Origin of the sequence: Plantactinospora sp. BB1, assembly GCF_003030385.1 — a bacterium.
GTDB lineage: Bacteria > Actinomycetota > Actinomycetes > Mycobacteriales > Micromonosporaceae > Plantactinospora.
The window spans coordinates 7339667-7453531 of the sequence record NZ_CP028159.1 but is presented as its reverse complement, the minus strand read 5'-3'; the positions used below and the strand labels follow the sequence as shown (position 1 = coordinate 7453531).

General features: G+C 72.8%; 104 protein-coding genes and 1 pseudogene (2 of these 105 only partly in view). 70 read left to right on the top strand and 35 right to left on the bottom strand.

The genetic code is table 11. From position 1 onward, the window contains the following. From C6W10_RS32665 to C6W10_RS32650, 4 genes and pseudogenes are all read left to right on the top strand, one after another. A pseudogene (locus tag C6W10_RS32665) lies at positions 1-265 on the top strand (PfkB family carbohydrate kinase) (its annotated part extends 1397 nt beyond the left edge of the window); the annotation flags it as partial. A gap of 122 nt (positions 266-387) precedes the next feature. Next, complete coding sequence (locus tag C6W10_RS32660) at positions 388-1056, top strand: SDR family oxidoreductase (protein WP_107264459.1); 669 nt, start codon at positions 388-390, stop codon at positions 1054-1056. Next, positions 1053-2015 carry a glycosyltransferase family 9 protein gene (locus C6W10_RS32655; RefSeq protein WP_107262909.1) on the top strand — a complete coding sequence of 321 codons (963 nt, stop codon included), beginning with the start codon at positions 1053-1055 and terminating at the stop codon, positions 2013-2015. The genes C6W10_RS32660 and C6W10_RS32655 overlap by 4 nt, the downstream gene beginning before the upstream one ends. Further along, positions 1999-2979 (top strand): DNA topoisomerase IB, encoded by a 981-nt coding sequence (locus C6W10_RS32650; RefSeq protein ID WP_107262908.1) that lies wholly within the window; start codon positions 1999-2001, stop codon positions 2977-2979. Before C6W10_RS32655 ends, C6W10_RS32650 begins: the two co-directional genes overlap by 17 nt. A 244-nt stretch (positions 2980-3223) precedes the next feature. Here the strand turns inward: C6W10_RS32650 and C6W10_RS32645 are convergent, their stop codons facing one another. The 3 genes from C6W10_RS32645 to C6W10_RS37655 all read right to left on the bottom strand — a co-directional run bounded on the left by C6W10_RS32645 (position 3224) and on the right by C6W10_RS37655 (position 5895). Then, positions 3224-3730 (bottom strand): hypothetical protein, encoded by a 507-nt coding sequence (locus C6W10_RS32645; RefSeq protein WP_107262907.1) that lies wholly within the window; start codon positions 3728-3730, stop codon positions 3224-3226. Positions 3731-3863: 133 nt separating this feature from the next. Further along, entirely contained in the window at positions 3864-5558 is a 1695-nt protein-coding gene (locus C6W10_RS32640) for an ATP-dependent DNA helicase RecQ (protein WP_107262906.1), read from the bottom strand. Positions 5559-5724: 166 nt separating this feature from the next. After that, a complete protein-coding gene (locus C6W10_RS37655) occupies positions 5725-5895 on the bottom strand; it encodes a hypothetical protein (RefSeq protein WP_159104852.1) in 171 nt (56 codons plus the stop codon). A gap of 161 nt (positions 5896-6056) precedes the next feature. Between C6W10_RS37655 and C6W10_RS32635 the strand changes: the two genes are divergently transcribed. After that, positions 6057-7577 carry a glycoside hydrolase family 3 protein gene (locus tag C6W10_RS32635; protein WP_107262905.1) on the top strand — a complete coding sequence of 507 codons (1521 nt, stop codon included), beginning with the start codon at positions 6057-6059 and terminating at the stop codon, positions 7575-7577. Between the two features lie 160 nt (positions 7578-7737). Next, on the top strand, positions 7738-8514 hold the full coding sequence (locus C6W10_RS32630) for a DUF6042 family protein (protein ID WP_107262904.1): 777 nt from the start codon (positions 7738-7740) through the stop codon (positions 8512-8514). Positions 8515-8535: 21 nt separating this feature from the next. Here the strand turns inward: C6W10_RS32630 and C6W10_RS32625 are convergent, their stop codons facing one another. The 3 genes from C6W10_RS32625 to C6W10_RS32615 form a co-directional block, all read right to left on the bottom strand. After that, complete coding sequence (locus C6W10_RS32625; protein ID WP_369938726.1) at positions 8536-9576, bottom strand: sorbosone dehydrogenase family protein; 1041 nt, start codon at positions 9574-9576, stop codon at positions 8536-8538. Positions 9577-9680: 104 nt separating this feature from the next. Further along, positions 9681-9965: a GNAT family N-acetyltransferase gene (locus tag C6W10_RS32620; RefSeq protein WP_107262902.1), complete on the bottom strand. Its 285-nt coding sequence runs from the start codon at positions 9963-9965 to the stop codon at positions 9681-9683. Further along, complete coding sequence (locus C6W10_RS32615; protein ID WP_107262901.1) at positions 9962-11215, bottom strand: cysteine desulfurase-like protein; 1254 nt, start codon at positions 11213-11215, stop codon at positions 9962-9964. The genes C6W10_RS32620 and C6W10_RS32615 overlap by 4 nt, the downstream gene beginning before the upstream one ends. 100 nt (positions 11216-11315) lie before the next feature. On the opposite strand from C6W10_RS32615, the gene C6W10_RS32610 reads away from it, so the two are divergent. The 9 genes from C6W10_RS32610 to C6W10_RS32570 all read left to right on the top strand — a co-directional run bounded on the left by C6W10_RS32610 (position 11316) and on the right by C6W10_RS32570 (position 18121). Then, positions 11316-11651 (top strand): hypothetical protein, encoded by a 336-nt coding sequence (locus C6W10_RS32610; protein WP_107262900.1) that lies wholly within the window; start codon positions 11316-11318, stop codon positions 11649-11651. Between the two features lie 115 nt (positions 11652-11766). Further along, the gene (locus tag C6W10_RS32605; RefSeq protein WP_107262899.1) at positions 11767-12588 is read left to right on the top strand and encodes a DUF1206 domain-containing protein; all 822 of its coding nucleotides are present in this window, start codon (positions 11767-11769) and stop codon (positions 12586-12588) included. Between the two features lie 129 nt (positions 12589-12717). Continuing rightward, positions 12718-13935 carry a mechanosensitive ion channel family protein gene (locus C6W10_RS32600; protein ID WP_107262898.1) on the top strand — a complete coding sequence of 406 codons (1218 nt, stop codon included), beginning with the start codon at positions 12718-12720 and terminating at the stop codon, positions 13933-13935. A gap of 381 nt (positions 13936-14316) precedes the next feature. After that, on the top strand, positions 14317-14748 hold the full coding sequence (locus tag C6W10_RS32595) for a phage holin family protein (RefSeq protein WP_107262897.1): 432 nt from the start codon (positions 14317-14319) through the stop codon (positions 14746-14748). Beyond that, positions 14745-15056 carry a DUF3618 domain-containing protein gene (locus tag C6W10_RS32590; RefSeq protein ID WP_107262896.1) on the top strand — a complete coding sequence of 104 codons (312 nt, stop codon included), beginning with the start codon at positions 14745-14747 and terminating at the stop codon, positions 15054-15056. The genes C6W10_RS32595 and C6W10_RS32590 overlap by 4 nt, the downstream gene beginning before the upstream one ends. Positions 15057-15073: 17 nt before the next feature. Then, positions 15074-15325, top strand: a complete 252-nt coding sequence (locus C6W10_RS32585; RefSeq protein WP_369931448.1) for a DUF4235 domain-containing protein — start codon at positions 15074-15076, stop codon at positions 15323-15325. Positions 15326-15397: 72 nt separating this feature from the next. Continuing rightward, a complete protein-coding gene (locus tag C6W10_RS32580) occupies positions 15398-16090 on the top strand; it encodes an LppX_LprAFG lipoprotein (protein ID WP_159104851.1) in 693 nt (230 codons plus the stop codon). Positions 16091-16094: 4 nt separating this feature from the next. Continuing rightward, positions 16095-17663, top strand: coding sequence for an MFS transporter (locus C6W10_RS32575; RefSeq protein WP_199853782.1), 1569 nt, complete (start codon positions 16095-16097; stop codon positions 17661-17663). 254 nt (positions 17664-17917) lie between these two features. Then, positions 17918-18121, top strand: a complete 204-nt coding sequence (locus C6W10_RS32570) for a cold-shock protein (RefSeq protein ID WP_007075740.1) — start codon at positions 17918-17920, stop codon at positions 18119-18121. A gap of 183 nt (positions 18122-18304) precedes the next feature. Here C6W10_RS32570 and C6W10_RS32565 read toward each other — a convergent pair whose 3' ends face one another. Further along, a complete protein-coding gene (locus tag C6W10_RS32565) occupies positions 18305-18514 on the bottom strand; it encodes a hypothetical protein (RefSeq protein ID WP_107262892.1) in 210 nt (69 codons plus the stop codon). A 201-nt stretch (positions 18515-18715) separates the two neighbouring features. Beyond that, positions 18716-19699, bottom strand: coding sequence for an aldo/keto reductase (locus tag C6W10_RS32560; RefSeq protein ID WP_107262891.1), 984 nt, complete (start codon positions 19697-19699; stop codon positions 18716-18718). Between the two features lie 94 nt (positions 19700-19793). On the opposite strand from C6W10_RS32560, the gene C6W10_RS32555 reads away from it, so the two are divergent. Next, positions 19794-20621, top strand: a complete 828-nt coding sequence (locus C6W10_RS32555) for a trans-aconitate 2-methyltransferase (protein ID WP_107262890.1) — start codon at positions 19794-19796, stop codon at positions 20619-20621. Positions 20622-20630: 9 nt separating this feature from the next. Then, positions 20631-21674 carry an adenosine deaminase gene (locus C6W10_RS32550; RefSeq protein WP_107262889.1) on the top strand — a complete coding sequence of 348 codons (1044 nt, stop codon included), beginning with the start codon at positions 20631-20633 and terminating at the stop codon, positions 21672-21674. Between the two features lie 410 nt (positions 21675-22084). On the opposite strand, the gene C6W10_RS32545 is transcribed toward C6W10_RS32550, so the two are convergent. The 4 genes from C6W10_RS32545 to C6W10_RS32530 form a co-directional block, all read right to left on the bottom strand. Continuing rightward, on the bottom strand, positions 22085-23479 hold the full coding sequence (locus C6W10_RS32545) for a HAMP domain-containing sensor histidine kinase (protein WP_107262888.1): 1395 nt from the start codon (positions 23477-23479) through the stop codon (positions 22085-22087). Between the two features lie 29 nt (positions 23480-23508). Continuing rightward, positions 23509-24198, bottom strand: coding sequence for a response regulator transcription factor (locus C6W10_RS32540; RefSeq protein ID WP_107262887.1), 690 nt, complete (start codon positions 24196-24198; stop codon positions 23509-23511). Between the two features lie 103 nt (positions 24199-24301). Further along, on the bottom strand, positions 24302-26539 hold the full coding sequence (locus tag C6W10_RS32535) for a glycoside hydrolase family 3 N-terminal domain-containing protein (RefSeq protein ID WP_234361504.1): 2238 nt from the start codon (positions 26537-26539) through the stop codon (positions 24302-24304). 185 nt (positions 26540-26724) lie between these two features. Continuing rightward, on the bottom strand, positions 26725-27876 hold the full coding sequence (locus C6W10_RS32530; protein ID WP_107262886.1) for a class I SAM-dependent methyltransferase: 1152 nt from the start codon (positions 27874-27876) through the stop codon (positions 26725-26727). Between the two features lie 119 nt (positions 27877-27995). Here C6W10_RS32530 and thrS point away from each other — a divergent pair, with 119 nt between their 5' ends. Together thrS and C6W10_RS32520 are read left to right on the top strand one after the other, a co-directional pair. Then, a complete protein-coding gene (gene thrS / locus C6W10_RS32525; RefSeq protein ID WP_107262885.1) occupies positions 27996-30044 on the top strand; it encodes a threonine--tRNA ligase in 2049 nt (682 codons plus the stop codon). A gap of 43 nt (positions 30045-30087) precedes the next feature. Beyond that, complete coding sequence (locus tag C6W10_RS32520; protein WP_107262884.1) at positions 30088-30609, top strand: HIT domain-containing protein; 522 nt, start codon at positions 30088-30090, stop codon at positions 30607-30609. Between the two features lie 307 nt (positions 30610-30916). Here the strand turns inward: C6W10_RS32520 and C6W10_RS32515 are convergent, their stop codons facing one another. Further along, on the bottom strand, positions 30917-31792 hold the full coding sequence (locus tag C6W10_RS32515) for a bifunctional DNA primase/polymerase (RefSeq protein ID WP_107264457.1): 876 nt from the start codon (positions 31790-31792) through the stop codon (positions 30917-30919). Positions 31793-31942: 150 nt separating this feature from the next. Here C6W10_RS32515 and C6W10_RS32510 point away from each other — a divergent pair, with 150 nt between their 5' ends. Beyond that, positions 31943-32932, top strand: coding sequence for an aldo/keto reductase (locus C6W10_RS32510; RefSeq protein WP_107262883.1), 990 nt, complete (start codon positions 31943-31945; stop codon positions 32930-32932). A 38-nt stretch (positions 32933-32970) separates the two neighbouring features. Here the strand turns inward: C6W10_RS32510 and C6W10_RS32505 are convergent, their stop codons facing one another. Further along, positions 32971-35136: an elongation factor G-like protein EF-G2 gene (locus C6W10_RS32505; RefSeq protein WP_107262882.1), complete on the bottom strand. Its 2166-nt coding sequence runs from the start codon at positions 35134-35136 to the stop codon at positions 32971-32973. A 252-nt stretch (positions 35137-35388) separates the two neighbouring features. On the opposite strand from C6W10_RS32505, the gene pgsA reads away from it, so the two are divergent. From pgsA to pdxT, 6 genes are all read left to right on the top strand, one after another. After that, entirely contained in the window at positions 35389-36018 is a 630-nt protein-coding gene (pgsA, locus tag C6W10_RS32500) for a phosphatidylinositol phosphate synthase (RefSeq protein ID WP_107262881.1), read from the top strand. Between the two features lie 19 nt (positions 36019-36037). Further along, positions 36038-37003 carry a phosphatidylinositol mannoside acyltransferase gene (locus C6W10_RS32495; protein WP_107262880.1) on the top strand — a complete coding sequence of 322 codons (966 nt, stop codon included), beginning with the start codon at positions 36038-36040 and terminating at the stop codon, positions 37001-37003. Positions 37004-37016: 13 nt separating this feature from the next. Further along, entirely contained in the window at positions 37017-38177 is a 1161-nt protein-coding gene (locus tag C6W10_RS32490; RefSeq protein ID WP_107262879.1) for a glycosyltransferase family 4 protein, read from the top strand. A gap of 109 nt (positions 38178-38286) precedes the next feature. Then, positions 38287-38790, top strand: coding sequence for a hypothetical protein (locus C6W10_RS32485; protein WP_107262878.1), 504 nt, complete (start codon positions 38287-38289; stop codon positions 38788-38790). A 217-nt stretch (positions 38791-39007) separates the two neighbouring features. Next, positions 39008-39886 carry a pyridoxal 5'-phosphate synthase lyase subunit PdxS gene (gene pdxS, locus C6W10_RS32480; RefSeq protein WP_107264456.1) on the top strand — a complete coding sequence of 293 codons (879 nt, stop codon included), beginning with the start codon at positions 39008-39010 and terminating at the stop codon, positions 39884-39886. Between the two features lie 6 nt (positions 39887-39892). Then, positions 39893-40522: a pyridoxal 5'-phosphate synthase glutaminase subunit PdxT gene (pdxT, locus tag C6W10_RS32475; RefSeq protein WP_107262877.1), complete on the top strand. Its 630-nt coding sequence runs from the start codon at positions 39893-39895 to the stop codon at positions 40520-40522. A gap of 23 nt (positions 40523-40545) precedes the next feature. Here pdxT and C6W10_RS32470 read toward each other — a convergent pair whose 3' ends face one another. Further along, entirely contained in the window at positions 40546-41394 is an 849-nt protein-coding gene (locus C6W10_RS32470; protein ID WP_234361983.1) for a helix-turn-helix transcriptional regulator, read from the bottom strand. A gap of 103 nt (positions 41395-41497) precedes the next feature. On the opposite strand from C6W10_RS32470, the gene C6W10_RS32465 reads away from it, so the two are divergent. The 4 genes from C6W10_RS32465 to C6W10_RS32450 all read left to right on the top strand — a co-directional run bounded on the left by C6W10_RS32465 (position 41498) and on the right by C6W10_RS32450 (position 44025). Next, positions 41498-42148 (top strand): NADPH-dependent FMN reductase, encoded by a 651-nt coding sequence (locus tag C6W10_RS32465; protein ID WP_107262875.1) that lies wholly within the window; start codon positions 41498-41500, stop codon positions 42146-42148. Between the two features lie 231 nt (positions 42149-42379). Beyond that, positions 42380-43129 carry a YebC/PmpR family DNA-binding transcriptional regulator gene (locus tag C6W10_RS32460; RefSeq protein ID WP_107262874.1) on the top strand — a complete coding sequence of 250 codons (750 nt, stop codon included), beginning with the start codon at positions 42380-42382 and terminating at the stop codon, positions 43127-43129. Positions 43130-43142: 13 nt separating this feature from the next. Beyond that, complete coding sequence (locus C6W10_RS32455; protein ID WP_107262873.1) at positions 43143-43460, top strand: cold-shock protein; 318 nt, start codon at positions 43143-43145, stop codon at positions 43458-43460. A 97-nt stretch (positions 43461-43557) separates the two neighbouring features. Further along, positions 43558-44025: a YkgB family protein gene (locus C6W10_RS32450; RefSeq protein WP_107262872.1), complete on the top strand. Its 468-nt coding sequence runs from the start codon at positions 43558-43560 to the stop codon at positions 44023-44025. A 44-nt stretch (positions 44026-44069) separates the two neighbouring features. Here the strand turns inward: C6W10_RS32450 and C6W10_RS32445 are convergent, their stop codons facing one another. After that, positions 44070-44972 (bottom strand): ferritin-like domain-containing protein, encoded by a 903-nt coding sequence (locus C6W10_RS32445; protein ID WP_107262871.1) that lies wholly within the window; start codon positions 44970-44972, stop codon positions 44070-44072. Between the two features lie 959 nt (positions 44973-45931). Continuing rightward, complete coding sequence (locus tag C6W10_RS32440) at positions 45932-46696, bottom strand: SDR family NAD(P)-dependent oxidoreductase (protein WP_107262870.1); 765 nt, start codon at positions 46694-46696, stop codon at positions 45932-45934. A 341-nt stretch (positions 46697-47037) separates the two neighbouring features. Between C6W10_RS32440 and C6W10_RS32435 the strand changes: the two genes are divergently transcribed. Next, the gene (locus C6W10_RS32435; RefSeq protein WP_107262869.1) at positions 47038-48609 is read left to right on the top strand and encodes an MFS transporter; all 1572 of its coding nucleotides are present in this window, start codon (positions 47038-47040) and stop codon (positions 48607-48609) included. Positions 48610-48622: 13 nt separating this feature from the next. Continuing rightward, positions 48623-49231: a TetR/AcrR family transcriptional regulator gene (locus C6W10_RS32430; protein WP_107262868.1), complete on the top strand. Its 609-nt coding sequence runs from the start codon at positions 48623-48625 to the stop codon at positions 49229-49231. 145 nt (positions 49232-49376) lie between these two features. On the opposite strand, the gene C6W10_RS32425 is transcribed toward C6W10_RS32430, so the two are convergent. Then, on the bottom strand, positions 49377-51332 hold the full coding sequence (locus C6W10_RS32425; RefSeq protein WP_107262867.1) for a helix-turn-helix domain-containing protein: 1956 nt from the start codon (positions 51330-51332) through the stop codon (positions 49377-49379). A gap of 18 nt (positions 51333-51350) precedes the next feature. Continuing rightward, positions 51351-52214 (bottom strand): 3-hydroxybutyrate dehydrogenase, encoded by an 864-nt coding sequence (locus C6W10_RS32420; protein ID WP_107262866.1) that lies wholly within the window; start codon positions 52212-52214, stop codon positions 51351-51353. Between the two features lie 202 nt (positions 52215-52416). On the opposite strand from C6W10_RS32420, the gene ruvC reads away from it, so the two are divergent. From ruvC to C6W10_RS32380, 8 genes are all read left to right on the top strand, one after another. Continuing rightward, on the top strand, positions 52417-53028 hold the full coding sequence (gene ruvC, locus C6W10_RS32415) for a crossover junction endodeoxyribonuclease RuvC (protein WP_107262865.1): 612 nt from the start codon (positions 52417-52419) through the stop codon (positions 53026-53028). Beyond that, on the top strand, positions 53025-53627 hold the full coding sequence (gene ruvA, locus C6W10_RS32410; protein ID WP_107262864.1) for a Holliday junction branch migration protein RuvA: 603 nt from the start codon (positions 53025-53027) through the stop codon (positions 53625-53627). The genes ruvC and ruvA overlap by 4 nt, the downstream gene beginning before the upstream one ends. Continuing rightward, on the top strand, positions 53624-54691 hold the full coding sequence (gene ruvB / locus C6W10_RS32405; protein ID WP_107262863.1) for a Holliday junction branch migration DNA helicase RuvB: 1068 nt from the start codon (positions 53624-53626) through the stop codon (positions 54689-54691). Before ruvA ends, ruvB begins: the two co-directional genes overlap by 4 nt. 178 nt (positions 54692-54869) lie before the next feature. Then, the gene (yajC, locus tag C6W10_RS32400; RefSeq protein ID WP_304598502.1) at positions 54870-55163 is read left to right on the top strand and encodes a preprotein translocase subunit YajC; all 294 of its coding nucleotides are present in this window, start codon (positions 54870-54872) and stop codon (positions 55161-55163) included. 250 nt (positions 55164-55413) lie between these two features. Next, complete coding sequence (secD, locus tag C6W10_RS32395) at positions 55414-57327, top strand: protein translocase subunit SecD (protein ID WP_199853781.1); 1914 nt, start codon at positions 55414-55416, stop codon at positions 57325-57327. A 1-nt stretch (position 57328) separates the two neighbouring features. Next, entirely contained in the window at positions 57329-58555 is a 1227-nt protein-coding gene (gene secF / locus C6W10_RS32390) for a protein translocase subunit SecF (protein WP_107262861.1), read from the top strand. Between the two features lie 79 nt (positions 58556-58634). Then, complete coding sequence (locus C6W10_RS32385; RefSeq protein WP_107262860.1) at positions 58635-59198, top strand: adenine phosphoribosyltransferase; 564 nt, start codon at positions 58635-58637, stop codon at positions 59196-59198. A gap of 170 nt (positions 59199-59368) precedes the next feature. Next, positions 59369-62023, top strand: coding sequence for a bifunctional (p)ppGpp synthetase/guanosine-3',5'-bis(diphosphate) 3'-pyrophosphohydrolase (locus tag C6W10_RS32380; protein ID WP_107262859.1), 2655 nt, complete (start codon positions 59369-59371; stop codon positions 62021-62023). Positions 62024-62139: 116 nt separating this feature from the next. Here C6W10_RS32380 and C6W10_RS32375 read toward each other — a convergent pair whose 3' ends face one another. Next, entirely contained in the window at positions 62140-62967 is an 828-nt protein-coding gene (locus C6W10_RS32375; protein WP_234361502.1) for a peptidylprolyl isomerase, read from the bottom strand. Positions 62968-63031: 64 nt separating this feature from the next. Continuing rightward, positions 63032-63988 carry a peptidylprolyl isomerase gene (locus tag C6W10_RS32370; protein ID WP_107262858.1) on the bottom strand — a complete coding sequence of 319 codons (957 nt, stop codon included), beginning with the start codon at positions 63986-63988 and terminating at the stop codon, positions 63032-63034. Between the two features lie 328 nt (positions 63989-64316). Between C6W10_RS32370 and C6W10_RS32365 the strand changes: the two genes are divergently transcribed. The 3 genes from C6W10_RS32365 (at position 64317) to C6W10_RS32355 (ending at position 67472) form a co-directional block, all read left to right on the top strand. Then, positions 64317-65069: an MBL fold metallo-hydrolase gene (locus C6W10_RS32365; protein WP_107262857.1), complete on the top strand. Its 753-nt coding sequence runs from the start codon at positions 64317-64319 to the stop codon at positions 65067-65069. Between the two features lie 40 nt (positions 65070-65109). Then, positions 65110-66456, top strand: coding sequence for a histidine--tRNA ligase (gene hisS, locus C6W10_RS32360; protein WP_107262856.1), 1347 nt, complete (start codon positions 65110-65112; stop codon positions 66454-66456). A 68-nt stretch (positions 66457-66524) separates the two neighbouring features. Then, a complete protein-coding gene (locus C6W10_RS32355) occupies positions 66525-67472 on the top strand; it encodes an acyl-ACP desaturase (protein ID WP_107262855.1) in 948 nt (315 codons plus the stop codon). A gap of 59 nt (positions 67473-67531) precedes the next feature. Here the strand turns inward: C6W10_RS32355 and C6W10_RS32350 are convergent, their stop codons facing one another. The 4 genes from C6W10_RS32350 to C6W10_RS32335 all read right to left on the bottom strand — a co-directional run bounded on the left by C6W10_RS32350 (position 67532) and on the right by C6W10_RS32335 (position 73053). Then, entirely contained in the window at positions 67532-69220 is a 1689-nt protein-coding gene (locus C6W10_RS32350) for a D-glucuronyl C5-epimerase family protein (protein WP_159104850.1), read from the bottom strand. 211 nt (positions 69221-69431) lie between these two features. Next, positions 69432-71774, bottom strand: a complete 2343-nt coding sequence (locus C6W10_RS32345; protein ID WP_107262853.1) for an ABC transporter permease — start codon at positions 71772-71774, stop codon at positions 69432-69434. Next, complete coding sequence (locus C6W10_RS32340; protein ID WP_107262852.1) at positions 71771-72463, bottom strand: ABC transporter ATP-binding protein; 693 nt, start codon at positions 72461-72463, stop codon at positions 71771-71773. The genes C6W10_RS32345 and C6W10_RS32340 overlap by 4 nt, the downstream gene beginning before the upstream one ends. Then, positions 72460-73053, bottom strand: a complete 594-nt coding sequence (locus C6W10_RS32335) for a PadR family transcriptional regulator (RefSeq protein ID WP_107262851.1) — start codon at positions 73051-73053, stop codon at positions 72460-72462. The genes C6W10_RS32340 and C6W10_RS32335 overlap by 4 nt, the downstream gene beginning before the upstream one ends. Before the next feature lie 195 nt (positions 73054-73248). Between C6W10_RS32335 and urtA the strand changes: the two genes are divergently transcribed. The 6 genes from urtA to C6W10_RS39560 all read left to right on the top strand — a co-directional run bounded on the left by urtA (position 73249) and on the right by C6W10_RS39560 (position 80684). Beyond that, the gene (urtA, locus tag C6W10_RS32330) at positions 73249-74472 is read left to right on the top strand and encodes an urea ABC transporter substrate-binding protein (RefSeq protein WP_199853061.1); all 1224 of its coding nucleotides are present in this window, start codon (positions 73249-73251) and stop codon (positions 74470-74472) included. A 56-nt stretch (positions 74473-74528) separates the two neighbouring features. Then, positions 74529-75410 (top strand): urea ABC transporter permease subunit UrtB, encoded by an 882-nt coding sequence (urtB, locus tag C6W10_RS32325; protein WP_107262850.1) that lies wholly within the window; start codon positions 74529-74531, stop codon positions 75408-75410. Next, positions 75407-76645: an urea ABC transporter permease subunit UrtC gene (gene urtC, locus C6W10_RS32320; protein ID WP_199853780.1), complete on the top strand. Its 1239-nt coding sequence runs from the start codon at positions 75407-75409 to the stop codon at positions 76643-76645. The genes urtB and urtC overlap by 4 nt, the downstream gene beginning before the upstream one ends. Further along, positions 76642-77409: an urea ABC transporter ATP-binding protein UrtD gene (urtD, locus tag C6W10_RS32315; RefSeq protein ID WP_107262849.1), complete on the top strand. Its 768-nt coding sequence runs from the start codon at positions 76642-76644 to the stop codon at positions 77407-77409. The genes urtC and urtD overlap by 4 nt, the downstream gene beginning before the upstream one ends. Then, entirely contained in the window at positions 77409-78104 is a 696-nt protein-coding gene (gene urtE / locus C6W10_RS32310) for an urea ABC transporter ATP-binding subunit UrtE (protein ID WP_107264451.1), read from the top strand. Before urtD ends, urtE begins: the two co-directional genes overlap by 1 nt. A gap of 324 nt (positions 78105-78428) precedes the next feature. Then, complete coding sequence (locus C6W10_RS39560) at positions 78429-80684, top strand: WD40 repeat domain-containing protein (RefSeq protein WP_159104849.1); 2256 nt, start codon at positions 78429-78431, stop codon at positions 80682-80684. Between the two features lie 16 nt (positions 80685-80700). Here the strand turns inward: C6W10_RS39560 and C6W10_RS32300 are convergent, their stop codons facing one another. Beyond that, a complete protein-coding gene (locus C6W10_RS32300; RefSeq protein WP_107262848.1) occupies positions 80701-81549 on the bottom strand; it encodes a GDSL-type esterase/lipase family protein in 849 nt (282 codons plus the stop codon). Positions 81550-81763: 214 nt separating this feature from the next. Between C6W10_RS32300 and C6W10_RS32295 the strand changes: the two genes are divergently transcribed. Then, positions 81764-82804: a S1 family peptidase gene (locus tag C6W10_RS32295; protein WP_107262847.1), complete on the top strand. Its 1041-nt coding sequence runs from the start codon at positions 81764-81766 to the stop codon at positions 82802-82804. An 88-nt stretch (positions 82805-82892) separates the two neighbouring features. Here C6W10_RS32295 and C6W10_RS32290 read toward each other — a convergent pair whose 3' ends face one another. The 7 genes from C6W10_RS32290 to C6W10_RS32260 form a co-directional block, all read right to left on the bottom strand. Further along, positions 82893-83624, bottom strand: a complete 732-nt coding sequence (locus C6W10_RS32290; protein WP_107262846.1) for a DUF998 domain-containing protein — start codon at positions 83622-83624, stop codon at positions 82893-82895. Between the two features lie 9 nt (positions 83625-83633). Next, positions 83634-84560 (bottom strand): urease accessory protein UreD, encoded by a 927-nt coding sequence (locus tag C6W10_RS32285; RefSeq protein ID WP_107262845.1) that lies wholly within the window; start codon positions 84558-84560, stop codon positions 83634-83636. Then, a complete protein-coding gene (gene ureG, locus C6W10_RS32280) occupies positions 84560-85288 on the bottom strand; it encodes an urease accessory protein UreG (RefSeq protein WP_107264450.1) in 729 nt (242 codons plus the stop codon). Before ureG ends, C6W10_RS32285 begins: the two co-directional genes overlap by 1 nt. 154 nt (positions 85289-85442) lie before the next feature. Then, the gene (locus C6W10_RS32275; RefSeq protein WP_107262844.1) at positions 85443-86108 is read right to left on the bottom strand and encodes an urease accessory protein UreF; all 666 of its coding nucleotides are present in this window, start codon (positions 86106-86108) and stop codon (positions 85443-85445) included. 13 nt (positions 86109-86121) lie between these two features. Beyond that, entirely contained in the window at positions 86122-87831 is a 1710-nt protein-coding gene (locus tag C6W10_RS32270) for an urease subunit alpha (RefSeq protein WP_107262843.1), read from the bottom strand. Continuing rightward, entirely contained in the window at positions 87828-88214 is a 387-nt protein-coding gene (locus C6W10_RS32265; RefSeq protein WP_107262842.1) for an urease subunit beta, read from the bottom strand. Before C6W10_RS32265 ends, C6W10_RS32270 begins: the two co-directional genes overlap by 4 nt. 11 nt (positions 88215-88225) lie before the next feature. After that, entirely contained in the window at positions 88226-88528 is a 303-nt protein-coding gene (locus C6W10_RS32260) for an urease subunit gamma (RefSeq protein ID WP_101371287.1), read from the bottom strand. Positions 88529-88790: 262 nt separating this feature from the next. On the opposite strand from C6W10_RS32260, the gene C6W10_RS32255 reads away from it, so the two are divergent. The 6 genes from C6W10_RS32255 to C6W10_RS38135 all read left to right on the top strand — a co-directional run bounded on the left by C6W10_RS32255 (position 88791) and on the right by C6W10_RS38135 (position 93916). Next, positions 88791-89702: an ABC transporter ATP-binding protein gene (locus C6W10_RS32255; RefSeq protein WP_107262841.1), complete on the top strand. Its 912-nt coding sequence runs from the start codon at positions 88791-88793 to the stop codon at positions 89700-89702. Beyond that, positions 89702-91330, top strand: a complete 1629-nt coding sequence (locus tag C6W10_RS32250) for an ABC transporter permease (protein WP_107262840.1) — start codon at positions 89702-89704, stop codon at positions 91328-91330. Before C6W10_RS32255 ends, C6W10_RS32250 begins: the two co-directional genes overlap by 1 nt. A gap of 154 nt (positions 91331-91484) precedes the next feature. Then, positions 91485-91985 (top strand): GbsR/MarR family transcriptional regulator, encoded by a 501-nt coding sequence (locus C6W10_RS32245; protein WP_107262839.1) that lies wholly within the window; start codon positions 91485-91487, stop codon positions 91983-91985. Positions 91986-92261: 276 nt separating this feature from the next. Then, positions 92262-93014, top strand: a complete 753-nt coding sequence (locus C6W10_RS32240; RefSeq protein WP_107262838.1) for a hypothetical protein — start codon at positions 92262-92264, stop codon at positions 93012-93014. Continuing rightward, positions 93007-93531 carry a hypothetical protein gene (locus C6W10_RS32235; protein WP_159104848.1) on the top strand — a complete coding sequence of 175 codons (525 nt, stop codon included), beginning with the start codon at positions 93007-93009 and terminating at the stop codon, positions 93529-93531. The genes C6W10_RS32240 and C6W10_RS32235 overlap by 8 nt, the downstream gene beginning before the upstream one ends. Then, positions 93509-93916, top strand: a complete 408-nt coding sequence (locus C6W10_RS38135; RefSeq protein WP_199853059.1) for a hypothetical protein — start codon at positions 93509-93511, stop codon at positions 93914-93916. Before C6W10_RS32235 ends, C6W10_RS38135 begins: the two co-directional genes overlap by 23 nt. A 76-nt stretch (positions 93917-93992) precedes the next feature. On the opposite strand, the gene C6W10_RS32225 is transcribed toward C6W10_RS38135, so the two are convergent. Further along, positions 93993-94649 carry an alpha-ketoglutarate-dependent dioxygenase AlkB gene (locus tag C6W10_RS32225; protein WP_107262836.1) on the bottom strand — a complete coding sequence of 219 codons (657 nt, stop codon included), beginning with the start codon at positions 94647-94649 and terminating at the stop codon, positions 93993-93995. Between the two features lie 167 nt (positions 94650-94816). On the opposite strand from C6W10_RS32225, the gene aspS reads away from it, so the two are divergent. The 13 genes from aspS to C6W10_RS32160 all read left to right on the top strand — a co-directional run bounded on the left by aspS (position 94817) and on the right by C6W10_RS32160 (position 112334). After that, a complete protein-coding gene (gene aspS, locus C6W10_RS32220) occupies positions 94817-96625 on the top strand; it encodes an aspartate--tRNA ligase (protein WP_107262835.1) in 1809 nt (602 codons plus the stop codon). Positions 96626-96743: 118 nt separating this feature from the next. Beyond that, on the top strand, positions 96744-98270 hold the full coding sequence (locus C6W10_RS32215) for a hypothetical protein (RefSeq protein WP_107262834.1): 1527 nt from the start codon (positions 96744-96746) through the stop codon (positions 98268-98270). A 228-nt stretch (positions 98271-98498) separates the two neighbouring features. After that, positions 98499-99161 carry a helix-turn-helix transcriptional regulator gene (locus C6W10_RS32210; protein ID WP_107262833.1) on the top strand — a complete coding sequence of 221 codons (663 nt, stop codon included), beginning with the start codon at positions 98499-98501 and terminating at the stop codon, positions 99159-99161. After that, positions 99158-100558 (top strand): MFS transporter, encoded by a 1401-nt coding sequence (locus C6W10_RS32205; protein WP_234361501.1) that lies wholly within the window; start codon positions 99158-99160, stop codon positions 100556-100558. Before C6W10_RS32210 ends, C6W10_RS32205 begins: the two co-directional genes overlap by 4 nt. A 198-nt stretch (positions 100559-100756) precedes the next feature. Next, on the top strand, positions 100757-100978 hold the full coding sequence (locus C6W10_RS32200; protein WP_107262832.1) for a hypothetical protein: 222 nt from the start codon (positions 100757-100759) through the stop codon (positions 100976-100978). 76 nt (positions 100979-101054) lie between these two features. Then, positions 101055-102806, top strand: coding sequence for a replication-associated recombination protein A (locus C6W10_RS32195; RefSeq protein ID WP_234361500.1), 1752 nt, complete (start codon positions 101055-101057; stop codon positions 102804-102806). A 2513-nt stretch (positions 102807-105319) separates the two neighbouring features. Next, positions 105320-105961: a hypothetical protein gene (locus tag C6W10_RS32190; RefSeq protein ID WP_107264449.1), complete on the top strand. Its 642-nt coding sequence runs from the start codon at positions 105320-105322 to the stop codon at positions 105959-105961. Between the two features lie 140 nt (positions 105962-106101). After that, the gene (locus C6W10_RS32185; RefSeq protein ID WP_107262831.1) at positions 106102-106572 is read left to right on the top strand and encodes a DUF948 domain-containing protein; all 471 of its coding nucleotides are present in this window, start codon (positions 106102-106104) and stop codon (positions 106570-106572) included. Between the two features lie 42 nt (positions 106573-106614). Then, positions 106615-106920, top strand: a complete 306-nt coding sequence (locus tag C6W10_RS32180; protein ID WP_107262830.1) for a hypothetical protein — start codon at positions 106615-106617, stop codon at positions 106918-106920. Between the two features lie 48 nt (positions 106921-106968). Further along, positions 106969-109650: an alanine--tRNA ligase gene (gene alaS, locus C6W10_RS32175; RefSeq protein WP_107262829.1), complete on the top strand. Its 2682-nt coding sequence runs from the start codon at positions 106969-106971 to the stop codon at positions 109648-109650. Positions 109651-109812: 162 nt separating this feature from the next. Continuing rightward, positions 109813-110274: a Holliday junction resolvase RuvX gene (gene ruvX, locus C6W10_RS32170; RefSeq protein ID WP_107262828.1), complete on the top strand. Its 462-nt coding sequence runs from the start codon at positions 109813-109815 to the stop codon at positions 110272-110274. Then, the gene (gene mltG / locus C6W10_RS32165) at positions 110271-111491 is read left to right on the top strand and encodes an endolytic transglycosylase MltG (RefSeq protein ID WP_107262827.1); all 1221 of its coding nucleotides are present in this window, start codon (positions 110271-110273) and stop codon (positions 111489-111491) included. Before ruvX ends, mltG begins: the two co-directional genes overlap by 4 nt. An 18-nt stretch (positions 111492-111509) precedes the next feature. Continuing rightward, entirely contained in the window at positions 111510-112334 is an 825-nt protein-coding gene (locus C6W10_RS32160; protein WP_199854104.1) for a shikimate dehydrogenase, read from the top strand. A 156-nt stretch (positions 112335-112490) separates the two neighbouring features. Here the strand turns inward: C6W10_RS32160 and C6W10_RS32155 are convergent, their stop codons facing one another. Beyond that, positions 112491-112781: a hypothetical protein gene (locus C6W10_RS32155; protein WP_107262825.1), complete on the bottom strand. Its 291-nt coding sequence runs from the start codon at positions 112779-112781 to the stop codon at positions 112491-112493. 549 nt (positions 112782-113330) lie between these two features. Between C6W10_RS32155 and C6W10_RS32150 the strand changes: the two genes are divergently transcribed. After that, positions 113331-113865 carry the 5' portion of a helix-turn-helix transcriptional regulator gene (locus C6W10_RS32150; RefSeq protein ID WP_107262824.1) on the top strand. 242 nt of this gene lie beyond the right edge of the window, so the window shows 535 of its 777 coding nt (coding positions 1-535); its start codon is at positions 113331-113333; its stop codon lies beyond the right edge, outside the window.

The following is a 113865-nucleotide window of genomic DNA, read 5'->3' as shown; positions in this document are numbered from 1 at the left end:
GCACGCCGACCGGGCCCGGCTGCTGGCCGCGCTCGGCTGCGTGGACGCGGTGGTCGTCTTCGACGAGTCGACCCCGCACGCGGCGCTGGCCTGGCTGCGGCCGGACATCTGGGTCAAGGGCGGCGACTACGGCACCGGTGCCGACGGCCCGGACCTGCCGGAGGCCGAGATCATGCACCGCTGGGGCGGCCACACCGTGGTGGTGCCCTATCTGGACGGCCGCTCCACCACCGAAATGATCGCCGCGGCCCGGGCCGGCAGCCGACCGGTGGGACGGACCCGGTGAGCGGCGGTCTCGACGGGGCCGGTGGCGCCCTCTCCGCCCGGCCCGGTGACGTCTCGTCGGCCACCGGTGCCGCCGCCGCTGCCGGTGCCCTCGGTGGGGCGGTGCTGGTCAGCGGCGGGTCGAGCGGGCTCGGCGCGGCGGTGGTGGCCGCCATCGCCAACTCCGGCGGGCGGCCGCTGGTGCTCGACCGGCAGCCGCCGGTCGCCCCCACCCCGTGGCTGCACTGCGACCTCGCCGACACCCGGGCCGCCGAGGCGGCCACCCGGGAACTCGCCGAGCAGGCCGGCGGGCTGGCCGGGGTGGTCACCGCCGCCGGAGTCGACGTACCGGGCCGGCTCGGCGAGGTGCCGGCGGAGACCTGGGAACGGGTGGTGACGGTCGACCTGCTGGCCACCGCGGCGGTGATCCGGGCTGCCCTGCCCTACCTGGAACGCTCGCGCGGCACCGTGGTCACCGTCGCCTCGACCCTCGGGGTCAAGGCGGTCGGGGACGCGACCGCGTACTGCGCGGCCAAGTTCGGAGTGGTCGGCTTCACCCGCGCGCTCGCGGCCGAACTGGCCGGGACGGTCGGGGTCACGCTGCTGGTGCCGGGCGGGATGCGTACGGCCTTCTTCGACGAGCGCGACCCGCAGTACCGGCCGGGCGCCGACGCGGTACTCAACGACCCGGCGCACGTCGCCGACGCCGTACTCTTCGCCCTGCGCCAGCCGCCCGGATGCGCGATCCGGGAGATGGTGGTCTGCGCCGACCGGGAAACGTCCTATCCGTGATCCTGGTGCTGCGGGCGCTCGGGGTGGGAGATCTGGCGACGGCGGTGCCGGCGCTGCGCGGGCTGCGCGCCGCGTTTCCGGAGCACACCCTCACGGTGGCCGCCCCGGACTGGCTCACCCCGCTGGTGGAGCTGGTCGGCGACGTGGACAACGTCCTGCCGACCGACGGGCTGGACCCGGTCGACTGGGCCGGGCCGGCACCGTACTGGGCGGTCAACCTGCACGGCCGGGGGCCGCAGTCGCACCGGCTGCTCGCCTCCGCCGGCCCGGAGCGGCTCTGCGGCTACCACTGCGCCGAGGCCGGCCACCTCGACGGTCCCGCCTGGCGGGCGGAGGAGCACGAGGTACGCCGCTGGTGCCGGCTGCTCGACTGGTACGGCGTCGAGTGCGACCCGGACGACCTGGACCTGCGCCGTCCGGCGCCCCGGCGGGTGCCGGTCGGGGTGACCGTCGTGCACCCCGGCGGCAAGGGGAGCGCGCGCCGCTGGTCGGCGGAACGGTTCGGCACGCTGGCCCGGGAGCTGACCCGGGCCGGGCACCGGGTGGTGGTGACCGGTTCACCGGACGAGCGGGAGCTGGCCCGGCGGGTGGCGGCCGGGGCCGGACTGCCGAACCCGGCGGTACTCGCCGGCCGGCTCACCCTGGTCGAGCTGGCCGCCGTGGTCGCGCACGCCCGGCTGGTGCTGAGTACGGACACCGGGGTCGCGCACCTGGCCACCGCGTACCGGACACCGTCGGTGGTGCTGTTCGGGCCGGTCCGGCCGCAGCTCTGGGGCCCGCCGCCGGACCGGCCCTGGCACCGGGCCCTGCACCGGGCGGCGGGTCCCGGCCGGGCCTGGCAGCCGGACGAGGGCACCCGGATCCATCCGGCGCTCGCCGCGATCGGGGTGGACGAGGTGCTGGGCGCGGCCGGCGAGGTCGACCGGGTGGGGCGGGGCAGCCGTGCGGTTGCGGCGTAGCGACCTCTCCGCCCCCGGGTACGGGCGGCGCCGGCACGGTCGCGGCGTGGTCTTCCTGGACACGCAGGGGCGGCCGATCCGGGACCGGGACGAGCTGACCCGGCTCCGCGAACTCGTGATCCCGCCCGCCTGGAAGGACGTCTGGATCTGCCCCCATCCGGCCGGGCACATCCAGGCGGTCGGCACGGACGCGGCCGGACGCCGCCAGTACCTCTACCACCCGACCTGGCGGGTACGGCGGGACCAGGCGAAGTTCGACCACGTACTGGAGGTCGCCGGCCGGCTGCCGGTGTTGCGGGAACAGGTCTGCGCCGACCTGGCCGGGCGGGGCCTGCGCCGGCCCAGGGTGTTGGCGACCGTGGCCCGGCTGCTCGACATGGGCACCTTCCGGATCGGCAGCGACCAGTACGCGGCCGGCGACGACCCGACGTTCGGGGTCGCCACGCTCCGGCCGGAGCACACCCGTACCCGGCACGGCGCGGTGGTCTTCGAGTTTCCGGCCAAGGGCGGCATCGACCAGGTGTGCCGGGTCGACGACACCGAGGCGTGCCGGGTGCTGCGGGAACTGCGTCGACGGCGGCGTGCCGCCCAGCGGCTCTTCGGCTACTGGGACGGCCGGAGCTGGCGGGACGTGCGCAGCGACGAGGTGAACGACTACCTGCGGACGGCCAGCGGGGGCGAGATGACGGCGAAGGACTTCCGCACCTGGCACGCGACGCTCTGGGCGTCCCGGGCGCTCGCCGAGGCGGGGCCGCAGCGGTCGGTGACGGCCCGACGTCGGGTGATCGCCGAGGCGATGCGCCGGGTCTCCGGCCGGCTCGGCAACACCCCGGCGGTGGCCCGGGCATCCTATGTGGACCCCCGGCTGATCGACCTCTACCAGAACGGGACGGTCGCCGAGGTGGGCCCGGAGAGCACCGACGCCGACGCCGAACGCGCCGTCCTGGCCCTGCTGGCCCGCTGATCGCGCCCAGCGCCCGGCGTTTCGGCGCGGGCGGAGTCGCTCACCTGTACCTGGTGGGCGCTACCGCTGCTTCATAACGCCTCTGACGTACAGGTGAGCGCGGGGCACGCCCGCTCGGTCTGCCGGGCACGGCGCCCACGGCGCTCGTTACGGCTACGGCCCTGGACAGGTGGGGGCAGCGCGCCCCCGCACCGGGTCGGTTGCGGGGGCGCTGTGTCGTGTCCGGCGCTGTCGTGTCCGGCGCTCAGTCGTTGAGTACGTGCGACAGTTCGTCCCGGAACCGCCGCTCCTTCTCGGTCACCTCGTCGCCGCCGAGGCCGAGTACCCCGCCGGTCGACGCGGCGGTCACCACCTGCTCGGCGATGGTCAGCAGCCAGTGCCGGTACGCACCGGCATCGCCCTCGGAGACCCTGCCGGCGAGCAGCTTCGAGGCGCTCTGCGCCCGGCTCAACACGTCGGCGATCATCGCCTTCGGGTCGTCCGGCTCGATCACCGGCAGTTCCTCGCCCACCTCCGGGTCGCCGATCCGGGTGATCAGCTCTCCGGCGACAGCGGCGACCAGTGGGCTGGCCGACTCCCGTCCGGCGGCGATGCTCTCCAGCCCGGCGGCGTTCTCCGACCGGGTCCGGCGGCCGCCGTCCGACTCCGCGGCGCTGGCCGCGGTCAGCACCGACTGCGGCAGGCCGACGAGCAGTCCCCACTCGTCGTCGGAGAATCCGAACTCACTCGCGTATAGCGGTTGCTCGGTCACGGCAACCTCCCTCCACTCCAGAACAAACCATCACATCCCACGGCACGCCGTGGCCGAGGGCAAACCGAATCGCCGTACGGAGCAGCCGGTGTTCCGGCGGCGCTCCTGTAGCCGTACCCCGGGGCGCCGTGGATCAGTCGTCGGCCGGCTCCAGCAGACCCTGCTCGCTGACCACCGGTACCGAGAGCGTCTTGTAGCCCACCTCGTCGAAGAGCACGGTCATCCGGTCCTCCTCGTAGCTGAGCACCATCCCCGAGCCCCACTCGGTGTGCCGGACCGCACTGTGTACCGGAAAGGGCTCTTCGGTCTTGGTGCCCCGCCCGCCCTGCCGGCCGCGACCGCCCGCAGTCGCGGCGCTGCCGGCCGGTGTGGTCTCGGGCAACCCGGCGTGGCAGTTGTCGCAGTGCCCGCAGGGTTTCGGTAGCCGCTCACCGAAGTACGCCAGCAGGAACTGCCCCCGGCAGCTCCGGGTCTCGGCGAAGGCCCGCATCATGTCGGTACGCGACCGCTGCACCGTCTGCTGCCGTTCCGCCTCGGCGAGTGCGGCGCTGGCCGCGTCGACGGGCTTCGGGGCGTAACGGGGGCTGCCGAGCCGGTTGTCCGGCCGGGTGTCGGCGGCACCGACCTGCTCCAGCAGGGCGAGGAGTTGGCCGAGCTTGCGGGCGCCGAGACCGGTCCGTTCGCGCAGCGCGGTCCGGGTGGTGGGTCCGTCCCGGAGCAGCGCGGCGAGGTCACGCAGCTCGTCGGAGTCCGGGGCGCCGCCGGTGAAGTAGCGGCGCAGACCGACGTCCTCGGCCCGCCAGAGAAGCAGCGCGCGGGCCGGTTCGTTGTCCCGACCGGCCCGGCCGATCTCCTGGAGGTAGCTGTCCGGCGCGTCCGGCAGGGCCATGTGCGCCACCCAGCGGATGTTGGGCTTGTCGATGCCCATCCCGAACGCCGACGTGGCGACCATGATCGGTACCCGGTCGGCGAGGAAGTCCTCGTGCAGTTCCTCGCGGGCGCCGGCCGGCATCCCGCCGTGGTAGTACTTCGCCGGGAAGTCGGCCTCGGTCAGCCGCTCGGCCAGCTCCTCGGCGGCCCGCCGGGTCGGCACGTAGACGATCCCGGGACGGGACTCGGCGCGGAGCAGCGCGAGCAGCCGCCGCCACCGGTAGTCCTCGGTGGCGCAGTTCGCCACCTCCAGGAAGAGGTTGGCCCGGTCCAGCCCGGAGACCACCACCCGGGGCTTGTGCAGGCCGAGCCGGTCGATGATGTCGTCCCGGACCGGCGGGGAGGCGGTGGCGGTCAGCGCGACCACCGGCGGGCGGCCCAGCTCCCGGATCAGGTGTCCCAGCGCCAGGTAGTCGGGGCGGAAGTCGTGTCCCCAGGCGGAGATGCAGTGTGCCTCGTCGACCGCGACCAGGGCCGGGCGCAGCGCGCGTACCTCGGCGAGCCGATCCGGGTTGCTGAGCTGTTCGGGGGTGGTGAAGAGGAATCGGGCCTTGCCGGTCCGGACCTCCTCCAGCGCGGCGGCCTGCTGTGCGGCGGTCTCCGCCGAACTGATCCGCACCGCCCGCAGCTCCGGCTGGCCACGGTCGTTGAGCGCGGCGATCTGGTCCTGCTGGAGGGCCAGCAGGGGCGAGATCACCACCGTCGGCCCGGTGAGCAGCGTCGCCGGTACCTGGTAGACGGCCGATTTTCCGGCCCCGGTCGGGAGTACGACGAGAGCGTCCCGGCGGCGCATCACCGCACGCATCGCCGTGAGCTGGTCGGGGCGCAACGATCGCCAGCCGAACCGGTGCCGGGCGGCACGGCGGAGCCGGGTGGCGTTCAGGGGTGGCAGCTTCATCGGTCGCCGGAGGTACCCCGGGGGCACCTGCCTGAAACGGTGGCCGCTCCCCGGCCTGCCCGGCGGCCGGCTGCGCTACCGGCCGCGAAAGATCCGGCTCACCGGCCGCGAAAGATCCGGCTCACCGGTGGCGTGAGGTCCGGCTCACCGGTGGCCCGAGATCGGCTCACCGGCGGCCGAACATCGAGCGCAGTGCGGCGAGCAGCAGCACGGTGCCGAGGACGGCGCCCACGATCTTGACGCCGGGGATGTCGAACCAGCTCGTCTCCTCGGCGGCGAGCAGGTGCTGCGGCAGCTCGGCGAGGCGCGACGCGGTCTCCGCGATGCTGGACTGCATTCCAGCACTCTCGCACGTCATCGGCGCCGTGTCGCATGTCCGGGGCCGTTCCGGCTAATAGGAAGGTTTATTGACTATTTGCTGAGGTGGTGTGACCATGGCAGCACCCGCCGCTACCAGGGCGGCGGCTGTCCACTGTAGATGCGGGGGGAACCGGCGGGATGAGCGGAACGACGGACAACCTGTCCAGCCTGGCGGCGGCGGTGCTCCAACCAGGGTTCGTCGGCACCACCCGACCGCCGGACTGGCTGCGCCGGTGGCTCGGTGAAGGGCTCGGCGGAGTGGTGCTGTTCGCCCGCAACGTGGTCGACGCCGAGCAGGTCACCGCGCTGACCGACGCGATGCGGGCGGAACGGCCGGACGTGCTGGTGGCGATCGACGAGGAGGCCGGTGACGTCACCCGGCTGGAATCCCGGCTGGGCAGCTCCCGCCCCGGCAACCTGGCGCTCGGCGCGGTCGACGACCCCGAGCTGACCGAGGCCGTCGCCCGGGACCTCGGCGCCGAACTGGCCGCCGCCGGCATCGCCCTGAACTACGCCCCGGACGCGGACGTCAACGCCAACCCCGACAACCCGGTGATCGGCGTACGCTCCTTCGGGGCCGAGCCGGGGCTCGTCGCCCGACACACCGCCGCCTGGGTACGCGGCCTCCAGTCGGCCGGGGTCGCCGCCTGCGCCAAGCACTTCCCCGGGCACGGGGACACCAGCGTCGACTCGCACCTCGACGTACCCCGGATCGCGGTCTCCCGGGCCCGCCTCGACGCCTGCGAGCTGCCGCCGTTCCGGGCGGCGATCGACGCCGGGGTGCAGGCGGTGATGACCGGTCACCTGCTGGTACCGGCGATCGACGAGGAGTGGCCGGCGACGCTGAGCCGACGGGTCCTGACCGACCTGCTCCGCGAGGAGTTGGGCTTCCAGGGTGTGGTGGTGACCGACGCCATCGAGATGCGCGCCGTCGCCGACCGGTACGGCTTCGCCGGGGCGACCGTCCGGGCCCTGGTCGCCGGGGCGGACGCGATCTGTGTCGGCGGTGAGCACGCCGACGAGGTGGACGCGCTGCGGCTGCGGGACGCGATCGTCGACGCGGTACTCGCCGGGGTGCTGCCGGAGGAGCGCCTGGTCGAGGCCGCCAAGCGGGTCGGCCTGCTGGCCGCCTGGAGCGGCGCCGCCCGGGCCCAGCGCGCCGAGTGGAGCCCGGCCGGACCGGACGGCTCCGCGCTGGGGCTGGCCGCCGCGCGCCGGGCGATCCGGGTCACCGACGGTACCGCCGGCCCGGCCGTGCTGCCGCTGACCGGCCCGGCCCACGTGCTGGAGTTCGAGCCGCCCCGGAACATCGCGATCGGCGCCGAGACGCCGTGGGGAGTGGGTGCCCCGCTGGCCGCCCTGTTGCCCGGCACCACGACCGTACGGCTGGCCGCCGGTGACCTGGCCGCCGAGCACGCCCCGCCGGCCGGTGCCCTGGCCGGGGCGGCCGGGCGACCGCTGGTGCTGGTCGTCCGTGACCTGCACCGGCACCCCTGGATGGCGGCGGCGGTACGCCGGATCCTGGCCGACCGCCCGGACGCGGTGGTGGTGGAACTCGGGGTGCCCTCGATCGTCACCGGCCGGGTGCACCTGGCCACCTACGGCGCCACCCGGGCCGCCGGCCGGGCCGTCGCCGAGGTGCTGACCGGAGGGTCCTGAGCGGCCCTCGCCGAGGTGCTGACCGGAGAGTCCTGATCGGACCCTCGGCCGGCCCGGTCCGGTGACCATCGCGGCGAGGTCGGGTCGACACCCGATCAGTACCACGACTGTCACGAAGGGTGCCCCCACGTTTACGGCGAGTCGCTGTATCGTTCGTCCGGTGACCCCTCGCTGGCAGCGGGCCGCCCTCACCCCGTCCTGGATCCGGTGGCTACCCTGCGCCTTCGTCTACCTCACCGTCGTACCCGGGGAACCCCGGTTCCGCCGGTCGGCCTGGTCGGCGATCGTCCCCTGGGAGGGTTCGGCGTGGTGCGATCCCGGCAGCGTCGACGAGTGGGTGGACCGGGCCCGGCGGCGCCGCGCCGGCCGGGACGCCGACGACGCCGAGCTGCACGCCCGGCAGCACTACGCCTGGATGGTCCGGATCCGCGCCACCCGGATCGAGCTGTTCGCCGAGATGTGCCGGCGACGTGACCTGCCGGTGCCGCACACCGTCGGCGAGCTGCTGCTCTGCCTGGCGGAGTTCGGCCTCTTCGAGGTGACCGAGGGCGACGGCGACGACCCGTGGGTCACGCCCCGGCTGGACCGCGACCCGCTGGAGGTGCTGCCGCTCTCCGAGTCGGAGCGGGAGCTGGAGGCCCGGGCACAGCGCGACGACCAGGCCGTACTGGTGGCGATCGCGATCCGCCGGCTGGCGCAGCGGACCCGTCGGCGGTGGCGGCGCCGGGTGGTCAGCACCAGCCTGACCAGCCTGGCCGGCGCGGCCGGGGTCACCGAGGAGCAGGCCCGCCGCTCGCTCGCCGACCTCGGTCAGATCGCCGAGCTGGGCATCGACGCCGGCCGTGGCGGCGACTGGCTGCGGCTCAGCGTGCCGTGGCCGGACTTCCGGCTCCGCTTCCCGTTCACCGAACTACCCGCACCGGAACACGCCATCTAGACCACTGGTCAGCGGGGTGCGTCAGGGGACCAGTCGCAGGATCCGGTCGTCGTCGCCGGAGGGCGAGCCGCGCCCGTCCCGGTTGGAGGTGAGCACCCACAGCGACCCGTCCGGCGCCGGGGCGACGTGCCGGAGCCGGCCGTACTCGCCGGTCAGCAGCGCCTCCGCGCCCTGACCGTCGGTGCCGATCCGATAGAGCCGCTGCCCGCGCAGGCAGGCGAGCCAGACCCGGTCGCCGACCACCGCCAGCCCACTCGGGGACGCCTCGGCGGTACCCCAGGTGGCGATTGGTGCGACGAACCGGGAGTCGTCGGAGTCGCCCTCGACCTCCGGCCAGCCGTAGTTCCCGCCCGGTGTGATCCGGTTGAGTTCGTCGTAGTGGTTCTGGCCGAACTCGGCCGCGTACATCGTCCCGTCGGCGTGCCAGCCGAAACCCTGCACGTTGCGGTGGCCGTAGCTGTAGACCAGGGTGTCGCCGAACGGGTTGCCCGGGGCGGGCCGGCCGTCCGGGGTCATCCGCAGGATCTTGCCGGCCAGGCTGTTCCGGTCCTGTGCGGCGTCCCGGTCACCGGCGTCCCCGGTGCCGACGTAGAGCATCCCGTCGGGGCCGAAGGCGATCCGCCCGCCGTTGTGGGTCCGCGAGCCGCGCGGGATCCCGCTCAGCACGATCTCCGGGCTGCCCCCGTCGAGGCGCAGCCGGGCGACCCGGTTGTCGTCGGCGGCGGTGTAGTAGACGTACACCCAGCGGTCGGTGACGTGGTCGGCGGAGACGGCGACGCCGAGCAGGCCGCCCTCGCCGGCCGGGGCCGCCTCCTCGATCCGGGCCACCTCCCGGGCCTCGCCGCCGGTGACCTGGAGCAGCCGCCGGCTGTCCCGCTCGGTCACCAGCGCCGACCCGTCGGGGAGGAAGGCCAGCCCCCAGGGTGCTTCGAGGTCGGCCACCAGGGTCTGCACGGTGCCGGCCCGGGCCCGGGGCGCGTCCGAGACCGACGGGTCGGCGAACCAGCCCCGCCACAGCCCGACGCCGATCCCGGCGGCGACCAGCGCCACCACCACGACCAGCACGATGATCCACCGACCCGTCCGGCCCGTCGTGCGCACTCCCGGCTCCGCCACGGGTACGACGGTAGCCCGTTCAGCGGAGCCGGCCGCCGCGCCCCGGCGGCTCAGCCGTCGACCAGCACCGACGAGTATTCGGGATGCCGCTCCAGGAAGGAGAGCAGGAACGGGCAGGTGACCCGGACCCGCTCGCCCCGGTCACGGAGCTGGTCGAGGGTGCCCCGGGCCAGCGCGCTGCCGACACCCTTCCCCTCGAACTGCTTGTCTACCTCGGTGTGCGCCAGCACCATGGTCCCGGACTCGACCTGGTAGCCGATGAAGCCGGCCAGGGCGTCGTCGACCAGGATCTCGAAGCGGCGGCGGGCGGGATTTTCTTCGACGAGGAAGCTCACCGGAGCAATTCTCCCCCAACCAGCCCGGTGGCGTCGGTGACCCCGCTCACCGCGAGTCGGTCGAGTTCGGCGAGCAGCCGGTCGACGTCCTCCAGGGTGTTGTAGTGGTAGACGCTGGCCCGTACCGCCCCGCCGCTGTCCCGCAGCCCGAGCGCCGAGAAGTACTCGTACGCGTAGTAGTCGCCGGCCGAGACGCAGACCCCGCGCTCGCCGAGCGCGGCGGCGGTCTGCCCCGGGAGTTGGCCGGCGAGCCGGAACGACACGGTCGGGCAGCGGTGCCGGGGCGAGCCGTAGACGGTCACCCCGGGCAGGCCGCGAAGGCCCTGGAGGAGGCGGTCGAAGAGCCGCTCCTCGTGGGCCAGTGCGGCGGCGAGCCCGGCCCGGAGCCGGGCGCGGCGGTCGCCGCTGGCGTCCGGGTCCAGCCCGGCCAGGTGGTCGACGGCGGCCCGGATCCCGGCCAGCAGCGGAAAGCTCGGCGTGCCGAGTTCGAACCGGTCCGGTGCCCGGTCGGGGGAGGGGAGCAGCTTCGCCGGGCGCAGCTCGGCCCAGCGGGCCGGGTCGGCGACGACGGCGGCCACGTGCGGGCCGGACCACTTGTAGGCGCTGGTCACGTAGAAGTCGGCGCCGAGCGCGGGGACGTCGGTGGGGCCGTGCGGGGTGGCGTGCACCCCGTCGACGTAGACCAGCGCGCCGGCCGCGTGCGCGACGGCGGCGATCCCGGCCACGTCCGGCACGGTGCCGATGGCGTTGCTGCCGGCGGTGAGCGCCACCAGCCGGGTGCGCGGCCCGACCAGGTCGGCGTACTGCCCGGCCGGCAGTTCACCGGTCTCCGGGTCGAACTCGGCCCACCGGACGACCGCGCCGGTCGCCTCGGCGGCCTGCACCCAGGGCCGGACGTTGGAGTCGTGGTCGAGCCGGGAGACCACCACCTCGTCGCCGGGGCGCCACGCCTGGGCGAGGGTCCGGGCCACGTGATAGGTCAGCGCGGTCGCGCTCGGCCCGAACACCACCCCGTCCGGGGTCGCCCCGAGCAGGTCGGCGACCGCCGCCCGGGCCGCCGCCACCAGGTCACCGGAGCGCTGGCCGGGGATGTGTGCGCTGCTCAGGTTCGCCACCGCCGTCCGCATGGTGCCGGCCACCGCCTCGGCGACCGGGGCGGCGACCTGGGTGCCGGCGGCCCCGTCGAAGTGCGCGTATCCCTCGACGAGGGCGGGGTAGGCGGCCCGGACCCGGGCGATCTCGAACGGCATGGCAGGCACGATATCGGCCGAGACCGACGAACGCGGCCGGGCCGTTGCCTGGATCACTCCGGGTACCGTTGGTGGGGTGACGAATCCCCCGTACCGCCAAATGACCACCGTCCGTCGTGCCGCCGGTCTCCTCGCCGGCCTGGCCCTCGGTGTGGCCGTAATGGCCGGCTGTAGCTCCGAGGGCGCCAGTACCGACTGCGGGCTGGACGCCTGCACCGTCACCTTCGACCGGGGCGTCGACGCCCAGACCAGCATTCTCGGGGTCGAGGCCAAGCTGATCGGCGTCGACGGCGACAAGGTGACGATCGAGGTCGCCGGTGAGCAGTTGTCGCTGACCGTCGGCCAGCAGGCCACCGAGGTCGGCGGCCTGTACGCCACCGTGCAGAGCGCCGACCAGGAGCAGGTGGTGGTCCGGATCGGCCGCAACGCCGGCTGAACCGCGACACGGGGCGGCGGTGGCGGTCGACCCGCCACCGCCGGCCACCGGGCCGGGGGTGCCGCTCCGCCGCCCGGACGTTTGGAAATCTTCCCGATCGGTCATTGACAGGCCCATGTCAGCGACTTCGACCGCAGGAGCGAGTGCGGCCCGCGCCGCCAACAGCAAGCCCCTGGAAATCCTCGCCCGGGCCGGCTTCGTCGGCTACGGGCTCGTCCACCTGCTCTTCGCCTGGCTGGCCCTGCAGATCGCCTTCGGCCGGCCGGCCGACGACGGCGACCAGTCCGGCGCGCTGCGTACCCTGGCCGCCCAGCCGCTCGGCGGGTTCCTGGTCGGCGCGATCGGGGTCGGCCTGCTCGCGATGGCGATCTGGCAGGCCTTCGAGGCGGCGACCGGGCACCGGGAGTACCGGGGCCGGGAGCGGGTCGTCGAGCGGCTCACCTCGGCGGGCCGGACCCTCGTCTACCTCTACTTCGCCTGGACGGCCTATCAGGTGGTGCAGCACGCGAACTCGTCCAGTGCGGACAAGCAGCAGGCGCTCACCGAGGAACTCATGGCCTCGACCGGGGGCCGGCTGCTGGTCGGGCTGGCCGGTCTCGCCCTGGCCGCCCTCGGTGCCGGGCTGATCTGGTACGGCGCGGTCAAGAAGTTCGAGCGGCACCTGAAGACCGGTGAGATGAGCCCGCAGACCCGCAAGCTCGCCCGCCGGCTCGGCGTCGCCGGCTACGTCGCCAAGGGCGTCGCGTACGGCATCGCCGGGCTGCTCGTGCTGACGGCCGCGGTGAACTACGACCCGGACCGGGCGCGGGGGCTGGACGCCGCCCTGCACACCCTGCGGGAGCAGTCGTACGGCTCGATCCTGCTCACGCTGGTGGCGCTCGGCATCGCCGCCTTCGCCCTCTTCTGCGTGGTGCAGGCGAGGTACCGCAAGGTCTGACCCGACCTCGTCGGACGCACCGGGCGTCCCGCGTTTTCCAACCTCACAACGCTTCGCAGCCCTCGCCGGGTGCGGCTCGGGAGACATCCCGCAGCGGCACCCGGCTTTGGCGTGGAAGGAAGAACATTGGTGGACAGCTATCTGTGGACGGTCATCGCCACGGCGGGCGCGGCACTGCTCGCCCTCGCCGTGGTGGAGGTGGTGCACCGGACCGTACGCCGGCTCGGCCGCCGGTCGGTGCTGCTCGACGAACTCTCCGAGCACTCGCACCGACCCTTCCAGGTGGCGGCGACCGTGCTGGCGATCCAGTTCGGGGTGCGGTTCAGCACCGGCTACGGCGTCGGTACCCCGTGGCGGCAGACCCTGCTGCACCTGCTCGTCCTGGCGGTCATCGCCACCACCGCCTGGCTGGTCGCCTCGCTGCTGCTGGTCAGCGAGGACACCGCGCTGGCCCGGTTCCGGGTCGACGTGCCGGACAACCGGCAGGCGCGGCGGATCAAGACGCAGATCGTCATGCTCCGCCGGGTCACCATCGCGGTCATCGTGGTGCTGGCCGCCGGGGTGATGCTGATGACCTTCCCCAGCGTGCGTGGTGTCGGCGCCAGTGTGCTCGCCTCTGCCGGGGTGATCGGCGTGGTCGCCGCGCTGGCCGCGCAGAGCGTGCTCGGCAACGTCTTCGCCGGGCTGCAACTGGCGTTCAGCGACGCGGTCCGGCTCGACGACGTGGTGGTGGTCGAGGGGGAGTGGGGCCGGATCGAGGAGCTGACCCTCAGCTACGTGGTGGTGCAGATCTGGGACGACCGGCGGCTGATCCTGCCGACGTCGTACTTCACCACCAAGCCGTTCCAGAACTGGACCCGTACCCAGGCCGCCGTGCTCGGCACCGCCGAGTTCGAGGTCGACTGGTCGGTACCGGTGCAGGCGATGCGGGAGGAGCTGCGCCGGCTGGTGGAGGGTACCGAGCTGTGGGACGGGCGTACCTGCGTACTCCAGGTCACCGACGCGGTCGGCGGGATGGTCCGGTTGCGTGCCCTGGTCAGCGCGGCCGACGCACCGAGGCTCTGGGACCTGCGCTGCCTGGTCCGCGAACATCTGGTCGGCTGGCTGCGGGACCAGCGGCCGAGCGCGCTGCCCAGGCTGCGCGCCGAACTCGGCGACACCTCCGTCCGGCCGCCCTGGCAGTCGGCCGGGCCGCGCGGGCCGGTGCACGGCGGCACCGCCGACAACCGGCCGGCCGAACACGAGCCGCCGGACGACGCCCGGCTCTTCGGCGGTACCGACGACGGCGAGGCCCGCAGCAGCGCCTTCGTCGGCCCCGACGAGCCGGCCGAGGCGCCGTCGCGCTGAGCCCCGCCGGAGCCGGCCGAGGCGCCGTCGCGCTGGGCCCCGCCGGAACCGGTCGAGGCGGCCGCGGGCGCCGAGCCCTGCCCGCCCGTGCGGCGCCTGGCCGCGCGACCGGCCCGCCGGCTGAACACGGCCGCGACCGGAGCCGCTGACCTGCCGGATCGGCCGCCATCGGAGCGTCCGGTGGCGGACACTAACCACAGCGGGGCGGGACCTCTCTCCTCCTCCGCCGCACCGACGGGCCGTCCGCGCGGCTCCGGGGACGGGCGCGACGAACGAGGATTCCGCGCCGACGAAACGGACATCCGGCGCCAGCAGCGGTCGGCAGGATTGAACCACCGGCGACCGGGGCATACAGCCCAGGAGCCGGGATAGGAGGGCAGCATGGCCGACGTCGTACGCGACTCCGCTCGACCGGTCGGGGAGCAGTCCACCGCCGAGCTGGTCCAGCGCGCCACCGAGCAGCTGTCGCGGCTAGTGCGTGACGAATTGGCGCTCGCCCGGATCGAGCTGGCCGAGAAGGGTCGGCACGCCGGGATCGGGGCGGGTCTCTTCGGCGGCGGCGCTCTGCTGGCGCTCTGCGGACTCGGCGTCCTGGTGGCCGCCGCGGTGCTGGGACTGGCCCTGGTGATTCCGGCCTGGGCCGCCGCGCTGGTGGTGGCCGGGGCGCTCTTCGTCGTCGCCGGGATCTTCGCGCTGCTCGGCCGACGCCAGGTACGCCGGGCGGTGCCGCCGGTGCCGAAGGCGACGGCGGAGAGCCTGCGTGCGGACGTGCGTACGGTGGCCTCGGCGGTCCGGGACAGGGGACAGGGATGAGTCGCAGCAACGGCTACGGCAACCCGGAGGCGCTCCGGGCGGAGATCCGGCGGACCCGGGCCGAGTTGGGCGAGACGGTGCAGGCGCTGGCGGCCAAGGCGGACGTCAAGGCCCGGATCAAGGGCTCGGCGGTGCAGACCAGGGACCGGATGGTGCAGCGAGCCGGACAGACCACGGCGAACGTCCGGTCCTCCGTGCACGACGCCGGTTCGATAGCGTTGCGCCATCCGGTGTCCTGGGCCGTGTTCGCGGCCGGGGCGCTGGCGCTGGCGGTCGTGGTGCTGATGGCACGAGGGAGACGTGGGTGAGCAGGACAGTCAGCAAGATGGCCTACCGGCCGGTGGGCATTCTTCTGGGCATGGCCGCCGGTGTTGCCGCGGGCGCGGTGTTCCGGCAGGTCTGGAAGTTGACGGCGGGCGACGGCGAGGCGCCCGACGCGATCGACGAGGACCGGCACTGGGGTGAGATCCTGGCCGCCGCCGCGTTGCAGGGGGCCATCTTCTCGGTGGTCCGGGCCGCCGTGGACCGGGGCGGTGCGATCGGCGTACGCCGGCTCACCGGCCGCTGGCCCGACTAGAACCGACCGTTTCGGGTGCCCGGGGGCGGGATCACCGCCGCCGGGCACCCGGTCGTGAGTACGCTTCGGTTCATGCGTCGATCCCTCGCGCTCGCCGGTGCGCTGAGCCTGCTGCTGGCCGTCTCCGCAGGCTGCACCGACTGGGGCGCCGATGACCCGGCCGGGGCGGATTCCACCGCCCTGCCCGAGGCGGCCGAACTCCTCACGGGCGCGGCGACCGAGTTGGGCACGGTCAAGACCGCCCGGTTCGCGATCGCCACCGAGGGGGCGGCCGAGAGCCTCGGCATCAGCGCCGCCGAGGGCGTGATCACCGCGACCGGCGAGGCACAGGGGACCGCCCGGATCGAGCAGGGCGGGCTGCCGCTGGAGCTGTCCTTCGTGGTCAAGGACGAGACCCTGCACGTCAACGGGCTGACCGGCGGCTGGCAGAGGTTGCCGCTGGCGACCGCCGCGGCGATCTACGACCCGACCGCGATCCTCTCCCCGGACCGTGGCGTCGCCAACCTCGTCGGTAGGGCCACCGGCACCACCACGGGCCGGGAGGAGGTCGACGGGGTCGACACGTACCGGATCGAGGGGACGCTGCCCGGCACGGCGCTCGGCAACCTGGTGCCCGGCGTCAGCGCGGACGTCACCGGCACGCTCTGGATCGGTGCCGACCGGCGGCTGCTGCACCGGGCCCGGTTCCCGGTGCCCGGACAGACCGGGACGGTGACGGTGACCTTCTCGGAGTACGACGCTCCGGTCACCATCCGTGTCCCCTGATCCCGTGCCGCGGGCCGGTCGCCGGCTCGCGATCGGGGTGGGCGGCGCGGCCGTGCTGCTCGCCGCGCTCGACGCGTACGTCGTGGTGACCCTGCTGGTCGAGATCCTCGGCGACCTGCGGGTGCCGGTCAACCGGCTGGAACGGGCCACCCCGGTGGTCACCGGCTACCTGCTCGGCTACGTCGCCGGGATGCCGCTGCTCGCCCGGCTCTCCGACCGGTACGGCCGGCGCGTCGTCATCGAGGTCTGCCTGGCCGGCTTCGCCGCCGGTTCGGTGCTGGCCGCGCTCGCCGACAGCCTGCCGCTGCTGGTCGCCGGTCGGGGCCTTCAGGGACTGGCCGGCGGTGCGCTGCTGCCGGTGACGATGGCGCTCGTCTCCGACCTCGGCTCGGCCCGGCGCCGGGCGCTGACCCTGGGGCTGGTCGGCGCGGCGCAGGAGCTGGGCAGCGTGCTCGGCCCGCTCTACGGTGCCGGGCTCGCCGCGCTGGTCGGCTGGCGCGGTGTCTTCTGGGTGAACCTGCCGCTGGCGGTGTTGGCGATCGTGGTGGTCCGGTTGACGCTGCCGGCCCGTCAGGACCGGCCGGATGCCGTCCGGCAGCGGGTCGACGTCGTCGGCGGGCTGCTGCTGGCGGTCGCGCTCGGGCTGCTGGTGGTCGGCCTCTACAACCCCGATCCGGCGCGTTCGCTGCTGCCGCCCTGGGGTCCGGTCACCGTCGGGGCCGGGGTGGTGGTCCTCGGCGGTTTCCTGCTCTGGCAGGCCCGGGCCCGGACCCGGCTGCTGGATCCGACCGGCGTACGGATGCGGCCCTTCCTGGTCGCTCTCGGGGTGAGCGCACTCGCCGGCGCCGCGCTGCTGGTGACCCTGGTCGACGTGCAACTCTTCGCGCAGACCGTACTCGGCCGGGACGCCGTGCAGGGGGCGCTGCTGCTCACCCGGTTCCTGGTCGCGCTGCCGGTCGGTGCGGTGCTCGGCGGGCTGCTCGCCCGTCGACTCGGCGACCGGGTCCTCACCGTCGGCGGTCTGGCGCTGGCGACCCTCGGCTATCTGCTGATCGCCGGCTGGCCGGTCGAGGCGATGGCGGCCCGGTATTCGATCGGGCCGGTGGGGCTGCCCCGGGTCGACACCGACCTGGCACTGGCCGGTTTCGGTCTCGGGCTGGTCATCGCACCACTGAGTTCCGTCGTACTCCGTGCGGTGCCGCCGGTGCAGCACGGTGTCGCCGCCGCCGCACTGGTGGTGGCCCGGATGGTGGGCATGCTGCTCGGGGTCGCCGCCGTCACCGCCTGGGGACTGCACCGGTTCCAGCAACTCACCGCAGACCTGGTGACCCCGCTGCCGTTCGGTGTGGACCGTGCCGTCTACCAACAGCAGGTCGCCGAGTACACCGCCGGGGTACGCGCGGCGCTCCGGGTCGAGTACGCCGAGATGTTCACCGGTGCGGCGCTGTTCTGCCTGCTCGGCGCGGTTGCGGCGATCGCGCTCGGCGGCCGGGAGAGCGCTGCCGCACCGGTCGTGCCGGCCGGTGCCGAGACCGGGCGGAGTTCCCGGGCTGATCCTGTTTCGTCCGGATAGCGGTGCCGTCGCGGTGCCCTGTCGTCGATGGCTGGAGGGCCACGGGGCGCGCTCTCAGGTCACATGTCGGAGAATTTCGTCGGGTAGGCTATGCGAAGTTTTTGCGTACGTGGTTTGCTGTTCCACGCTGTTGAGAGATGGCGTGGGTCGAGGGGAAGTCCTCCTTCGTGGGGGCCGACTCGAGGCGCCGCTGCTCGAAAACGGCCAACCGGCCGCACGGCGTGCTCGGCCGCCAGTTTTAGAAGGAGATACACATGGCGCAGGGAACCGTGAAGTGGTTCAACGCAGACAAGGGCTTCGGCTTCATCACCGTCGACGGCGGGGGTGCTGACGTGTTCGTCCACTTCTCGGCCATCCAGACCAGCGGCTACCGCACGCTGGAGGAGAACCAGCGGGTGGAGTTCGAGATCGCTCAGGGCCAGAAGGGGCCGCAGGCGGAGCAGGTTCGCCCCATCTGATTCCGTGACGGCCGGCCCCCGCCGGCCCGAGTTTCGATTGCTTTGGGATCCACGTCGAGCCCCGCGGCCCCGCGGGGCTCGACGCGTATCCGGTCTGTCGGCCCTGCCGGCGGTCTGTCGCCCTGCCTGCGGTGCCGGTCAGGGCGGTGCCGGTCAGGGCGGTGCCGGTCAGGGCGGTGCCGGTCAGGGCGGCGGCGGTGTACCCCGGTTGCGGGCGCGCAGGCCCAGCACCACGAGTACCAGCCCGGCGACCACCACCACCGGGCCGATCACCGCCCAGAGCGGTTCGCCGGTCATCACGCTGCCGCCGAGCCGGCCCAACCCCTGTAGCGTCCAGACGGCGCCGATGACGACGGCCAGCAGCCCGAGCGTGAGCGGGAGCCATCCCTTCATCTGTCTCGCTGCTCCTTTCCGGGACGACGTCGGTCCTTTCCGGGACGCCGTCGGGTCGTCGCCGCGACGAACCGGTCGCAGCTGCTCCGGCCCCGACCGGTCGCCTCCGTTCGGCGACGAACCCGTTGCGCCCAGTCAACCGCGCGGTACGCCGGAGCGCACGTCGCCGCGCGGTACTGCCGTGCGCTCCGGTCGATCCGCCTACCAGCGGTCGTGCACCTGCGGTCGGACGAGTTCTGTGTAGACCGCGTCCACCGTCTCGGTCGCCTCGACCGACAGTGGCGCGAGCGCGGCGGCGGCGACGTTGGCGCGAGCCTGTTCGGCGTTGCGGGCACCGGGGATGACCACCGTGACGCCGGGCCGGTCGAGGATCCAGCGGAGCGCGAACTGCGCCATCGTGGCCCCCTCCGGCACCGCCGGACGCAGTCGCCGTACGGCCTCCAGCCCGGTTTCGTAGTCCACCCCGGAGAACGTCTCGCCGACGTCGAACGACTCACCGTGCCGGTTGTAGTTGCGGTGGTCGTCGCTCGGGAAGGTGGTGTGCTCGTCGTAACGGCCGGAGAGCAGGCCGCTGGCGAGCGGTACCCGGGCGATGATGCCGACCCCGGCGGCGAGGGCGGCCGGGAGTACCCGCTCGACCGGCTTGTGCCGCAGCGCGTTGAGGATGATCTGCACGCTGGCCACTCCGGGGCGGGCGATCGCGGCGAGCGCCTCGTCGGAGGTTTCCACGCTGACTCCGTACGCGGCGATGCGTTCCTCCGCGACCAGGGTGTCCAGGGCGTCGTAGACGGCGTCGGTGGAGAAGACCGGGGTGGGCGGGCAGTGCAACTGCACCAGGTCGAGCACGTCGACGCCGAGGTTCGTCCGGGACCGGTCGGTCCAGGCCCGGAAGTTCTCCAGGACGTACGCGTCGGGGGTCTGCGGCACCCGGCGGCCCATCTTGGTGGCGACAGTGAGCCCGGCGTCGGGCCGCTCGCGCAGGAACCGGCCGATCAGTTGTTCGCTGCGTCCGTCGCCGTAGACGTCGGCGGTGTCCAGAAAGGTGACTCCGCCCTCGACGGCGGCGGTCAGCACCGACAGCGCCTCGGACTCGCTGACCTGGCCCCAGTCGGCGCCGAGCTGCCAGGCGCCGAGCCCGACGACGCCGACCTCGCGGTTCAACCGCGGGAATCTCCGCTTTTCCACGTCGGCGAGCCTATCCCGGGACGGATTCGGGCCTGCCGGGGCGGGACGGTGCCGGTATGGTAAGCAAGACGTACGTACGGTTTGGAGGAGAGTCATGTGGGATCCGGCCAGCTATCTCCGGTACGGCGACGAACGCTCCCGGCCCTTCCACGACCTGCTCGGCCGGGTCGCCGCGCAGCGGCCCCGGACGGTGGTCGACCTGGGCTGCGGTCCCGGCCACCTGACCGCGACCCTGGCCGCCCGCTGGCCGGCCGCCCGGATCGTCGGGCTCGACTCCTCGGCCGAGATGATCGCCGCCGCCACCCGCGCCGCCCCGCCGGCCGGGTCCGCCCCGCCCGGCGCCCCGTCCGGCGGCGGGGTCGAGTTCGCCCTGGCGGACGCCCGGACCTGGACACCCGGCCCCGAGGTCGACGTGCTGGTCTGCAACGCCGTGCTGCAATGGGTGCCCGGACACCAGGAGCTGCTGCTGCGCTGGGCCCGCGAACTGGGCCCCGGCCGCTGGCTGGCGGTCCAGGTGCCGGGCAACTTCGACGCCGCCTCGCACCGGGCGCTGCGGGAGGTGGCCGCCACCCCGCGCTGGCGACACCTGGTCGCCGACCTGCTCCGGGCCGACCCGGTCTCCGACGCGGCCGGCTACGCCACCCTGCTGACCGGTGCGCACTGCGCCGTCGACGCCTGGGAAACTACCTACGTGCACCTGCTCCCCGCCTCCGGCGCCACCGACCATCCGGTGCTGAGCTGGATGGAGGGGACGGCGCTTCGTCCGGTCCGGGCCGCGCTGGGCGGCGCGGGTACGGCCTGGGACGACTTCCGGGCCGCGCTGACCGAGCGACTGGTCGAGGCGTACCCCGTCCGGCACGGGCTGGTGCAGTTTCCGTTCCGCCGCGTCTTCTTCGTCGCCCGTACCGGCGCACGTCAGTAGGGAGTTTCCGTGACCGACCTCTCGGCCTTCATCGCCGGACTGCCCAAGGTGGAGCTGCACGTGCACCACGTCGGCTCCGCGCTGCCGCGCATCGTGGCGGAGCTGGCCGCCCGGCACGAGGGCCGGACCCGGGTACCGGCAGACCCCGAGGCCCTCGCCAGCTACTTCGAGTTCCGCGACTTCGCCCACTTCGTCGAGATCTACCTCAGCGTGGTCGACCTGATCCGCGACGAGTCCGACGTCCGGCTGCTCACCTTCGAGGTGGCCCGGGAACTGGCCCGCCAGCAGGTCCGGTACGCGGAGCTGACGGTCACGCCGTACTCGCACGTGCACCGGGGGATCCCGGCACCCGCGTTCTGCGAGGCGATCGAGGACGCCCGGCGGGCCGCCGAGAGCGAACTCGGCATCTCGCTGCGCTGGTGCTTCGACATTCCCGGCGAGGCGGGGCTGCCGGCGGCCGAGCAGACCCTGCGGATCGCCCTCGACGAGCGGCCGGACGGCCTGGTCAGCTTCGGGCTCGGCGGCCCGGAGGTGGGCGTGCCCCGGCCGCAGTTCAAGCCGTACTTCGACCAGGCGAGGGCGGCCGGGCTGCGTTCCGTGCCGCACGCCGGCGAGACCACCGGGCCGGGGACCATCTGGGACGCGCTGCGCGAGCTGGGCGCGGAGCGGATCGGGCACGGCATCTCGGCGGCCCAGGACCCGGCGCTGCTGGAACACCTCGCGCAGCGGCAGATCCCGATGGAGGTCTGCCCGACCTCCAACGTCCGGACCCGGGCGGTCAGCTCGATCGAGGAGCACCCGCTGCCCCGGCTCGTCGAGGCCGGCCTGCTGGTGACGATCAACTCCGACGACCCGCCGATGTTCGGCACCACCCTCAACGACGAGTACGCCGTCGCCGCCCGGCTGCTCGACCTCGACGCCGCCGGGCTGGCCGGACTGGCCCGCAACGCCGTCACCGCCTCGTTCCTGGCGGCGCCGGAGCGGGACAAGCTGATCGCCGAGATCGACGCCTACCTGGCCGGGTACCGGCCCGGACCGAGCGGCGACCGGTGAAGACAGGCTGACCCGGCGCGGGGTGCTGCGGGCGGCCGCGCCGGGTCAGCGATCACGGGGCCGAGATCGACCGGTACGTCCCGCGCGTGTCGCCGCGGTACGCCGGCCCGACCTCTGCCGTTGGTGTCGGCGCGCGACGGAAGCCAGGTGTGGGGGACCGTGCTTCCGCCGCGCGCCAGGCTCCACGGGCCGGATCGGGGCAAACATCTGTGGGTGGTTGGCCCGGTGGAGCGGGATGGGATCGGGTTCGATGTTGCCACCGGGGCGGGCCGCTCGGACGCGCGTTAATCCAGACCTAAGGAAGACTTGCGCGGAACCAGAAACTCCTTGCCAGGACGCCCGATCCGGCCGGGAGAGGGGGTCGGTCGCCGGAGGATCGGGTCAGTCGCCGGAGCCGCCGGAGGATCGGGTCAGTCGCCGGAGGAGCGCGGCCGGGACCAGCGGCGGCGGGTCACCGCGTCCTTCTCCCGGGCCAGCCGGCCGACCAGCCCGAACCGGCTGACCTGTCGGGGCGCCGCGTCCGGGTCGGCCAGCAGCATGACCACGCTCGCCCCGCCGAGCCGGGCCCGGTCGATGCTGACCGAGCCGTTCGCCTGCTGGGCCACCCGGCGGGCGATGTCCAGGCCGAGCCCGGTGGAACCACGGTCGCTGGCCCCCCGGCGCAGCGCCCGGTCCGGGTCGGCGATGCCGGGACCGGCGTCGTCGACCCGTACCGCGATGTAGCCGTCCCGGCGGGTGACCGCGACCTCGAACGCGGTGCCCTGCGGGGTGTACCGGAAGACGTTGCCGAGCACCGCGTCCAGCGCGGCGGCCAGCTCCGCCCGGGGCACCGGCACCGGGATCCGGGTGTGCGCGCCGATGACCCGGTGCGACCGGTTCTGGTCGCCGGCCAGCGCCGACCAGAAGACCATCCGGTCCCGGACCACCTCGCTGACGTCACAGCTGCCCGGCGCGGCCTCCTGGGCGACCGTCTTCCGGGTGGTGTTGATCAGTACGTCGATCTCGCCCTCCAGCGTCACGATCGCCTGCCGGATCCGGCGGATCGTCCGGCGCCGGTCCAGTTCGGCGGCGCTGAAATTCCCGACGCTGGTGTCGTCGGAGTCGAGCGCGTCGGCGTCGAGCCGCAGCACGGTCAGCGGGGTACGCAGCCGGTGTGACAGGTCGGCGACGAGTTCCCGTTCGTCGGTGCGCGAGGTGACGAGCCGGTCCGCCATCCGGTTGAAGGCGTACCCGGCCTCGGCCAGCTCGCGGGGCCCGCTCGGCTGGATGCGTACGTCCAGGTCGCCGTCGCCGACGGCCAGCGCCGCCTGCACCAGCCCCCGGGCCGAGGCGACCGCCTTGCCGGCGAGCCGGTCCACCACGATCACCGAGGCGATCACCAGCCCGATCGCGACCAGGATCAGCATCAGCCAGGTGCCGCCGGTACCGGCGGTCAGCGCCGCCTCGGAGACGAAGACCTCGACCACCAGTACCCGGCCGGCGACCGGTACCGGTTCGAGTCGGACGACACCGCCCGCGACCTCGGCGACGACGGGCGTGCCGGTCCGGATCGCCCGGTCGACGTCACCGGCGGCGGCCCGGGGGTTGCCGCCGAGCGACAGGCCGTGCACGACCGGTGGACTGCCGGTGTTGCCGGCGGTCGACTCGACGACCCGGCGGATCGCCGCCGGGTCGGCGCTGACCGCGAGCGCGCCGGTGACCACCGCGCTGCGCCGGGCCGCGTCGCCGAGCGCGTCCTCCCGGGCGTCGCGTTGCAGCGCCGTGCCGAGCGGAATCAGGAAGGCGAGCGCGACGATGGTGGTCATGCCGGCCCCGAGGTAGGCCAGCGCAAGCCTCAGTCCGGTACCACCAACCGGAATCCGACCCCCCGCACGGTGCGCAGGTAGCGGGGCTTCGCCGCGGACTCGCCCATTTTGCGGCGGAGCCAATACAGATGTACGTCGATGGTCTGATCCTCGCCGACCGATGGCTGCCGCCATACCTCCTCCAACAGTTCCCGGCGGGACACTACCCGGCCGGGCCGCGCCGCGAGATAGGCCAGCAGGTCGAACTCCTTGCGGGTCAGCGCCAGGGGCACCCCGTCGAGCAGGGCGCTCCGTTCGCCGACGTCGATCCGCAGCCCGCCGACGGAGTGTACGGCCGGCTCGACCGTCCGGCTCGCCCGGCCGACCCGGCGGAGCACCGTGGTGATCCGGGCGTCCAGGTGGGCGCCGGTGAACGGCTTCACCATGTAGTCGTCGGCACCGGCCCGGAGCAGCCGGACGATCGCCTGCTCGTCGTCCCGGGCGGTGGCGATGATGATCGGCACGTCGGTGATGCCGCGCAGCATCCGCAGCGCGTCGGCGCCGTCCAGATCGGGCAGCCCGAGGTCGAGTACGACCAGGTCGGGGGTTTCGGCGGCGACCCGGCGCAGCGCGTCGAGCGCCGTACCGACCGCGTGCACCGCGTGCCCGCGGTCGGCCAGGGAGCGCAGCATGGCGCCGCGTACGACATGGTCGTCTTCGACCAGGAGGACGGTGGCCACCTGATGACCGTACTGCCCATGGCAAGTCGGGTGAATCGGTGGCTGGTGCGGCGGTCCGCCCGGATTGTGCCACCAGCGCGACTCCGGGCGGACCGGGCATCATTCAGCCGGTGCCGCAGGACTGTCCGTTCAGGGTGAACGCCGTCGGCCGGGGGTTGCTGCCGGTGTGGCTGCCGGTGAAGCCGATCCCGACGGAGGCGCCCGCCGCGAGGGTGCCGTTCCAGCTCTCGTTCGTCGCGGTGACGTCGCTGCCGGACTGGGTCCACCGGGCCGACCAGCCCTGCACCACCCGCTGCCCGCTGGCGGGGAAGCCGAAGCCGAGGGTCCAGCCGGTCAGTGCGGCGGTACCGGTGTTGCGGATGGTGAGGTTCGCGGAGAATCCGCCGCCCCACTCGTCGACCGCGTACGTCACCTGGCAGGCGGCACCCGTCGGCGGCGTGCTGGGCGGCGGCGTGCTCGGCGGCGGGGTGCCGGGCGGCTGGCCGGCGTAGCCGAGACCGTGGCCGTACGGGAAGAGCGGCGTCTTGCCGTCGCCGTCGTTGATCGGCTGCTGGCTCGCGCTGCTCATCCAGCTCACCGGCAGCTTGCCGGTGGCCGGGCGTACCCCGAAGAGCACGTCGGCCACCCCGGCGCCCTCGGTGCCGGGCAGCCAGGCGGCGAGCAGGGCACGCCAGTTCGGCAACTGGCCGGCGATGTCCAGCGGCCGGCCGGAGACCAGCACCACGATCACCGGTACCCCGGAGGCGCGCAGCCGGTCCAGGGTGGCCAGGTCGGTGGCGTCCAGTCCCATCCCGCTCGGCCGGTCCCCGCGCCCCTCGGCGTACGGCGTCTCGCCGACCACCGCGATCGCGGCCCGGTAGGAGCTGTCGATGCCGGTACCGCTGGCGTTGTAGGTGACCGTGCTGGAGGAGGCGACCGCGTTCCGGATCCCCTGCAGGATGCTGGTGCCGGGGGTGATCGCCCCGCTGCCGCCCTGCCAGGAGACCGTCCAGCCGCCGCTGGCGTACCCGATGTTGTCGGCGCTCTTGCCGGCCACGAAGATCCGGTTGTTCGCGGTGGCCAGCGGCAGGATGCCGCCGTCGTTCTTCAGCAGCACCTGGGAGGCCGCCACCGCCTCCCGGGCCAGCGCCCGGTGTGCCGCGCTGCCCACCGTCGAGGTGTACGACCGGTCGGCCAGCGGCCGTTCGAAGAGGCCCAGCTCGAACTTCTTGGTCAGGATCCGCCGGTTGGCGTCGTCGATCCGGGCCTGGCTCACCCGGCCGGCCTGCACCTCGGCGCGCAGGTGGGTGATGAACTGCCGCCAGCCGGTCGGCGCCATCACCATGTCGATGCCGGCGTTTACCGCCTGCCGCACCTCGGCGGCGGTGAATCCGGTGGCGCCGTCGAGCTGGTCGATGCCGTTCCAGTCGGAGACCACGAAGCCGTCGAAGCCGAGTTCGCCCTTGAGCAGACCGTTGATCAGGTAGTCGTGCCCGTGCAGCTTCTGCCCATTCCAACTGCTGTACGAGATCATCACCGAGCCGACGCCCCGGCGGACCGCCTCGGCGAACGGCGGCAGGTGTACGGCCCGCAGCTCGGCCTCGGAGAGCTGGGTGTTGCCCTGGTCGGTGCCGTTCGTGGTGCCGCCGTCGCCGAGGTAGTGCTTGGCGGTGGCCAGCACCGACGCGGGCCCGGCCAGCGAGTCGCCCTGTAGTCCGTCGATCACGGTGGTCATCGAGCTGACCAGGGCGGGGTTCTCGCCGAACGACTCGTAGGTGCGGCCCCAGCGGTCGTTGCGGGCCACGCAGAGGCAGGGGGCGAAGGTCCAGTTCACCCCGGTGCCGGCGACCTCCTCGGCGGTGGCCCGGCCGATCCGCCGGACCAGTTCCGGGTCGCGGGTGGCGCCGAGGCCGATGTTGTGCGGGAAGATCGTCGCGCCGACCACGTTGTTGTGCCCGTGTACGGCGTCCGAGCCGTAGATCATCGGGATGCCCAGCGGCGTGCCGAGGGCGGCGTTCTGGAACCGGTCGTACATGTCGGCCCAGCTCGTGGCGTTGTTCGGGGTGGGCGCGGAGCCGCCGCCGGAGAGCACCGAGCCGAGCCGGTAGCTGGTGATGTCGGCGGGGGTGACCGAGGCGCGCTCGCCCTGGGTCATCTGGCCGATCTTCTCGTCCAGGCTCATCCGGCCGAGCAGGTCGTCGACCCGGGTGGCGACCGGCAGCGCCGGGTCCTGGTAGGGCAGCGCGGCGGCGCTGGCGGCGGGGGCGCTGGCGGCCGGCGGGGCGGGGGCGCCGACACCGAGGCCGATCAGGGTCAGCAGCAGGGCGGCGGTGAGCAGTGCGGCGGGAGGTCGGGTGGGCACGGGACGTCCTTCCGGCGGCAGGTTCCCGCACGTCCGGCGCCGCTCCCCGCCGTACGGTGACCGCTGCGATCGACGATCGTCGTTCTCGGCTCCTGCCCGACCCTATTCGGGAGCGCTCCCATGGACATCCGCCGGGCAATAACGATCCGATAACGGGCGCCCGTGTGTCGCCGGCCCCCCGGGCCTCAGCGGGCCGGCGGCAGTTGCAGCACCCAGCGGTACGCCTGGACCATCCCGGTGTCGAAGCCGGCCGCCGAGCCCCAGAGGAAGAGCCGGAACCGCCGGTACAGCGGCTCGCCCCAGCGCCGCACGATCTCGTCCCGGGCGTCGTCCAGCCGACGCGCCCACTCCCGGCAGGTCAGGTAGTAGTTGTGCCGGTCGTCGACGAGATTGAGCAGCTCGAACGGTGAGTGCGCCACGTGCCGCAGGTACTGGTGCAGCAGCAGCGGGGCCGAGCCGCCCGGATAGACGTACCGCTTCATGAAGGTCGAGACGACGTGCTTGCGGCGCATCGCCAGCGCGTCCAGGTAGACCCGGCCGCCGGGCCGGAGCAGTTCGGCGTACTTGCGCAGCGTGGTGCGGTAGTCGGGCAGGTGCTCGGTGACCCCCATGTTCACGATCGCGTCGTAGCGCTCGCCGGGGGAGTAGCCGAAGATGTGCTCCCGGACCACCCGCACCGGCAGCCGCTCGCGGTCGAACAGCTCGGTGAGGAAACGCTCCGACTCCACCGACAACGTCGTGGTGGTGACCCGTACGCCCCGGCGGGCCGCGTGCTCGCTGAACGCGCCCCAGCCGCCGCCGACCTCCAGCACGTGGTCGCCGGGGCCGACCCCGATCGCCTCCAGCGCCAGGTCCATCTTGCGGGTCATCGCGTCTTCCAACGGCTCGTCGTCGGAGGCGAAGACCCCCTCGGTGTAGCAGCGGTGCCGGTGGTCGAGGAAGGTCAGGAAGAACTCGGAGTCCTCGTCGTAGTGGTGCGAGATGGCCCGCCGGTCGTCCTCGCGCCGCCCGCGCAGCAGCGTCGGCAGGAACCGGCCGACGAAGGCGATCGGATGCCGGTCGGTGAAGAACGAGCGCATCCGCAGCGCCGCCGCCAGGTCGCCCTCGACGTCCAGCGACCCCTGGAGGTAGGCGACGGCGACGGCGAACTGGTCGAGCGCGGCAAGTGCCTTGGCGCCCCGCTCGTCCTTGACCACGATGGTGAACTGCGGTGCTCCGGTGCCGAAGGTCCGCACCGGCCCACCGGCCGGCGCCACCGCGAACGGTACGCCCGGCCCGGTGCCGAAGAAGGTCTGGTATCTACGCTGTAGTGCGCTCACGGCGTCGACGGGTGCCACGGCGTCAATCTAACGCCGTGGCAGCGGCGCCGGCAGGAGGAAAACGCAGGACCGATAGCATCTGGGCAAGCCGATCCCCTCGGTGATGCCCGATTCGTCCAAGATCGTAAGGAGCCACCGTGTCCCAACCCCGTACCCCCGTCGGTGCCGACCCCGTCGTCGTCCCGGCCGGGACGACGGCGGCCGAGGCGGTGGCGGCGGCCGGTCTGCCGCACGCCGGCCCCGGGGCGATCGTGGTGGTCCGCGACCCGGCCGGCCAGCTCCGCGACCTGGACTGGGCGCCCGAGGTGGAGACCGTGGTCGAGCCGGTACGGCTGGACTCGCCGGACGGGCTCAACGTGCTGCGCCACTCGACCGCGCACGTGCTGGCCCAGGCCGTCCAGGACACCTTCCCCGAGGCGAAGCTCGGGATCGGCCCGCCGATCGACAACGGCTTCTACTACGACTTCGACGTCGACCGCCCGTTCCAGCCGGAGGATCTCGACCGGCTGGAGAAGCGGATGCAGGAGATCGTCAAGTCCGGGCAGCGGTTCCGGCGGCGCCGCTTCGACAGCCTGGACGCGGCCCGCACCGAACTCGCCGACGAGCCGTTCAAACTTGAGCTGATCGAGGTCAAGGGCGCGGGCACCGAGGGTGGCGGGACGGGCTTCGACGCCGGTGAGGTGATGGAGGTCGGCGCCGGTGACCTCACCATCTACGACAACCTGGACGCCGAGAGTGGCAAGGTCTGCTGGTCCGACCTGTGCCGGGGGCCGCACCTGCCCAGCACCCGGCTGATCGGCGCGTTCAAGCTGATGCGCTCGGCCGCGGCCTACTGGCGGGGCAACGAGCGCAACCCGCAGCTCCAGCGGGTCTACGGCACCGCCTGGCCGACCCGGGACGGGCTCAAGGCGTACCTGAAGGTGCTGGAGGAGGCGGCCCGGCGCGACCACCGCAAGCTCGGCGCCGAGCTGGACCTCTTCAGCTTCCCCGACGAGATCGGCTCCGGCCTGGCGGTCTTCCACCCCAAGGGCGGGATCATCCGGCGCGAGCTGGAGGACTACTCGCGACGGCGGCACGAGGCGGCCGGCTACGAGTTCGTGAACAGCCCGCACATCACCAAGGCGCAGCTCTTCGAGACCTCCGGGCACCTGCCGTACTACGCCGACACGATGTTCCCGCCGATGCGGTTCGAGGGCGCGGAGTATTACCTCAAGGCGATGAACTGCCCGATGCACAACCTGATCTTCCGGGCGCGCGGGCGGTCGTACCGGGAGCTGCCGCTGCGGCTCTTCGAGTTCGGCACCGTCTACCGGTACGAGAAGTCCGGCGTGGTGCACGGGCTCACCCGGGTACGCGGGCTGACCCAGGACGACTCGCACATCTACTGCACCCGGGAGCAGATGCCGGGTGAGCTGACCACCCTGCTCGCCTTCGTCCTCGACCTGCTCCGCGACTACGGCCTCGACGACTTCTATCTGGAGCTGTCGACCCGGGACGACTCGCCGAAGTTCATCGGCTCGGCCGAGGACTGGGCGGAGGCGACCGAGGCCCTGAAGACCGCCGCCGAGGCGTCCGGGCTCGACCTGGTGCCGGATCCGGGTGGCGCGGCCTTCTACGGGCCGAAGATCAGCGTGCAGGCCAAGGACGCCATCGGGCGTACCTGGCAGATGTCCACCATCCAGGTCGACTTCAACCAGCCGGAGCGGTTCGGCCTGGAATACCAGGCCGCGGACGGCACCCGGCAGCGGCCGGTGATGATCCACCGAGCGCTCTTCGGCTCGATCGAGCGCTTCTTCGGGGTGCTCACCGAGCACTACGCCGGAGCCTTCCCGGCCTGGCTCGCCCCGGTGCAGGTGGTCGGCATCCCGATCCGCGAGGAGCACGCCACCCACCTGCACGGCTTCGTCGCCGCGCTGCGCGCCGAGGGGATCCGCGCCGAGGTGGACACCTCGGACGACCGGATGCAGAAGAAGATCCGTACCGCCCAGCAGCAGAAGATCCCGTTCATGGCGATCGCCGGGGACGCCGACGTGGAGGCCGGGGCGGTCTCGTTCCGCTACCGGGACGGGTCGCAGCGCAACGGGGTACCGCTCGCCGACGCGGTGGCGCACGTGGTGGAGGTGGTCCGGTCCCGGGTCAACACCGGTCCGACCGCCGGACCGACCGGTGGCGAGGCCGGGTCGTAGGATCGTCGGCGTGACAGGCGCGGCGCCCCACGCGGAACTCGGCATGCCCGACGGGCTCGATCGGCTCTGGACCCCGCACCGGATGACCTATATCTCCGGTCCGGACCGGCCGGGGGAGGGGCACGAGAAGCCGGCCGGCTGCCCGTTCTGCCTCGCCCCCGAGCGGGAGGGCGAGGAGAACCTCGTGGTGCACCGGGGCGAACGGGTCTTCGTGGTGCTCAACCTCTACCCGTACAACCCCGGGCACCTGCTGGTCTGCCCGTACCGGCACGTCGCCGACTACACCGAGCTGGACGTCGCGGAGACGGCCGAGCTGGCCGACTGCACCCAGGCGGCGATGCGGGTGGTCCGGCGGGTCAGCAACGCGCACGGCTTCAACATCGGGATGAACCAGGGCGGGGTGGCCGGCGCCGGCATCGCCGCCCACCTGCACCAGCACGTGGTGCCGAGGTGGGGCGGGGACGCCAACTTCATGCCGGTGATCGCCCGGACCAAGGTGCTGCCGCAGTTGCTCGCCGACACCCGTACCCTGCTCGCCACCGCCTGGGCGACCACGGCCGGCTGAGCGACGAACCGCCTGCGGCCCCGTGGCTCCCCGGCTCGGCGGGGTTCTTCTTCCCGACCGAGCCGACCACCGGCGCCGGAGCGGCCCGGCCGGGGCGGGAGAGTGCCTGGCGCGCGCTGTCGAGCTGGGTGCACGGGTGGGGCACCCCACCCGGTTGTCCGGCCGGCGGCCGGCGGGGCGCGGGCCTGAGTGCGGAGGCTCGGGTGCGGGTGCACCGGTGGGGCAGCTCGACAGTCTCCCCACCGGGGTGTCGCCGGTCGAGGTGACCGGCGGCGCGAGATGTAATCAGGCGCGGTCGGCGACCCAGCTAGGCGGCGAGACCGTACCGGGGATGCCGGCGACCGGTTCGCAGCCCGGAGCGGATCGTCCGGGCGATCTCGTACCGGCCCAGCCCGCTGCGCCGGGCGGCGTCGGCCAGCACCACGGTGATGTCCCGCTCGTCCAGCAGCTCCACCGCGGCGAGCTGACCGAGGTGGTACGCCGCCCGGTAGAGCGTGGTGTTCCGGGTACCGGTCACCGCGCCGGCCACGCTGCTGGCCTCGGCGGCGAGCGCGGCGCTGGCGTACCGGTCGGGATGCCGCAGCCGGTCGGCGCCGCCCGGCCCGGGAATTCCCGGCCGGGCCGGCGGTGCCGGCGGGAAGAGCAGCGCGGTCAGCTCCGGCGGGCAGTCGGCGAGCGGGACGTCCGGCCGGCGGATCCAGCGGTAGTCCCGGCCACTGGCGTGCCGGGACGGCGGGGCGACGACGTAGCCGCCGGCTCCGCGCCAGTCCACCCCGGGCAGCAGCCCGCTGCGGTTGCCGGCGCCGGTCGGCCGCAGGTAGAGATGCCAGCCGCCGGAACCGGTCCGGACCACCGGCCCGGTGATCCGGCGCTCGCGGACCACGGCACGCAGCGCGGCGACCCCGTCCGGCGGGTCGACGTCACAGACGTCGAACCGGTCACCGGTACGCAGTGCCAGGTTCGCCTCCGGCCAGCGGGTCCACCACCGTCGGATCACCTCCGGCCGGGTGCTGGCGTCGTGCAGGCCGTGCCGGAGCAGGCTGCGGTGCCAGCGGGGATGCTTGCCCGGGCGGTCGCAGTCGGGCCGGCGGCAGGTGCAGCCGGTCGCGGTCGGAGAGTGCAACGGCAACACGGGTACGCCGGCAGCGGCGTATTCCAGGGCGGCGCGCAGCAGCGGTGTCATCCCGACCTCCTCGCCGGCCGGATACCCACGCTCAGGATATTCGAACACCTGTCTGATCGACACCCGGGTACGCCGTTCGACCCGTTCACCGCCGTCCAGCGGATTGTCGCCGGCTCCGCCCGGCCGGCCCGATGTGAAAGCCTTACCGACATGAATGCGAACACGCGGGTGTTGGGGCGCAGCGGCATCGAGGTGAGCGCGCTCGGCCTCGGCTGCTGGGCCATCGGCGGCGTCTGGCACCAGGGTGACCAGCCGTTCGGCTGGGGACAGGTGGACGACGACGAGTCGATCCGGGCGATCCGGCGCGGCCTCGACCTCGGCGTCACCCTCTTCGACACCGCCGACGTCTACGGCACCGGGCACAGCGAACGGATCCTGGCCCGCGCCCTGGCCGGACACCGGGACGAGGTGGTGCTCGCCACCAAGTGGGGCTACACCTACGACGAGGCGACCCGGCAGATGACCGGCGCGGACGGGTCGGCCCACCACCTGCGCCGGGCGGTGGCCGCCTCGCTGCGCCGGCTGGAGACCGACCGGATCGACCTCTACCAACTGCACCTCGGCGACCTGCCGGTCGACGAGGCGGCGGAACTCCTCGGCACCCTGGAGGAACTCGTCGCCGAGGGCCGGATCCGGTCGTACGGCTGGAGCACCGACCTGCCCGACCGGGCCGCCTCCTGGGGCGCCGACGGCCCGCACTGCACCGCCGTGCAGCACTCCTTCTCGGTGCTACAGGACGCGCCGGAGATGCTCGCCGTCTGCGAGCGCCACGACCTGGCCAGCGTCAACCGGGGGCCGCTGGCGATGGGGCTGCTCTCCGGCAAGTTCACCGAGTCGTCCACGCTGGCCGCCGACGACGTACGCGGGATCGCCCCGGCCTGGCTGGACTGGTTCCGGGACGGGCGGCCCGCCCCGGAGTTCCTCGCCCGGGTGGCCGCCGTCCGGGACGTGCTCGCCTCCGACGGCCGTACCCTCGCCCAAGGCGCGCTGGGCTGGCTCTGGGCGCGCAGCGGCCGTACGGTGCCGATCCCCGGCTTCCGGACCGTCGCCCAGGTGGAGGAGAACGTCGGCGCGCTGGCGCACGGGCCGCTCCCGGCCGACCAGGTCGCCGAGGTGGAGCGCCTGCTCGGCAAGGCGTGACGCGGAGGTGCCCGCCCCGGGGCGGGCACCTCGGGCGGTCACCGGCCGGACGAGCTGTGCTCCTTGCGGATCTGGTCGGCCAGGTGCGTCGGCATCGGCTCGTAGCGGGCGAAGGAGCGCCGGAAGGTGCCACCACCGGCGGTCATCGAGCGCAGCTCGACGGCGTACCGGATCAGCTCGGTCGCCGGCACCTCGGCCCGGACCAGCGTGTGCTCGGTGCCGGCCGGGTCCGGCTCGGTGCCGAGCACCCGGCCGCGCCGCCCGGACATGTCGCTCATCACCGCGCCGACATATCCGTCCGGCACCCGGACCACCACCTCGTCGACCGGCTCCAGGAGCGTGACCTGCCCCTTCTCCGCCGCGTCGCGCAGCGCCAGCGAACCGGCGGTCTGGAAGGCGGCGTCGGACGAGTCGACGCTGTGCGCCTTGCCGTCCACCAGGGTCACCCTCAGGTCCACCACCGGATAGCCGGCGACGATGCCCCGGCCCATCTGGGTGCGTACACCCTTCTCCACCGACGGGATGTAGTTGTGCGGCACGGCGCCGCCGACCACCCGGTCGGCGAACTCGAAGCCCGCACCCCGGGGTAGCGGCTCCACCTCGATGTCGCAGACCGCGTACTGGCCGTGCCCGCCGGACTGCTTCACGTGCCGGCCGTGCCCCTTCGAGGCCACCGCGAAGGTCTCCCGCAGCGCCACCCGGACCGGCTCGGTCTCCAGGTCCACCCCGCCGCCGCGGAGCCGGTCGAGCACCACCTCGGCGTGCGCCTCGCCCATGCACCAGAGCACCAGCTGATGGGTCTCCGGGTTGCGCTCCAGCCGCATCTTCGGGTCACCGGCGACCAGCCGGGCCAGGTTCTTGGCCAGCGCGTCCTCGTCGGCCCGGCTCTTCGCCACGATCGCCACCGGCAGCAGCGGCTCGGGCATCTCCCAGGGCTCGATCAGCAGCGGGTGCTCCCTGGCCGAGATGGTGTCGCCGGTCTCCGCCGTACCCGACTTGGTGATCGCGCAGATGTCGCCGGCCACGCAGTACGGCACCTCGCGCAGCGCGGCGCCGAGCGGGGAGTAGATGTGCGCGATCCGCTCGTCGGCGTCGTGGTCCGGATGGCCGCGCTCGGCCATGCCGTGCCCGGAGACGTGCACCACCTGGTCGGGGCGGAGCGTGCCGGAGAAGACCCGGACCAGGGAGACCCGGCCGACGTGCCGGTCGATGGTGGTCTTGACCACCTCGGCCACCAGCGGGCCGTCCGGGTCGCAGTGCAGCGGCGGCTGCGGCGAGCCGTCGACCCCGGTGACGGTGGGCAGGTCGTGCTCCAGCGGGGTCGGGAACGCCGAGGTCAGCAGCTCCAGCAGGGCGTCGACGCCGAGCCCGGTCTCGGCGCAGACCGGTACCACCGGATAGAAGTGCCCCCGGGCGACGGCCTTCTCCAGGTCGTCGATGAGGACCTCGACCTCGATCTCCTCGCCGCCGAGGTAGCGGTCCAGCAGCGTCTCGTCCTCGCTCTCCGCGATGATGCCCTCGATCAACTCGTTCCGGGCGTCGCCGATCGCCGGCAGGTGCTCGGGGTCGGGGTCGCGGACCGCCGCCGGCAGCCCGGCGGTGTAGTCGAAGACCCGGCGGGTGATCAGGCCCATCAGGCCGACCACGTCGACACCCTCGTCGTCGAGCATCGGCAGGTAGAGCGGGAGTACGTTGTCGCCGAAGACCCGCTGGCAGAGCGCCACCGTCTCGTCGAGGTCGGCCCGCTGGTGGTCCAGCCGGGTGACCGCGACGGCCCGGGGCATCCCGACGGCGGCACACTCCTGCCAGAGCGCGGCGGTCGCCCCGTCCATCCCGTCCACCGCCGAGACGACGAAGAGCGCCGCGTCCGCCGCGCGCAGCCCGGCCCGGAGTTCGCCGACGAAGTCCGCGTAGCCGGGGGTGTCCAACAGGTTGACCTTGATGCCGTTGTGTTGCAGCGGCGCGCAGGCCAGGCTGATCGAGCGCTGCTGGCGTACCGCCGCCGGGTCGTGGTCGCACACCGTGGTGCCCTCGGTCACCGCACCGGGCCGCGAGATCGTGCCGGTCGCCGCCAGCAGCGCGTCGACCAGGGTCGTCTTTCCGGCACCGGAGTGGCCGACGAGCACCACGTTGCGAACCCTGCCGGGCTCGTCCACCACCGGCGCCGGGCCGGTGACCCCCTTCTCCTGACTCTTCTGCGCCATCGGGGCGCACCTCCCTAAGCCGGTGGTTGGTGGCGACCGCCGCGTGCGACGGGGGAGCTGCCCTGGCGACTCCGCGGCGATATCCTCGGGTGGCCTGCCGTGCTGCCGGAGACGTGCCGGGTGACAGGTGAGCGACGTCACGTCCCCTGCTCCGATCTCACACCCGTACAAGTCGTGACACAAGCCTGCGGCGCGAAGTAGGCGCCACCGGGCGTACCGTCGCCGTTCGCGGCCCGTTATGGTGGGACGGCCATGGCGAAGATCTTCCAGGTGTCGGCCCGGGCCGGCATGACCCGAGTCGTCGAACCGATCGCCCGGACCCTGCTGCGGGTCGGGGTGACGCCCAACGCCGTCACCGTGACCGGGACGCTCGGGGTGGTGGTCGGATCGATCGTGCTCGGCGCCCGGGGTTACCTGGTCGCCGGTGCGCTCGTGGTGACCTTCTTCGCCCTCACCGACCTGCTCGACGGCACGATGGCCCGGATGCGGGGCGGGTCGAGCCGGTTCGGCGCGTTCCTCGACTCGAGCATGGACCGGGTCTCCGACGGCGCGGTCTTCGGCGCCGTCGCATACTGGCTGGCCACCCAGGACGACCACGTCGGGGTCGCCGCCGCGCTGATCTGCCTGGTCGCCGGTGGCCTCGTCTCGTACGTCAAGGCCCGGGCCGAGGGGCTCGGGATGACCTGCAACGTCGGCATCGCCGAGCGGACCGAGCGGCTGCTGATCGTCGGGGTCGGCGGGCTGCTCACCGGCCTCGGGCTGGACTGGGCGCTGGTCACCGCGCTCTGGCTGCTCGCCGCGGTCTCGGTCTTCACCGTCGGGCAGCGGATGACGCACGTCTGGCGGCAGGCGCAGCGCGCCGAGTTGGGCGTGGACGCGTGACAGTGCCGCAGGCCAGCCGGTGACCCCGGTCGAGTTCGGCTACCTGGCCGGCTGGCGGGCCGTACGCGCACTGCCCAAGCCGGTGGCGGCGGCGCTGTTCCGGGCCGCCGCCGACCAGGCGTACCGCAGGCGTGGCCGGGGGACCCGACGGCTCGCCGCCAACCTGCGCCGGGTGGTCGGTCCCGAACTGCCGCCGGACGCCCTGGAGGAGCTCGTCCGCCGGGGCATGCGCTCGTACGCCCGCTACTGGCTCGACGTGTTCCGGCTGCCGTCGCGCAGCCGGGAGCAGATCCGCGACGACTTCCGGCTCGACGGCGAGGAGCGGCTCGCCGCCGAGATGGCGGCCGGCCGGGGTGTCGTGGTGGCACTGCCGCACTCCGGCAACTGGGACGCCGCCGGCGCCTGGGTGGCCGCCAAGGGCTGGCCGATCGCCACCGTCATGGAGCGACTCAAGCCGGAGGGCGTCTACGAGCGCTTCCTCGACTTCCGGCGCCGGCTCGGCATGGAGATCCTGCCGACCCACGGCGGCCCCCGGGCCCCGTTCGAGATACTGGCCGAGCGGGTCGCCGCCGGCTACCTGGTGCCGCTGCTCGCCGATCGGGACCTGTCGGCGCGCGGTGTCGAGGTGCGGTTCTTCGGCGGTCGGGCGCGGATGCCGGCCGGCCCGGCGCTGCTGGCCCTCCGGACCGGCGCCCCGCTCTACGTGGCCGCCCTCTGGTACGACCCGGCCGGGCCCCGGGGCCGGCTGATCGGGCCGCTGGAGGTGCCGTCGCCGGATTCCGGCCCGCTGGACCAGCGGGTCCGGGCGCTGACCCAGCGGATCGCCGACCATCTGGCCGAGGGCATCGCGCAGCGCCCGGAGGACTGGCACATGCTGCAACGGGTCTGGGTCGACGAGCCCGGCCGGACCGCCGCAGTGACCGGTCCGGCCGGGGTGGTGGCGCCGGAGACACCTGGCACCCCGTCGATCTCCGAGCCGGCCTGAAGGGGGAGGCGCAGTGCGGATCGGCATCGTGTGTCCGTACTCCTTCGACGTCCCCGGCGGGGTGCAGAACCACGTACTCGACCTCGCCGAGGCGCTGATCGGGCTCGGGCACGAGGTGAGCGTGCTGGCGCCGGCGGACGAGGACTCGCCGCTGCCGCCGTACGTGGTGTCGGCCGGCCGGTCGGTGCCGCTGCCGTACAACGGCTCGGTCGCCCGGATCACCTTCGGGCCGGTCTCCACCGCCCGGGTCCGGCGCTGGCTGGCCCGGGGCAACTTCGACGTGCTGCACGTGCACGAGCCGTTCACGCTCAGCCTCTCGCTGCTCGCCGTGCTCTCCGCCCGGGGGCCGGTGGTCGCCACCTTCCACACCGCGATGACCCGGTCCCGGGCGCTCGCCGCCGCGCAGGGGGTGTTGCAGTTCGCCGTGGAGCGGATCACCGCCCGGATCGCGGTGAGCGCGCTGGCCCGCAAGGTCCAGGTCGAGCATCTCGGCGGCGGGGCGGTGGAGATCCCCAACGGGGTGGCGGTGGCGAAGTTCGCCGACGCCGAACCGCTGCCCGGCTGGCCCGGCCGGTGCGGCCAGGGCGAGGGCGGCACGCTCGGCTTCCTCGGCCGGTTCACCGAGCCCCGCAAGGGTTTCGGGGTGCTCCGGGAGGCGTTCGTCGGGCTCGCCGCGGAACGCCCGGGGCTGCGGCTGCTGGTCGCCGGCCCGGGTGACGAGGCCGAGCTGCACGAGGGCGTACCGGAGGAGTTGCGGGACCGGATCACCTTCCTCGGCCGGGTCTCCGAACCGGACAAGGCGCGCATGCTGCGCAGCGTGCACCTCTACGTCGCGCCGAACACCGGGGGCGAGTCCTTCGGCATGATCCTGACCGAGGCGATGGCCGCCGGGGCGACGGTGGTGGCCAGCGATCTGGACGCCTTCCGTCGGGTGTTGGACGGGGGCCGGGCCGGGGAACTCTTTCCCACCGGGGACTCGGCGGCGCTGCGACGTACCCTGGCCGGCCTGCTCGACGACCCGGTGCGCCGCGCCGAACTGTCGGCCTGTGCCCGGGAGGTGGTCGAGACCTTCGACTGGCCGACGGTGGCCCGCCGGGTCCTGGAGGTGTACGCCACCGCGATCGAGGCAACCGACGGTCGGGTGCTGGACCAGGAGTGGATCGGGCCGGCCTGAGCCGGATCGTCCCGACCGGCACGGTTTCGCCGTCGCCGGGGCCGGGCGGCGGGATCGTCCCCGGGGTGCCGGTGACGTGCCAGGAGACGGAAGTGGGGGCCGCACTACGATGCCGGGCATGTGGTGGGTGGTGGGCGGCGTCGCGGCGGTCGTCCTGGTGACGGCGTACCTGATCTGGATCGCGGCCCGGGTCGACCGGATGCACGCGCGGGTACGCTCGGCGACCCGCGCGCTCGACGCGCACCTGCTGCGCCGGGCGGCGGCCGCCGCGGTGCTGGCCGAGGAGCGCTACGCGGTGGAGCTGTACGCGGCGTCCCGGATCGCGCTGGACGCCGAGGGCGACGAGCGGGAGGCCGCCGAGAACGACCTGACCCGGCAGCTTCGGTCCAGCCCGCTGGACCCGGAGGATCCGGCCGCGGCGGCGGTGATCGGCGCCAGCCGGCGGCTCGCGCTGGCCCGTCAGGTGCACACCGACCTGGTACGCGACGCGCTCTCGCTGCGGCGCCGCCGCCTCGTACGCCTGTTCCGGATGTCCCGCAAGCACGAGCAGCCGCGCTATTTCGACATCGACGACCCGACCGTGAGCAGCCGTCCGGAGCTGTCGGTCGGCTGACCGGCAACCGCGCCCGCCGGGCGTGAGCCCGGCCACAGTGCAGGCCACCCGGGGTCTGATTGGCTGTCGGTCCGGCGTTGCACCCCGCGTAGCATCGAGTGCGATTCCACCCCCGAAAACACTTCCGAGGAGCGAAAACGCCGTGTCCGAATCCACCGCCCAGTCCGGTTCCGACCAGTCGACCTCGGCCGGGGGGCAGACCGTCAGCGCCGCCGGAGTGGTCGGCACCGCGCGGGTCAAGCGGGGTATGGCCGAGATGCTCAAGGGTGGCGTGATCATGGACGTGGTCACCCCCGAGCAGGCGAAGATCGCCGAGGACGCCGGTGCGGTCGCGGTGATGGCGCTGGAGCGGGTACCGGCCGACATCCGGGCCCAGGGCGGCGTCTCCCGGATGAGCGACCCGGACATGATCGACGGCATCATCAACGCCGTCTCGATCCCGGTGATGGCCAAGGCCCGGATCGGGCACTTCGTCGAGGCCCAGGTGCTCCAGGCGCTGGGCGTGGACTACGTCGACGAGTCCGAGGTGCTGACCCCGGCCGACTACGCCAACCACATCGACAAGTGGGCCTTCACGGTGCCCTTCGTCTGCGGCGCCACCAACCTGGGCGAGGCGCTGCGTCGGATCACCGAAGGGGCGGCGATGATCCGCTCCAAGGGCGAGGCCGGCACCGGTGACGTCTCGAACGCCACCACGCACATGCGGAAGATCCGTGACGAGATCCGCCGCCTCGGCTCGCTGCCCACCGACGAGCTGTACGTGGCCGCCAAGGAGTTGCAGGCGCCGTACGAGCTGGTCCGGGAGGTGGCCGAGACCGGGAAGCTGCCGGTGGTGCTCTTCACCGCGGGCGGCATCGCCACCCCGGCCGACGCGGCGATGATGATGCAGCTCGGCGCGGAGGGGGTCTTCGTCGGCTCCGGGATCTTCAAGTCCGGCAACCCGGCCCAGCGAGCGGCCGCGATCGTCAAGGCCACCACCTTCTACGACGACCCGGACGTGCTGGCCAAGGTGTCGCGCGGACTCGGCGAGGCGATGGTCGGGATCAACGTGGACGACATCCCGGTCCCGCACCGGCTGGCCGACCGCGGCTGGTGAGGTGACGTGAGCGCACCCGTGATCGGGGTGCTCGCGGTGCAGGGTGACGTCCGCGAGCATCTCGCCGCCCTGACCAGTGCGGGCGCGCAGGCCCGTCCGGTACGCCGGCCGGCGGAACTGGACGCGGTCGACGGCCTGGTCATCCCCGGCGGGGAGTCCACCACGATCAGCAAACTGGTCGACATCTTCGAGCTGCGCGAACCGGTCGACAAGCGGATCGCCGAGGGGATGCCGGTCTACGGCTCCTGCGCCGGGATGATCATGCTGGCTGCCGAGGTGCTCGACGGCCGGCCGGACCAGCGCGGCTTCGACGGCATCGCGATGACGGTCCGGCGCAACGCCTTCGGCCGGCAGGTCGACTCGTTCGAGGCGCCGGTGGAGATCTCCGGCATCGACGGTGGACCACTGCACGCGGTCTTCATCCGGGCGCCCTGGGTCGAGCGGGTCGGCGCCGGTGTCGAGGTACTGGGCACCGTCACCGGCGGCGTACCGGGCACCGTCACCGGCAGCCCTGCCGCCGGCCGGATCGTGGCGGTACGGCAGGGCAACCTGCTGGCCACCTCGTTCCACCCGGAACTCACCGGCGACGCACGGCTGCACCGCTACTTCGTCGACCTGGTCAGCAGCGCGACCTGAGCGGCCCGGTGTCCGCGGCAGCCTCAGCCGGCCACCGAGCGGAGCTGACCCGGACGCCGGCCCAGCAGGCGGTCCAGGGCCTCGACGCTGGCGGCGTCGGCGGGCAGCTGTACCACCAACCGCTGCTGGTCGTCGGTGAGTGCCAACGTCTCGTACCCGAGCCGCACCGGCCCGACCTCCGGATGCCGCAACCAGCGCACGCCGCTGGAGCTGGCGCTGACCGGACGGCGCCGCCACCGCGAGGTGAACGGCGTCCCCACCGTACGGCCGAGGCGCTCGGCGAACTCGTCGGTAGCCGGGTCGCCCTGGCGAAGCCGGTGCAACTCGGCGACCTGCTGGTCGGCCAACTCCGCCCAGTCGGGGAAGTGCTCCCGGGCGCGTTGGTCGGCGAAGACGTACCACACCAGGTTGGGTCGGTCGCCGTCGAGCAGCCCGAGCGGGCGGGCCAGCCGGTCGAACAGATCGTTCCAGGCAAGCAGTTCGCCGATCCGGTTCACCAGGTACGCCGGCCGGTCCCGTAGCGCGTCCAGGAGCAGCCGAGCCTCCGGGCGGACGGTGCGCGACACCGACGGGCGACGTCCCGCGCACAGCTGTCGGTGGTGGTTGACCGCCGCGAGCTGCCGCAGGTGTTGCCGGTCGTCCTCGTCGAGCCGGAGCGCGTCTGCCAGCGCGGCGAGGATCTCCGGCGAGGGTCGGGTGTCGCGGCCCTGTTCGAGCCGGGTCAGGTATTCCACGCTGACCTGCGCGAGCGTCGCGAGTTCGGCCCGGCGCAGCCCCGGCGCGCGGCGTCGGAGCCCGGCCGGCAGTCCCACCTGTTCGGGCCGCAACGCCTCGCGCCGGCTGCGGAGGAACGCGCCGAGTTCTCCGTCCATCACCGGTCCAGTCTGCCGCTGTCGGAGGTCGGCAGGGTATCCCTGCCAGGGCTACCCTCGCGCCGGTCTCCCGGCGGCGCGGGATCGCCGATGGGATCGAGTCATGGACAGTACGGAACGCAGAGAACTCTCGGACAGTACGGAGCGGACCCGACCTCGCGTCATCGGCGTGGTCGTGGGAAGCAGCCGGCCGGGCCGTCGAGGACCGGCGGTGGCCCGGTGGGTGGCCGAGGTGGCGGCCGGGCACCCGGCGGTACGGGCCGACGTGGTGGCCGTCGAACTGATCGATCTCGCGGAGCAGCGGCTGCCGCTGCTCGACGAGCCGGTCCCGGCCAGGTTCGGTGACTACCGGAACGATCACACCCGCCGCTGGTCGGCGGTGGTGGCCGGGTGCGACGCCTTCGTCTTCGTGACGCCGGAGTACAACCATTCGATTCCCGCCGTGCTGAAGAACGGCATCGACTATCTGGATGCGGAGTGGCGGGGCAAGCCCGCCGGCCTGCTCAGCTACGGCGTGAGTGGCGGCGGGCAGGCGGCCGGGCATTTGCGGGACATCCTCAACGAGGTGGGGATGGTGGTCGTGCCGACCCACGTCGGCTTGGGCCTCTTCGCCGACTTCGACTGGTCCGGGGAGGACCCGTCCGATCCAACCGCCGCGGGGCGGATCGCGCCGGGCGCGGATCGGGCGGTGGCGGTAACGGCGCTGCTCACCGAACTCCTCGACCCGGTCCGGGCCCCGGTCGCGACGTCGTGAGCAGATAGACGCTCCGTTTGTTATGTGGTGATCTGTACGATTTCGTGGCTGCCGGTGTGCGGCGGGTGACGGTCGCCCGCCGCGCGTCGGTAGGATTGTCGAGATTCGGCAGGGCCATCTGGCCGCCACGGCTTCCAGCGGAGTTGACCGGCACCACCGTGTGCGTCGGGTGCGGAGCGAGGCGTGCGCGGTGCGGTCGAAGCAGGCGGCGGCTAGCAACGGAGGTAACAGATGTCCGGCCACTCAAAGTGGGCGACGACGAAGCACAAGAAGGCGGTCATCGACGCCAAGCGCGGCAAGATGTTCGCCAAGCTGATCAAGAACGTCGAGGTCGCCGCGCGCACCGGTGGTGGTGACCCGGCCGGCAACCCGACCCTCTTCGACGCCATCCAGAAGGCGAAGAAGAACTCGGTCCCGAACGACAACATCGACCGCGCCGTCAAGCGCGGCTCCGGCCTGGAGGCCGGCGGCGCCGACTGGCAGACGGTGATGTACGAGGGGTACGGCCCCGGCGGCGTCGCGCTGCTGATCGAGTGCCTGACCGACAACCGCAACCGCGCCGCGACCGAGGTACGCACAGCGCTGACCCGCAACGGCGGTTCGCTGGCGGACGCCGGCTCGGTGTCGTACATGTTCTCCCGCAAGGGCGTCGTGATCGTGCCGAAGGCGGGGCTCTCCGAGGACGACGTGCTGCTCGCCGTACTCGACGCCGGGGCCGAGGAGGTCAACGACCTGGACGAGGCGTTCGAGGTGGTCTCCGAGCCCGGTGACCTGATCGCGGTGCGGACCGCGTTGCAGGACGCCGGCATCGACTACGAGTCGGCCGAGTCGTCCCTGGTGCCCAGCGTCACCGTCCCGCTGGACGAGGAAGGCGCCCGCAAGGTCTTCAAGCTGATCGACGCGCTGGAGGACTCCGACGACGTGCAGAACGTCTACGGCAACTTCGACGTCTCCGACGAGGTCATGGCGGCGGTCGGCTGAGCCGGCGGCGCAGGTGACCATCGTCGGGGTGGTACGCGAGTTCGACGCCGACCGGGGCTGGGGAGTGCTCGACGCGGCCGAGACCCCGGGCGGCTGCTGGGTGCACTTCTCCGCCATCGCTGCCCCCGGTTACCGTGCTCTGACGGCGGGGCAGCGGGTCTTCTTCCGGGCCGAGGCGCCCGGGCAGGACGGTTACCCGTACCGGGCCACGAAGGTCTGGAGCGACGGACCGGTGGAGCCGCCGGACCGGGTGCCGGACGGGGACGCGTCGAGGGCGTACCGCAGCACGCTGACGATCGTCTACGACGACGACCGTTGCTGGAGCCGTTGACGCTGCTCACTCCGAAATTCGTCCGACTCGCGTGAGCTCGGCCGTAGCGGGTAATGGTCGCGCGCACGCCGATGGCCACAGCGACTTGGAGTGAGCGATGCGCATACGACACGACCCGGCCGATGACCTCGCCTCGGTAGCCTCCCTCGTGCTGCGCTCCGCACTGGCGACGAACATCTTGTGGATCGGCATGCTCAAGTTCACGCAGTACGAGGTCGAAAACAACGAACCCCTGCTCACGTCGAGTCCGCTGTTCTCGCGGTTCCGCAAAACGCTGGGCGCACAGAAGCTCAACCGACTCATCGGGATCACGGAGATCACCCTCGGCAGCCTGATAGCCGCGAAGCCACTTGCGCCCAGAGCATCGGCGATCGGTAGCGCCGGAGCGGTCGGGATGTTCCTCACCACGCTCAGCTTCCTGGCCACAACGGCCGAGGCTCGGCAAGAAGGGCAGGGGGCGTTGAGCCTTTCTCAGCTAGGCCAATTCCTGTTGAAGGACACCGTGCTCCTCGGTGCCGCGCTCCTGACTACTGCCGACTCACTGCGCGCCGCCCGCCTTCGATAACCCTCTGCACGGAGAACCGCACCGGATGATGGACGCCTCAACGGCTACGCGGCAGCGCTCATCACGATTTCGCCGTTGAGGCCGGACGGATAGAAGCCGCCAGAGGTCACTGCGTCGGGGTTCAGGTAGACGATGTTCAGGACCGACTGGGCTGTGCGGCCGTAGGCGATGCCGTCGGCATCCGTGGGGATAAAGTTCGCCTCGGTGCTGGCGCCGATCCCCTGGTCGTCATCAACCGGACCGTCGAGACTGTTACGCGCGTCGGAGAGCTTCTGCACGCCCGTGAACACTGCGTCGTTGATCATTCCCTCGTTGTAGAGTGCAAAACGAACGATTCCGGCATGGTATGCCTCCGTGGCGAGCATGCCTGCGGCGGCGTCAAGATAGGTCTTGTTGGACAGCAGCGGCGCCGCTCCTTTGAACGCGGAGACACCGACATCCTCGAACAGGAACGCGGCAAACAGGAAATTAAGGTCGTTGGCGTATGGATCGAAGACCTCGCCGGACTTGATGAGCCCGGCCGCCGTGGCTGCGGCGGTGAAACTCGTATCGAGAGAAATCGCGGGGCGCGAGACGGCGTTTTCGCCGAGGGCGGACCGGAGGAACGCCACATGCTGCTGCTCGTCCGACGCGATCTCATGAGCGAGCTTCCGCACCACCGAATTGCTGAAGCTGACGGCTCCCCCGCCCGTGACCTCACCACGAGTGCCCGTGCCGGTCGTCATTTCGTCGGGAAGGCCCTCGCCGGTCGTGGCGCGAAGGTAGAACTCGGCTTCGAGGTACTCGAGATTGAGTGCGAAGTTCAGGATTGTCGCGTCGCTCGGGCCGGATCCATCCTGCGACTGGGCGGCAACGTCCCCCTGACCCACCATTGACGAAAGCTTCCGCTGGTCATCGTCGGACTCCGAACTGCGCGACACCGCGTCCTTAATGAACTTCTTGACCATGAAATCTAATCCTCTCGATCGCGCGGCAAGCACTCGGCACTGGCGAAGAGGCCAGGCATTGCACCCGCATCATCCGAAGCTCACGCTAGTGCATCGGCCTCATCAACCGCCCGGTTTCCAGAGGACGGTTGAGGGCGACAAGACAACGACCATCGCGAGATCGGTAGCCACGGGACGTAGCTCACCAAGCGTGACTCGGGCAAGCAATAAGTTGCCGGCGTGTACGCAATCGCAGACTGGGGCCCAGAACGAAATCTGAAGGAAAAATGCCGCTTTCTGGAGGAGACCGCACACCGGGGGCAGGTCCGCGAATTGTTCACCTACCCGCGCCTCCGACCTTTGGGGACGTAGAGCAGAGGGTCTGTGGATCTGACGGTGTTCGGCCTGACCCGCCGAGGATGATCGGGGTAGGGCCGTCGGACCGGTCCTTCAGCGACTGGCTCGACCGCGCCAGCCCGACGGCAGCGGCAGCCATGTGGTCGAGCGAGCATGATGCGCGATCGGATGAATCGCTGAAAATGGTACGAACTGGTAGGGACGGCTTGACCTCCAGGATCGATCAGGCCGGGCCGGGTGGTCGGTGCGCTGCCGGAAACGCTCAGGCCCGGCTCCTCCCCGCGCGGCCGGCCGACCCTACCGCGCCCGCCCACCGCGCCCGGCCCTTCGTGCCGGCCGGGTGATCCCGGAGCGTCCGGCCGGTCCAGGCGTGCCGGACTCTCCGGGATCATGACGGTGCCCGCCGGTGTCGGCGTGGGTTCCAGTGGTTGTTCAGTGTCTGTCCAGTGGTGGTGCGCAGGCTTGCCTTCGGACGATCGAAGGGGGCCGGTGGTGCGGACGTCTCGCCCGGAGGGGCTGGGTGCGGTGATGGTGGCGGCCGGCCTGGCCATGGCCGGCACGCTGGTCGCCGGCCCGACCGCCACCGTCACCGCAAAGGTGGATCAGGCGGCCCGGGACCTGGATCAGATGGTGAAGCCGCCGTCGACGTTGATCGTCGCGCCGGTGACGTACGAGCTGTCGGCGCTGGCCACCCAGGCGACCATCGCCGCGATCTCGGCCGGTACGGCGTACCGACCGACGGCGGTGAAGCCGCGGATGGTGTCCGCCATCGGGCTGTCGGCCGGGTTCGAGTCGGTGTCGGTCGGGCCGGGGTTCACCAGGTTCACGGTGATGCCCCGGGGACCGAGGTCCCGGCCGAGCCCCTTGGTCAGCCCGGTCAACGCGGTCTTGCTCATGGAGTAGAGCGCGAAGCCCGGAAACGCCGCCCGTTCGGCCATGTTGCTGCCGATCGAGATGATCCGTCCACCGTCGACCATGTGCCGGGCCGCTGCCTGGGCGGCGACGAACGGGGCCCGGACGTTCACCGCCACGGTCCGCTCGAACTCGGCGAGCCCCAACTCCTCCATCGGCCCGACCAGGAACGCCCCGGCGTTGTTGACCAGTACGTCGAGTCGGCCGAACTCACCGGCCGCCCGGTCCACCGCCGAGACGACGGCCGCCGGATCGGCACTGTCGGCCTGGATCGCCAGCCCGCGCCGGCCGATCGCCTTGATCCGGTCCAGTACCGCATCGGCCGCCTCGACGTCCCGCTGGTAGGTCAGCGCCACGTCGGCACCATCCTCGGCCAGCCGGACCGCCACCGCCGCGCCGATGCCCCGGCTGCCTCCGGTGACGAACGCGACCTTTCCTTCTAGAACACGGCTTTCCGCCGCAATAACCTCGCTCATGCCCACAATCCTGATCAACGGGCGGGCCGTCGTCTGGCGGTGATCGGACGCCTCGTTCGAGGGCACGGCACGCCTCGTCCGAGGGTCCGGCGCGCCTCGAACGAGGGCCCGGCCCGCCTCGAACGAGGAGCCGGCGTGCTTCGTCCGAGGGCCGGCACGCGGTCGTCCGAGGGCACAGCGCGCCTCGTCCGCCGCGAGCCGACCGGGTGGGGGTGAGCCGGCTCACATTACGATACGGAACGGTTCCGTTTCGGTTTCCGGCTGACTATCGTCAGTGCGGTCAAGAAACTTCCCCGCCGCCGAATCAGGCGAAGCGGGGTCTCGGGGGGACAAAACACCGCATGGAGTTAACCGAAAACACCGGGCACCCGAGGCGCTGGGCCATTCTCGGCGTGCTCGTGGTCAGCCTGCTGGTGATCGTGCTGGACAACACGGTCCTGAACGTCGCACTGCGTACCCTGGCCGACCCGGTGCACGGCCTCGGCGCCAGCCAGGGCGAACTGGAATGGTCGATCAACTCGTACACCCTGGTCTTCGCCGGGCTGCTCTTCACCTTCGGCGTGCTCGGCGACCGGTACGGGCGCAAGTGGTTCCTGCTGGTCGGGCTCGCCATCTTCGGCCTCGCCTCGCTGCTGTCGGCGTACGCGCAGAGCCCCGGTCAACTGATCGGCGCCCGCGCGCTGATGGGCTTCGGAGCCGCCGCCGTGATGCCGGTGACCCTGTCGATCATCTCCAACGTCTTCGACCCCCGGGAGCGCGGTCGCGCCATCGGGGTCTGGGCCGGCGCGATCGGCCTCGGTGTGGCGATCGGCCCAGTACTGGGCGGTCTGCTGCTGGAGAACTACTGGTGGGGCTCGGTCTTCCTGATCAACGTGCCGGTGGTGCTGATCGGGCTGGTCGCGGTCGCGTTGCTGGTGCCGGACTCGCGGGACCCGAAGCCGGGCCGGATCGACGTGGTCGGCGTACTGCTCTCGGTGGTCGGTCTGGTCGCGCTCTCGTACGGGATCATCGACGGTGGCGAGCACGGCTTCAATCGGCCGCTCATCTGGGCGTCGATCGTCGGCGGGCTGGCCGTACTGGCCGCCTTCGTGGCCTGGGAGCGCCGGGTCGAGTTCCCGTCGCTGGACGTACGGCTGTTCCGGGTACCCCGGTTCGCCGCTCCGGTCGCGGTGATCGGCCTGGTCTTCTTCGCCGCCATGGGCGTGATGTTCTTCAGCGCCTTCTACCTCCAGCTCGTGCGCGGCTACAGCCCGCTGGAGACCGGCCTGCTGATGCTGCCGTTCGCCGTCGCCCAGCTCGTCTTCGCACCGCGCAGCGCCACCATGGTCAAGCGGTACGGCGGTCGGGCCGTCGCGGTGACCGGGCTGGCGTTGACCTCGGCGGCGCTGGTGGCGTTCGCCTTCGCCACCGCGACCACGCCGATCTGGATCATCGGGCTGATCTTCTTCGTCCAGGGCGTCGGGATGGCCAACATCATGCCGCCGGCGACCGAGTCGATCATGTCGGCGCTGCCCCGGGAGAAGGCCGGGGTGGGTTCGGCGGTCAGCAACACCGTCCGCCAGGTGGCCGGCGCGCTCGGCGTCGCGGTACTCGGCTCGGTGCTCTCCGGGGTCTACCGGGACCAGATCGAGCCGGCGGCCCGCGCGCTGCCGGCACCGGTCCGGGACGCCGCCTCCGAGTCGGTCTCCGGGGCGTACGCGGTCGCGGAGCGGCTCGGCGGCCCGGCCGGCTCGGCGGTGACCAGCGCCGCCAACGACGCCTTCGTGTCGGCCATGCACTGGGCGAGCGGGATCTCGGCGGTGGTCGCCGCCCTCGGCATCGTGGTGGTGCTCCGCTGGCTGCCCGGCCGCAACGCCGAGGAGCAGCTGCTGCCGCCGGAGCCGGTGGGTGATCCCGAACTGGTCGCGGCCTGAGCGACAGGGGACAATGGTTAACGTGACCGAAACGATGGATGCTCCGCGGGCGCCAGGACGCCCGCGGAGCATCCGCGCGGACGAGGCGATCCTGGAGGCCGCCCTCGACCTGCTCGCCGAGGGCAGCAGCATCGAGACGCTCTCGATCGAGGCGATCGCCACCCGGGCCGGCGTGGGCAAGGCGACCATCTACCGACGCTGGTCCGGCAAGGAGGCGTTGCTCCAGGACGCCCTGCGCCGGCTGAAGCCGCCACCGCCGCCACCGCCCGGCCGGTCCGTACGCGAGGACCTGATCGCGCTGGTCGGCAACACCGGGCACAACCCGGACCCCAGGATGCGGCAGATCATGCCCTGCCTGATGCCCACGATCAGCCGCAGCCCCGAGCAGTACCGGCTCTACCAGGAGCTGGTCGAGCCCCGGCGGCGGATGATCCGCGAGGTGCTGCGCCGGGGGATCGACCTCGGCGAGCTGCGGGCGGACCTCGACGTCGAGCTGACCCTCTCGCTGCTCACCGCCCCGCTGCTGATCCAGCGCCTGCTCCGCGCCCAGCCCGACCTGGACGAGCGGGACCTGCCGGCCCGGGTCGTCGACGCGGTGATCGCCGGCATCGCCGCCCGCTGACCCGCCGGCATCGCCGCCCGCTGACCGGTCGCGGCGCCGTGCCGCGGCGACGCGCACAGGGCAGGCCGGGCCAACGCCCTCAGTTGCAGGCACGCCCTCAGGGCAGGCCGGACGAACGCGACCAGGGCAGGCCGGGTGAACGCGCTCAGGGCAGTTCGGTGCCGCCGCCGCCCGCCCCGCTCTGGCCGGCCGCGGCGCGCAGCCGGTGCAGCCGGAGTGCGAGCTGCACCTCCAGCGCCCGCTCCGGCTTCTGCCACTGCGGCCCGAGCAGTTGCCCCACCCGGTCCAGCCGCTGGGTCACCGTGTTGACGTGCACGTGCAGCAGCTCGGCGGCCCGGGCCAGGCTGCCGCCGACCCCGAAGTACGCCTCCAGGGTCTTCACCAGCGCGGTGCCCCGGCGGGCGTCGTAGTCGACCACCGGGCCGACGGTGTCGACCAGGAACCGGGCCACCTCCCGATCGCCGCCGGACTCGACCGCGCCGAGCAGCAGCCCGACGAAACCGAGTTCGGCGCTGCTGGCACCCTCGCCGGCCCGACCCAGCGCCCGCAGCGCGGTGAGGCAGCGGTCCGCCTCCCGGGCCGCCCCGGCCAGCGACGCCGGGCCGGTCGCTGGCCCGCCCGCTCCGGCGGTGACCGGCCGGCCCAGCGCCCGGGACAGGTCCCGGACCACGGTCCGGGCCGCCGAACCGGCGTCGCCGCCCGGCAGCATCAGCACCGCCCGGCCGTCCCGGGCCGCCGCCAGCCCACCCTGGGCCGAGGCGTACGTGCTGGCCCAGGAGGTGACCCGCTGCCGTACCGAGGTACTCCCGACCATCGCGTCGTCGCCGACCGCCACGAGTACGTGCGGGGCGTCCAGGTCCACGCCGAGCCGGCGGGCCCGGCCGCGCAGCGCGGCGGCGTCGAGTACCGGCCGGGCGATCAGGTCGTCGAGGAGTTCGCCCCGGACCCGCCCCTCCGCCTCGGCGACGCTCTGCCGGAAGAGCAGCAGCAGCGCGGTGACCAGCGCCGCCCGCTCCAGGATCCGCTGGTCGGCGTCGACCAGCTCCTCCTCGGGGCGGGAGACCAGGGCGCCGAGGTTCTCGGTACCGGCGACCACGGCGGCGTACCAGAGGTCGCCCCGGCGCACGCTGCGCCCCTCGGTACGCGACGCCACCACCGCCTCGTCCAGCGCCGCCCGCTCCGGCTCGTCGATCTCGCCGACCCGGGCCAGTGTCCGCCCCTCGGCGTCGAGCGCCAGCAGCGCACCGCCGAGCACCTCGGTCACCGCCGCCGCCACGTCCTCCACCCCGCCGCCGCGCAGCACCAGCGAGGTCATCCGGTCGTGCGCGGCGGCGGCCCGCTCCACCGACGCGCTGTGCGCCTGGATCGTCGAGTTGGCCGCCGAGAGTTCCGCCAGCGCGGCCCGGGTCTCGGCGAGCAGCCGCGCCGTGTCGATCGCGACCGCCGCGTGCGCGGCCAGCGAGAGCAGCAGCGAGACCTCCTCCCGGGCGAACGGCCGGGCCGACCGGTTGGCGGCGTAGAGCACCCCGATCACCCGGGAGCCGAGCCGCAGCGGCACCCCGAGGATGGCGACCAGCCCCTCCTCGCCGACCCCGGCGTCGATCTCGCCGGTGTGGTGGAACCTCGCGTCCTCCGGATAGTTCGCGGTCGCGTACGGGCTGCCGGTCTGCGCCACCAGGCCGCCGAGTCCGGCCCCCATCGGCAGCCGCAGCCCCTGGAACCGGGCCGAGATCGAACCGTCGGTGACCCGCATGTACGTGTCGCCCAGGTCGTCGTCGACCAGCGTCATGTACGCCACGTCGGTGCCGAGCAGGTGCCGGGCCCGGTGCACGATCGCCCGCAGTACGTCGTCGGAGTCGCGCAGCCCGGCGAGGTCGCTGGCGGTGTCGTACAGGCCGGAGAGTTCCGCCTCGCGGCGCCGCCGCCGTTCCAGCAGGGCGCGTACCCGCAGCGCCACCACCTTGGCCGCCTCCAGCTCGGCGAGCCGGTCGGCGGGTACCCCGGCCGCCCGGGCGGCCACCAGCGGCCCCTCGAACTCGACCGGAGCGGCCTCCCGGGCCAGCAGCTCCAGGAACTCGATCGGCGTGGACACGGGGTCCATTCTGCGGGAGGCGCCCACTCAGTTCGCCGTCCAGCCCCCGTCGAGGGGGATCGAGGCGCCGGTGAGGAAGGAGGCGGCCGGGGTGCAGAGGTAGGCGACGAGTTCGGCGACCTCCTCCGGCTCGATCAGTCGTTTGATCGCCGCCCGGGCCAGCATGATCTGCTCGATCACCTCGGTCTCGGCGATGCCGTGTGCGCTCGCCTGCGCGGTGATCTGTCCCTCGACCAGCGGCGTGCGCACGTACGCCGGATTCACGCAGTTGGCCGTCACCCCGTGCGCCGCCCCCTCCAGGGCGACCACCTTCGACAGCCCCTCCAGGGCGTGTTTGGCCGAGACGTACGCCGACTTGAACGCCGAGGCGCGCAGCCCGTGTACCGAGGAGATGTTGACGATCCGGCCCCAGTTGCCGGCGTACATGTGCGGCAGCGCCCGCCGGACGATCAGGAACGGGGCGGTCACCATCACCCGGTGCAGGTGGTCGAAGCGGTCCGGCGGAAACTCGTGCAGCGGCGCCACGTGTTGCAGCCCGGCGTTGTTGACCACGATGTCCAGCTCGGGGTCGATCCGGTCGGTGGCGTGCGGATCGGCGAGGTCCAGCCCGAGCGCCCGACCGCCGATCTCGGCGGCGACCGCCTCGGCCCGGTCGGCGTCCCGGTCCAGCACGGTGACGGTCGCGCCGGCCTCGGCCAGCCGTGCCGCGCAGGCCCGCCCGATCCCGCTGGCACCGCCGGTGACCAGGGCGGTCCGCCCGGACAGGTCGAGCCGGACGACCGGCGGGGCGGCCCGGCCGGCCCGGGGCGGGTCGTCGGCCGAGGCCGGGGATCCGACCTGCTGACGCCGCCGTCGCGCGGCCTGGTCGTCCCGACCGGGTTCTACCGTCATGGCCGAAAAAGCTACGAGCCAACCGGGCGGCGGCACATGGGCGTCGGCCACATACTCCGGCACCGGCCTATGTGGCGACCTCCGGCGGGCCCGCCGGCCCGGCTCTGATGATCGGGTACGGGCGTGTCGGCGTTTCCGGCTCCGGCGCAGGCCAGTAGGGTGTCGAACACACGTACGTGCTGCGGCACGGGGAGGGGGCGGCGTGCGGGTGCTGGGCGTCGACCCGGGGTTGACCCGGTGCGGGGTCGGCGTGGTCGAGGGGGTGCCCGGCCGGCCGTGCACCCTGGTGGCCTACTACGTCGTCTACACCGACCCGGGCGACGAGCTGCCGCTGCGGCTGCTGCACCTGGACACCGAGCTGACCCGGCTGGTCGCCGAGCACCAGCCGCAGAGTGTCGCGGTGGAGCGGGTCTTCAGCCAGCACAACGTCCGGACGGTGATGGGGACCGCGCAGGCCAGCGCGGTGGCGGTGCTGGCCGGGGCCCGGGCCGGGCTGCCGGTGCAGACGTACACCCCGAGCGAGGTCAAGGCGGCGGTCACCGGTTCCGGCCAGGCGGACAAGGCGCAGATGATGTCGATGGTGACCCGGCTGCTGCGGCTGGCCGAGCCGCCCCGGCCGGCCGACGCCGCCGACGCGCTGGCGCTGGCGATCTGCCACATCTGGCGCGGCGGCACCCGGTCCCGGATCGCGGCGGCGGCCGACGCGGTCCGGCAGCGGGCGGCGACGTCGGCCGCGTCCCGGGCCGGCGCCCGATCGGGTACGCCCCGGCGGGCCGCCCGGCCGGGTCCGGAACGACAGGGAGGTACGGGATGATCGCGAGTGTCCGGGGCGTGGTCGCCGGGCTGTCCCCGGACGGCGCGGTGATCGAGGTCGGCGGGGTGGGGCTGGCGGTGCAGTGCGCGCCCGGCACCCTGGCCGGGCTGCGGGTCGGCTCGCCGGCCCGGCTCGCCACCAGCCTGGTGGTCCGGGAGGACTCGCTGACCCTCTACGGCTTCGCCGACGACGACGAGAAGCACCTCTTCGAACTGCTTCAGACCGCCAGCGGGGTCGGCCCCCGGCTCGCCCAGGCCGTCCTCGCCGTGCACGCGCCCGACGTGGTGCGCAAGGCGATCGCGAACGCCGACACCGGCACCCTGACCCGGGTGCCGGGGATCGGCAAGAAGGGCGCCGAGCGGCTGGTGCTGGAGCTGCGGGACCGGATCGGCCCGGTGCCGGTCGGCCCGGACGGCGCGGCCGGGGTCACCGCCGGTGCCTGGCCGGAGCAGGTGCGCCAGGCGCTGGTCGGGCTCGGCTGGACGGCGTCCCAGGCGGACCAGGCGGTGGCGGCGGTGGCCGAGACCGTCGACGGTGAGGTCCCGCCGGTGCCGGTGCTGCTGAAGCAGGCGATCCGACTGCTGGGCAGGACCCGGTGACCGATCCCGAGGGGCTCGTCTCGGCGTACGCGGACGACGCAGAGCGGGACGCGGAGGTCACCGTACGCCCGAAGCGGCTCGCCGACTTCATCGCCCAGCACCGGGTACGCGACCAGCTCGACCTGCTGCTGCGCGGCGCCATGGGCCGGGGCACCCCGCCGGACCACATCCTGCTCTCCGGCCCGCCCGGCTTGGGGAAGACGACCCTGGCGAACATCGTCGCCGCCGAGCTGGGTGCCGGGATCCGGGTGACCAGCGGCCCGGCGATCGAGCGCTCCGGTGACCTGGCGGCGATCCTGACCAGCCTCGCCGAGGGCGACGTGCTCTTCATCGACGAGATCCACCGGATCGCCAAGCCGGCCGAGGAGCTGCTCTACAGCGCGATGGAGGACTTCCGGGTCGACGTGGTGGTCGGCAAGGGGCCGGGGGCCACCGCGATCCCGCTGGACGTCGAGCCGTTCACCCTGGTCGGCGCGACCACCCGGTCCGGGCTGTTGACCGGTCCGATGCGGGACCGGTTCGGTTTCGTCGCGCATCTCGACTTCTACTCTCCGGACGAGCTGGACGTGCTGCTCCAGCGCTCGGCGCGGATCCTGGGGGTGCCGATCACCTCCGACGGTTCGGCGGAGATCGCCGGCCGGTCCCGGGGTACGCCCCGGATCGCCAACCGGCTGCTCCGCCGGGTACGCGACTTCGCCGAGGTCCGGGCCGACGGGACGGTGACCCTGGAGACCGCCCGGGCCGCGCTGCGGGTCTACGACGTGGACGAGCTGGGGTTGGACCGGCTGGACCGGGCGGTGCTGACCGCGTTGGTGGACTCGTTCCGGGGCGGTCCGGTGGGGTTGTCGACGCTGGCGGTGGCGGTGGGGGAGCAGCCGGACACCGTGGAGGAGGTCTGCGAGCCGTTCCTGGTCCGGGCCGGTCTGCTGGCCCGGACGCCCCGGGGGCGGGTGGCGACCGAGGCCGCTTGGCGACACTTGGGGCGTACTCCGCCAAATGGTACATTCGGCGTGAGCGGGCCCGGAGGGCCCGACCTCTTCTCCGCGGGGTCCCAGGAGGTGTGATCCGTTCGTGATCCGTGCCGCATTCGGTGTTCTCAGGTGCAGGGACTAGACTCGCCGCGGTTTGTACAGGACGTGAGTTCCTGCCTCCGCTCCGGCATACCCGTGCCGTGACGAGGCCGATGGGAAGGTCGTAACAGTGCCTTTGGCAGCACAGAGCGGCGGCGGAGCCGGGAGTTTCATGCCGCTCCTCATGATTGTCCTGCTTTTCGTCGTCATGTACTTCATGATGATCCGGCCGCAGCAGAAGCGGCGTCGCGAGGCCGAGCAGATGCAGTCCTCGATCGGCCCCGGCGACGAGGTGGTCACGATCGGCGGGCTCTACGGCACCGTCACCGGTATGGACGACGAGACCGTGATGCTCGAGGTGGCGCCCGGCGTGCAGACGCGGTACGCGCGGCCGGCGATCGCCCGGGTCGTCAAGAAGGTGGAGCGGGTCGAGTCGGTACCCGAAGAGGTCGACGCGAAGGAGTGAGCCCCCTGCTCAATCTCCCTCGCGGTCCGTGGTCGCCGTGGGTGGAGGTCGGGGCGTGCGCTCCGCGCTCTCCGGGTTGAGAAACGCTCGATGACCCACCCGGCCGACGGGGCGGGTTCGGCATCGAAGATAATAGATCGACGGGCCGGTGGGACCCCCACCGGTGCGGTACGTATGTCGCCGGACTCCACCGGCGTCCGACCCGCCGCCCACCACTAGCGGCCGAACCGCGCAGGGAGACAGGAAAGCCGTGGCACCACCTCAGGGACAGATGCGACCCGGGCGGCAGCTGGCCGTCCTCGGGTTGATCTTCACCGTCCTCTACCTTCTGGTGTTCTTCGCCGCCGGGGCCAAGGGAAGCTGGACGGAGCGGCTTGAGCCGAAGCTCGGCCTGGATCTCATCGGCGGCACCCGGATGACCCTGGAGGCGGCCACCGAGGCCGGCCAGGCGCCCCCCGCCAGCTCCCTCGAGGAGGCCCGGCAGATCATCCAGGCCCGGGTGGACGGCCGAGGTGTCGCCGAGGCCGAGGTGGTCACCGAGGGCAACCGCAACATCGTGATCTCGGTACCCGGGCAGAACGCCGACCTCGACGACGTCGGCACCCCGGCCGAGCTGCGGTTCCGCAAGGTGCTCAAGACCGTCGACGGTGGCGGGCCGGTCAACGCCGCGCCGTCGCCCGGTGCCTCGGCCAGCCCGGCTCCCTCCGGCAGCCCGGCCCCGTCCGGCAGCGCCAGCCCGTCCGGCAGCCCGGCTCCGGACGTGACCTCGTCGCCGGGTGCCGGTGGTGGTCAGGGCGGTGGTGCTCCGGCCCCGACGCCGACCCCGAGCGGCAGCGCCTCGCCGGCACCGAGCGCCTCGGCCAGCGCCGCCCCGGCGGCTCCGGGCGACCAGACCCTGGAGGCCCAGCGCGCGGCGGTGGAGCAGAAGGTCGGCGCCGAGGCCTGGGCCGCCGCCACCGCGCTCCAGGCGCCGGCGGACTTCAGCGCGGACCCGGCCCTCGCCGAGAAGCTCAAGCCCTTCGCCGAGCTGACCCCGCAGGAGATCCGGGTCCTGCCGGCCAGCATCCAGTTCAACGTACCGACCATCACCTGCGAGAAGCTCGACCAGCGGCCGCCCGGCTCGATCAAGGAGTCGGACCAGCAGGTGGTCGCCTGCGAGAGCGGCCAGCAGAAGAACCTGCTGGACGTCGCCAAGGTGGAGGGGACCGACGTCGAGGACGCCGACGGGGTGCTCGACCAGACCACCAGCCAGTGGGTGGTCAGCCTGGACTTCACCGGCAGCGGTCAGAGCAAGTGGACCAACCTGACCCGCGAGGCGTACAACAACACCGACAGCCAGTGCGACCAGGCAGCCCTGGGCGACGAGGGCCGGTGCCGGGTGGCGGTGGTCCTCGACAACCAGATCATCTCCTCCCCGGAGATCCAGGGCGTACTGACCGGTGACTCGCAGATCACCGGCAGCTTCACCAACGCCACCGCCAGCGAGCTGGCCAGCCAGCTCCGCTACGGCGCCCTGCCGCTGACCTTCCAGCCGCAGGAGGCGCAGAACATCACCGCCACGCTCGGCACCGAGCACCTGCGGGCCGGCCTGCTCGCCGCCGGCATCGGGATGCTCCTGGTGATCATCTACGCCTTCTTCTACTACCGGCTGCTCGGCTCGGTGATCTTCCTCAGCCTGGTCCTCTCCGCGATCCTGGTCTTCGGCGCGCTGGTGGTACTCGGCCGGCAGATCGGCTTCACCCTGACCCTGGCGGGAATCGCCGGCTTCATCGTCTCGTTGGGTGTCGCCGCCGACTCCTTCGTCATCTACTTCGAACGTCTGAAAGACGAGATCCGGGACGGACGCAGCCCGCGCAGCGCGGTACCCCGCGCCTGGGCCCGGGCCCGCCGCACGATCATCTCGGCGAACGCGATCTCGATCATGGCCGCCGTGGTGCTCTACCTCGTCTCGGTCGGCACGGTGCAGGGCTTCGCCTTCGCGCTGGGCCTGGCCACCATCCTCGACCTGGTGGTCGTCTTCCTGTTCCGGCATCCGATCATGGCGATGTTCGCGCGTACCCCGGCGTTCCTGTCGCCGCGGGTCAGCGGTCTCGGTCGGGCGTTGCACACTCAGGACGACGACGAGGCGCCGACGACCGGCAAGACCCGCGTGAAGGAGGCCTGAGATGAGCAGGAGTGGGCTCGCCAGCCGCTTGTACCGCGGTGAGGCCGGTCTCGACATCGTTCCCCGGCGGAAGCTGTGGTTCGGCATCGCCGGTGGGTTGGTGCTGCTGACCATCCTGAGCTTCCTGATCCAGGGGTTCCACCTCGGCATCGAGTTCCGGGGCGGCAACGAGTTCCAGGTGCCGACCAGCGTCGGCACGATGCAGCGTGCCGAGGAGGCGCTGGACTCGGCGCTCGCCGAGGAGTCGACCCCGGATGGGCCGGCCGAGGTGGTCTCCAGCCAGCGGGTCGGCGACGCCACCTACCTCTTCCGGACCTCACCGCTGGAGCAGCAGCAGGCCAGCGAGGTCCGCAGCGCGGTCGCCGCCGAGTTGGGCATCGCGGTCGACGAGATCAGCGACAACCGGGTCAGCGCGGCCTGGGGCGCCCAGATCACCCAGCGGGCGCTGCTCGGTCTGGTGATCTTCGTGGTGCTGGTCACCGGTTACCTGGTGCTCCGGTTCGAGTTGCGGATGGCGATCGCCGCCGTCGCCGGCCTCCTGCTGGACCTGCTGCTCACCGCCGGTATCTACTCGGCGGTCGGCTTCGAGGTGACCCCGTCGACCATCGTCGGCTTCCTCACCATCCTCGGTTTCGCCCTCTACGACAGCGTGGTGGTCTTCGACAAGATCCAGGAGAACACCCGAGGCATCACCGGGGGCAGCAGCCAGACGTACGCCGAGGCGGCCAACCTGGCCCTGAACCAGACGCTGATGCGGTCGATCAACACCTCGGTGGTCGCCCTGCTGCCGGTCGGTGGTCTGCTCTTCATCGGCGCCGGGCTGCTCGGCGCCGGCACGCTGAAGGACCTCGGTCTGGTGCTCTTCGTCGGTATGGGCGCCGCGTTCTTCTCGTCGATCTTCTTCTCGACGCCGCTGTTGGTGGCGCTGAAGAACCGCGAGCCGCGGATTCGGCAGCACACCCAGCGGGTGCTGACCCGCCGGGCCGGCGGCGGCCGGGACGCCTCCGCCGTGCGTCGCCCCAACCGGCAGCCCGGCCAGGCCCGGTCGACCGCCGCCGAGGCGCCGGCCGACCAGCCGGCGGCCGAGGAGGCTCCGGCGCCGGCCACCGAGGCGACCGCGCTGGCCGGGGCCGCGCCGAAGGTCGGCTCCCGGCCGTCGGGCAAGCGGTCCGGTGGTGCCCGGGGCGGTCGCTCCGGCGGCAACCGGCCCGGTGGCAAGCGGCGCTGAGCCGGACGAACGGATCGAAAGGCGCCCGACGCGCCGCCCAGGCGGCGGGTCGGGCGCCTTTGCCCGGAGAGGACGCAGTGTGACGGAGACCCCGACCGAGGTACGCGGCGACAGCGGCCCGGTGACCGCCCAGCTGGTGGCCAGCCGGGTGCTGGACGTGCCCGACTTCCCGAAGCCGGGCGTCGTGTTCAAGGACCTGATGCCGTTGTTCGCCGACGGCGCCGCGTTTCGGGGGGTGATCGACGACATCGTCGACCACCACGGCCGGGACTCGTTCGACGCGGTGGTCGGGATCGAGGCGCGCGGCTTCGTGGTGGCCGCCGCGATCGCGTACGCCACCGGGGTCGGGGTGGTGCCGGTACGCAAGGCCGGCAAGCTGCCCCGGGCCGCGTACGCCGCCTCGTACGCCCTGGAGTACGGCGAGGCCACCCTGGAGGTGCACCAGGACGCGTTCACGGCCGGACACCGGGTGCTGGTGGTCGACGACGTCCTCGCCACCGGCGGGACGGCGCGGGCCACCCTGGATCTCGTGGAGCGGGCCGGTGGCACGGTGGCCGGGTTCAGCGTGCTGCTGGAACTGAGCTTCCTGAACGGCCGCGACCGGCTGGCACCTCGTCCGGTTCATGCCCTGTTGACTGTTTAGTCCCGGTTGCCCGCCACGACCGGCCCGTACGCCCGGAGGACGGTCACCAGGTCGCCGGTGCGGGTACGATTGCCCTTCGTGGCCGGCCCGGGTGACATGCCCGCGACTGGCGTAGGACCGGCTCGACCGGCTACGGTCGGGTCATTCCCGGCGAAGTGTTGAGGAGGCCGGTGTCTTCCGATGTCGCCCCTCCGGCGGAGGGCATGGTGCATCCCACCAACGAAGCTGATACCCCTGCCGACGGCACGACCCGCGCCGGTGGTGGCCAGCCCCAGGTCAACGGGTCCGTCCGAGCCGGTGGGCCGGCGGAGGCGGTGGTCGCCGCCGAGCAGGCCCAGCCTGACTCCGGACGGGCGGCCACGCCGAACCGACCGCTCGGCGCGGTCCAGCCGGCCGCCGGCAGCCAGGCCGGGGCCGCTGCCCCGGTCGCCGGGTCGCCGGTCGGTCCCGTCGTCGACGGCGGGGCGGTGCCGGCCGGTGTCGGCGCCACCGTGGGAGCCAGCGCGGCCGCCGAGTTCGCCGGAATGGCCGCCGGGGTCGCACCGCCGCCCGCGACGAGCTTCGCCCTGGCCAACGCGCCCACCGGGCGCCGGGTCCGGGCCCGGCTGGCCCGGTTCAACGCGCCCTGGCAGACCCCTCAGGTGAGCGAGGTGTTGGAGCCGCTTATCGCGACGCACCGCGCCGCGCACCCCAAGGCGGACGCGCGGCTGCTGCAACGCGCCTTCGACATGGCCGCCCGGTGGCACTCCGGGCAGTACCGCAAGTCCGGCGACCCCTACATCACCCACCCGCTGGCGGTCGCCACCATCCTGGCCAACCTCGGGATGGACACCACCACGCTGGTCGCCGCGCTGCTGCACGACACCATCGAGGACACCGACTACGGGCTCGACCAGATGCGCGCCGACTTCGGCGCCGAGGTCGCGCTGCTGGTCGACGGCGTCACCAAGCTGGACAAGGTCAAGCTGGGCGACGCGGCCAAGGCGGAGACGATCCGCAAGATGGTCGTGGCGATGGCCAAGGACCCCCGGGTGCTGGTCATCAAGCTGGCCGACCGGCTGCACAACATGCGTACCCTGACCTTCCTGCCGCCTGCCAAGCGGGAGCAGAAGGCCAAGGAGACGCTGGAGATCCTGGCTCCGCTGGCGCACCGGCTCGGTATGAACACCATCAAGTGGGAGCTGGAGGACCTGGCCTTCGCCAACCTCTTCCCGAAGCGCTACGAGGAGATCAACCGGCTGATCGGGGAGCACCAGCCGCAGCGTGAGGCGCTGCTCCGGCAGGTGACCCAGAAGGTGCAGGTCGACCTCAGGTCCGCCAAGATCAAGGCGGAGACCACCGGTCGACCCAAGCACCTCTACTCGATCTACCAGAAGATGATCGTCCGGGGTCGGGACTTCAACGACATCTACGACCTGGTCGGCGTGCGCATCCTGGTCGACACGGTGCGGGACTGCTACGCGGCCCTCGGTGTGATCCACGCGAACTGGCAGCCCGTGCCGGGCCGGTTCAAGGACTACATCGCGATGCCGAAGTTCAACATGTACCAGTCGTTGTACACCACGGTGATCGGGCCGAGCGGCAAGCCGGTCGAGATGCAGATCCGCACCTACGCAATGCACCGTACGGCCGAGTTCGGCATCGCCGCGCACTGGAAGTACAAGGAGAAGAAGGGCGAGACGGTCGTCGGCCCGCCGGCCCACATCGACGAGATGACGTGGCTGCGGCAGCTGCTGGACTGGCAGCGCGAGGCGGCCGACCCGAGCGAGTTCCTCGACGCGCTCCGCTTCGACCTCTCCAGCCAGGAGGTCTACGTCTTCACGCCCAAGGGCGACGTGATCCCGCTGCCGACCGCCTCGACCCCGGTCGACTTCGCCTACGCGGTGCACACCGAGGTGGGGCACAAGTGCATCGGCGCGCGGGTGAACGGCAAGCTGGTGCCGCTGGAGTCGACGCTCTCCAACGGCGACGTGATCGAGATCTTCACCTCGAAGTCCGACACCGCCGGTCCGACGCAGGACTGGCTGGGCTTCGTCAAGAGCCCCCGGGCGCGGACGAAGATCCGGCAATACTTCAACAAGGAGCGCCGCGAGGAGGCGATCGAGGCCGGCAAGGACGCGATCGTCAAGGCGATGCGCAAGCAGGGCATGCCGTTGCAGCGGATGCTGACCACGGACAACCTGATGACCATCGCCCGGGACCTGCACCTGGCCGACGTCGCCTCGCTCTACGCGGCCGTCGGCGACAGCCAGGTCTCCGCCCAGTCGGTGGTGCAGAAGCTGATGGCCGGCTACGGCGGCGAGGAGGGGGCCGCCGAGGACCTCGCCGAGACCGCCGTAGCGACCCGTCCGCAGCGCCGGGGCAACAGCAACGACCCGGGCGTGGTGGTCCGGGGGGTCAGCGACGTCTGGATCAAGCTGGCCCGCTGCTGCACGCCGGTGCCGCCGGACACCGTCTTCGGGTTCGTGACCCGCTCCGGCGGGGTGAGCGTGCACCGGGACGACTGCGCCAACGCCGAGGAACTCAAGGTGCAGACCGAGCGCATCGTCGAGGTGAGCTGGCGGCTCACCTCGGCCTCGACGTTCCTGGTCGCGATCCAGGTCGAGGCGCTGGACCGGCACAAGCTGCTCGCGGACGTGACCCGGGTGCTCTCCGACGAGCGGGTCAACATCCTCTCGGCGACCGTCACCACCACCCGGGACCGGGTGGCGGTGAGCCGGTTCAGCTTCGAGATGGCCGACCCGAAGCACCTGGGGCACCTGCTGGCCGCCGTACGCAAGGTGGACGGCGTCTTTGACGCCTACCGGGTCACCTCGGGCGCCTGAGGGCCGCCCGGGGCCGGCTCCTCAGTAGGGGCGGCACCCGGCACGGATGACAGAAACGGCGCCGCGCCACCCCCGACGGGGTGGCGCGGCGCCGTTGTCGACCGCGGTCGGAAGTCTCAGCCGACCGGGGAAGCCATGGTCAGCGACTTGATCAGAACTTCCTTCTTCGGGTGGCCGCCACCGGCCTGCTGCGCGAAGGCGCCGTCGTCGCCGGCCGCGCCGACCTGGGCGACCAGGTCCAGGCCGCTGGTGACGGTGCCGAGCACGGTGTACTGGGCGGGGAGCTGCGAGTCGCCGTACACGATGAAGAACTGGCTGCCGGTGCTGCCCGGCTGCCCCGAGTTCGCCATCGCGATCACCCCGGCCGGGTACGGCGGCCGCTTGTCCGTCGGCAGGTTCTCCTCGGCGAACCGGTACGCCGGGCCGCCCGTACCGTCGGTTTCCTTCCACTTGTCACCGGTGACGCTCGGGTCGCCGCACTGGAGGACCTGAAGGCCCTGGGTGACCAGCCGGTGGCACTTGGTGTTGTCGAAGAACTTCTTCTCGGCCAGGTGCGTGAAGCTGGCGGCGGTGCAGGGCACGTCGGCGAGGTTGAGCTTGGCGGTGATCGGCCCGAGGTTGGTGTCGATCGTCATCACCTGACTGCCGGTGTTCTTCACCGAGGTCGGCGGCAGCCCGACGTCCTTGGTCGCCGCGTTGCGCTGGTCGGCCGGGATGTCGGTCCAGGCGCAGGTGGCCGTGCCCGCCTGGGTCGAGCCGTCCTTGTCGTCACCGACGCTCATCACCAGCCACACCGTGCCCGCGACCACCAGCAGCAACGCCACCCCGGCGCCGATGCTGGCCTGCACTTGCCGGCGCTTGCGGGCGGCAGCGGCGCGCTCGGCCATCTCCCGTTCCAGCTTGGCCCGCGCCGCGGCGCGCTGCCGCTCTCTGGTGGACGTCACGGTGGCTCCTCCTGGACTATGTGCAGCGCGGCCGGGTCCGCGGCTGTGCTGGTCTCTGCGGTTCTCAGGACTGTCCGGCAACCGTCGGGCTGGCCGACGGCACCGGCGGCGTCGGGGTCGCCGCCGACGGCACGGCCGTCGGGTCGGCCGACGCCGGCTCACCAACGGTGAGGCTCTGGATCACCACGTCGGTCTTCGGCTTGATTTTGACGCCAGAACCATTGTCCACGGTTTCCATGGCGCCGATCTTTTTGATCACGTCGAGTCCGCTGGTCACCCGGCCGACGATCGGATAGCTGGGCTGGGTCGGGCTGAAGTCCTTGAAGAAGATCAGGAACTGGCTGCCGTTGGCGCCGGGCGCGTTTCCGATCATGGCGACGGTGCCGACCGGGTAGAGCGGTGCGGCCGGAGTGGTCGCCGCCGGGCTGGCGGACGGGCTCGCCGCCGAGCTGGCGCTGGCCGACGGGTCGGCGGACGGGCTCGCCGCCGGGGCCTCCGGGGTGTTCTCGCTCAGGAAGGTGTAGGTCGGGCCGCCCTGGCCGGTGCCGCTCGGGTCGCCGCAGCGCAGCGCCCCCTCGCTGGTCAGCTCGTGGCACTTGGTGTTGTCGAAGAACGACTTGCCGGCCAGGTGGGTGAAGCTGGCCGCCGCGCAGGGCGCGGTGGCCAGGTCAAGTTCGACGGTGACCGGGGCGCCCTGGTTCGTGGTGATCGTCATCGGCCGGGTGCCGGTGGTGGGGAGGTCCCGGGTGGGCGGGGTGCCGACGTCCTTGAGGTTCGTGTTCGCCTGGGCGTCCTGGCTGCTCCAGGCGCAGGTCTCGGCGGCGGCGGTGTCGTCGGCCGGCTCGCGGTCGAAACCGCCGAGCGCCCAGAACGAGCCCAGCACGATCAGCAGCAGCGCGAGGGCGGAGCCGATCCCGGCGCGGATCTGTCGCTTGCGCCGGGCAGTGGCCGCCCGCCGGGCCATCTGCCGGTCGAGCTTCGCCCGCGCGAGTTTGCGCTGCCGGTCCCTGCTGGAAGCCACCCGAGCTCCCCTTTCCATGTGCCCTGGTCGTCGTCTTGCCTCTGGTTGCCGCGCCGACGGTCGTCCTGGCCAACGGCACGATCCGCCGCCCCGGCGTCAAGTGCGCCACGCCACACGCCCGCCAGAGTGTACGGGTAACCGCTGGGAAAGTGTTGTACGAGGTCACTCCGAAACCATCGGAGATTATCACTGTGTCCCCTGATGCCTCCCGGGGCAGGTGTATATGGGCGGTCGGCCCCGAGGGCCGCCCGATATGGTGGGGTCGAATCGCTACCGAGACCCAGGAGCCCCGTACCGCCCCTGAGACCGTCGGATGGGAGGAGCGGACGTGCTCGTCGCCGGCTTCCCCGCGGACGCGTTCGGCACCAACTGCTACGTGGTGGCCACCGCGCCCGGGGAACAGTGTGTCGTCGTCGACCCCGGCATCGGGGTGCTGGACCGGCTCGACGACCTGCTGGCCGAGCATCGGCTGCGGCCGGCCGCCGTGCTGCTGACCCACGGTCATCTCGACCACACCTTCTCGGTCGCGCCGGTCTGCGGCGCCCGGGGCATCCCGGCGTACGTGCATCCGGGCGACCGCGAGCTGCTCGCCGACCCGGCCAAGGGGCTCTCGGCGGACCTGACCCGGCTCTTCGGCGGGCGGCTGCCGTACACCGAGCCGGAGGACGTGGCCGAGCTGACCGACGGGGCGACCCTGGCGCTGGCCGGGTTGGAGATCACCGTCGACCACGCCCCGGGCCATACCGGCGGGTCGGTGCTGTTCCGGCTGCCGGGCACGGGCTCGGCAGTCCGGTCCGACCTGCCCCTTCCACCGGGTGTGGACTGGGCGGCGGAGCAGATCTGCCTGGCGGGCGACGTGCTCTTCGCCGGGTCGATCGGCCGCACCGACCTGCCGGGCGGCAGCTCGTCGACGATGGTACGCAGCCTGCGGGAGAAGATCCTCCCGCTCGCCGACGACACCGTCGTGCTGCCCGGCCACGGCCCCGCGACCAGCATCGGCCGCGAGCGGGCCAGCAACCCGTACCTGATCGAGGTCGCCGGCCCGGACGGGCCGCGGGTCGCGTCCACCCGAGGCTGGTAATCCCCGCTCGCGCGGCTGCGCGAGATCCGACAGGAGCGTCATGAGCAAGCCAACACCCATCTCCGGCTTCCCCGAGTGGGCGCCGCCGCAGCGGATGATCGAGCAGTACGTGCTCGACCGGATCCGCCGCACCTTCGAGCTGTACGGCTTCGCGCCGCTGGAGACCCGCGCCGTCGAGCCGCTGGAGCAGCTCCTGCGCAAGGGCGAGACCTCAAAGGAGGTCTACCTGATCAGTCGCCTCCAGGAGGAGGGGCCGGCCAGCACCGGCGAGGGCACCCTGGGGCTGCACTTCGACCTGACGGTGCCGTTCGCCCGGTACGTGCTGGAGAACGCCGGCCGGCTCCAGTTCCCGTTCCGGCGCTACCAGATCCAGAAGGTCTGGCGCGGCGAACGCCCGCAGGAGGGGCGCTACCGCGAGTTCCTCCAGGCCGACATCGACATCGTGGACCGGGACACCCTGCCGCCGCACCACGAGGCCGAGATCCCGCTGGTGCTCGGCGACGCGCTCGGCGGCCTGCCGATCCGCGGCACCGACGGACGGCTGCCGATCACCGTCCAGGTCAACAACCGCAAGATCCTCGAAGGCTTCTACCGGGGGCTCGGGCTGGCCGATCCGCTGGCGGCGCTGCGTGCGGTGGACCGGCTGGACCGGGTCGGGCCGGACCGGGTGGCGGCGCTGCTGGCCGAGACCGCCGGGGCGACCGAGGCGCAGGCCAAGGCGTGCCTGGCGCTGACCGAGATCGCCAGCCCGGATCCGTCCTTCGCCGACGCGGTGCGCGGGCTAGGGGTGACCGATCCGCTGCTGGACGAGGGGCTGACCGAACTGGTCGCGGTGATGGAGAACGCGGTGGCGCACGCCCCCGGGCTCTGCGTCGCCGACCTGCGCATCGCCCGGGGCCTGGACTACTACACGGGTACGGTCTACGAGACCCAGCTGCGCGGGTACGAGCGGTTCGGCTCGGTCAGCTCCGGCGGCCGGTACGACAACCTGGCCAGCGACGGCAACGCCCGGTTCCCGGGGGTGGGCATCTCGATCGGGGTCACCCGGCTGCTCGGGCTGCTCTTCGGCGCGGAGGCGCTGACGATCTCCCGCAGCGTGCCGACCTGTGTGCTGGTGGCGCTGGCCGCCGAGGAGCGCCGGCCGGAGAGCAACCGGATCGCCGAGGCGCTGCGCCGCCGGGGCATCCCGACCGAGGTGTCGCCGTCGGCGGCGAAGTTCGGCAAGCAGATCCGGTACGCCGAGCGGCGCGGCATCCCGTACGTCTGGTTCCCCGGGGCGGACGGGATGGGCGACGAGGTGAAGGACATCCGCTCCGGCGAGCAGGTGGCGGCGGTGCCGGACGCCTGGTCGCCACCGGCCGCGGACCTCTGGCCGACGGTGGGCTGATCTTGCATCACCGGGGGTGACGGCCGTAACCTACGCTAACGTAACTTACGCCAGCGTAGGGAGAGCCCGTGACCGTCACCCCCACCGCACCGCTCAGCCAGACCGCCCTGCTGATCGAGTTGGAGCCGGTCGTCGCGGGCAACCTCGACCGGCACCTCCGGGCGGCCAAGGAGTGGTTTCCGCACGAGTACGTGCCGTGGGGCGAGGGACGGACCTTCGACGGGATCCTCGACGGCGAGGCGTGGCAGCCCGAGGACAGCATCGTCCCCGAGGTGGCCCGGACCGCGCTGGTGGTCAACCTGCTGACCGAGGACAACCTGCCGTCGTACCACCACCAGATCGCGACCCTCTTCGGCCGGGACGGCGCCTGGGGGACCTGGGTGCACCGGTGGACCGCCGAGGAGGGGCGGCACGGCACGGCGATCCGCGACTACCTGACCGTGACCCGGGCGGTCGACCCGGTGGCGCTGGAGCGGGCCCGGATGACGCACATGTCCGCCGGCTACGACAACCCGCACGACGACGAGGTACTGCACTCGCTGGCGTACGTCTCGTTCCAGGAACTCGCCACCCGGATCTCGCACCGCAACACCGGCCGGGTCACCGGCGACCCGCGCTGCGAGCAGCTGCTCGCCCGGATCGCCGCCGACGAGAACCTGCACATGGTCTTCTACCGCAACCTGCTCGGCGCCGCCTTCGAACTGGCACCGAGCCAGGCGATGCGGGCGGTCGCCGACGTGGTGGCCGACTTCCAGATGCCCGGCAACGGCATCGAGGGCTTCGCCCGCAAGTCGGTGGCGATCGCCTTGGCCGGCATCTACGACCTGCGCCAGCACCGCGACGACGTACTCATGCCGGTACTCCGGCAGTGGGACGTCTGGAACGTCACCGGCCTGGACGCCGACGGCGAGGCCGCCCGCGAAGAGTTGGCGGCGCAGCTCGACGGGCTGGACCGGGCGGCGGCCCGCTTCGAGGAGAAGCGGGACGCCCGACTGGCCCGGCTGGCCCGGGCCTGACACCGGGGGAGGGGGCGGCCCGGTCCCGGGAGCATCCGCCCCGGGGCCGGGCCGGGTGCTCAGATCCGGTTGACGGCGGTGTAACCGGCGAACCAGCCGGCGTGGTCGCCGTCGGCGAGCCGGACGTGTGCCACCCCGTTCACCACGGTCCGCCGGTCCAGGTTGATCGGATCGTTCAACCGGTAGTCGCTGACCACCGAGCTCATCGAGTCGCCCGAGGTGATGGTGTAGAGGGTCAGCGGTTCCTGCGCCACCGTCGCCGGGCGCAGGATCCGGTAGCCCATCGGAGCGGCCTCGCCGGTCATGTACGAGTGCTGCCGGAGCTCCTCCAGGTAGTAGCCGGCCAGCGAGCCGGCGGTGATCTCGTACCAGATCCCCTCCTGGCGGAGGATCTTCAGCCGGTCGGCGGAGGGCGCGCTGCTGCGCCGGCTCAGGCTGATCGTCTTGCTCGCGGTGACCGCACCGGCGCTGTCGAACCGGTAGCCGGTGTGCTGGCCGGGCTGGAAGGTGACCGGGCCGGCGACGCCGTGCGGCGGGAAGTCGGTGTAGTAGAGCTCGGCGATCTGCGCGAAGATCGTGTCACCGGTGATCGCGTAGCAGCAGATGTGCTGGGTCATGTGGATGGTGTGGTAGGTGTTGGCGTCCGAGCCGTGCCGCAGGCAGTACTTGCTGCGCCAGTGCCGGTTGCGGATGTCGGCGTAGACGTCCCGCATGGTGGTCAGCGCGCCCTGCAACAGCACCTTCGCCCGCTCGTCCCCGGTCAGCACGAAGAAGTCCCAGAGGCCGAAGAGCGAGAAGTTGTGCCCGTTGTAGGTGAGGTCGCCGGAGATCCGCTGCGGGTGCGCGTACTCCTCCAGCCAGAGGCGGCCGTCCACCACGTAGACGCCCCAGGGGCGGCCGGCGACCGGGGTGACCAGGTAGGAGGCGAAGGTGCCGTTGAGGGCGGCCAGCCAGATGCCGGCCCCGGTCAGCTTGTAGAGCCGACAGAAGAGGCTGAGCGCCTGCCCCTGGGCCATCATCGAATACCACGGTGGGTCGTAGAGCTCGTTGGTGCCGTGCAGGACGAACTCGAACGGGTACGGGAAGAACCATCCGCCGCCGTGCTCCACCCGCCGGTCGACCAGGCGCTGGGCCTGCTTCTTCGCCCGTTCCAGGTATTCGGCGTTGCCGGTGATCCGGTGCGCCTCGATCAGCGCCAGCCCGTACTGCGCCTGTGCCACCGGGTGGTCGTACATCCGTCCGTTGCGGATGGACATCCGGACCCCGGTCGAGTCGTGCGGCTCGGTGTCCTCCAGCGGCACCGCGAGCCGCAGGTAGTACGGCCGGATCTCGTCGGGGAGGTCACGGATCTCGAACGGGTGGTATTGGAAGTCGAACGGGACTCCGGGCACGGAACTCGACGAGGAGAGCGACGCGACGCCCGCGGTCGACTCGGCGGAGGGGGCGAGCCGGCGGGCGTCCTCGGCGGAGAGCCGGGGCACGTCCCAGAGGGCCTCCGGATTCAGCGGCGGCGAGATCTCCCGCGCCGGGTCGATGAGCGGGCCGGGCGAACCGAGGAACGCCGCCCCCGGCCGGAGTCGTTCCTTGCCGGGCGCCGGCGGCTGCCCGCCCGGCACCCCGACCGGCCGGGCCCGGGCCGGATCGCCGAGCAGGACGGCGCCACCGACCGCCAGCCCGGCGCCGAGGACGCCTCGTCGTGACCACCGCCCGAATCGGGGGCTCTCTGCTGCTGGAATTCGACTGCCCATATCCACTCCGCTCGAAATGCGCGCCGGACTGGGTCACCTGTCTAGCAGACCGGGGCAAGAGCGGCCGGGCCGAAAACGGGTCTCCGCTGTGGACCGCCCGCCGGGCGTCGTCCCCGGCCCCACCGGTGGGCGATCGCGACGACTGTCGATCGGTCCACCGGCGGGCCGGGGACGACGGCTCACTCCGTGCGCCGTCCGGCCGGGCGGAGCATCATTCCGTGCGCAGTCCGGTCGGGCGGAGCAGCCGCCACAGCGCGGGCAGGCTGAGCGCGGTCACCAGCAGGACGACGGCCCCGGCGATCCCGGACATGCTGGCGATGCTGGGCCAGTCGAGGCGTACGGGCTGGCCGACCAGGACCAGCAGGATGCCGCCGAGCGCCGTACCCAGCCCGATCGCCAGGACGAGCCCGAGCAGCACCGGTACGGCGGTCTGCCAGAGCACCGAGGTGCTCAGGGTGCCGCGCCGGGTGCCGAACGCCACCAGTACGGCCAGCGCGCGGCGGCGTTCCCGCAACTGCTCCAGGATGCCGACCAGCAGGCTGGCCCCGAGCAGCAGCAGCGTGGCCACCACCCCGACGTAGAGCCCACGGCGGAGCTGGGCGAACCGGGTGACCTCCTCGGTGGCCCGCAACGTCTGCACCTGCGTCACCGGGCCGAATCCGGCCGCCGCGTTGCGGACCAGTTCGATGGTGTCGGGCCGGGTCAGGTCCATGCTGAGATAGACCCTGCCGCCGAGCCCGCGCAGCGTGCCCGGGTCGAGCGCGCCGGGGGTGACGAGCAGGCCGGTGAACTGGTTGCCGGCCGGGTCGGTCCGGCCGGGGACGGTCCGCAGTCCGGCCGGCACGGTCCACCGGGTGGTCGTCGCCGGGTCACGGAAGCCGATCTCCAACTCCCGGCCGGGTGCCGGGATGTTCGCCCGGTCCAACGGCCGCTCGTCGGTGATCCGGAAGACGTCGCCGTCCACACAGCGATCAGGTACGGCGAGTTCGCGCAGCGCCGCGCAGTCCGCGATCCGCAGCAGGGTCGCCGGCCGCTCGCCGTACTCGTCGGGGGTCCAGCCGACCGGCGACACGGTGGTGTCGAGGACGCCGACCGCCGCGTCGACCCCGGGGATGGTCCGGAACCGCTCGGCCAGCGAGCCGGGGTGGGCCCCGGCCAGGCCGTCGTCGACCACCACCATCGTCTGGGCCCGGCTGACGTCGTGCCCGGTGGCCCGGACGTATTCGTGCTGGACCCCGGCGAAGAGCATCTGTAGCGCGATCCCGCCGGCCACCGCGACCGCGACGCCGCTCACCATCCGGGCCGAGGACTCGCTGTCGAGTTGCAGCCGGCGGATGGCGAGCTGCCAGGAGACGGTGCCGCCGCGGAGCCGACCGACCACGGACTCGACCAGCCAGGGCAGCAGCGCGGCGACGCCGACCAGGAGCAGGGCGACTCCGGTGATCACCTGGACCTGGTTGACCGGGCCACCGGTCTGGTCGATCCCGCCGTGCAGCGGGGCGAGCAGCGCGACGCCGACGATCGGCACGGTCAACCGCCACCAGAGCCGGCGTCGGCGACTCGCGGAGCGGCGTACCACGCCGAGCGGTTCGACGACGATCCGGCGCAGCGCGAGCTGGGCGACCGCGACGGCGACGGCGGGCACCGCCAGGACGATCAGGACAGCCAGCGCCGGGCTCGGCCGGACGTCCCCGGCGAAGACGCTGATCCCCTCCAGGGTGACCTGTTCGACGAGTTGCCGGCCGAGCAGGAAGAAGGCCGCACCGGCCAGGAGTCCGAAGAGCGCGCCGACCAGTGCCTCCCCGGCCGCGACCCGGCGGGTCGTCACCGCGTCCGCGCCGACCAGCCGGAGCGCCGCGAGTCGCCGGTCCCGGGCCTCGCCGCCGAAGCGTACGGCGGCGGCGATGAAGACCGCGATCGGCAGCAGCAGCACCACGAAGATGATCAGGACGAGCAGCATCAGCACGGGGTCCAGCCCCTCGCTGCTCGACTCGGAACCGAAGTGGTCGATCCGCATCGTGGGGCCGCCCGGCCGGAGCTGGTCGGTGCCGAGGTAGTAGGCGTACTCGTTGGGCCCGGAGAGGCCCTCGTCGGCGATGGTGCCGACGACGGGATGATCCAGCCGGGGCCGGAGCAGCGCCCCGTCCGGCGAGTCGAGGAGCCGGGCCAGCGCGGGAGAGACGACCAGCTCACCGGGGCCGGGGAGCCGGGTCAGCCCGGGTGGCACCGGTGGATGCGCGCCGTCGGGCTGGAGCAGGCGGCCCCGGATCACCTCGTTGCGGTAGACGGTGTCGGCCGCCGTGACGAGCAGGGTCCGGTCGCCGGGCGGTGGCTGCGCGGAGCCGAAGAACTGGTCGTCGCGGGCGGCGTTCCGCTCCGACCGCCCGTCGAGCATGGTGGAGACGGAGGTGCTGGTCAGCAGCAGGGCCACCCCGAGGCCCACCCCGACGGCAGTCATCAGGGTGCGCAGCAGCCCGTTGCGGCCACCGGCGAAGACCAGCCGGGCGCCGAGGGCGAGGTCCGCCGCCCACCCGGTGCTGCGGTGCCGGCTCATCGGTCCGCCAGCACGGTTTCGCGGGTACGACCGTCGCGCACCACGACCTCCCGGTCGGCGTACGCGGCGACCCGTGGCTCGTGCGTGACCAGCACGACGGCGGCGGCGGCCTCCCGGGCCGCCCCGGTGAGCAGCCGCATCACCTGCTCGCCGTTGAGCGAGTCCAACGCACCGGTCGGCTCGTCGGCGAAGACGACCCGGGGCGCGCTGACCAGGGCCCGGGCCACCGCGACCCGCTGCCCCTGCCCGCCGGAGACCTCGCCGGGACGCTGTCCGGCCACGTCGGTGACCTCCAGTCGGTCCAGCCACTGCGCCGCCCGGCGCTCGGCCTCGCGGCGGCGTACCCCGGCCAGCCGCAGCGGCAGCGCGACGTTCTCCAGGCAGCTCAGTTCGGGCACCAGTTGGCCGAACTGGAACACGAAGCCGAACTCGCTGCGGCGCAGCGCGCTGCGTTCGGCGTCGGACATGGCGGAGAGTTCCCGGTCGCGGTAGCGCACCGCACCGGCGTCCGGCCGGACGATCCCGGCCAGGCAGTGCAGCAGGGTCGACTTGCCGGAGCCGGAGGGACCCATCACGGCCACCACCTCGCCGGCCCGGATCGCCAGGCTCGCCCCGTCCAGCGCCGGGGTCGTCCCGTACGCCTTGTGCAGCGCGACCGCGGCCAGCAGCGGCTGTTCCTCGGCGGTCATGCCGACACCTCGGATCCGGTCGGGTCGCCGTCCCGCTGTGCCGAACCGGAGCGTGCGGCGGGTGGGTCGGCGGAGAGGGTGGCGGCGAGCTGGTCGAGGCGGGCGGCGGTCAGCTCCAGCCACCGCAGGTCGGCCTCCAGGTGGAAGAGCGCGAAGTCGCAGATGAGCTGGTCGGCGAGGTCGCCGTCGGCCTTGCGCCGGGTGAGGGTACGCATCAGCCGCAGGTGCTCGGCGCGCTGCACGTCCAGGATGTCGGCGGCGTCGCGGCCGGTGAGCAGCCCGAGCACGACCTTGGCGTAGAGGGTGTTCTGCAGGTAGGTGTCGGGCTTCTCCGGCCGGGCCAGCCAGTGCTGCACGTCGGTGACCCCGGCGGCGGTGATGGCGTAGCGCTTGCGCTCCGGGCCGGCGCCGGGCTCCACGCCGTCGACGGTGACCAGACCGCTCTTCAGCAGCCGGGCCAGCGTCGAGTAGACCTGCCCGTAGTGCAGCGGTCGGCCCTGGCCGAAGCGTTCGTCGTAGACCCGTTTCAGCTCGTAGCCGTGCCGTGGGCTGGCCTCCAGCAGGCCCAGGAAAGTCTGTCCGATCGACATGCGGGGGACTCTACACCACGGGTATACACCGGATGTATAGCCGGGGTGCGTACCGTCTGCGTGACTCCGGTGATCGAACTGCGTTGTGAGGGTTCGTTAACACGACAGACATCGATGCACTCAGATTCATGAAATCCAGCATTCCTACGGTTCGTGGCACTACGCAGCAGTCCTGCGGCGAAAGGGGAGAGGCGGATGCCACGAGGCGTGCGGAACCGGCTGGTCATGCTGGTCGCGGCGGCGGTGTTGCTGGCCGCGGGCGGATGTGCCGAAGATCCGACGACGGCGTCGGGTGCTGGCAGTGGAAGCACCATCAAGGTCGGCATCCTGCACTCGTTGAGCGGCACCATGGCGATCAGCGAGGTGACCGTACGGGATGCCGAACTGCTCGCCATCGAGGAGATCAACGCCGCCGGTGGGTTGCTCGGGAAGAAGCTCGAACCGGTCGTCGAGGACGGCGCCTCGGACTGGCCCACCTTCGCCGAGAAGGCGCAGAAGCTGATCTCCGCCGACCGGGTCGCCACCGTCTTCGGCGGCTGGACCTCGGCCAGTCGCAAGGCGATGCTGCCGGTCTTCGAGCGGAACAGGGCGCTGCTCTGGTATCCGGTCCAGTACGAGGGGCTGGAGAGTTCGCCGTACATCTTCTACACCGGGGCGACCACCAACCAGCAGATCGTGCCCGGCCTGGACTACCTCAGGGAGCAGGGGAAGAAGACCGTCTTCCTGGTCGGCAGCGACTACGTCTTCCCGCGTACCGCGAACAAGATCATCAAGGCGTACGCGGCGGCGAACGGGATGACCGTGCTCGGCGAGGAGTACACCCCGCTCGGGCACACCGAATACAGCACGGTGGTGAACAAGCTCCAGCAGGCCAGGCCGGACGCGGTCTTCAACACCCTGAACGGGGACAGCAACGTCGCCTTCTTCAAGCAGCTGCGCAGCAGCGGCATCACCGCCGAGGCGATGCCGACCGTCTCGGTCAGCGTCGCCGAGGAGGAGGTCGTCGGCATCGGCCCGGAGAACGTCGCCGGACACCTGGTGGCCTGGAACTACTACCAGACCACGGCCGGGGCCCGGAACGAGACCTTCGTGAAGGCGTTCAAGGCCAAGTACGGCGCCGCCAAGGTCACCTCCGACCCGATGGAGGCCGGCTACAACGCCGTGCACCTCTGGGCGGAGGCGGTGAAGAAGGCGGGCAGCGTCGACGTCGAGGCGGTGAAGAAGGCGTCGGCCGGGATCTCGCTGGAGACCCCGGAGGGGACCGTCACCATCGACGGCGAGAACCAGCACGTCTTCAAGACCGCCCGGATCGGGCTGGTCCAGCCGGACGGCCAGATCCGCGAGGTCTGGAACTCCGGCAAGCCGATCAAGCCCGACCCCTACCTGAAGGGCTACCCGTGGGCGGCCGGCCTCTCCTGAACACCGGACAGATCCCCGACTGACGGCCGCGAAACCGGGACGGAGGCGCCGGCGCCATGGCGACACTCAACCAACTGGTGATCGGGGCGAGCATCGGAGCGGTGCTGCTCCTGATCGCCCTCGGTCTGACCTTCACGTTCGGCCAGATGGGCGTGATCAACATGGCCCACGGCGAGTTCATCATGGCCGGCGCCTACACGGCGTACCTGCTGCAACCGCTGGTCGGCACCCAGTCGGTGCTGGTCGCCCTGCCGTTGGCGTTCGCCGTTGCCGGGGTGCTCGGGCTGATCCTCGAACGGCTGGCGATCCGGCACTTCTACGGCAGACCGCTGGACACCCTGCTGCTCACCTGGGGGATCAGCCTGGTCCTGCAACAGGTCGCCCGGGACATCTTCGGCGCGCCGAACGTGCAGGTACGCGCACCGGGCTGGCTCACCGGCGGCCTCGACCTCGGCGGGGTACGCCTGCCGTACAACCGGGTCTTCATCATGGTGCTCGCGGTCGGCTGCGTGCTGGCGATCTGGCTCTACCTGACCCGGCTGCGGCACGGCCGGCGGATGCGCGCGGTGATGCAGAACCGGCAGCTCGCCGCGGTCAGCGGGGTGGCCACCGAACGGGTCGACCAGCTCACCTTCTTCATCGGCTCCGGCCTGGCCGGGGTCGCCGGGGTGGCGCTCACCCTGATCGGCCCGGTCGGGCCCACCCTCGGCACCAACTACATCGTGGACGCGTTCCTGGTGGTCGTCGCCGGCGGCCTCGGACAACTCCGGGGCGCGGTCATCGCCGCCTTCGCCCTCGGCATCCTGAACAGCTTCGTCGAATTCTGGGTCGACAACGGGGCCAGCTTCGCCAAGGTGGTGGTGTTCGCCGTGATCATCGGTTTCCTCCAGCTCCGCCCGCAGGGGATGTTCGTCGTGCGTACCCGGGCACTGTCGTGACCGGGGCGGTCGCGGTCGCACCGGACCGGCCGGGCGGCCCGCTGCGGCGCCGGCTGACCGGCCCGGCGCTCTTCGTCGCGGTCGGCCTGCTGCTGGTACTGGTCGCTCCGGCGGTGCTCTCGCCGTTCCGGCTGGACCTGCTCGGCAAGTACCTCTGCTACGCCATCGTCGCGGTCGGGATCGGCCTGGCCTGGGGCCGGGGCGGGATGCTCACCCTCGGCCAGGGCGTCTTCTTCGGCCTCGGCGGCTACGCCATGGGCATGCACCTGAAGCTGCGCGAGGCCGGTCCCGGCGGGCTGCCGGACTTCATGGTCTGGAGCGGGGTGGAGAGCCTGCCGGCGCTCTGGCGGCCCTTCGCCAACCCGGCCTTCGCGCTCGCCATGGTGGTGCTGCTGCCGGTCACCGTCGCGGTGCTGCTCGGCCTGCTGGTGTTCCGGCAGCGGGTCCGGGGCGCCTACTTCGCCGTGCTCTCCCAGGCGCTGGCCGCCGCGTTCGTGATCCTGCTGGTCGGCCAGCAGGGGCTGACCGGCGGCACGAACGGGCTGACCAACTTCCAGATGTTCTACGGCTTGGACCTCTACCAGCCGGGCGACAAGCGGATCCTCTACCTGGTCGTGGTGGGTGTGCTCGGGGCGATGTTCCTGCTCGCCTGGCAGTTGAGCCGCAGCCGCTTCGGGCAGTTGCTCCTCGCCGTGCGCGACGGTGAGGACCGGGTGCGCTTCCTCGGCTACGAGCCGGCCGTGGTGAAGACCATCGCCTTCGCCGTCTCCGCCGGGATGGCCGGGATCGCCGGTGCGCTCTTCGTGCCGATGGTCGGCCTGCTCAGCCCGGCCAACCTGGGCATCGTCGCCTCGCTCGAACTGCTGATCGGGGTGGCGATCGGCGGCCGGTTCTCGCTGGCCGGCGCGGTCGGCGGCGCCCTGCTGGTCAACTACGCCAAGACCATCTTCAGCGAGGAGTCGGCGGACAACTGGATCTATCTCCAGGGCGCGATGTTCGTGGTGGTGATGCTCTGGGCGCCGCGCGGGCTCGCCGGGCTCGCCGCCGACCTCCGGGCCGCCGTCCGGCACCGGCGCCGCCGCCCGGGCCGGGCCGTCGCGGCTCCGGTCCCGTCGGGTACCCCGGCGGCGAACGGACGCGGCCCCGTCGACTCCGTCGTCCCGGTCGCACCGGTCGAGCGCTCCCCGGCCGGGGTGTCGGTGGCGGCCGCCAACCGGGCGGAGGAGCCGGCATGACCGAGCTGCTCCGGGTACGCGGGCTGAACGTGCTCTTCTCCGGCTTCCGGGCGATCACCGATCTCGACTTCACGGTCGGCGCCGGTGAGCTGCGCTTCCTGATCGGGCCGAACGGGGCCGGCAAGACCACCCTGATCGACGTGATCACCGGGCTGACCAGACCCGCCGCCGGCTCGGTCCGCTTCGCCGGTACGGAGCTGCTGGGGCGGCGGGAGCACCAGATCGTCCGGCTCGGCATCGGCCGTACCTTCCAGACGTCGGTCGTCTTCGAGCAGTTGACCGTAGTGGAGAACCTGGACCTGGCCGCGACGTTCCGGCGCCCGCTCGGCACCCTGCTGCGGCGTCGCCGGGGCGTCGCCGACCAGGTGGCGGCGGCGCTGGAGACCACGGGGCTGGCCGAGTTGGCCGACCGGCCGGCCGGGGTGCTCTCGCACGGGCAGCGGCAGTGGCTGGAGATCGGCATGCTGCTCGCCCAGCGGCCCAGCCTGCTGCTGCTGGACGAGCCGGTGGCCGGGATGAGCCGGGACGAGCGGGCCCGCACCGGCGAGCTGCTCCGGCAGGTCGCGAAGGAGCACACCGTGATCGTGGTGGAACACGACATGGACTTCCTGCGCCGGTTCGCCAGCACGGTGACGGTGCTGCACGAGGGCCGGCTGCTCTGCGAGGGGACGGTGGCGCAGGTGCAGGCCGATCCCCGGGTGCAGGAGGTCTATCTCGGCCGGACCCGCAAGGAGAGCGCCGAGCTGGTCAAGGAGGCGTCGTGATGCTGACCGTGCAGGGCCTGGACGTGGCGTACGGGCGGGCGCAGGTGCTCTTCGGGGTGGACCTGGCGGCGCCGGCCGGCTCCCTGGTCTGCGTGATGGGGCGCAACGGGGTCGGCAAGACGACCCTGCTCAAGGCGATCATGGGCGTACTGCCGGTCCGGGCCGGCCGGGTGCACTTCGCCGGGGAGGAGATCACCGGGCTGAAGACCCACGAGCGGGTACGCCGGGGACTCGGCTACGTACCGCCCGGCCACGAGACCTTCCCGCAGCTCACCGTCGGGGAGAACCTCCAGGTGGCGGCGGAGGCGGCCGGCCAGGTCAGCCGGGGGGCGGTGGACGAGGCCCTCGACCTCTTCCCGGCGCTGCCGGGGCTGCTGAAGCGCCGGGCCGGCTTCCTCTCCGGCGGGCAGCAGCAGCAACTCGCCATCGCCCGTGCCCTGGTCAGCCGGCCGAAGATGCTGCTGCTGGACGAGCCGACCGAGGGCATCCAGCCGTCGATCATCCTGGAGATCGAGGAGGCGGTACAGCGGCTGCACAACGAACTCGGGCTCGCCATCCTGCTGGTCGAGCAGTACCTGGACCTGGCACTGCGGCTCGCCGACCGGTTCGTGATCCTGGACGCCGGTGAGGTGGTCCGGTCCGGTGACCGGACCGACCTGCGGGATCCGTCGGTGCACTCGCTGCTCTCGGTCTAGTCGGCGCGGGGCGGAGCAGCGGGATCTCCGGTCGGTCCGGAGCTGCCGCCCGTGTCCGGCATGCCACCCGTGTCGGGCATGCCGCTCCTTTCGCGGGGTCCGGACCGACCTGCCGGCCGGACTAAGATGCGGTAAATGATCGTCGATGCGCTGGCATCGCCCGGTCACTTCTCCGCCCCTCCCTCCGGTCGGCTCGCCATCCGATCCCGCTGACGTGGATCTGGCGCCGGCCTAGCCGCCACGAGAGATCGCCACGATCGTGTTTCCGTTTTCTCCGGCCATCGCCCAGCCGGACGGGCGGCATCCCGGGACGGCGCGCCGCCGATGACCGACGGGACAGCGGGGCGTACCCCGCAGCGGTCCGTCCGGCCCGGCGTCGCCGAACCGGCCCGGACCGGTCCACCACCCTGGACCGGCGTACCGCTCTGGAGCTGGGGCGCCGCCGGCCGGCGACCACGACCACTGCCGGCGCGACCCGGGCCGTACCAGCCGGTGCCGGCCTGGGTCACCGCGCTGGTCGGCTTCACCGACGACCGGACCGGACGCCCCCGCGCCCTCGTCACCAGCTACGCCGGGGCCCGGGTGGTGCTCGACCTGCCCGACGGTGCGCTCGTCGGCGCGGTGGACGAACGGGCGCACGCGCGGTCGTCCGCGACGACCCGGATCGACGGCGAGCAGTTGGTCGTCTCGGGCGCCGGGGCCGGCTATCTCCAGGTGAGCGACCTCGACACCGGCCGGTCCCGCTGGCGGCAGTGGTGCGGCGACGTGCGCTCCCTGGCGACCGTCGCGCTGGCCGGCCGCCCGTTCGCGGTGCTGACCGGCGGCTCACCGCACCTGGAGATCTGGTCGCTCGGCGCCGACCGGGGCGCCCGGGTGCGCACGCTGCGCACCGGCAGCGACCGGATCAGCGTCCTGGCCGCGACCGAGGCGGGCGAGGGCGCCGTGCTGGCGGTCGGCACCAGCACCGGCCGGGTCTCGCTGTGGCGGCTGGCGTCGACGTCGGCCGGCGACGCCGTCCGGGTCGAGCCGCTCGGCGGGTACGACTTCGAGGTCGCCGGGCTGGTGACCGTGCTGACCTTCGCGGAGCACTCCGGCCGGCAGGTCCTGCTCGGCGCCGCAGGCCGGGTGGCCCAGGGCTGGGACCTGCGCGCCGGGCGACCGCTCGGACCGGCGTTCACCGGGCACACCGGCCAGGTCAACTCCGTACTCGCCGGCCGGCTCGGCGGGCGTGCCGTGCTGTGGAGCGGCGACGACGCGACCGTACGGGCCTGGCTGCCGGAGACCGGCCGGCAACTCGGCGAGGCGTTCCGCTACCCGTACGAGGCGGCGCCGACCCGGACGATCGGGGCCGAGATCGACGGTCGGCCGATGCTGGTCACCGGGGACGGTGCGGGGCTGGTCTGGGTCTGGGATCCGGAGCGGCCGTACCCGTTCCGCCGCGACCCTCCGCCCGCCGACCGGGAGGACGGGTCGACGGCTCCTCCGGATCTCCCCGGGCCCCGCCTCGGGGCCGGCGGGTCGGTGGCCGCTCCGCTACTCCTCGCGGCCTCGCCCGGGCACCCGGTCCGGGGATTCGAGCCGACGACCGGGGCCGAGGTCGAGTTGCCGCTTGCCGGGACTCCGGCGGGTGGGACGCTGGTCCCCGGCGAGCACCCGCTGCTGGCCGAGGCCGGAGCCGACCATGTCCGGCTCTGGGATCCGGCCACCGGGGAGCGGATCGCCGCCCTGCCGATCGGGCGTGATCCGGGCCGACCCGGGGCGGCGGCGGTGGGCGTCTCGGGGCCCACGCCGGTGGGGCCGCTCGCCGTGGCGCTGCTGGACGGCCGTCGGGTGCTGCTGCTGGCCGACGGGGCCGCGCTGTTCCGGGTCGACGTCGCCACGGGCCGGCTGGACGGGCCGGCCACCGGGCACACCGGCCGGATCCGGGGGCTGGCGGTCGGCGAGCTGGCCGGGGTACCGGTCGGATTGACCGCCGCCGAGGACGACACCGTACGACTCTGGGAACTCGACGCCCGGGAGCCGTCCGGGTGGCCGGTGCTGGACGGTTTCGGCGGTGCCGCATACGCCGTGCTGGCCGCGACGGTGCACGGCCGCGGCCTGGTCTTCGGAGCCGGCCGGAACGGGCAGGTCCGCTGCGCCGACGTCACCGAGCTGGTCCGGTCGATCCGGGCCGGCCGCCTCGGCGAGGCCGATGTCGACGCCGAGGCCGGTGCCGCTGCCGGGGCCGGCCGCCTCGCCGATGCCGAGGCCGGGGCCGGGGCCGGGGCCGGGGCCGGCGGTGGGCCCGCCGGCCCGGCCCCTCCGGTCCTCGACGGGCTGCCGCCGGAGCCCGTCGTCGTGCTGACCGCCACCCGGCCGGTGCGCTCGCTGGCCGTCGTCCGGGCGGACCGGACCAGCTGGCTGGTGGCGGCGGACGGCAGCGTGCTGCGGTGGCAGCCCGTCGGCGAGCCGGGACGACCGGGCCAGACCATCGAGATGGCCGCACCGGTGACCGACCTCGTCGCGCTTCCCGGGGTGCTGGTGGTGGCGACCGGGGACGGACTCGTCGGTTACCGCCCACCACCGGACCGGGCCGGATAGCCCGGCCGGCCGGCGGCTACCAGCGGAACCCGGCGCCGTACGAGATCTCGGCCAGCACCCGCTGCCCGGACGCGTTCGGGTGGAAGTAGTCCCAGCCGGACAACTGGCCGAGCGTGAACGGATAGTTGAACACCGCGTTGCCGTCGAAGACGCAGTTCGACCCGTACGCGGCGCAGGCCGCGGCGAGCTGGCTGTTGTAGTCGACCACCCGCTGGCGTACCCGGTTGCGCCGGTCCACGTCGGCCTGGGCGTTGGAGGTCGGGCTGGCCAGCATCGACTGGCAGATGCCGAAGAGCGACCACGCCGTACGGGCGGCGGCGCTGCCCCGGCCGACCGACCAGAGTCGCTGGATGTCGGGCACGCTGATCACGAACACCCGGGCGTTCGGCAGCCCGGACCGCAGCCGGCCGAGCGCGGCGTCGATGTTGCTCCGGAAGGTGCCCACCGGGGTCATGCCCGACTCGGAGCTGGTGCAGGCGTCGTTCGCGCCGATCAGCATCGTCACGTAGCCGACGCCCTGCGAGACGGCGGTGTCGGCCTGGCCGGCCATGTCCGCGGACTTGGCGCCGGAGCGTCCGTCGTTGTGGTTGCGGCCGGCGATCGCCGGGTTCACCGCCCGAATCCGCAGGTAGTGGCTGTTCACCCCGGAGTCGTCACCGGTGCTGAAGGAGCGGGACGGGCAGTCGACGTACCACCCGCAGGCGTTGAATCCCCGGGTGATCGAGTCACCCAGGCTGGCCATCGAGGCGGGCGGTGGGCCGGGGTCGGCCTGCGCCGGGCCGGCGACGAGCCCGACCGAGCCGACGAGCACGACGGTGGCGAGGAGGGTGGAGAGGAGGGTGGCGGTACGGCGGGGAGCGGACATGGGCGGCCTCCGGATCGCGGTTGCCTGAGCCAGCTGGGGGTGGGCGAATCATATAGAGCGGCCTGAGTCTCCACAACGGAGCTGACCATAAGGCGAACGCCCTGTTGCAGGCGATATGTTAGGCATCTTGTTCATGATCTTAGATGTCTGAATACTCGTATCACATGTGCCAACTCGGCGCAGACACCTCCAAACCCCCCTTGGGAGGCTCTACATGCGACCCACAAGGTCATCGATCCGCCTTGTCGCGATCGCGTCCGCGGCGGGCTCACTCGTCGCCGGCATGCTGATCGGCGTACCGGCGCAGGCTGCCCCGGTCGCCAGCCCGGAGGCCGCGACGGCGCTCTCCGAGCGGCTCGGCGCCCGGTCCGCCGGCACCTACCTCGGCGCCGACGGCAAGATGGTCGTCACCGTGACCGACGAGGCGGCGGCCCGCCAGGTCCGGGCCTCCGGGGCGACCGCCAAGGTCGTCACCCGCGGTGCGGCCGAACTGGCCCAGGTCACCGCCGAGTTGGACAGGTCGGCCCGGATCCCGGGCACCGCGTGGTACGTCGACCCGGTCAGCAACCAGGTTGCGGTCGACGTGGACAGCACGGTCACCGGTGCCAAGCTCGCCAAGATCAAGTCGGTCACGGCGCGCTTCGGCGGTGCCGTCCGGATCCAGTCGATCCCCGGCACGCTGAGCACCACCATCTCCGGCGGCCAGGCGATCTACACCAGCGGCAGCCGGTGCTCGCTCGGCTTCAACGTCCGCAGCGGCAGCACCTACTACTTCCTCACCGCCGGCCACTGCACCAACGCCGGGGCGAACTGGTCGAGCAGCTCCGGCGGCTCCGTGATCGGCACCCGGGCCGGCAGCAGCTTCCCCGGCAACGACTACGGGATCGTGCGGTACAACAGCACCGCGCAGCAGCCGGGTGACGTCTGGCTGTACAGCGGCAGCCGGGACATCACCGGTGCGGCCAACCCGACCGTCAACCAGTCGGTGCAGCGCAGCGGCAGCACCACCGGGCTGCGCAGCGGCCGGGTGACCGCGCTCAACGCGACCGTCACCTACCAGGGCAGCGGCACCGTCTCCGGCCTGATCCGGACCACCGTCTGCGCCCAGCCGGGCGACAGCGGCGGCCCGCTCTTCGCCGGCAACACGGCGCTCGGCCTGACCTCGGGCGGCAGCGGCAACTGCAGCACCGGCGGCACGACGTACTTCCAGCCGGTCGTCGAGGCGCTCAACGCGTACGGCGTACAGGTCTACTGATCCACCGGACTGATTCGGGCCGGTGATCCATCGGCGTGATCGGGATCTGCGGTGGGTGTCGGCGAACGGCCGGCACCCACCCTCCCGATCACGCCGATCGGCGTGCCGTCGCCGGTCGCCGACGGGTCCGACGGGTCCGACGGAACAGGGTCAGCACCACGATCAGCGGCCAGAGCGCCTCCGTGCCGGCGGTCAGCCGTTCGGCCAGCCCCGCCCAACCGCCGTCGGGCAGTTGCAGCGCCAGCCACAGGCCGAGGCCGAGCATCACCAGCGAGACGGCGGTGCCGACCGCCGGACGCAGTACCCATGGGCGGTCCGCCGTCCGGTCCGCCGCCCAGGTCGCCGTCCGGTCCGCCGGGGGGTGACCGGGCTCGCCCGGCCGGTCGTGCCGGGGCCCGAGCTGCCGGCGCCCGATCCGACCGGGGCGCAGTAGCGGCAGGGCGGCCACCGCCGGCCAGGCGGCCAGGGCCACGAAGGCGACCACCGCGGAGACGCCGTGCGCCCGGGGAGTCTGGGCGTCGGTCTTCGGCACCGCCGCCACCAGGACCGTGGCCACCCCGCCGAGGCCGTACACCAGTCGGGCGGCGGTGCGGACCGGGCGCAGGCCGATCGCGGTGACCAGGTGGGCCACCCCGAGCCCGGCCAGGCAGCCGATCAGGATCTGCCGGTCCAGCATCCCGTAGGAGGAGAGTGAGCTGACCGTGTCTCCCCAGGGGTCGTAGCCGGGTGGTTGCCGTACGGCCGCGACGGTCCATCCGATCACCAGCAGCACCGGGAGGGCCGCCGCCGAGAAAACCGCCCACCAGGGCACCGCAGGCATGCCGTCACACTACGTGACAGCATGCCCGGGTACGTGTCGATATGCCGCTCTGCCGCCCGCTTCCACCGCGCCGGCTGGCCGGTCGAGCGCCCGGTCGAGTCGGGCCCGGACCGCCCGCGCGTCCGCGCCGACCGCACTGACCAGCACGGCCGGGCCGCCGGCCAGCGGCAGCACCGCCGCCGCCACCCCCGCCTCCGGTGACGCCGTCCCGGACGGTCCCGCCCGCTCCGGTGGAGTCCCGCCGGACGGCCCGGCCCGGTCCGGTGCGCCGGAACCGGGTGCCGCCACCGGGTCGCAGGGGGCCGGCCGGGGTGGCGGAGTTTCGGTCCAGGCCGGGTCGACCAGCAGCACCGAGCCGACCGCCCGGCCGCCGCCGAGCACCGCCGGGCCGGACCAGCCGGCCGCGCCGGGCCCGACCGCGAGATCGTTGCGCAGCAGCGTACGGCCGCCGTACCGCGCCGTCATCTCCAGCCGTACGTCGCCGACCGGCTCGGCGTGCCGGCCGCAGACCAGTTCCTCCCGCCAGTACAGCGCCGCACCCTCGGCGAGTTCGACCCGGGAGTCGGTCCGGTGCGCACAGCCGGCCGCCCCGATCAGCGGTTCGGGCAGCCAGCGCAGTCGTCCACCGGCCGCCACCCGGGCCCGTACGGCGAGCCGGGACTCGGCACCGTCCCGCGCCGGCAGCGCCAGCGAGGCGGCGACACTCCGTACGCAGAGTCGCGCCCCCGGCCCGACCTCGATCTCGATCCGCAGCCGGTCGCCGCCGAGCGGGCCGGCCGCCCCGCCGACGAGGTGCAGTTCGACCTCGCGGTCCGGGTCCGCCGGGCCGACCGGTCCGGTCCGGCGCGGCAGCAGTGGCGGTTCGCCGCGCAGCACGGTCAGCCGGGTTCCGCGCGGCGGGTCGGCCTCGGCGACGATCCGGGCCAGTGCCCGCATCAGCCCGGGTGTCCCGGGCGGTCGTCCACCGGCACCGCCGGCGCCGGCAGCAGGGTGCGGATCCAGTCGGCGACCGGGCTGGCGGCCGGATCCTCCACCAGGGAGAGGAAGACGGTCGGCAGCGGGCCGCGCCGGGCGGACGCGTCCCGGGCCATCACCGACAGGTCGGCGCCGACCAGCGGGGCGAGGTCGGTCTTGTTCACCACCAGCAGGTCCGCGCCGGTCACCCCCGGGCCACCCTTGCGGGGCACCTTGTCCCCGCCGGCCACGTCGACCACGAAGATCTGCCGGTCCACCAGCCCTCGGCTGAAGGTGGCGGTGAGGTTGTCCCCACCGCTCTCCACCAGGATCAGGTCCAGCGGCCCGAGCAGTACCTCCAGTTCCTCCACCGCGTCGAGGTTGGCCGAGATGTCGTCCCGGATCGCGGTGTGCGGGCAGCAGCCGGTCTCCACCGCCCGGATCCGCTCGGCCGGCAGTACGCCGTTGCGGAGCAGGAAGTCGGCATCCTCGGTGGTGTAGATGTCGTTGGTGACCACGGCCAGCCGCAGTTCGTCGGCGAGGGTGCGGCAGAGCGCCGCGACCAGGGCGGTCTTGCCCGAGCCGACCGGGCCGCCGATGCCGACCCGGACCGCTCCGCTCCGCGCCGACCGCCCCAGTGGGGGATGGGGGTCGACGTCCGGGTCCGGGTGCCGGTGCGGAACCACATCATCGTCGTGTCCGTGCCGCATTCCACCGTCGGTGTGTTGCTGCGGGACTCCGCCGTCGGTGTGCTGGTGCGGGATCCCGTTGTCGGTGTGCTGGTGCGGGATCCCGTTGTCGGTGTGTTGTTGCGGCATTCCGCCGTCGGGTTGTCGGCGGATGCCGGTTTCGTGGTCGGGTCGGTCAGGATGCAAAGAGACGCACCTCCCAGCTCGCGTGAACCTCGGCACCGATCTCCAGCAGCGGGGCGGAGTCGGCGGGCAGCCGGTCGACCGGATCGTCCGCCCCGGCGGCGGCGAGTGCGGCCAGCCGGTCGCACGGGCCGGCCAGCTCGGCGAGCAGCGCGTGCACGGCGTACGGGTCCAGCCCGAGCAGCCGTACGGCGGCACTGGCCGGGCCGCTGACCGTCCCGTACGCCCCGGCGAGCGCCGCCTCGACCGGGGCGAGTCCGGCCGTCGCCGCCACGATGCCGAGCGCGACCGGATGGTGCCGGTCCCGGCGGGCCGGGTCGACCGACCAGATCGCCCGACCGGCGCGCAGCAGGGCCCGGCCCTGTGCCCGGGACGCCCGGCGCAGCGCGGGGGAGGGGGTACGGGCGTCCAGCCCCTCGTCCAGCGCGTCGAGTCGGTGGCCGTCGGGGTCCCCGGTGACGGCGGCGCAGGCGGCGGCGGCGAAGGCGGCGGTGACCCGGCCGGTGGTGCCGAGCCGGCCCCGGAGGAATCCGGCGAGGCCGGTCAGGTCCCGGAGCCGGCCACCGGTCACCGCCGCCTCCAGCCCGCCCGAGTGGGCGTGGCCGCCGGCGGGCAACCGGCCGTCGGCGAGCACCAGCAGGGTGGCGAGTCCGGTCATGGCGGTCGGGTCCTCAGAAGAGGAAGTAGCGCTGGGCCATCGGCAGCTCGACCGCCGGCTCGGGCTCCACGACCGCACCGTCGATGCGTACCGTGAAGGTGTCCGGCTCCACCTCGATGCGCGGCAGGGCGTCGTTGCCGGGCAGGTCGGTTTTGCCCCGCGACCTCGTGTCGGCGACCGGGGCCAACGCCCGGCGGATCCCGATCCGGTCGGCGAGCAGCGCGTCGATGGCGGCCGGGGCCACGAAGGCGAGGCTGGTCGCGGCGGGTGCCGCGCCGTAGGAGCCGAACATCGGCCGGGGCAGCATCGGCTGCGGCGTCGGGATCGAGGCGTTGGCGTCGCCCATCTGGCCGAGCGCGATCATGCCGCCCTTGAGCACCAGGTGCGGGCGTACCCCGAAGAAGGCCGGGTCCCAGAGCACCAGGTCGGCGAGCTTGCCCGGCTCGACCGAGCCCACCTCGGCGTCGATGCCGTGCGCGACGGCCGGACAGATCGTGTACTTGGCGACGTACCGGCGGGCCCGCGCGTTGTCGGCGGCGCCGTCACCGGGCAGCGGGCCACGCCGGGCCTTCATCACGTGCGCGGTCTGCCAGGTACGCAGGATCACCTCGCCGACCCGCCCCATCGCCTGCGAGTCCGAGCCGATCATCGAGATCGCGCCGAGGTCGTGCAGCACGTCCTCGGCGGCCATGGTGCTGGGCCGGATCCGGCTCTCCGCGAACGCCAGGTCCTCCGGCACGGTCGGGTTGAGATGGTGGCAGACCATCAGCATGTCGAGGTGCTCGTCGAGGGTGTTCCGGGTGTACGGCCGGGTCGGGTTGGTCGACGACGGCAGCACGTTCGGCTCGGCGGCGACCCGGATGATGTCCGGCGCGTGCCCGCCGCCCGCCCCCTCGGTGTGGTACGCGTGGATCGACCGGCCGCCGATCGCCCGTAGGGTGTCCTCGACGAAGCCGGCCTCGTTGAGCGTGTCGGTGTGGATCGCGACCTGCACCCCGGAGGCGTCGGCGACCCGCAGGCAGGCGTCGATCGCGGCCGGGGTGGTGCCCCAGTCCTCGTGCAGCTTGAAGCCGCCGGCCCCGCCGCGGAGCTGCTCCCAGAGCGACTCCTCGCTGACCGTGTTGCCCTTGCCGAGCAGCAGCACGTTGACCGGCCAGGGGTCGAGCGCCTCCAGCATCCGCCCCAGATACCAGGGGTTCGGGGTGACCGTGGTCGCCTTGGTCCCCTCGGCCGGGCCGGTACCGCCACCGATGATCGTGGTGATGCCGCTGGCCAGCGCGGTCTCCAGGATCTGCGGGCAGATCAGGTGTACGTGGCTGTCGATCGCACCGGCGGTGAGGATCCGGCCGTTGCCGGAGATGATCTCGGTGCCCGGCCCGATCACCAGCTCGGGGTGCACCCCGTCCATGGTGTCCGGGTTGCCGGTCTTGCCGAGCCCGACGATCCGGCCGTCCCGGATCCCGACGTCGGCCTTGACCACGCCCCAGTAGTCCAGCACCAGCGCGCCGGTGATCACCGTGTCCGGGGCGCCGTTGGCGCGGGTGACCAGGGACTGCCCCATCGACTCGCGGATCACCTTGCCGCCGCCGAAGACCGCCTCGTCGCCGTACCCGCAGTGGTCCTGCTCGACCTCGATCAGCAGGTTGGTGTCGGCGAGCCGGACCCGGTCGCCGACGGTGGGACCGTAGAGGGCGGCGTACCGGCGCCGGTCCAGGGTGCTCACGAGCCCTCCCCGGCGGGCTCCGGCGGGACCGGATCGAGGACGGGATCGGAATCGGGGTCGGGGTCGGGGTCGGGCGGGTCCAGCGGGCCGGCGCACTCGCCGCGCAGTCCGGGGACGATCCGGGCGCCGCCGAGCGGCACCAGGTCGACGTCCCGGCCGATGCCCGGCTCGAACCGCACCGAGGTGCCGGCGGGTATCCCGAGCCGGTGCCCCCAGGCCGCCGCCCGGTCGAACTCCAGCGCCGGGTTCGCCTCGGCGAAGTGGTAGTGCGAGCCGACCTGGACCGGCCGGTCCCCGGTGTTGAGCACCGGGAGGGTGCGCACGGGTCGGCCGGGGTTGATCGTCACATCGCCCGTACCGGGCAGCAGCTCGCCGGGGATCACGCCCGCCCCCGTCACGGAATCGGCTCGTGTACGGTCACCAGCTTCGTACCGTCCGGGAAGGTCGCCTCCACCTGCACCTCCGCGATCATCTCCGGGACACCGTCGAGTACGTCGTCGCGGCCGAGCACGGTCCGCCCGGTCTCCATCAGCTCGGCGACGGTACGCCCGTCCCGGGCGCTCTCCAGCAGGAACGCCGTGATCACGGCGACCGCCTCCGGATGGTTGAGCCGCAGCCCGCGCTCACGCCGGCGCCACGCCAGATCGGCCGCGACATGGACCATCAGCCGTTCTTGCTCGTGACGGGTGAGGAACATCAACACCTCCGCAGCGGGCGAGGACTCAGCGGATCGTGTCAGTCAGAGATTTCGATGAGGTTACGGCCGGCGCGTGCCGGAGACGACCCGCCGGGCCGACGGAACCCCCGACGGAACCCCCGACGGAACGCCCGACGGAACGCCCGACGGAAGGCCCGACGGAACGCCCGGCGGAACGGTCGGGGGAGGAGGTCGTATCTTGACGAAATCCTGACGCTTCTGAGTTTTCACAAACTTGTGAATCGGGCGTACCGTCGGCCTCATGACTACTGCTATCTCGGTCTCCGGCGTGGTCAAGTCCTTCGGCCGGAGCCGCGCGCTGGACGGGCTGGACCTCACCGTCGACGTCGGCGAGGTGCACGGCTTCCTCGGCCCGAACGGCGCCGGGAAGTCGACCACCATCCGGGTGCTGCTGGGGCTGCTCCGGGCCGACGCCGGCCGGGTGAGCCTGCTCGGCGGACACCCGTGGCGGGACGCGGTGGCGCTGCACCGGCGGCTGGCGTACGTGCCGGGCGACGTGAACCTCTGGCCGAACCTGACCGGCGGCGAGGCGATCGACCTCTTCGGGGCGTTGCGCGGCGGGCTGGACCGGCGCCGCCGGGACGAGCTGCTGGAGCGCTTCGAACTCGACCCGACGAAGAAGGCCCGGACGTACTCCAAGGGCAACCGGCAGAAGGTCGCCGTGGTCGCCGCCTTCGCCTCCGACGTCGAGCTCTACATCCTCGACGAGCCGACCTCCGGGCTCGACCCGCTGATGGAGGCGGTCTTCCAGGAGTGCGTACGCGAGGTGAAGCGGCAGGGCCGGACCGTACTGCTCTCCAGCCACATCTTCTCCGAGGTGGAGGCGCTCTGCGACCGGGTGAGCATCATCCGGCAGGGCCGGACCGTGGAGTCCGGCACGCTGGCGCAACTGCGGCACCTGACCCGTACCTCCATCTCGGTGCAGACCGCCCGGCCGATCACCGGGCTGGCCGAGCTGGCCGGGGTGCACGACGCCCGGGTCGAGGGGACGCAGGCCCGGTTCGACGTCGACTCCACCGAGCTGGATCCGGTACTCGGACACCTGCACCGCTTCGAGGTGCGCGCGCTGACGAGTTCACCGCCCTCGCTGGAGGAGCTGTTCATGCGGCACTACGGCGGTCGCGAGGCCCGCGACGAACTGGCCGGCGTGTGATGGCCGGCACCTTCACCGGTACCGCCCGGCTCACCCGGCTGGCACTGCGCCGCGACCGGATCCAACTGCCACTGTGGATCGTCGGTACGACGGTGCTGGCCTCCTTCACGTACACCGCCGTACGGGAGCAGTTCCCGACCGAGGCGGCGCGGCTGACCGCGCTGCGTACCGCCGTGGACACCCCGGCGATCCTGATGCTGCGCAACGCGCCGACCGGGGTCGACGACGGCGACATGATGGCCTTTCAGATCCTCACCTTCCTCGCCGCGCTGGCCGGGTTCATGAGCACCCTCGCCGTGGTCCGGCACACCAGGCAGAACGAGGAGACCGGCCGTACCGAGATGATCGGCTCGATGGTGGTCGGCCGGCACGCCAGCCTCGCCGCGGCCATGATCGTCACCGCCGGGGCGAACCTGCTGCTGGCCACGCTGATCGCGCTGACCCTGATCGGCAACGGCCTGCCGGCCGCCGGCTCGGTCGCCTTCGGCCTCGGTGTCGGCGCCGCCGGCCTGACCTTCGGCGCCGTCGCGGCGGTCGCCGCCCAGGTGAGCCAGGGTGCCCGGGCCGCGAACGGGATCGCCGCCGCCACCATCGGCGCCGGCTATCTGCTGCGCGGGCTCGGCGACGCGTTCGGCGCCGTCCGGCCGGACGGCTACACCATGACCAGTGCCTGGCCGTCCTGGCTCTCCCCGATCGGCTGGGCCACCCTGGTCCGGCCGTTCGCCGAGAACCGCTGGTGGGTGCTGGCGCTCCCGGCGGCGGTCTTCGCCGTCCTGCTCGCGGTGGCCTTCGCGCTGGCCGACCGCCGGGACATCGGGATGGGCATGATCTCCGCCCGGCCGGGTCCGGGCCGGGCGGCGAGCGGGCTGCTCAGCCCGCTCGGCCTGGCCTGGCGGCTCCAGCGCGGCACGCTCTTCGGCTGGGCCGTCGCGGTCGGGCTGTTCGGGGTGACCATCGGCTCGCTGGCCGGCGCGGTCGAGGACGCCTTCGCCGGCAACGAGGGTGCCGCGCGGACCATCCGGGAACTCGGCGGCGAGGGTGCGCTCTCCGACTCGTTCTTCACCGCGATGCTGGCGATGGTCGGCGCGATGGCGGCCGGCTACGTGGTGCAGGCGATGCTGCGGGTCCGGGCGGAGGAGGCCGGCGGGCGGGCCGAGCCGCTGCTCGCCACCGCCACCGGCCGGCTGCACTGGCTCGGCGGCCACCTGCTCGTCGCCGCCCTGGGCGCGGTCTTCCTGCTGCTGCTCGCCGGCCTCTCGGCGGGCCTGGTCGCCGGGCTGAGCGCCGGCGGGCTCGCCGACCGGCTCGCGGACCTCGGCGCCGCCGCACTGGTGCAGACCGCGCCGGCGCTGATCATGATCGGGTACGTCGTGCTGGTCTTCGGCCTGCTGCCCCGGCTCGCCGTCGGGCTGGGCTGGCTCGGCTTCGCGGTCAGCCTGATCGCCGGTCAGTTCGGCGAGCTGCTGAACCTGCCCCGGGCGGTCCGGGACGTCTCCCCGTTCAGCCACGTACCGGCGCTGCCCTCCGCCGAACTCTCGGCGACCCCGCTGGTGCTGCTGGCGCTGGTGGCGGTGGCGCTCGGTGCCGCCGGCCTGGCCCTGTTCCGGCGGCGCGACCTGGCACTCTGACCGACACCGCCCCGCCGGCCACCGGCAGGCGTCCCGCCGGCCGCCCCTACCACCCCTCCAGCCGCGCCCCGACGGGCGCGGCTGGAGCCGTTGGCCTGCTCACGCGGTGTTGAGGCACAATTACACGATCTTCAGAAGCTAGCGAAGGACGGGAATGACGCGAATCGAGGTTCCTCGGGACGAGGAGGCCGTACGCCGCTTCGTCGAACAGTTCGCGTTGTCCTTCAGCGACCTCGGCGTACCCCGGATGGCGGCCCGGGTGCTGGGCGCCCTGATGGTGACCGACGAGCCCGGGCTCACCGCCGGGGAGATCGCGCAGCGGCTCGGCGTCAGCGCCGCCGCGATCTCCGGCGCGCTGCGCTATCTGCTGCACGTCAACCTGGTGCTGCGGGAGCCGGTACCCAACTCCCGGCGGGACCGCTACCACGCCCCGGACGACATCTGGTACACGGCGGCGGTGCAGAGCGGGGTCTACCAGAAACTCGGCGACCTGATGCACCAGGGCGTGGTCGCGGTCGGCGGCGACGCGTCACCGGCCGGTACCCGACTGGCCGACATGCGCGACTTCCTCTTCTTCGTCCAGGACGAGATGGCGGCGCTCGTCGAGCGGTGGAACGAGACCCGGCGGCGCAGTCACGGGGAGTCGACCGGCTGACCCCGGCGCACCGACCCGACCGGCCTCGTCGGCGGAGTATGCGCAGGTCAGCGGCGTTCTCTGTCCGTGATTTGTCCGTCCGAACAAATGTCCCATGGCCGGTACGTCGGTAACATGAGTGATATCCGGGGTGATCGAGTTCCGTCGATCATCGACCTGGCGACCCGACCGGCGGTAGGGCCAGACCTCTGAAGGACCCCGCGGGCGGGCGGAGCGACGTTGGGCGTGCACCTGTCGCGGTAGCCCGCACCCCACGAGGTCTGTTCGGGAGAGACCATGCCCACACCGCTCGTACCACTGACCTGCTGGCCGGGACCGGCCAGCACCGGCGTACCGCCCAACACCGTCCTGACCCGATCCGGTCCGCTGGACCTGCGTCGGGACGGTCAGGTGATCTCGAACCTGCACATCACCGGGCGGGTCAGCGTACACGCCAGGAACGTCACGATCCGCCGGTCGAGGATCACCTCCGACGGCGCCACCTTTCCGATCCGGACCTTCGACTCGGCGGTCAACCTGGTCGTCGAGGACGTGGAGATCGACGGCCGGGGACGCTCCCCGGTCGGCGTCTGTTTCGACGACTACACCCTGCGCCGGGTGAACCTGCACCATGTCCAGGACGGGTTGTGGATCGGCTCCCGGGTCACCGTCGTCGACTCGTGGATCCACGACCTGGTGCGGGTGCCCGGCTCGCACAACGACTGCGTACGGGTCGTCGGCGTCGGCGACGTGCTCATCCGGCACAACCGGCTGGACGCCTACCGGCCGAGTACGGCCGAGGCGATGAACTCGTGCCTCAGTCTCGGCCTCGCCGTGCAGAACCTGCGCTTCGAGGAGAACTACTGCGACGGCGGCAGCTACACCATCGGGATCCGGCCCGACCTCGCCGCCTCGGCGGTGCTGTTCCGGGGCAACGTCTTCGGCCGCCACCACCGCACCGGCATCGTCGCCCGCCCCACCCACCCGGGAGTGACCTGGGAGAAGTCCAATGTCTGGTTCGACAACGGCCGGCCGGTCGGGCATGAGTGATCGCGAGGTACCCCCGCGTCCCCAGCCGCGCTGGCGGTCCCGGCCCGCCCGGATGGTCTCCGGTCGGCATCCCTTCGAGGTGACCTCGCTGGCCACCGCCGTGGTCTGCGGGGTGCTCCTGGTGGTGCTCGACAGCCGCCCCCGGTCGGTCGCCGTCGCCATGCCCACCCTGCTGGAGCAGGTCTGGGCCGTCGGCCTCATCCTGGCCGGGGTCGCGGGGCTGTGCGGGGTCGTCTGGCGGGGGCAACCCGCCACCGGCATGGGCGTGGAACTCGGTGCGCTGCTGGCCTTCGGCGCCGTCACCGGGATGTACGCCATCGCGGTCTTCGTCATCTCGGGCCGGCCGGGACTCGCCGCCGGTCTCTTCATCGCCGCGGTGGCCGTCGCCTCCTGGTGGCGGTGCGCGCAGATCGCGCGGCACCTCTACCGGCTGGCCCGGGCGCACGAGCGGCGCGGCCCGGCCGGGGTACCGGTACTCGTGGAAGGAGCATTCGGTGACCGCTCCAGTGCCCCCTGAGTCGGGCCCGCCCTGGGTCCAGATCCTGCTCTCCGCCATCGGCATCCTCGGTGGCGGCGGCGGAGTCGCCTCGGCCGCCGCAGTCCTGCTGCAACGGCGCCGGTTCCGGGCGGACGCCGCCGACGTACTGACCGACACCGCGCTCACCCTGGTGCAACCGCTCAAGCTGCGGGTCGCCGAGCTGGAGGCGGAGACGATCGTCGCCCGGCAGCAGGTGGAGAAGGCGACCAGGGAGATTTCCGAACTCCGGACCGTGGTCGGGGAGGCGACCATGATGATCCGGCGGTGGCGCACGGCGATCCTCGCCCCGGACGCCACGATCGGGCAGATCCGTACCCTCGTGGCACACAGCGGGCCCTGGCACGACGACATCCACCAGGGCTGACGGCGGCGGCGTCGCGCATCCCGGCGGGGTCCCGGGCGACCGGGGCTCCGCCGGACTCCGCTCGGGCGGGGCCCGGTCAGGCCACGCCGGCCGGCCGGAACTGCACGCTGACCCGCGGACCCACCGGCCGGGACGTCTTGGGAACGGCATGCTCCCAGCTGCGTTGGCAGGATCCGCCCATCACGATCAGGTCGCCGTGCCCGAGCGGAAAGCGCAGGCTCGGCCCGCCGCCACCGCGCGGGCGCAGCAGCAGCGGCCGGGGCGAGCCGAAGGAGACGATCGCGACCATGGTGTCCTCGCGGGCCGAGCGGCCGTGGGTGTCACCGTGCCAGGCGACGCTGTCCCGCCCGTCCCGGTAGAGACACATCCCGGCGGTGACGAACGGCTCGCCCAACTCCGCGGAGTAGTGCCGGCTCAGCCGCTCCCGGGCGGCGTCCAGCACCGGGTGCGGGAGCGGCTCGCCGCCGGCGTACCAGCGGAGCAGCCGGGGGACGTCGACCACGCCGTCGTACATCCGGCGGCGTTCGGCCTGCCAGTCGACCCGGTCGAGCAGGGTACCCAGCACCGCGTCGGAGCCCTCGACCCAGCCGGGCAGGTGGTCGACCCAGGCACCCGAGCTCAGCTCGTGCCGGCGGAGTGCCCCGGCGAGCGGACCGAGCCCGGCACCGTCACCGGCGATCCCCGCGCCGGTGGCGAGATCCAGCATCGAGGGCTGGTAGGCGCCGGACGTCATGCGCCGATGGTAACCCCCGCTCGAACGCACGTACGACCAGGAGGCGCCTACGACCAGGAGGGTTTCGGCGATCGCGGCGGGTGGGGCGCCGGGCGGTCCGGGCCGTCCTGACAGAATGTCGGTGCAGCAGCCCGGACCGCCCGGACAGACGTGAGGAGACACCTGTCGTGATCCGTACCCATGACGCCGGCACCCTGCGCGCGGTGGACGCCGGCAGCACGGTGACCCTCGCCGGTTGGGTCGCCCGCCGGCGGGACCACGGCGGAGTCATCTTCGTCGACCTGCGGGACGCCTCCGGTGTCGTGCAGGTGGTCTTCCGGGAGGGGATGGATTCGGCGCACGCGCTGCGCAACGAGTACTGCGTCCAGGTCACCGGCGAGGTGACCCGCCGCCCCGAGGGGAACGACAACCCCGAGCTGGCCACCGGCGAGATCGAGGTGACCGTCGACCGGCTGGAGATCCTCTCCGAGGCGGCGCCGCTGCCGCTGCCGGTGGACGACCAGGTGGAGGCCGGCGATGACGTACGCCTCAAATACCGCTACCTCGACCTGCGGCGCAGCGGCCCGGCCCGGGCGCTGCGGCTGCGCTCGGCGGCCAACCAGCTCGCCCGGAAGGTGCTGCACGGCCGCGACTTCCTGGAGATCGAGACGCCGACCCTGACCCGGTCGACGCCGGAGGGTGCCCGCGACTTCCTGGTGCCGGTACGCCTCCAGCCCGGCACCTGGTACGCCCTGCCGCAGTCCCCGCAGCTCTTCAAGCAGTTGCTGATGGTCGGCGGGATGGAGCGCTACTACCAGATCGCCCGCTGCTACCGGGACGAGGACTTCCGGGCCGACCGGCAGCCGGAGTTCACCCAGCTCGACGTCGAGATGTCGTTCGTCACCGAGGACGACGTGATCGACCTCGGTGAGGAGATCGTCGCCACGCTCTGGCGGGAGCTGGCCGGGCACGAGATCGGCCGGCCGATTCCCCGGATCACCTGGCACGACGCCATGGACCGGTACGGCTCCGACAAGCCCGACCTGCGCTACGGGGTCGAGCTGACCGAGCTGACCGACTACCTGCGCGGCACCGAGTTCCGGGTCTTCGCCGGTGCGATCGACGCCGGTGGCTACGTCGGCGCGGTGGTGATGCCGGGCGGTGCCGGGCAGAGCCGCAAGGAGCTGGACGGCTGGCAGGACTGGGCCAAGGCGCGCGGCGCCCGTGGCCTGGCGTACGTGGTGCTGGACGCCGAGTCGGGCGAGGCCCGGGGGCCGGTGGCGAAGAACCTGTCGGCCGAGCACCTGGCCGGGCTGGCCGACGCGGTCGGGGCGAAGCCGGGCGACGCGGTCTTCTTCGCCGCCAGCGCCGACCGGCGGGATGCGCAGGAGCTGCTCGGCGCGGCCCGGATCGAGATCGCCAAGCGGGCCGGCCTGGTCGACGAGAGCGCCTGGGCGTTCTGCTGGGTGGTCGACGCGCCGATGTTCGAGCGCACCGACGAGGGCGGCTGGACCGCCGTGCACCACCCCTTCACCTCGCCGAACGCCGACTGGGTGGACCGGTTCGAGGAGGCGCCGGACCGGGCGCTGGCGTACGCGTACGACATCGTCTGCAACGGCAACGAGATCGGCGGCGGCTCGATCCGTATCCACCGGGCCGACGTACAGCGTCGGGTCTTCGACCTGCTCGGCCTCAGCCCGGAGGACGCGGCCGACAAGTTCGGCTTCCTGCTGGAGGCGTTCAAGTACGGGCCGCCGCCGCACGGCGGGATCGCCTTCGGCTGGGACCGGATCTGCATGCTGCTGGCCGGGGCGGACTCGATCCGTGAGGTGATCGCCTTCCCGAAGACCCGGGGCGGGTTCGACCCGCTGACCAGCGCGCCGACTCCGATCACCGCGCAGCAGCGGGCCGAGGCGGGCATCGACGCCAAGCCGAAGCCGGCGGCGGCGCCGCACGGCGGCACCGCCGGGGTGGCCGCCCCGGTCGAGCCCTCCTGAGGCATTCGCGGCGAAGCCTCCCGGGACGTCCGTGTACCGGGAGGCGCTGCCGGGGCGCGCTCCGGGACGACCGGGGGTGGGCGGCAATCGACTTGCTTCGGATGCTCATACTCGGTCCATGGCGCCCAACCCTGATCTGATCATCGACCTGGACCCGAGCGAGGCGGGAACCGAGGTCGTCAAGACCGTCGTGCTGCCCTGGTCGGGCCAGAGCACCCCATTGCGGATCCCGGCCGGACTCGGCGACGGCACCGTACTGCGGCTGCCCGGCATCGGGCCGGCGACCGTGCCCGGCGGCCCGCCCCGGGACGCGTACGTCCAGATCCGGATCGTGCCGGGCGGAGGCGGCGCGGTCCCCACGAGCTTCGGAGCCGCTCCGTTCGGTGGCCCGGTCCCGCCGGTGACGTCGGCCCCGCCGACCACGCCGTTCGGGGCACCGCCGCCGGTCTCGGCCCCGCCGACGGCTCAGTTCGGGGCGCCACCGCCGGTCTCGGCTCCGCCGACCGCTGCGTTCGGCACCCCGCCGGTCTCGGGTCCGCCGACGGCTCAGTTCGGGGCGCCGCCGCCGGTCTCGGGTCCGCCGACCCCGTTCGGTGCCGGCCCGCCCGGCCCGCCGTTCGGCGGCCCGCCGCAGTTCGGTGCGTTTCCGCCGCCGCCCGCCAAGTCGGGGCGCGGCAAGATCATCGCCATCGTCGGCGGTGCCGTCGCCGTGGTCCTGCTGGTCGCCCTGGCGGTACCGCTGCTGATCTGGGCCGGAAACCGGGGCTCCGACGACCCGCCCTCGAACCGGACGGCCTCCGGGCAGGACGGGGAGCCGTCGCCGAGCGCGGCGCCGATCAGCGTCCAGGAATACCAGGCGCTGCTGGCCGAGGTCGACAAGGCGTTGGCGCCCGGTTTCACCCAGCTCGGCGCGGCCAAGAACCCCAAGGCGGTGGGCGCCGCTGCCGGCACCATCGGGCGGACGCTCGACCAGCAGATCAGCGCACTGTCCAACGTGGTGCCGCCGCAGAACGCCGCGACGGCGCACGCCGACCTGCTGCGCGGGCTGGAGGGCATGGTCGACTCGATCACCGAGACCGGCTCGGCCGCCGGGGCCGGTGAGGTCTGCCTCGGTTCGTCCGCGCTGGCCCGGCTGAGCCGTGACCCGGCCGCCGAGGACGTACGCACCGCGCAGCAGGCGCTGGCGGCGGCGGACCCGGCGCAGCCGTACCAGGTCGGCAAGTTCGTGCCGAAGAAGACGGCGGACAGCAACCGGCGGCTGAGCAACGGCGCGTACATCAAGCGGGTGCGCAGCGGGCAGGGGCAACTGAAGATCGAGAACGGTGGCAGCAGCGACGCGGTCATCAACCTGGTGCTGGGCAGCGCCAAGACGCCGACGGTCAGCGTGTACGTCCGGGCCAAGGGCAAGCACACCGTCTCCTCGGTCAAGGACGGCACCTACCGGATCTACATGACCGGTGGCAAGGACTGGGACGCCCGGGCCAAAGCGTTCAGCCGGAACTGCAACTTCCAGCGGTTCGAGGACACCTTCAAGTTCACCACCACCTCCAGCCAGTACACGATCTGGACGATCACGCTGACCCCGGTCGCGGGTGGCAACGCCCAGACCAGCGAGGTCGACCCGAACTCGTTCCCGGGCGGCTGACCGGCGGCGACGACCGCCTCCCGCTGACCGGAGGCGATGTGACGGCCTCCCGTGGGGGGGCGGGGCGGTGCCATAGGTGACGGCGTGCCGGTCGGGTCCACGGACCCGGCCGGCACGCCTCTTCGGTTTCCGGCCCCGCCCAGTCGGCGGAAGACCATGCCGCGCCACGTCCACAGATTCTATGCACAACTATTGTGCACAAGCTCTGTGCACAGTTATTGTGCATTCATGGAACCCGAGCCGACACCTCCGGAGCAGCCCTCGTCCTCGGTGGTGGCGCTGGACGGCACCCAGATCCGCGTCCTCGCCCATCCGCTGCGCGCCCGACTGCTGATCGCGCTCCGCTCCCACGGTCCGGCCACCGCGACCCGGCTGGCCCAGGCACTCGACACCAACACCGGCGCCACCAGCTACCACCTGCGGCAGCTCGCCGACGCCGGGCTGGTGGTGGAGGAGCCGGACCGGGGTTCCGGGCGGCAGCGCTGGTGGCGGGCCGCGCACCAGTTCAGCAGTTGGCGCCGGAGCAACTTCGACGGCGACCCGGACGCGCTGGCCGCCGCCGACTGGCTGCACCGGCACGCGGTGCGGCTGCACGCCGACCTGACCGAGCGCTGGATCATTGAGCAGCACGAATACCCGGTCGAGTGGCGTGACGCGGCGACCTTCTCCGACGTGCTGCTCCGGCTGACCCCGGCAGAGCTGCGCCAGCTCAACGACGAACTGCACGCGGTGGTCGACCGCTACCGGCACGCCGTACCGGCGGTCGAGGCTGCCGACCTGCCGGAGCCCGGGGACGGCACCGAACAGGTCCTGCTCTACCTGCACAGCTTTCCGGTACGCACCCGGATACCCCTGGCCGGCGGAGTCGACGAGCACGGAGAGCGGTCGTGACCGCGCTGACCGGCCGGCAGGTCCGGCGGCGTTATCTGATCCTGCACGGGCTGCGCTGGCTGCCCACCGGGCTGCTGATCCCCGTGCTCATGCTGCTGTTGCTGGAACGCGGGCTCAGCCTGCCGCAGGTCGGGTTCGTCGCCGCCGCCCAGGGACTGGTGGTGCTCGCGTTGGAGCTGCCGACCGGCGGATTCGCCGACGCGCTGGGACGCAAACCGGTGCTGGTCGGGGCGATGCTGATCAACCTCGGATCGCTGCTGCTCCTGCTGACCGCCGACTCCTTCGCGCTGCTCCTCCTGGTCTTCCTGCTCCAGGGCATCTACCGGGCCCTGGACAGCGGCCCGCTCGAGTCCTGGTACGTCGACGCCGCCCTGGCCGCCGACCCCGACGCGCCGATCGAGCGGGGACTCAGCGCCGGTGGGGTCGTCCTCGGCATCTGCATCGGGGCCGGCGCACTGCTCAGCGGCGGCCTGGTCGCGCTCGATCCGGTCGGCGGAATCAGCGCGCTCACCCTGCCGGTGCTGGTGGCGATCGTCCTGGAGATCGGCGCCCTGGCCACCATGCTCCTGCTGCTGGTGGAGGTGCGCCCGGCTGCCGGTGTCGCCGCGCTGCGCGGCTCGCTCCGGGCGGTACCCGGCGCGATCGGCGGTGCGCTGGGGCTGGCCCGCCGCTCCCGGATCGTGCTGGCGCTGATCTCGGTGGAGCTGTTCTGGGGCTTCGGGATGGTCACCTTCGAGGCGCTGCTGCCGGTCCGGCTCGCCGAGGTGCTCGGCGACCCCGACCGGGCGGCGGCGCTGCTCGGTCCGACCGCCTCGGTGGCCTGGCTCGCCTCGGCGGGCGGCGCGGCGCTGATCGCGTACGCAAGCCGGTGGCTGGGAGTGCCGCTCAGCGCCGGGCTGCTCCGGATCCTCCAGGGCGCCACGGTCGTCGGGATGGGACTGCTCGCCGGGCCGGTCGGGATCATCACCGCCTACCTGCTCTGCTACGCCGTGCACGGCGCCTCCAACCCGCTGCACGCCGGGCTGCTGCACCGGCAGGTCGACGGCCCGTACCGGAACAGTGTCATCTCGCTGAACTCGATGGTGGCCCAGCCGGCCGGCGCGCTCGGCGGCGTCGTGCTCACCTCGCTGGCCGCGGCGACCTCGGTGAGTACGGCGATGGTGGTGGGCGGCGTCGTACTGGCCGCCGCCGCACCGCTCTACCTGCCGGCCTGGTGGGCGAGCCGCCGCGCGTCGGTCCCCGCCCAGCCAGATCCGACCGAGCCGGAGCCGACCGGGTCGGCTCCGAGCGGGTCGGCTCCGACCGGGTCGGCTCCGAGTGGGTCGGCTCCGACCGAGTCGGGTCCGGTCGGGTCGGTGCCGACCGCCGTCGAGCTCCAGGGGAGAGCGGGTCGGTGACGTCGAGCCACGGCTAGTGCCGGTCGGCCCGGTGGTTTCTCGGTCCCGCACCCCGAAGGATGTCCGGCGGTGCCACTCGGCCGGTACCCAGGCCACCGCCGCCGGCTTCCCCGGCCGGCGCGGCCGCCGGTGGATTTGCCCGGGGCGCCGTCGGGTACATCCTGGCCGACCTACTGGGACCCCCGCCGGGAGGAACTCATGCTTGCCTACATCGCCGCCGGAGTTTTCGCCTTCGCGCTGCTGCTGGACCTGTTCGAGGAAGACCTGGGCGCGCCCGACCTGTTCAACTTCTCCACCCTGGTGCTGATCGGACTGCTCTGCCTCGCCCTCTACCTCGCCGGAGTGGGTCGCGGCCCCCGCACCGCCGGCGGTGGCGGTGGCGGACGGTGGTACCGGGGTCGCCGGCCTGGTCGGGGCTGATCTCCGTCGGAACCACGACCGGCCCGGTTATCGGTGCATTTCCGGCACCGGAAACCGGGCCGGTAATGTCTTCGTGATGGAGTCCGACGGCCTATTCTCACTCGTCGATCCCGCAGGCGGGCGCAGCGCGCCGGCCGGGACCGCCGCCGACGGCTTCACCGTACCCTCCGCCGACTCGCCGCTGCCGGTCCGGATGCGTCCGGCCAGCCTGGACGAGCTGATCGGGCAGGACCATCTGCTCGCACCCGGGGCGCCGCTGCGACAGCTCGTGACCGGCGCGTCACCGATGTCGGTGATCCTGTGGGGGCCACCGGGCAGCGGCAAGACCACCATCGCGCACCTGGTGACCCGGGCCACCGAGCGACGCTTCGTGGCGATGTCGGCGCTCTCCGCAGGGGTGAAGGACGTCCGCGCGGTGATCGACACCGCCCGTCGCGAGCGGCGGGCCGGCGGGCGTCCGACCGTACTCTTCATCGACGAGGTGCACCGGTTCAGCAAGACCCAGCAGGACTCCCTGCTGGCGGCCGTCGAGGACCGTACGGTCACCCTGCTGGCGGCGACCACGGAGAACCCGTACTTCTCGGTCATCTCGCCACTGCTCTCCCGGTGCGTACTGCTCACCCTGCAACCGCTGGACGACGACGCGGTACGCGGACTGCTCCGCCGTGCCGTCGCCGACGAGCGCGGACTGGCCGGCACGCTGACCCTCGCCCCCGACGCCGAGGAGCACCTCGTCCGGCTGGCCGGCGGGGACGTACGCAAGGCGCTGACCGCGCTGGAGGCGGCGGCCGGCTCGGCCACGGCCCTGGGCGAGACCGTGATCAACCTGGCCACCGCCGAGCAGGCCGTCGACGTGGCGGCGGTCCGTTACGACCGCGACGGCGACGCCCACTACGACGTGGTGAGCGCCTTCATCAAGAGCATGCGGGGTTCCGATGTGGACGCGGCACTGCACTGGCTGGCCCGGATGCTGGTGGCGGGCGAGGACGCCCGGTTCATCGCCCGGCGGATCGTGATCTTCGCGAGTGAGGACGTCGGGATGGCCGATCCGACCGCGCTGAGCGTCGCCACCGCCACGGCGCATGCCGTGGAGTACGTCGGCCTGCCCGAGGCACAGCTCAACCTCGCCCATGCCGTCATCCACATGGCCACCGCGCCGAAGTCCAACTCGGCGACCATGGCGATCGGCGCGGCGATCGGCGACGTACGGGCCGGTCGGGGCGGTTCGGTGCCCCGGGCGCTGCGCGACGCGCACTATTCCGGGGCGCGGGGGCTGGGGCACGGCACCGGCTACCGCTATCCGCACGACGACCACCGGGGGGTGGTCACCCAGCAGTACGTCCCGGACGACCTGGTCGGGGTGGACTACTACCAGCCGAGCGGACACGGCGCGGAGCGAGCCGTCGAATCCCGGCTGCCGCTGCTGCGCCGGATCGTCCGTGGCCAGAGCCCGCCGCCGACCGGCGGCACTGCCAGGCAGGCCGGGGGTGGGGGCGGCCCCGGCAGGCGGGCCCCGGCGACAGCGCCCGGCGACGCACCGGGGGAGACCCCGAACGGCGAGGCACCCCAGGGTGCCGCGAACGGCAGGGTGCCGGCGGCGGATGCCGCGACCGGCGACGCACCGGAGGGTGCCGAGAACGGCAGGGCACCGGAGGGTGCCGGGAACGGCAGGGCACCGGAGGGTGCCGCGAGCGGCAGGGCACCGGCGGATGCCGCGAGCGGCAGGGTGTCGGAGGGCGCCGCGAGCGGCGAGACACCGGAGGATGCCGTGAGCGGCAGGGTGACAGCAGACGGCGGCGGGACGCCCGAGGGGGAGGAAGACCAGTGAGATCGCGCGGTTCGGACCGGGGCGAGGACGGCCACGACGAGCGGCGGGAACCACGGGGCAAGGGACGCCGCTGGGGCCGGGGCAGGTCGGAGGAGACTCCGCCCGAGCAGCCGGAGGTCAGCGGCGAGGAGCTCGGCTGGATCACCGACCTGCGTACCGCCAAGGAGCAGAAGGTCGACATCGGCCCGGCCGACGGCACCACCCCGGCCGACCCGCCGGCCCGGGTCCCCGCCGCCTACGAGCGGCTGCCCGAGGCCGGCCCGGACGACACCGGCTCGGTGCCCTCGCCCGGGTTGCCGCCGACGGATCCGATGGCCGGGCCAGGCCGGCGCCGCGACGAGCCGGAGCCGCCGGCACCGCCCCGGCGGGCAGCCGAGCCTGCCGAGCCGACCCCGCCCGTGCGGGGCTCCGGCCCCCAGCCGCCGCGTGCCGAGCCGCGTTCCCCGGTGGTCCCGCCGACGCCGACCCCGGTGGTCCCGCCGGTCGTGCCGGCGCCACCGCTCGGCCGACCCGGCCGCCCGGCCGAGCCCGCTCCGGCGGCCTGGACCGGGCCGGCGTCGGAGCGTCGCCCCGGCGGCGACCGGGGCGAGCCGGCGATGCGGCCCGGCGCCGCACCGTGGCCGGGTGAGCCGGTACCCCCCGCCGGGCACCAGCCCCGGCACGGCGCCGCGCCGGTCGACCCGGCTGCGGGGCGGCGGGCAGCGGGCGGCCGTGCCGAGGAGCCGTCCCCGGGTCGCCGGGCGGCCCCGCCCACCGAACCCGGCGACGGCCGGCACGGCCGGTCGGCCGGCTCCGCCCCCGGTGACTTCGCCGGTCCGGGCAGCCCGGCCGGCTCCGCCGGGCGGGTCGCGCCGCCGACCAGCGCGGAATTCGTGGTACCGGCCTCCGGTAACGCGCCACCGGTGCCGACCGCTCCGGCCGTACCGGGTCGGCCCGGTGCCGCCGAGCGTGACCAGGGCGGGCCGGGACGCGGCGGCCCGGTGCTGGGCGCGCGTCGCCCCGGCACCGCTCCGCCGCCCTCCGGAGCGCACTCCGCCGACGCCGGTACGCACTCCGCCCCGGGTGGTACGCACTCCGCCCCCGGTACGCACTCCGTTCCCGGTGGTACGCACGCCGCTGGTGCGGCGCACGCCGCCGGTGGCGGTGCGCACGCCGCGGTGAGCGGTCCGCCCGGCTCGGCGGCGCATCCCGTCCCGGGGGGCGCGCACTCGGCCGGCGAGCGGGAGACCCGCCCGTCCGGCCACCCGGAACGGCCCGCCGACTGGATCCGCAAGGCTGGCCGGGGCGGCGTCCGCCCGGTCACCCCGGCCGCCGGATACGGACCACCGGCCCCGGCGTCCGGAGCCGGGGCGCCCGGGTTTCCGCCGGTCCCGGGTGGTCCGGTCCCGGGTGGTCCGGCCGGCCCCGACGCGGGCGGCCGGCCGGTAGCCGGGCCGGGTTCGGCATCCGCGCCGGGCTCGGTGGCCAGGCCGGGCAGGGCGGCCAACCGGCCACCGTCCGGGCCGGACGGCTTCGACGCCGGGCATCCGGGCCCGGGCCGGCACGGGGCACCGTCGACCGACGACTCCCGGGACGGCGGACGGATCCCCCGGGGCCGCCCCGGCGGTACGACTCCGTCGGGACCGCCGTTCGAGGGCGACGGTACGGGTGGCGGCCGGCACGGCGGGCTGCCGCCGGTCGTACCCGGGCGGCACGGCGCCGTCGCACCACCGCCCGGCGCCGGTACCCGCGGCGATCTTCCGGCCGCCGGAGCTCCGTCCGGAGCCGGTGCCCCGGTGGCGCCGGGCGCTTCCCGGACCGTCCCGTCGCGCGGCGGTGCCCCCCGTCCGGTCGAGCCGGGTGGCGAGCCCGGATCCGCGCGGGTCACCGGGCTCGGCCGGACCCCGGTGGAACCGGCGGAGCGGCGCGCCGCGCCGGGCGGCCGGTACCCTGCCGTGCCGGCCGACCGCAGCGGCCCGCCGGTACCGGGCCGGGGTGAGGCTCCCGGCGGTCGTCCGGCCGCCGGTCGGGCCGGTACGCCCGTCGACGGTGGCCCGGCCGGTCGACCGGGTGGTGCCGGTCTGGACGTCGGCGTACCGGGGCGGCCCGGTGCCGCCGCGACGCCCGGCGGCCCCGTTCGGGCAGCGGCCCGGGGACCCGCCGCACCCGTCCACCCTGGACCCGGTTCCGCCCCGCCGGCCGGACCGATCCGGGAACCCGGCGCCGGTACCTTGCCCCGCCCCGCCCCGGTCCAGGCCGGTCGGGTGCCGACGGTCCGGCCCGCATCGGGCCTGCCGGACGGCCCGTCCCGGGACGAGGCGGTCCGGCCCGATCCGCCGGTCCGGCCCGAGTCACCGACCCGCCCGCCGGTACGCCCGGACGGCGCCGCCCGCCCCGACGCCCCGCCCCGACCGGACGGGACGGCCCGGTCCGCGGTCCCGCCGCCGGTTGCCGGAGCCCGCCCCGACGGCGGTACGGAACTCGACGATCCGGCGCAGCCGTCGGCGGAGCCGGCCCGGGGTGCCCGGGCGGAGTTGCGGCGTCAACTGCGTGAGCAGCGTCGGTTGAAGACGATCGCGCTGCTCCTGGCCAGCCTGCTCGTGCTCGGTGCCCTGCCGACGTACTTCGGGGTCCGGGCCGCGACCCGGGATCCGGTGTTCAACTCCCTCGACGCGCTGGCGGTGCCGGCCTGGGCCGCCACCGACACGGTCGACGGGGTGAGCGGCAGCCGGTGGTGCTTCATCGAGTGCCGCTTCCGGGAGCGGACCGTCGAGTCGGACCGGCCGTGGGAGGAGACGGCGCAGGTCTACGAGGCCGCGCTGACCCGCGAGGGGTGGCGGCCGTGGAAGGTGGCGCTCTGCCCGGAGCAGCCGGTGGAGGGGCACTACACCTGCTGGCGCCGGGACGAGTTGACCCTCGACATGTGGGTACGGAAGCCGGCCTGCCCCGACCCGGCGCTCTCCGTGCCGGGCGCGTCGCCGCCGCCGGCCACGACCGGGCCGGAGGGGGTGAACTGCGACGGTGCGCTCGTCTCGATCAAGGTGCGTAACGCGATCGCGGACGACCGGATCGGCCCGCAGCCGACCACCGATCCGTCGCTCACCGGCGTGGACCCGGATCCGCTCTTCACCGACGATCCGCTCGGCGGGCTGACGCCCACACCCACCCCGTCGTGAGGCCGTCGGTCGTCACCGACGGTAGGGTTCGGGGTTGGTACTCCGAAGGGCATTCCGGGTAACCGTCGTGGGACGGCGCCGGACGTCCGGGTGAGACGGTCGCGCGCGATATCCGAGACGGTGCATAGAGGAGGACACGGGTGGACGCTGGAGAGATCGGCCAGATCGCTGCGCTCGTCGCTGCCGGGGCGTTCCTGATGCTGGTGTTGGTGCTGGCCAGGCCGATCTGGCGGCTGGGCAACACGGTGGACGCGGCGACCCAGGCGATCAACGACATCAATGACCGCACGGCGCCGCTGCTCGCCAACATGAACGTCACGGTGGAGAACGTGAACACCGCGCTCGGGCAGGTGCACACCTCGCTGGACGGGGTGAACATCCAGCTCGCCAAGATCGACACGATGACCGGTCACGCCCAGAACGTCACCGCGAACATCGCCAACCTGAGCACGGTGGTCTCGGCGGCTGCGGCGAATCCGCTGGTCAAGGTGGCTGCCTTCGGGTACGGCGTGCGCAAGGCCGCCTCGGCCCGGCGGCACGCCGAACAGGAGCGCGAGGTCCGTACCACCATCAAGCAGCAGCGTCGGGCCGCCCGGCGCAGCGCACGCTGACCCGCCGCACACGGCGATCCGGTACGGAGGAAGGATGAGCCCATGAAACGACTGCTCTGGTTGGGCATCGGGCTGGCCGTCGGCGCCCTGGTGGTCCGCAAGCTGACCCGCACCGCCCAGGCGTACACGCCGGGTGGCATCGCGAGTTCGCTGGCGGAGTCGGCGGGTGGTCTGGTGCAGTCCCTGCGGGACTTCGCGGACGATGTCCGGGACGGCATGGCCGAGCGTGAGCAGCAGATCCACCAGGCGTTCGCCGAGGGCGTCGCGTTCGACGACCAGTTCGAGGAGCTGCGCGAGGACCCGCGCATCGGCGACCGCGAGTTGTTTCCGGAGGATGGCACCAGATGAGGCTTCCGGAGGAAGGCACCAGATGAGGTTTCCGGAGGAAGGCACGAGATGAAGACGGCGGAAGTCAAGCGGCGCTACCTGGCGCACTTCGAGGCCAACGGACACACGGTGGTGCCGTCCGCTCCGCTGCCGGCGATCGACGACCCGAACCTGTTGTTCGTCAACGCCGGCATGGTGCAGTTCGTGCCGTACTTCCTCGGGCAGCAGACACCGCCGTTCCGGCGGGCGGTGTCGGTGCAGAAGTGCATCCGTACCCCGGACATCGACGAGGTGGGCAAGACCAGCCGGCACGGCACCTTCTTCCAGATGAACGGGAACTTCTCGTTCGGTGACTACTTCAAGGAGGGAGCGATCGCGCTCGCCTGGGAGCTGGTCACCAAGCCGGTCGCCGAGGGCGGTTTCGGGCTGGACCCGGAGCGGATCTGGCCGACCGTCTATCTCGACGACGACGAGGCCGAGGCGATCTGGCGCAAGACCGGGGTGCCGGCGGAGCGGATCGTCCGGCGGGGCAAGGCGGACAACTTCTGGTCGATGGGGATTCCGGGGCCGTGCGGGCCGTGTTCGGAGATCTATTACGACCGGGGTCCGGCGTACGGCGCCGAGGGTGGGCCGGCGGTCGACGAGGATCGCTACCTGGAGTTCTGGAACCTCGTCTTCATGCAGTTCGAGCGGGGTCCGGGCACCGACAAGGAGAACTTCCCGATCCTCGGCGACCTGCCGGCGAAGAACATCGACACCGGGATGGGCCTGGAGCGGATGGCCGCGATCCTTCAGGGGGTCGACAACCTCTACGAGATCGACGAGGTGCGGCCGATCCTGGACCGGGCGGCGGAGTTGACCGGCCGGCGGTACGGCGCGCACTCGGGGCACGCGGCGAGCGAGTCGCACCCGGACGACGTACGGCTGCGGGTGGTCGCCGACCATGTGCGGACCGCGTTGATGTTGATCGGTGACGGGGTGACTCCGGCGAACGAGGGGCGCGGTTACGTGCTGCGTCGGATCATGCGGCGGGCGATCCGGGCGATGCGGCTGCTCGGCTGGCAGGACCGGGCGTTGCCGGAGCTGCTGCCGGTGGCCCGGGACTGCATGTCCCCGTCGTATCCGGAGTTGGCGGGTGAGTTCGATCGGATCTCGTCGTACGCGTACGCGGAGGAGGACGCGTTCCTGGCCACCCTGCGGGCGGGTACGACGATCCTGGACACCGCGATCGCGGAGACCCGTTCGGCGGGTGGGGCGAAGCTGTCGGGCGACAAGGCGTTCCAGTTGCACGACACGTACGGTTTCCCGATCGACCTGACTCTGGAGATCGCCGCCGAGCAGGGGTTGTCGGTGGACCAGGACGGGTTCCGCCGGCTGATGGCCGACCAGCGGGCCCGGGCCAAGGCCGACGCGCAGGCCCGCAAGACCGGGCACGTGGACCTGTCGGCGTACCGTTCGGTGCTCGACTCCGGCGGGCCGGTGCAGTTCACCGGCTACACCGAGGTCTCCCGGGAGTCGTCGGTGCGGGCGCTGCTCGGTGCCGGCGGCGTGCCGGTCGAGGTGGCCGGCGAGGGTGACACGATCGAACTGGTGCTGGACGCGACTCCGTTCTACGCGGAGGGCGGCGGTCAGCAGCCGGACGTCGGCCTGGTCACCGTCGGCGCCGGCCAGGTCGAGGTGCTCGACGTGCAGCAGCCGATCCCGGGGCTGATCGTGCACCGGGCCCGGGTGGTTCGGGGCGAGGTACGCACCGGCGAGGCCGGGCTCGCCGAGATCGACGTGGTACGCCGTCGGGCGATCTCCCGGTCGCACACGGCGACGCACCTGGTGCACCAGACGATGCGCAACTTCCTCGGCGAGTCGGCGACCCAGGCCGGTTCGCTGAACGCCCCGGGCCGGCTGCGTTTCGACTTCAACACCCCGACCGGGGTGGCGCCGAGCGTGCTGCGCGACGTCGAGCAGCAGGTCAACGAGGTGCTCCTCGCCGACCTGGAGGTGCACGCCTTCATCACCTCCCAGGAGGAGGCCCGCCGGCTCGGCGCGATGGCGCTCTTCGGCGAGAAGTACGGCGACGAGGTGCGGGTGGTCGAGGTCGGCGACTACGCCCGCGAGCTGTGCGGTGGTACCCACGTCGCCCGTAGCGCCCAGCTCGGCCTGGTCAAGATCCTCTCCGAGTCCTCGATCGGCTCCGGGGTACGCCGGGTCGAGGCGCTGGTCGGGCTCGACGCGTTCCGATTCCTGGCCAAGGAGCACCTGCTGGTCTCCCGGCTGGCCGAGCTGTACCGGGTCCCCGGTGACCAGGTGGCGGACCGGGTCGAGCAGACCGTCGCCCAACTCCGGGACGCCGAGCGGGAGTTGGAGAAGCTGCGCGCCCAGTTGGTGCTGGGCGGTGCGGCGGCGCTCGCCTCGGCGGCCCGGGACATCCGCGGGGTCGCCTTCGTCGGTACCGAGGCGCCGGAGGGCGCGGCCGGCAACGACGTGCGTACCCTCGCCCAGGAGATCCGGGGCAAGATCGACGCGGCGCGTCCGGCGGTGGTCGCGGTGGCGGCCCGGGCGAACGGCAAGGCGTCGCTGGTGGTCGCGGTGAACGGCGCGGCGAAGGATCGGGGTGTCTCGGCGGCGGTCCTGGTCAAGGCCGCCCTCTCCGGCCGGGGCGGCGGCAACGCCGACCTGGCCCAGGGCGGCGGCCTGCCGGCCGGCGAGGCGCCGAGCCTGCTGGCCGCGGTCGAGAAGGCGCTAGTCGAGGCGTGACCTGCGGCACTGGTTGCTCCCCGGCGGGCCGTTGTGGTTGGATCTCCAGCCACGACGGCCCGCCGGCCGGGCCGAGTTGCCCCGGGCCGGCCGACAGGAATCGGATGATCCAGTTTCCCGGTGGCGTAGCACGATGAACCGACCTTCCCCTGGCGCGGCACGATGACGACTCCGGTCCGTGGCGTGCGGCTCGGCGTGGACGTCGGTCAGGTACGGGTGGGCGTGGCGCTCTCCGACCCGGACGGGGTGCTGGCCACCCCGCTGGTGACGCTGGCCCGGGACCTGAAGACCGGTATTGAGGCGGTTCCAGCCGATATCTCGGAACTCGCGCGGCTCGTCGTACTCCACGAGGTGGTCACGGTGGTGGTCGGGCTGCCGGTGACCCTCGCCGGGGCGCACGGCCCGGCGGCGACCCAGGCGAAGGCGTACGCCCGGCGGCTGGCCGCCGCGATCGCGCCCGTGCCGGTCGATCTGGTGGATGAAAGGATGTCGACCGTCGTGGCTTCTCGTAGGCTAGCCGAGCGGGGCGTCCGAGGACGGCGTCAACGGGCGGTGGTCGATCAGGCGGCCGCGGTGGAGATTCTGCAGAGCTGGCTGGACAGGCAGCGGAGGCGGACAGGATGATCGACGAGTTGGAGCTCGCGTTCGACGAGCGTGCGGAGAAGGGACGCCACCGGCGCGGCGCGCAGCGCAAACGCGACGGCAAGAAGAAGCGTGGCGGGCGGGGCCGCACGGTCGCCGCACTGTTGATGACGTTCGTGCTGCTCGGCGTCCTCGGCGGCGCCGGCTGGTACGGCTTCGACCGGGTGCAGGGCTACTTCGTCACGCCGGACTACGACGGCACCGGCAGCGGTGAGATCCAGGTCCAGGTCGAAGAGGGCCAGAGCATCGCCGAGATCGCCGACACGCTGGTCGCGGCCGGCGTCGTCAAGAGCACCAAGGCGTTCATCGAGGCGGCCCAGGAGAACTCGCGGAGCCAGAACATCCAGCCGGGCACCTACAAGGTCCGCAAGGAGATGAACGCGAAGGCCGCGCTGGGCCTGCTGCTCGACCTGAAGAACAAGCTGGTCAACGGCTTCCTGGTCCGGGAGGGCGCCACCGTCAAGCAGATCTTCAAGGCGCTGGCGGCCGAGACGAAGCTCCCGGTCAAGGACTTCGAGACCGCCGCCAAGGACCTGAAGGGGCTCGGCATCGCGGACTTCTGGTTCAAGCGCGACGACGGCCAGAAGGCCGACAAGACGATCGAGGGCTTCCTCTTCCCGGACACCTACGAGCTTCCGCCCAACGCCAGTGCCGAGGCGATCCTCAAGCTGATGGTGCAACGCTTCCTGTCGGTGGCCGAGGAGATCGACTTCGTCGACCGGGTGCAGAAGGAGCGCGAGATCAGCCCGTACGAGGCGCTGATCGTGGCGTCGTTGGCCCAGGCCGAGGCGGGCAACGCCGACGACCTCGGCAAGGTCGCCCGGGTGGCGTACAACCGCATCTACAGCGGCGACCACTACTGCAAGAACGGCAACGGCCTGACCGGGTGCCTGGAGTTCGACGTCGGCGTCAACTACTACTGGGAGCGGACCGGCAAGAAGACCAAGCGGTCCGGGGACATGACGGACGCGGAACTCTTCGACACGAAGAACCCGTACCGGATGCACGGCAAGGCCGGGCTGCCACCAGGGCCGATCAACAACCCCGGTCAGAAGGCCCTGGAGGGGGCGATGAACCCGCCGAAGGGGACCTGGCTGTTCTTCGTGGCGGTCGACAAGGAGGGCCACTCCGAGTTCGCCACCACCAACGAGGAGCACGAGCGGAACAAACAGAAGGCCCGCGAGAACGGCGTGCTCTGAGGTGACGTCGAGGTGACCATGCCGCGTCGGGCGGCGGTGCTGGGCAAGCCGATCGCCCACTCGCTCTCCCCGGTGATCCACAACGCCGGTTACACGGCGGCCGGGTTGACCGGGTGGTCGTACACGGCGATCGAGTGCGCCGAGGCCGAGCTGCCCGACCTGGTCGCCGGGCTCGGCCCGGAGTGGACGGGGCTCTCCCTGACCATGCCGCTGAAGGAGGCGGCGCTCGCGGTGGCCGGCGAGGTCTCGCCGGTCGCCGCCGCGATCGGTGCCGCCAACACTCTGGTACGCCGGCAGGACGGCTCCTGGGCCGCCGACAACACCGACGTACCGGGGATGGTCGACGTGCTGACCGGCGCCGGTGTGCCGGCCGGCGCGGAGGTGGTGTTGCTCGGTGCCGGCGGTACGGCCCGAGCCGCGCTCGCCGCCGCCGTCGAACTGGCCGCCCGCCGGGTCACCTGCCGGGTACGCCGTCCCGCCGCCGGTGCCGAGCTGGCCCGGCTGGCCGGCGTGCTCGGGCTGCGGTTCGAGATCGCGCAGTGGGCGGCTCCGACCGAGCGGGACGGTGCGGATCTGGTGATCTCCACCGTGCCGAAGGGCGCCGCCGACGGGTTCGCGGCGGCGGCCGGGTCCTGGCGGCCCGAGACGGTCTTCTTCGACGTCGTCTACGACCCGTGGCCGACCCCGCTCGCGGCGGCTGCGGCGGCGGCCGGCTGCCGGATCGTCTCCGGCCTCGACCTGCTGCTCGCCCAGGCGGTCGGGCAGTTCGAGCAGTTCACCGGGGTTTCCGCCCCGGTGCACGAGATGCGTTCCGCCCTCGCCGCCGCCCGCGCCGGGCACTGAACCGGCTCCGGGCCGGTTCGACGAGATCCTGCCGCCCGGCGGGCCGCGAGGTCGCGTGGTGGTCGTCGGGAACTCGGGCGCACAGAGGCCCGCCCCGGAGCGCCGAGGGGAAGGCGGCGAACCGAGGCGGGCCGGTCGGTCGGATGACGGGGCAGCTCACTGGCGGCGCCGGGGCACCCAGTAGAGGATCTGTCCGGCGATCAGCGCGGGGTGTGTGTCGGGCATGGCTCGCAGCGCCCGGGTGAGGTGTACCGCGAGGTACATCATCAGTCCGACCCGGTCGCCTCTGAAGCCGATGAGCAGGGCAAGGCGGGCGGGAGCGCAGGGCCAGGGGTCGCGGCAGGTCTGGCAGCTATACGAGTACGCCGGAAGGTGTCTGCCGGTCGGGTAGCGCCGCTGGGCGAGCCGTCGCATGTGCCGGTACCAGCGCTCCTGTGGCCCGATCACGGCTACATCCGACCGGTGCGCTCGGCATCCGACGCTCGTTTCCGGTAGCGGCCGTCCCTGCCCTCCCGCGCCCACCGTGTGTTCGGCGGCGGCGGACCGATCGGCTCCGACCGCGTGACCTTGGGCGAGAACGCCGCCATGCCGGCCCGGTACTCCGCTTCGGTCATTGGTCGCAGCGGGGGGCCGAATGGCAACGGGATCCCTTTGAGTGAGTCTGGGCAGACCCAGCGGTGGCCACATCGGCAGTACAGCCACAGTCGCCGCCAGTCTCGTCGGTGGGGCCGGGTTCCCAGGGTCATTAGGTCACCTCTCAGAGTCTCGGAGATAAGGGGCGAGGAGCGCCTTTCCGAATCGGTCCCGTCCTTGACGGCGGAGCGCATTCGTGGGGACGCAATGGGACGCCCCCTGAGGCGTTGGATGGTCAGGGTTGGCGCGCCAGTCCTTCATCGTCTGCCCTCCACCCTGGACCGGGACCTGCCTGGAGCGGAAGATAAGCGAGCGAGAGTATTGAAGGATATTGACTAGTTGATCTGGAGCCGGGTGGATTAGATGAATGACCTACGCGAGATCCTCAGGACACAACGAACGCGCGCGAAGCGAACCCGGGATCAGGTGGGGGCGGCTGTTGGCCTGAGTGGAGCATCGATTGCGGCGTTCGAGCAGGGCCGGATGATTCCTCAGCCGGACACCGCCGAACGCCTTGACGAGCATTTCAAGACCGGAGACGAGATCCAGCGTGCAACCAGGGAGGCGCGGGAGGATGCCCGGCCCACCTGGCTGCGCCCCTGGACGGAGCACGAGCAGCGGGCAACCATGTTGCGCTGCTTTGAACACAGCCTGATTCCCGGGCTACTCCAGACCGAGGCGTACACCCGGGCGCTGCTGGCCAGCGGCAGGCTGCCCGGGGAGGTGATTGACCGGACAACGCAGGTCCGACGTGAACGGCAAGCTGCGACGATCGACCGGCCCAACCCTCCGATGCTGTCTGCGGTCATTTGTGAGGTCGCCCTCAGCTATGGGCCTGTCGACGTCATGAAGGGTCAGCTAGAACATCTGATCGAGGTGGGTCGCCGGCCGCAGGTGC

What these genes read in the sequence shown, in the direction of transcription:
- C6W10_RS32580 (WP_159104851.1), top strand. Translation starts at nt 15,398, where the DNA reads ATGCGTCGATCCCTCGCGCTCGCCGGTGCGCTGAGCCTGCTGCTGGCC.
- ureG (WP_107264450.1), bottom strand. Translation starts at nt 85,288, where the DNA reads ATGCGGCACGGACACGACGATGATGTGGTTCCGCACCGGCACCCGGAC.
- C6W10_RS32235 (WP_159104848.1), top strand. Translation starts at nt 93,007, where the DNA reads ATGAGTGATCGCGAGGTACCCCCGCGTCCCCAGCCGCGCTGGCGGTCC.
- C6W10_RS32545 (WP_107262888.1), bottom strand. Translation starts at nt 23,479, where the DNA reads ATGACCACCATCGTCGCGCTCGCCTTCCTGATTCCGCTCGGCACGGCG.
- secF (WP_107262861.1), top strand. Translation starts at nt 57,329, where the DNA reads ATGAGCAGGAGTGGGCTCGCCAGCCGCTTGTACCGCGGTGAGGCCGGT.
- C6W10_RS32430 (WP_107262868.1), top strand. Translation starts at nt 48,623, where the DNA reads ATGGTTAACGTGACCGAAACGATGGATGCTCCGCGGGCGCCAGGACGC.
- C6W10_RS32260 (WP_101371287.1), bottom strand. Translation starts at nt 88,528, where the DNA reads ATGTTCCTCACCCGTCACGAGCAAGAACGGCTGATGGTCCATGTCGCG.
- C6W10_RS32215 (WP_107262834.1), top strand. Translation starts at nt 96,744, where the DNA reads ATGGCGCCCAACCCTGATCTGATCATCGACCTGGACCCGAGCGAGGCG.
- C6W10_RS32250 (WP_107262840.1), top strand. Translation starts at nt 89,702, where the DNA reads ATGGCCGGCACCTTCACCGGTACCGCCCGGCTCACCCGGCTGGCACTG.
- C6W10_RS32510 (WP_107262883.1), top strand. Translation starts at nt 31,943, where the DNA reads ATGAATGCGAACACGCGGGTGTTGGGGCGCAGCGGCATCGAGGTGAGC.
- C6W10_RS32340 (WP_107262852.1), bottom strand. Translation starts at nt 72,463, where the DNA reads ATGACCGCCGAGGAACAGCCGCTGCTGGCCGCGGTCGCGCTGCACAAG.
- C6W10_RS32240 (WP_107262838.1), top strand. Translation starts at nt 92,262, where the DNA reads ATGCCCACACCGCTCGTACCACTGACCTGCTGGCCGGGACCGGCCAGC.
- C6W10_RS32470 (WP_234361983.1), bottom strand. Translation starts at nt 41,394, where the DNA reads ATGGACGGAGAACTCGGCGCGTTCCTCCGCAGCCGGCGCGAGGCGTTG.
- C6W10_RS32515 (WP_107264457.1), bottom strand. Translation starts at nt 31,792, where the DNA reads ATGACACCGCTGCTGCGCGCCGCCCTGGAATACGCCGCTGCCGGCGTA.
- C6W10_RS32445 (WP_107262871.1), bottom strand. Translation starts at nt 44,972, where the DNA reads ATGGTCAAGAAGTTCATTAAGGACGCGGTGTCGCGCAGTTCGGAGTCC.
- C6W10_RS32635 (WP_107262905.1), top strand. Translation starts at nt 6,057, where the DNA reads ATGAGCGGAACGACGGACAACCTGTCCAGCCTGGCGGCGGCGGTGCTC.
- C6W10_RS32245 (WP_107262839.1), top strand. Translation starts at nt 91,485, where the DNA reads ATGACGCGAATCGAGGTTCCTCGGGACGAGGAGGCCGTACGCCGCTTC.
- C6W10_RS32565 (WP_107262892.1), bottom strand. Translation starts at nt 18,514, where the DNA reads ATGAAGGGATGGCTCCCGCTCACGCTCGGGCTGCTGGCCGTCGTCATC.
- C6W10_RS32610 (WP_107262900.1), top strand. Translation starts at nt 11,316, where the DNA reads ATGACCACCGTCCGTCGTGCCGCCGGTCTCCTCGCCGGCCTGGCCCTC.
- C6W10_RS32595 (WP_107262897.1), top strand. Translation starts at nt 14,317, where the DNA reads ATGGCCGACGTCGTACGCGACTCCGCTCGACCGGTCGGGGAGCAGTCC.
- C6W10_RS32300 (WP_107262848.1), bottom strand. Translation starts at nt 81,549, where the DNA reads ATGTCCGCTCCCCGCCGTACCGCCACCCTCCTCTCCACCCTCCTCGCC.
- C6W10_RS32275 (WP_107262844.1), bottom strand. Translation starts at nt 86,108, where the DNA reads ATGACCGGACTCGCCACCCTGCTGGTGCTCGCCGACGGCCGGTTGCCC.
- C6W10_RS32590 (WP_107262896.1), top strand. Translation starts at nt 14,745, where the DNA reads ATGAGTCGCAGCAACGGCTACGGCAACCCGGAGGCGCTCCGGGCGGAG.
- C6W10_RS32585 (WP_369931448.1), top strand. Translation starts at nt 15,074, where the DNA reads ATGGCCTACCGGCCGGTGGGCATTCTTCTGGGCATGGCCGCCGGTGTT.
- C6W10_RS32180 (WP_107262830.1), top strand. Translation starts at nt 106,615, where the DNA reads ATGAAACGACTGCTCTGGTTGGGCATCGGGCTGGCCGTCGGCGCCCTG.
- C6W10_RS32225 (WP_107262836.1), bottom strand. Translation starts at nt 94,649, where the DNA reads ATGACGTCCGGCGCCTACCAGCCCTCGATGCTGGATCTCGCCACCGGC.
- C6W10_RS32160 (WP_199854104.1), top strand. Translation starts at nt 111,510, where the DNA reads ATGCCGCGTCGGGCGGCGGTGCTGGGCAAGCCGATCGCCCACTCGCTC.
- urtE (WP_107264451.1), top strand. Translation starts at nt 77,409, where the DNA reads ATGCTGACCGTGCAGGGCCTGGACGTGGCGTACGGGCGGGCGCAGGTG.
- C6W10_RS32295 (WP_107262847.1), top strand. Translation starts at nt 81,764, where the DNA reads ATGCGACCCACAAGGTCATCGATCCGCCTTGTCGCGATCGCGTCCGCG.
- C6W10_RS37655 (WP_159104852.1), bottom strand. Translation starts at nt 5,895, where the DNA reads ATGCAGTCCAGCATCGCGGAGACCGCGTCGCGCCTCGCCGAGCTGCCG.
- C6W10_RS32615 (WP_107262901.1), bottom strand. Translation starts at nt 11,215, where the DNA reads ATGCCGTTCGAGATCGCCCGGGTCCGGGCCGCCTACCCCGCCCTCGTC.
- C6W10_RS32460 (WP_107262874.1), top strand. Translation starts at nt 42,380, where the DNA reads ATGTCCGGCCACTCAAAGTGGGCGACGACGAAGCACAAGAAGGCGGTC.
- pgsA (WP_107262881.1), top strand. Translation starts at nt 35,389, where the DNA reads ATGGCGAAGATCTTCCAGGTGTCGGCCCGGGCCGGCATGACCCGAGTC.
- C6W10_RS32210 (WP_107262833.1), top strand. Translation starts at nt 98,499, where the DNA reads ATGGAACCCGAGCCGACACCTCCGGAGCAGCCCTCGTCCTCGGTGGTG.
- C6W10_RS32640 (WP_107262906.1), bottom strand. Translation starts at nt 5,558, where the DNA reads ATGAAGCTGCCACCCCTGAACGCCACCCGGCTCCGCCGTGCCGCCCGG.
- C6W10_RS32520 (WP_107262884.1), top strand. Translation starts at nt 30,088, where the DNA reads ATGCCCGACGGGCTCGATCGGCTCTGGACCCCGCACCGGATGACCTAT.
- C6W10_RS32255 (WP_107262841.1), top strand. Translation starts at nt 88,791, where the DNA reads ATGACTACTGCTATCTCGGTCTCCGGCGTGGTCAAGTCCTTCGGCCGG.
- C6W10_RS39560 (WP_159104849.1), top strand. Translation starts at nt 78,429, where the DNA reads ATGACCGACGGGACAGCGGGGCGTACCCCGCAGCGGTCCGTCCGGCCC.
- C6W10_RS32440 (WP_107262870.1), bottom strand. Translation starts at nt 46,696, where the DNA reads ATGAGCGAGGTTATTGCGGCGGAAAGCCGTGTTCTAGAAGGAAAGGTC.
- C6W10_RS32420 (WP_107262866.1), bottom strand. Translation starts at nt 52,214, where the DNA reads ATGACGGTAGAACCCGGTCGGGACGACCAGGCCGCGCGACGGCGGCGT.
- C6W10_RS32555 (WP_107262890.1), top strand. Translation starts at nt 19,794, where the DNA reads ATGTGGGATCCGGCCAGCTATCTCCGGTACGGCGACGAACGCTCCCGG.
- C6W10_RS32425 (WP_107262867.1), bottom strand. Translation starts at nt 51,332, where the DNA reads ATGGACCCCGTGTCCACGCCGATCGAGTTCCTGGAGCTGCTGGCCCGG.
- C6W10_RS32350 (WP_159104850.1), bottom strand. Translation starts at nt 69,220, where the DNA reads ATGGGCAGTCGAATTCCAGCAGCAGAGAGCCCCCGATTCGGGCGGTGG.
- C6W10_RS32465 (WP_107262875.1), top strand. Translation starts at nt 41,498, where the DNA reads ATGGACAGTACGGAACGCAGAGAACTCTCGGACAGTACGGAGCGGACC.
- alaS (WP_107262829.1), top strand. Translation starts at nt 106,969, where the DNA reads ATGAAGACGGCGGAAGTCAAGCGGCGCTACCTGGCGCACTTCGAGGCC.
- yajC (WP_304598502.1), top strand. Translation starts at nt 54,870, where the DNA reads ATGCCGCTCCTCATGATTGTCCTGCTTTTCGTCGTCATGTACTTCATG.
- C6W10_RS32285 (WP_107262845.1), bottom strand. Translation starts at nt 84,560, where the DNA reads ATGCGGGCACTGGCCCGGATCGTCGCCGAGGCCGACCCGCCGCGCGGA.
- C6W10_RS32505 (WP_107262882.1), bottom strand. Translation starts at nt 35,136, where the DNA reads ATGGCGCAGAAGAGTCAGGAGAAGGGGGTCACCGGCCCGGCGCCGGTG.
- ruvX (WP_107262828.1), top strand. Translation starts at nt 109,813, where the DNA reads ATGACGACTCCGGTCCGTGGCGTGCGGCTCGGCGTGGACGTCGGTCAG.
- hisS (WP_107262856.1), top strand. Translation starts at nt 65,110, where the DNA reads ATGAGCAAGCCAACACCCATCTCCGGCTTCCCCGAGTGGGCGCCGCCG.
- C6W10_RS32485 (WP_107262878.1), top strand. Translation starts at nt 38,287, where the DNA reads ATGCCGGGCATGTGGTGGGTGGTGGGCGGCGTCGCGGCGGTCGTCCTG.
- urtB (WP_107262850.1), top strand. Translation starts at nt 74,529, where the DNA reads ATGGCGACACTCAACCAACTGGTGATCGGGGCGAGCATCGGAGCGGTG.
- C6W10_RS32450 (WP_107262872.1), top strand. Translation starts at nt 43,558, where the DNA reads ATGCGCATACGACACGACCCGGCCGATGACCTCGCCTCGGTAGCCTCC.
- C6W10_RS32435 (WP_107262869.1), top strand. Translation starts at nt 47,038, where the DNA reads ATGGAGTTAACCGAAAACACCGGGCACCCGAGGCGCTGGGCCATTCTC.
- C6W10_RS32335 (WP_107262851.1), bottom strand. Translation starts at nt 73,053, where the DNA reads ATGTCGATCGGACAGACTTTCCTGGGCCTGCTGGAGGCCAGCCCACGG.
- urtA (WP_199853061.1), top strand. Translation starts at nt 73,249, where the DNA reads ATGCCACGAGGCGTGCGGAACCGGCTGGTCATGCTGGTCGCGGCGGCG.
- mltG (WP_107262827.1), top strand. Translation starts at nt 110,271, where the DNA reads ATGATCGACGAGTTGGAGCTCGCGTTCGACGAGCGTGCGGAGAAGGGA.
- C6W10_RS32605 (WP_107262899.1), top strand. Translation starts at nt 11,767, where the DNA reads ATGTCAGCGACTTCGACCGCAGGAGCGAGTGCGGCCCGCGCCGCCAAC.
- urtD (WP_107262849.1), top strand. Translation starts at nt 76,642, where the DNA reads ATGACCGAGCTGCTCCGGGTACGCGGGCTGAACGTGCTCTTCTCCGGC.
- C6W10_RS32195 (WP_234361500.1), top strand. Translation starts at nt 101,055, where the DNA reads ATGGAGTCCGACGGCCTATTCTCACTCGTCGATCCCGCAGGCGGGCGC.
- ruvA (WP_107262864.1), top strand. Translation starts at nt 53,025, where the DNA reads ATGATCGCGAGTGTCCGGGGCGTGGTCGCCGGGCTGTCCCCGGACGGC.
- C6W10_RS32290 (WP_107262846.1), bottom strand. Translation starts at nt 83,624, where the DNA reads ATGCCTGCGGTGCCCTGGTGGGCGGTTTTCTCGGCGGCGGCCCTCCCG.
- C6W10_RS32345 (WP_107262853.1), bottom strand. Translation starts at nt 71,774, where the DNA reads ATGAGCCGGCACCGCAGCACCGGGTGGGCGGCGGACCTCGCCCTCGGC.
- C6W10_RS32570 (WP_007075740.1), top strand. Translation starts at nt 17,918, where the DNA reads ATGGCGCAGGGAACCGTGAAGTGGTTCAACGCAGACAAGGGCTTCGGC.
- C6W10_RS32200 (WP_107262832.1), top strand. Translation starts at nt 100,757, where the DNA reads ATGCTTGCCTACATCGCCGCCGGAGTTTTCGCCTTCGCGCTGCTGCTG.